We start from the raw sequence: 115,343 nt of genomic DNA on the forward strand, positions 1-115,343 counted from the left end.
TCTCCTTCCATGAGACAAGTGAATCACAGATCAAGCCAAACGGGAATCCCGAATCCGGTTAACAGCGACATGCTTTAGTGGATTTTTCGAATTTGACGTTTGAAACAGCATCTATGTCAGCCCGGATTCAAACGTCAAATTCAATCCACTAGAAGCGGGCAACAAAAAAAACCGCCTTCAAGACTTAAGGCGGTTTTCGATTTTCAGCACCCAACTCAGGCTGGCTTGATCGTTTCCAGCAATTCGCTGATCGACACTTCCACCGAGGGGCGGATGTCCTTGCGCCACAGCGCAAACGCGACATTGGCTTCGATGAAGCCTGCCTTGGAACCGCAATCGAAAGTGCGGCCCTGATAGTCGAAGCCATAGAATTTCTGCGCATCGGCCAGCTTCAGCATGGCATCGGTAAGCTGGATTTCGTTGCCAGCGCCCTTTTCCTGCTTGCTCAGAAGTTCGAAGATTTCCGGCTGCAAAATGTAACGGCCATTGATGTAGAGATTGGACGGCGCGGTGCCCTTGGCGGGCTTTTCGACCATCTGGGTAATCTCGAAACCGGAGCCGATTGCATTGCCCTTGCCGACGATACCGTATTTATGCGCCTCTTCCGGGTCGCATTCCTGCACCGCGATGACATTGCCGCCGGTCTTTTCGTAAAGCTCGACCATTTCGGCGAGGCAGCCCTTCTTCGACTGCATCACCATATCCGGCAGCAGAAGCGCAAACGGCTCATCGCCGACCAGCTCACGCGCACACCAGACCGCGTGACCAAGGCCAAGCGGAACCTGCTGACGGGTAAAGCTCGTCGTGCCCGGCTGCGGCTGCAAATCCTGAAGATGATCGAGTTCGGCCTTTTTGCCGCGTTCGGCAAGCGTAGCATACAACTCGACCTGCGCATCGAAATAATCTTCGATGACCGCCTTGTTGCGCCCGGTGACGAAAATCAGATGTTCGATGCCGGCCTCACGCGCTTCATCGACCACATACTGAATGACGGGCTTGTCCACGACCGTCAGCATTTCCTTGGGGATCGATTTGGTGGCGGGAAGGAACCGGGTGCCGAGACCGGCAACGGGGAAAACGGCTTTGCGGATTTTGCGGATCGAACTCATTCGTCTCCTCGATTTTCACTAATGCAATCTTGCTATCAAAGCATTGAAGCAACTGAATTTCAAATAAGGCTATTTCATTAAAGAACGACGAAATTACATGGATCATACCATCACATTAAATGAACCATTCTTAATGTTGCTTGATTCAAAAATTTTTCCAATTTTCCGGCAAATTTTGCCGCAGCGCCGCCCATGGTAAACCAAATGCTAACCGACAGACTATAATTTGAACATTCAACTGGTCGATGCCAATTTTACACTGCCAAATTGAAACAGTGGATGGTATTAGTTAGCGCATGCAATCTGAACCGAGCGGCATCGACATTCTTAAGAAACACGCCGGAAAACAAGACGTTCCGGCATGAAGATTGCAGAAGGGAAACACAGAATGCTGCGATTTCCATTCACACTGGGACAGACGCTGAAGCTCAAGGCGACCGCTACGGTTGCCGTTGTGGTGCTGGCATCCACCCTTTCGACCGGTTCGGCTTTTGCCGATGCGAAATTTCGCCAGTGGGTGGCGAATTTCCGTCCGGTTGCCATCAACGCCGGCGTTTCGCCTTCCACCTTCGACCGCGCCTTCCGCGGTGTCGATGCTGCCGATCCCGTCGTGCTGGAGAAGGCGCGTTATCAGCCGGAATTCACCGAGCCTGTCTGGAATTACATCGACAATCGCGTGAACGAGGACTCTACAGGCGTCGGCCAGAGCATGGCGCGCAAATGGGGCCCGTGGCTGCAGCGCATCGAACAACGCTTTTCGGTTGATCGGAATATTCTGCTCGCCATCTGGTCAATGGAAAGCAATTACGGCGAGATTCTCAAGCGCGACGACGTGATGCGCGATGCGGTTCGTTCGCTCGCGACGCTGGCCTATGCCGATCCGAAGCGCGCCAAATATGGCCGCACACAGCTGATCGCCGCGATGAAGATCCTCCAGACCGGTGATATTGATCGCGGCCATCTTTCCGGTTCGTGGGCGGGCGCCCTCGGTCATACGCAGTTCATCCCGACCAGCTATCAGGCCTATGCGGTCGATATGGATGGCAATGGCAAGCGCGACATCTGGAATTCCATTCCCGATGCGCTGGGCACTGCCGCCAATCTGCTGCACCGCAATGGCTGGCAGCCGGGCCGGACATGGGGTTACGAAGTGGTGCTACCGGCGGGCGGCAAGTTCCCATCCGGTTCGCTGACTGTCGCCGAATGGCAAAAGCGCGGCGTCGTGCGCGCCAATGGGCGTGCATTCCCCGACCCGAGCGAAAAGGTGACGCTGAAGGTGCCGGATGGCCGCAAGGGCCCGGCATTCCTGATGACCAAGAACTTCTTTGTCATCAAGCGCTATAACAATGCTGACAAATATGCGCTGGCTGTCGGCCTTCTGGCAGACCGCATCAGTGGCTATCAGGGGCTGCGTCAGGACTGGAACCGTCCGTTCACCCCGATCACCATGAACGAGCGTCAGGAATTGCAGACGCATCTCAAGGCGCTCGGCTATTACGACGGTAATATCGACGGCAAGATCGGCTCCACCTCGCGTAAAGCCATCGAGGCCTTCCAGCAGCGCAACGGCTTGCAGCCGGATGGACATCCGAGCAAGGAAGTGTTGTCAGTCCTGCGTCGCCGTTAAGACGAACCGCAGATTTATCGGAGCGCGTTTCCCACGAAGCGCGCTCCGTTTCATTTTTGCGCCATGCCGTATTATGATGGCTTTGCAACGAAAGCGGAACTGATGCGCAAATCTCGGATTGCAGTCGAAATGTTGAAGGCGGCCAGTGTCATGCTGGCAGCGCTGGCGCTGCTGCTTTCCGGTCTTGCCAGTGCATCAGCGCAGGAACGGCCACGGACGCTTTTCGACTTGCTGTTTGGTTCGCGACAACCGCAACGCCAATATGAGCAGCCCCGGCCCCAGCAGAGCCGCCCAAAGCCGAAACGCGCACCCAAGGCGACGTCTCCCGTCACCCGCAAAGCCGCGCCACAGGTGGCAGTGCCCACCGTGCCTGTCATCGAGAAAAACCCGGATGCAAAAAAGGTGCTGGTGGTCGGTGATTTCATCAGCAGCGGCCTTGCCGAAGGGCTCGATGTGGCCTTTGCGTCTGATCCGGATGTGACGGTCACAACCCGCATCAACGGTTCGTCGGGCTTTGTGCGTGAGGACTATTTCAACTGGCCGGAAAATATCGGCAAGATACTGGATGAGGAAAAGCCTGCCGCCGTCGTCGTGATGATCGGCTCCAACGATCGTCAGGCGATCACGGCCAATGGCGCCAGCCTCGCCGCACGTTCGCCGGAATGGACTGCGGAATATCAAAAGCGCGTGGACCAGTTCGTCAAGGCGATCAATGACCGCCATTATCCGCTGGTCTGGGTCGGGCAGCCCGCCTTCCGTCCGAAAGGCATGTCACAGGACATGCTGGCGCTGAATGAAATCTACCGCACCACCACGGAAAAGGCGGGCGGCAAGTTTGCCGATGTCTGGGACGGCTTTATCGATGAAGACGGCAATTTCACCCAGACCGGTTTCGACATCAACGGTCAGACGGCGCGCCTGCGCGGCAATGACGGCATCAACATCACTTCGGCTGGCAAGCGCAAGCTTGCCTTCTATGCGGAAAAGCCGCTGCGCGCCTATCTTGGCGGCGGCAAGGAAGAGGGCCAGCCTCTCCCGGCTGCCGGTGCGCAAGACCCGTCCAAACCCGTGGACCGGGTCGCACCCGTCAGCCTGCGCGACATCAATAAGGACGAGAGCGGCGTTTTGCTCGGCGGCAATCTTGGCGTACGCCCCCAAAATACCCACCCGGCACCTGTCGAGAAAAAACCCGCACCCGGTCGCGCCGATGATTTTTCATGGCCGCGCCCAAGCGCAAATCCCTAATAGATAGCCTACTACTCGTTATATCAATAGTATATTAGCGCTTTGAATAGAGCTTTCCGCGTCAAATCTTAGCCTAATTATTATATTCCGCGCTGTTTCCATCATCGTTCTCATCGTCTATCAGAAAGCACCGTTCGTCCAATTGGGCGCACAATTGCGGATGCGGTCTATCTGGCATCTGCTCGATAAAAAGAGGCGTTTGAATGAACATCGCATCCAAACCTTCTGTCGATTCCGATCGGGAGGAGGATACCCACCTTGCGCGCAATCTATCCAACAGACACCTGCAACTGATCGCCATTGGCGGCGCGATTGGCACCGGCCTTTTCATGGGCTCGGGCAAGACCATTTCGCTGGCTGGCCCTTCGATCCTGCTCGTCTATGCGGTGATCGGCTTCATGCTGTTCTTCGTGATGCGCGCATTGGGTGAAATCCTGCTGTCCAATCTCGAATATCGCTCATTCGCAGATTTCGCGGGCGATTATCTCGGCCCATGGGCGCAGTTCTTCACCGGCTGGACCTACTGGCTTTGCTGGATCGTGACGGGCGTGGCAGACGTGGTGGCCGTATCGGGTTATGTCTCGTTCTGGTTTCCCGAACTGGCGCTCTGGATACCGGCACTTGGGCTGATCTTCACGCTTCTGGCGCTCAATCTGCCCACCGTTCGCAATTTCGGTGAAATCGAATTCTGGTTCGCGCTCATCAAGATCGTCGCCATCGTCGCACTGATCATCGCCGGCGTGTACATGCTCTCGACCGGCTTTACCCTGCCGAACGGCAGCCGGGCCTCGGTCGCGCATTTGTGGAACCATGGCGGCTTCTTCCCCAACGGTTTCCTCGGCTTTGTCGCCGGTTTCCAGATCGCGGTCTTCGCCTTTGTCGGCATCGAACTCGTCGGCACCGCCGCCGCCGAAACCAAGGACCCGGTGCGCAATTTGCCAAAAGCCATCAACTCGATCCCGATCCGCGTGGTGCTGTTCTATCTCGGTGCGCTGTTTGTGATCATCACCGTGATCCCTTGGGATCAGGTCGATCCAAGCTCCAGCCCGTTCGTCGCCATGTTCTCGCTGGCCGGTCTCGGCATCGCCGCCCATGTGGTGAATTTCGTGGTGCTCACCTCGGCAACGTCGAGCGCGAATTCGGGCATCTACTCAACCTCGCGCATGATCTACGGCCTCGCCACCTCGAAGCTGGCGCCGGAGGCGCTCGGCAAGTTGAACAACCGCAAGGTGCCGGTCAACGCGCTGTTCTTCTCGTGCATCTTCCTGCTGGCAGGCGTGGTTCTGCTCTATGCAGGCCAGAGCATCATCGAAGCTTTCACCATCGTTACCACGATCTCGGCGCTGCTCTTCATCTTCATCTGGTCGATCATTCTTGCGTCCTATCTGCAATATCGCCGCAAGAGCCCTGATCTGCATGAGAAGTCCACGTTCAAAATGCCGGGTGGACGCGCCGCCGTGGTCATGGTCTTCGCCTTCTTCGCCTTCATTTTGTGGGCGCTCGCGCAGGAACCAGATACCGCAGCAGCCCTGAAGGTCACGCCGTTCTGGTTCGTGTTTCTCGCCATCGCCTATCTGGTGATGAAGGCACGGCGCAGCCAAAGCTAGTCTCAATCAAAATGTATAAAGGGCCGGAGAATTCCGGCCCCAATATGCTGTCGTTCAGAACCGATAGGTCACACCCAAAACCGGGCCCTTCAGGCGAGAATCGAACACATAGCCATCGCGGTCATAATCGACATGCAGCGCCTTGTAGCCCGCCGAGACCGACAGGTGATCGGTGAGCAGATAATTGACCGTGCCAAGCACCGACCAGGTCAGCTCAGATCCGGCACCGAAGCCGCCAATATCCGCCTGTGCCTGCAAGGAGAGCTTGTCCGTGAGTCGCAGAAGCGCTCGCGTGCCGACCACCGGATCGACCCAGTTGAAGCTTTCGCCATAACTCCGCGTCAGGCCAAGCGCGCTCACCGTCACATCATTGGAAATGTGCCAGAAGCGGATGCCGCCCAGCGCATCAAGCGTGAATTTGGGCGTATCGACCACGCGATAACCGGCTTGCAGCGTGGCCATGAACTGCTTGCTGTCCACATCGCCCTTGACGACCGTGCCCGATGGAATGGCAATCGGCAGCGGCGGCAGGTTGCCGTAGGCGTGGCTTTCAGTCGTATCGACATACATCATGTCGCCCGAGACGACAAAACGGTCGTAGCGGCCCCAGACATTGACGAAGCCGCTGAAATTGAGATCGCTCAACACATCGGAAAAGGACTTTTCGATGCCGATGGTCGGTGCGCGCTGGAAAGGCGAAATATCGCCCTTGAGACCCGCAGCCCAGACATAGGGTGTGATTTGCAGGGCCCAGCGCCGGCTTTCCACGACGGGCGGCGCCTCCGGCGGAACGGTAACCGCATCGGCGGCACTGGCAGCCTGTGCGCCGCAAAGGGACAGGACAATGGCAACCGCGTAGTGACCTGGTCTATTCAAAATGCGCCCCTTCAAGCCGAAAGCGTGTTTTTGTGAATGCGCCCATCCTTCATGATGAGCTTCATCGTGCGGTCTGGATCGGCAATCAATGAAATATCATCGAGCGGATTGCCATCCAGCACGAGAATATCCGCATAGGCTCCCGCTTCGATGCGGCCCAGTTTTGCCGGATAAGGATTGCGCGGCCCCGAAAGCGCGACCAGATCGGCATTGCCGCTGGTCAGCATGCGCAGCACGTCTGCATTGTCATACCAGCGCGCAAATTTCGCCAACTGCCTGCCTTGGGTCGCAGTGCCCTTCGGGTTGAACAAAATGTCGGTCCCGAGCGCCATCTTGACCTTGTACTTCCGCCCAAGCTCGATTGCCCTCACCGTGCCGTCGGAAATCTGCTGCTGTTGCTGGCGCTGCACCGGGTCGGATTTCGGATTGGCATCCTCGTCGGAAAGAAACGGCTGAATGCTCCACCACGCATCGGCATCGGCCATGCGCTTGACGGTTTCCTCATCGGCAAGCTGGCCATGCTCGATGGATTTCACGCCGCAATCGAGAGCCCGCTGAATGCCGGCGGATGTATAGGTGTGGATGCAGACATAGGTGCCCCAGTCGGAGGCGGCAGCAACAGCCGCCTTGGTCTCGGCTTCGGTGAACTGTATACCGTCGATCGGGTCGTAAGATGAGGAAACACCGCCGCCGCCCATGATCTTGATCTGGCTTGCGCCGAGCATCAACTGCTCGCGCACGCGGCGCAGCACTTCGGCCTCGCCGTCGGCAATGGCCGATATGCCCGCCCGTTCCGCCACGCTCAGATCGCTCTGCGCGCTTCGCGGCAGATCGGTGCGCATACGAAAATCGCCGTGACCGGAGGTCTGCGAAATCATGGCGCCGGATGGGTAAATGCGCGGGCCCACCACGCCGCCCTCGTCAATGACGCGCTTGAGCGCGAAAGACGGCCCACCAACATCGCGCACCGTCGTGAAGCCGCGCAGCACCGTGCGCTCGGCTTCCTGCGCGGCCACCAGATGCACATAGGGAATATCGGCTGTCATGGCCGCCATTTGCGATATTCCGGCCAGAATGGAGTGCCAGTGGGCTTCGATCATGCCCGGCATCAGTGTGCGACCACCGCAATCTATAACGTCCGCGTCTGCGACCGTTTCCTGCGCGCCGACCAGCGCCTTGATGAGATTTCCTTCCACCAGAACGTTCTGGCCTTCGATGAGCTTGGCGCTGGTTCCGTCGAAAATCTTCACATTGGTCAGGAAAACCGGCTTTGCCGGGGCTTTGGTCTGCGCCATCGCCGTGCCGGTCAGGCCCAGTGCCGATACGGTAAGCGTTGCGGCGGCAGCCTTGAGCAGATTGCGGCGCGACAGCTTCTTTTCCATTCGTGCCATCAGTTGCAGGGCTTGCGGGCTATGGCAGGCGCAGCTCCATCCGTGAATGAGGTGCCCGTATTTTTGGCCAATCCGTATCGACAAGACACACCCCTTCTTTTCGTTTGCGAACGACAGCGCGCAGGAAAGCTTCAGGAAGCCGAAGCGATGACTTTCATGTTAGAGGATTCTTCAATAAAAACATCTCGAATTTGCCGGTTTCCTTCCTTCGATGTATATATTTTCCATCGCACGCAACGCGAATAAAGCGGCGAATGACCTTTCAAGCCATATTGCCGATTTGATTTTTAAATTTGGAGTAAAAATTGCGCGGTGAACAAACGGTTCTTCAAGTCTCGATAGGCGTTACTCTGCTGGTCGCCGGTTTCGGCGTCGTATTCGGTCTTTTGTCCGGTTCATTCTCCATTGTCTTCGACGGTGTCTATATGCTGGCCGACGCAGCCATGAGCGGGCTCGCGCTGATCGTATCGCGCCTCATCGCGCTCTCCGCATCCCCGGAGCAGCCCAACCGCAAATTGCGCGAGCGTTTCACCATGGGGTTCTGGCATCTGGAACCGATGGTGCTTGGCCTGAACGGCATCATGCTGACCGGCGTTGCGATCTACGCACTCATCAATGCGATCGCCATTATCATGCAGGGCGGTCGCCATCTCGAATTCACCTACGCCATCTTCTATGCGGTGGTTGCGCTGGTCGCATGCCTCGGCATGGCGTGGTTCGAAATGCGCGCCAACCGCGTCATAAAATCGGAGTTCGTGGCGCTGGATGCCAAGGCGTGGATCATGTCGGGCGGCATTACCGCCGCTCTGTTGATCGCCTTCCTGATCGGCTATCTCGTGGAGGGCACCGAGCTTGGTTGGATAGCGCCCTATATCGACCCGACCGCGCTGGCCGTGGTCTGTCTCGTCATCATCCCTATGCCTATCGGCACGATAAAACAGGCGCTGGCCGACATATTTCTGGTTACGCCCGCCGATCTCAAGCAACATGTCGACAGCGTGGCGCAGGATATTGTGAAGCGTCATGGCTTCGTGTCCTATCGCGCTTATGTCGCCAAAGTCGGTCGCGGCAAACAGATCGAACTTTACTTTATCGTTCCGCCCAACCTACCACCCCGGCGACTGGAAGAATGGGACGCTTTGCGCGATGAAATCGGCAATGCGCTGGGTGAAGAAAGCCCCGACCGCTGGCTCACCATCGCCTTCACCACCGATGTCGAATGGGCGGTGTAACAACTGCCTTATCCAGACAGCTTCTTCGCCTGAATTTTCTGCGAGGATGCCTCGACCGTCACATCGTAGTGATCGCCCTGCACAACATCGAGAATACGGCTCGGACGAAACGCGGCTATGTTGACGCCGCCCTCATGGCGGAGGCTATCGAACAGGATGCCGTTTTCTCCGGCAGCGCGCATTTCCTCGCCGAAAAGCTGCGACGCGCTATAGTCTTCGGATGCATAGATTTCAGGTCTTGCCACCTGTTCGCCGCTGATATCGATGAAATCGCCTTCAAGACGCGCGCTATAAACGCGGAATGTCCGGGAAAGCGTCGCCTGCCCCGTGGCCACCGCCTCACGGCGCATATGATGCGCGACTTCCACTACGGAGGTGGTGAGGCTGGCGGCGGCATACCATGCGCCGAGCTCCGGCCCGTTGAACCGCATGCCGCCCGGCGCGACATGCAGAAATGTCGCCATGACGATGCTGGAATTCGGCCTGCCGAACACCCATTCCTCATGCGGCAGCCTTTGCAGACGTTCGACCAGTAGCCGGTCATTGGTCCAGCCGGCCAGTTCCATCACCGCTTCCAGATCGGCAGCGGTCGCCACCGTGTCGAAAAGTCCGACCGGAGGAAAACGCGACGGAATAAGCCTGTAACTCGGTTGCGGCGCGGGATTGCGCCTCACGAGAACACCACGTCGGAATCGCGATAAGGCGTGAAGGCGCTGTCGATCTCGTTTGGTTCCATGAAGTGGCCGCCACGGGCCGCATCGAGAAACCGCCGCACAGTCAGCAATCCGTCCTGTGTGCCACCCGTCACCAGCCTCAGCGGCGGGTGCCCGCCAAACACCATTGCGCGATTGGGCGTCGTCAGCCAGCGCACGCCCGCCGTCTCATCCGGATAAAGAACACCCAGCGCCTGATGAATGCCGAGCACGGCAGACAGACGCGTCAGCACATCGACATCCAGCGTGATATCGCGATGTTCGCGCACGGCTTTCACCCAGTTGTAATAGGTCGAGCGCGACGGAAGACCCAGCACCAGCAGACGCTGCTGCTCGTCCAGCCCCCAGAGATCGGCAATGGCCAGAAAGGTACGCAGCCCGGGCGCACTCAATCGCTTGCGCGATAATGGGCCGAAACGGCGCGGATCAAGAACGTCCGGTCCTTTTTCTATCCCAGTCTTTAACGCCACATTGCCACGAGCCATGATCGTCTCCATTCGTCCAGAATGGAATATAGTCCAAATTTGGACTTTTACAACCCTGCGTTATAGGCAGCGATTATTCAGCCGCGATGAGCGGGGCGTTGGCAGCACCCGGAAGATCGAAGTGGACTGGACGCAACGATACATAGCCATTGCGGATATCCAGCACATGGGAATATACCTGCGCGCCGTTTTCCAGCACCGGAAGCTTTTCCTCATGCATGATGCTGATGACGATGGCATCAGGGCAGCGGCTCTTCAGGGCGGCATGGAAGCGCGCCTTTGAAGTCGGGTCGAGCGCGCCTGTGGCTTCATCAAGGAAGATGATCGAAGGCTTGTGCAGGAGAATGCGCGCCAGCACGATCTTCTGCTTTTGCCCGCCAGACAGAACCATATCCCACGGTGCGCCACCGGCATCGCTATCGTTCATCTTTTCGATGAATTCGCCGAGACCCGCTTCATGCAGGACCGCAGCGACGGCAAGATCGCTGAAGCTTCCGGCATCGCCCGGCAGGCTGACAAGCTGCTTCAGCGAGACGGAGGGGAACTTCGCATCCTGCGTGGCATAGAGCGTGGTCGCGTTCTGCGGATAGATGATATCGCCGGTGCCATAGGGCCAAAGGCCGTTTAGCGCCTTGACGAAAGAGGTTTTGCCCGAGCCGGATTCACCGCGCATATAGACCCAGTCGCCCGCGCGGATATTGATGACGCCGGAACGCAGGAACGGCGCTTCGCTGCCCGCCCCCTGCATCAGCGTGAGGTTGCGGACAGACAGGCCGAAGCGCGGATGCTGACGGCCAAAGGCAAAGCGGTTGACGCCCGAGCGCGCATAGAAGTCCGTCGGGTCCAGCACATTTTCCATGGCGCGCGCCAGCCCGGTCACGCGACCGGCATTGGCGCGCAGATTGGCGATGGCAGGCATGACCTGAATGAACCACGAGCAATCATTGATCATGGCGGCGACCAGTTCCGCGCCCGTGACATAATTCCGGAAGCTCACCGACCCGCCCATATAGGGCAGAAGGCCGGGAATATAGGCGACGATGCGGTTGGACAGGAAGCCATAGGCTTGCTGGAAGGCAAGATAGGCCGCGTCAAAACGATTGAGCTTATTCCACGTTCCGTCCACATCCTTGTAGAGGCGCTCGTTTACCGAACGCTGCACGGCCTCGCCATTGGAGGCGGAAATCTGGAAACTGCGGCGCAAAAGGGTCGTCCACTCGCCACGATAGGAACCTTCCGCCTGCTGTATGCCGAGATTGAGGCGTTCCAGGCGACGACCGATTTTGACGGCGACGAATGTGCCAAGCGGCACGTAAATCAGGATGGCGGCGAAGGCGAGTACCGCGCTGCCATAAGAGCCGAAGACTTCCAGCCCTTCCACATCCGTGGACATTTCAATCAACTTCTGCCCGATGAAGAAGGCCGACAGAACGACGCCGACAATACCCATTACGAGGCCGATAGCGCCGCCGGTCATGCCCTTGATCGACTCCTGCAAGCGCTGATCGACATTGTCGATCTGGTCGTTGCCGCGGCCCTGCTGCAAATGGAAATGCGTGTGCCTGCTATTAAGAAGCGCTGCGGAAAACTGGTCGTTCAGCCATTTGCGCCACTTGCGGTGCAAGGTGGTTGAAAGGAAATGCCGTGAGCCGACCAGCATCACATCCTTCGCCAGCATCAGCAGAATGAGAATACCTGCATTGATGGAAATCGTCGCCAACGGGTTTTGAACCGGTGCGGTATTGGCGTTGACAATGGAGTTCATCAGATGACCGGAGGCTTCCGCTACCCACACCGTCGTCTTGCTGACGAAAGCCGTCAGAAGAAAGATCGCGGCGGTGAGCGCCCAGGCTTCTCTCCAGCGGTCCGATACCCAATAGGCGCGCATCAGGCCCCAGAATGAGGTCATGCTGGCCACGGCAGACTTATCCCCTTGTGGCAGGCTTGCCTGCCGGGATTGTCGTTTTATCTGCCGTACACCTTTCAATCCGCACCTCGCTTCCAGTTCACCAATTGTAACACTGCGTAACACATTGCAACAAACTGTGGTTAACGCGATGTTAACAGTCAATACAAAACGAGAGCACGGATTCTTGAAAAGCCGAACGCGCCGTCTCAAGGACCTGAAATTATTGAGCTATTAGATGTGCTAAATTTTATCGGAAAGCGCCGTTTTGTGCGGAAAACCGGCACTTAGAAGCAAATATGCAACATGATTCGGCATGATTCCACTTCACTTGGCGAGAAACGCCTGCAAACGCGGCACCACGAAATCGAGGAAAACCTTCACACGCTGGGGCAGGCGCGCGCCACCCAGATAGACAGCGTTCACCTCTTCCTCGTCGCTCTCGATCACATCGGCCAGCACCTCGACGAGCCGACCGGCAGCTATATCGTCGCGGGCGTGATAGTCACCAAGGCGGGCAAGCCCCAGACCGGCGACGGCCATGCGACGGACCGTTTCACCATTATTGGCGAGCAACGAGCCATAGACGGCGCGGTCGACAATGCGACCACTTTCCTTGAGCGGCCAGACGGGCGCCATACGGCGGAAATTGAACCCGATGCAATTATGGTCCGCAAGGTCGTCTACCGTCAGCGGCGTGCCGCACCGCTCCAGATAGGCCGGAGCCGCCACAATCTTGCGCCGGGCCAGTCCGATCCGGCGCGCCATCATGCTGGAGTTCGGCAACCGACCGGTGCGAAGCGCCACATCGGTTCGATCACGATAGAGATCGATAATCTCGTCGCCGAGTGACAGGTCCACCACTATATTGGGATAGGCGGCAAGAAATTCCGGCAGTATCGGTTCCAGTCCCAGCGTGCCCAGCGCGACCGATGTGTTGACGCGCACCGTGCCGCCCGTGCTGGCCGAGCCTTGCGACAGTTCGCGCTCGATCTCGTCGAAGTCGTGCAGCAGCCCCTGGCTGCGCTCATAATAGATGCGCCCCTCGGCGGTCAGCGACAGGCGGCGCGACGACCGTTCCAGAAGCCGCACGCCCAGCCGCGTCTCGATGCGGGAAATCAGCTTGCTGATCGTGGACGGGTTCATGCGCAGCAATCGTGCCGCCTCCGAGAAGCTGCCCGCCTCCACGACCCGCAGAAAAACCTGCATCTCACCGGCGCGATTATCCATTCATGACCTCATCTGTGAAATCGTTTCATAGATAATGTGGAACGCCAGCGCATTTTCAAGTGAGAATGTTGGGCCTATTTCTTGGGACATCACAGGTTTCTAATAGATTCTTGACTGGAAGCGTCTGCCTCCCAAGCTTCGTGCGCCTCCGCGCGAAACGCGTCCAGCCAGTCAACAGGAGTTACCATGAAGTTCGTCAACGCACATGGCGCGGGCATTCCCGCGCTTGGTTTCGGCGTTTTCCGCATGTCGGATGCCGAAGTGGAAGCCATCATTCCAGCCGCACTGGAAGCAGGTTTCCGCCATTTCGACACCGCCCAGATTTATCAGAACGAAGCCTCTCTTGGCCAAGCCTTGCAAAAGGCAGGCGCGCGTCGTGACGATCTGTTCCTGACCACCAAGGTCTGGGTCGATAATTATAGCGAAGAGAAATTCGCCTCTTCCGTAACCGAAAGCCTGGACAAGCTGCAAGTCGATCAGGTCGATCTGCTGCTTCTGCACTGGCCAGCCCATAAAGTATCGATTGCCGAACAGGTTGACCTGCTGAGTGCGGTTCAGGCTTCCGGCAAGACGCGCTTTATCGGCGTCAGCAACCAGAATATCGCGCAGATGAAAGAAGCGATTGAACGCGCCAAAGCGCCGATCGTGACCAACCAGATCGAGGTTCATCCTTATCTCGACCAGAACGCGATTGCCACAGCCGCCAAGGAAGCAGGCGTTGCCATCACCGCCTATTTCGGCATGGCCGATGGCGCGGTTCCGCATGATCCGGCTTTACAAGCCATTGGCGCGAAATACGGCAAGACCGCCGCACAGGTTGCGCTGCGCTGGCTCATCGAACGCGGTTTCATCACGCTTTCGAAGACCGCCAAACCGGAACGTGTCGCGGAAAACTTCGACCTCTTCGACTTTGAACTCAATTCTGAAGACATGGCAGCGATTGCAAAGCTCGCCCGTCCCGATGGACGTCTGGTCAGCCCTCCCGAGCTGGCGCCTGTCTGGGACAAGTAATACGGAGATTTCGCTATGAGTGCTTCAACCGCTCAGACAAGCGCAACCAGCGCGGCCGGTTTCAACTGGCCGCTGCTTGCGCTTGCAATCGGTGCCTTCGGCATCGGTACCACCGAATTCGCGCCGATGGGCCTGCTGCCTGTCATCGCCGATGGTGTGAACGTATCGATCCCGACCGCTGGTCTTCTGGTCAGCGCCTATGCCATTGGCGTGATGATCGGCGCGCCGATCATGACTTTGGCCTTTGGTCGCTTCGGCAAGCGCACCGCGCTGATGCTGCTGATGGCGATCTTCACCATCGGCAACATTCTCTCGGCAATGGCGCCCGATTACTGGACGCTTCTCGCCGCACGTCTGGTGACAAGTCTTAACCACGGCGCGTTCTTCGGTCTCGGCGCAGTTGTTGCGGCCAGCGTCGTGCCGCCGGAAAAGCGGGCCAGCGCCGTTGCGACCATGTTCATGGGTCTCACCATTGCCAATATCGGCGGCGTCCCGGCAGCCACCTGGATCGGACAGCAGATCGGCTGGCGCATGTCGTTTGCGGGAACTGCGGTTCTCGGCCTCGTCGCCATTGTCGCGCTCTGGCTTTCGCTGCCGCGCGGTGAAGCGGGCAAGATGCCCAATATCCGTCAGGAACTGGGCGTTCTGATGCGGCCAACCGTGTTGAAGTCGCTGGCGACAACCGTGATGGGCGCAGGCGCGATGTTCACGCTCTACACCTATGTTGCCGCCGTTCTGGCTGATCGCACCGGCGCTTCGGACGGTTTCGTGACGCTGGCGCTCGTCATCATCGGCGTGGGCTTTACCATCGGCAATGCGCTGGGTGGCCGTCTGGCCGACTGGTCGCTCAATGGCGCAACGCGGATCTTCCTCGCCATGCTCGCAGCCGTCAGCTTCGTGCTGCCGTTCGCGCTCAACAGCCATGTCGGCGCGCTCATCAGTCTGCTGGCCTGGGGTGCTGCGGCATTCGCCATCGTGCCGCCGGTTCAGATGCGCGTTATGCAGGCCGCAGCCGAAGCACCGGGGCTCGCTTCGTCGATCAATATCGGCGCATTCAACCTTGGCAATGCAGTGGGCGCTGCTCTGGGTGGCGCGGTGCTGAGCGCTGGCTACGGTTATGCCGCTATCCCGGTGGCCGGTGGCCTTCTGGCCGGGGCTGGCCTGCTCTTCACGTTGTCACGCCGCCCGAAAGTGGAGCTAGCGGCTTCGGCTTGCTGATAAAACCTGGCTCCGGCGCGCGTCTCGTTAATCGAGCGTGCGCCGGAAGCGCAACAGCGCCATCGTGGCAAAGAGAATAACGAACAGGATCAGCGCATTCACCTCGCCGGCAATATCGGCAAGGGTTGCGCCTTTCAGCATGACGGCGCGCACGATGCGCAGGAAATGCGTGAGCGGGAAAATCTCGCCCAGAGTCTGCGCCCAATCCGGCATACCTCGGAACGGGAACATGAAGCCCGACAGCATCAGCGATGGCAAGAAAAAGAAGAAGGTCAGCTGCATGGCCTGCATTTGCGTGCGCGAAGCGGTCGAAATCGTATAGCCGAGCAATACCAGCGACAAAACGAAGATCAGCACGCAAGCCAGAAGCAGCGCCAGCGATCCGACGAACGGCACGCCGAACAGAAGCTTTGCCGCAACCAGCACGACCACCACCTGCACCGCGCCGACAGCCAGAAACGGCAGCACCTTGCCCAGCATGATCTCGGCAGGCGTGGCGGGCATGGCAAGCAGGTTTTCCATGGTGCCGCGCTCGGTTTCACGGGTCAGCGCCATGGCCGTCATCATCACCATCGTCATTTGCAGGATGACCCCGAGCAGACCGGGCACGATATTATATTGCGACACGCCTTCCGGGTTGTAACGGCGATGCACGATCACCTGCAGCTGACTGCTGGCGGCATCCGTCGCTTCGGCCTGTTTGCCCTGCTCGCGCAGCAGCGCCTGACTGGCCACGGTGCCGAGCGTCGAAATCGCCCCGCTTGCCACCGATGGATCGGTAGCATCGGCTTCGATCAGGATTTGCGGCGCATCGCCAGCATCCACCCGCCGCGCGAAGTCGGAAGGAATGGTGACCACGAAAGAGACTGTGCCGTTGGCGAGCAGCGCTTCGGCTTCGGCAGCGTTTTGAACCACATGATCAAAGCGGTAATAACCGGTCGTTTCCAGCGCCGAAATCATCGCCCGGGTGTAATGATCCTGACTTGTCACGACGACCGCGCTTGGCAAGCTTTTCGGGTCGTTGTTGATGGCAAAGCCGAACAGCAGAAGCTGCATCAGCGGCACCACCAGCATCATGGCGAAGGTGATGCGGTCGCGCCGCATCTGGATGAATTCCTTCATCAACATCGCGCCAAGACGCTCGAATGAAAACCAGCTGCCGGTCATCCTTTGCTGCTCCCGGCCTTGCTACTCCCGTCGCTTCCCGCTTTCGACATATTGTCCTGCGCATTGGCCATGAACTGGATGAAAACATCCTCAAGGCTGGTTTCGCCCGCCTCGACCGCGATGTCCTTCCGGTGTCTGATCTTGTCGAGCGCCGTTTCAAGTTTGGCCCGGTCGGAGCCTACAACATGCAGCGTCGCGCCGAATGGCGCCACCTGCTCGACACCCGGCTCGTTCTCCAGTTCGCGCGCGACATCGCTGAGCCGTTGGCCGCTGACGATGAAAGTCGTCAGCCCCGCCTCGGCGATCACATCCTTGACCGTTCCCGTCGCCAGAAGCTTGCCATAGGAAATATAGCTGATGCGGTGGCAGCGTTCGGCCTCATCCATATAGTGGGTCGAAACCAGCACCGTCAGGCCGCCATCGGCAAGGCGGTGGATCTCGTCCCAGAAATCGCGCCGCGCCTTGGGATCGACACCGGCGGTCGGCTCGTCCAGCAGCAAGAGCTTCGGCTTGTGCATGATACAGGCGGCAAGCGCCAGCCGCTGTTTCCAGCCGCCGGAAAGCGTTCCGGCCAGCTGGCTGCCACGCGATGTCAGGCCAAGTTCTTCCAGCGTGCGCGCGACGTGCTCCCGCACCGGCTTCAGCCGATAAAGCCGCGCCACGAATTCCAGATTTTCGGCGATGGTCAGGTCTTCATAGAAGGAAAAGCGCTGCGTCATGTAACCGACCTCGCGCTTGATCTTCAGCCCTTCCGTGCGCAGGTCAAAACCGAGCACCTGCCCCTCACCTTCGTCGGGGGTCAGCAGGCCGCACATCATGCGGATGGTCGTGGTCTTGCCGGAACCGTTCGGCCCCAGAAAGCCGACAATCTCGCCCTCCGCCACCGACATGCTCACATGATCGACGACGGTTGCATCGCCGAACCGCTTCACCAGGCCTTTGACATCGATGGCGTTCGGCATGATCGCCTCCGTTTACCGGTTCGCCAGATCGACATCGACGATCTGGCCCGGCTGGAGCGGCGAAGCCTGATCGACCGGATGCGCCTCGACGAGATAGACAAGTTTCTGGCGCGTTTCGAGCGAATAGATCACCGGCGGCGTAAATTCAGGGTCCGGCGACACATAGCTCACCTTCGCCTTGAGGTCTGCCGCGCAGCCATCGCAACGGACCGACAGCAAGTCGCCCACCCGAACGGAGGAGAATTTTGCTTCCGGGATATAGACTTTCAGCTTCACAGCGCCGTCCGGCAACATGGTCAGCACCGGCGCGGTTGGCCCGGCAATATCGCCCGGATTGCGGATGACATCGGTGATCCGCCCGGCAGCGGGCGCGACGATGGTGCGCTTGGTCAGGTGCCAGCGCGCGGAATCGAGTTGCGCGGCAGCGCTCTTGACCGCGTTTTCAGCCGCCTTGATTTCTTCCGGGCGGGCGGGCAAGCGCCCTACGGCCAGATTGGCCATGCTCTGATTGATGGCCGCTTCGGCGACCTCCACACTGGTTTTGGCATCGTCCAGCTGGGCCTGCGTCATCACCCCGCGCTTGGTGAGGTCCTGCGTACGCAACAATGTGCGCCGCGCATCATCGGCCTGCGCATTGGCGGTGCGCACCGACGCTTCCAGAACCGCAATTTCATCCGGGCGTTTGCCCACCTGCAAATCCGCAAGCTTCGCCTCGGCCTGCGCCCGTGCGGCTGCGGCCTGCGCAACCGCAATCTTCGCATCCGTATCTTCGGTAAGCGCAATCGGCTTGTCCGGTTCCACGCGGTCACCGCGCTTCACCATGACGGATTGCACCTGCGCAACTTCGAGCGGTGCGAGCTGCACGAACTCGCCTTCGACATAGCCGACGGCCAGCGGCTGGCTGCTGCATGCCGCAAACAGATAGGACGCGAAAGGAACGATACAGAGAAGGCTCATTACACTTCGTCCTTAATGTGCTGCGCATCGCGGGCGGCAAGAATGGCGAACAGATTTTGCCGCGCAACGGCTGCAACCGCCCTGGCCTCATCGGGGCCGAAAGCCGCCCAGCCCATGCGCCGCTTCACCGCCTCTTGCCCGATCCGGAAATAGACGACCTGCCCTAACAGCGTAAAAATAGTGAGGCGCGTCTGCTCGCTTTCCGCCGCTTCGCCGGTCGCCGCCTCCCAGACGGCGCAAAGCCGTTTGTGGGTCGGCTCGAAAACGCCGGAATAGATGCGGTCGAGCGCTGCGGTCGGATGCGCCAGCTCCCGCAACAGAAACTGAACGATTTCGCCGGACGCCGGTTGCGCCACGATGAACTGCACCATCCGTTCCAGCGCGACGCCCAGCTGCTGACGCGCGGCCTCCTTCGTCACCGCGGGCTCGCCGATTGCCCCGTAATGACCGAGCGCCTGACCGGCGACGCCCTGTATCGTCTCGACGATATAGTCGGCGGCGGCAAGCCGCAGACCTTCCTTGCCGCCGAAATGATAGGCGATGGACCCGATATTCGCCTTGGCAAAGCCCGCAATTTCGCGCGTCGAGGTGGCGTCGAAGCCTTTCGACCCGAACAGCTGCAATGCCGCATGGATCAACGCCATGCGCGTCTGATCGCTGGGAAGCGATGTTTCGCCTTGGCCAGTGGAGCTGGCCGGACTAGTGCGACGGGGCGGCTTCATAAGATGATTTAATCAATCGATTGATTAAATGTCAAGTTGTCGAAAACTGCGGCATGCATCGCGCAGTTTTTGGTCGGATTGAGTGCGGTTTTACGAAGGCCCTTACCCGTCACTGCGCGCTGGCAATGACTTTCTCCAGTCGCATCTGAACGATCTTCGGTTTTTTGGCGGCGACGATCTGATCGAGATTGGCTGGATTGTCGCCAACAGCGATCAGGGCAACCATGCCCATCGCAAAATGCGGCGTGCATTTGACGAGATAGGCACCGGGCTCCGTGACGGTCAGCACATAGGTCTCGTTCATCTTGCTTTTGAACGGGGCCACGCCTGCCGGAAGCATGTCCTTGACCGACTCGACATAGTGCCCCTTGTCCACCGAAATAAAGGTTACCGTGTCGCCCGGCTTTGCCTTGATAAAGGCCGGTTCGAACACCATGACGCCTTCAGCGCCCTTGTTCAGCATGTGAACTTCAATATTTTCAGCAAAAGCAGGCGCAGAAAGAAGGCCCAAGACACCGGCGGCAAGTCCCAACGCGGTCATACGCATTTTCATGTCGATCTCCATCACAAGCACCGCCGCTGCCCGAGCAGACAGGCCGAAAGCGCCCAAACATGCGGGCAAAGCAGCCCGCAATCGGAAATCTAGTCCCGCTGTATCAGGTTTTCCTTGATTGCAATCAAGGAAACTTAAAACGACGCGCCGACGGGCATGACCATCTCATTGAGTATCTGGACAGGATGCCGGATGGCGCGGCTGTCAATCGCCTTCACCTGCGAGCGGCAGGAATAGCCGGTCGCCATGACGATATCCCCCTCGCCGGACGATGCGAGGATGCCGTTCCAGCTTGCAGCGTACAGCTTTTCCGAAATCGGGCGATTGCGGACCTCATGGCCGAACGTGCCCGCCATGCCGCAACAGCCTGTTTCCGGCACATCCAGCTCCACGCCGATCTGCTGGAACACGGATTTCCACTGCTTCATCGAGGATGGAACATTGCTGCGCTCGGTGCAATGCCCGAGGAGACGCAGCCGCTTTTCACCCGCCATGGTGTCAGCGCTACGCAGACGGTCGCGATGGGCGTGCAGCCATTCCTGCATCAGATTGACCTGCGCCTTGATCCGCGCCGCCTCGACCCCCTTATATTCGCTGCGATAGGTCAGCGTCATGGAAGGGTCGAGACCGACCAGCGCAATGCCCATCTCGGCCAGTTCGTTGAGATAGCGGATGGATTTCGACGCGGTTTTCTCGAAAGCGCCGAGATAGCCGTGAACGTGCAGGGCCTTGCCGTTCTGGTTGGGTGCGGCGAGATAGGGCGTGAAGCCCATCTTGCGCGCCAATTGCAGCGCGGCCAGCCCGACAGCCGGGTCGAAATGGGCCGTGAAGGCATCCAGCACGAACACCACCGCCTGTTGCCGCTGCGCCTCCGTTAGTTTGCGCATCCGCTCCGGTGTTGCCACCGCCACGCCCATGCGTCGCGCTTCACGCGCCAGTGACAAAGCAGGCATTTCCGGCAGCGCCGTCAGCCCGGCCCGACGCATCAGCGCCTGCCCCAGAGATGACCCCACCCATGCATTATAGGCGGGCTTCAGCCGCGCAAACAAAGGCAACGTGTTCTCGATGCTCGCCACCATCATATCCTTGATCGGGCGGGCATAGCGTCCATAGTAGATTTCGAGAAATTTAGCCCGGAACGCCGGAACGCTGACCTTGACCGGACATTGCCCGGCACAGGCCTTGCAGGCGAGGCAGCTATCCATCGCCTCGCGCACTTCATGCGAGAAATCGTTGCGATTGGCGGGGTTGATCGAGTTCCACAGCCTTGCGGGCAGCGTGCGGATTGCACTGGCACTGCGGGCTTTTCCTGCTTCCTTGCGCGGGTCTTTCCCGCTCTCGGCCATCAGGCGCAGCCATTCGCGCATCAGCGAGGCACGGCCCTTCGGCGAATAGCGACGGTCGCGCGTCGCCTTGTAGGACGGGCACATCAGGCTCGCATCGTCGAAATCGAAACAGGCGCCATTGCCGTTGCAATAGGCGGCGTTGTCGAAAGCTTCACGGATTTCCAGACCGATGATCCGGTCGAACTGGCCGCGCAGCGGCACCTCGTCGATCTTCAGCAGTGCCTGCGAGGCGGGCGCTGCGATCTTGCCGGGATTGAGCCGATTGCGCGGGTCGAACAGGCCCTTGATTTCCTGCAGGCTTGGATAAAGCGCGCCGAAAAATTCCGGCACATATTCCGACCGCACGCCCTTGCCGTGTTCGCCCCACAGCACACCGCCATATTTGCGCGTCAGCGCAACCACGCCATCGCTGATCTTGCGCACCAGTGGCTCGTGATCAGTCCGCGTCAGATCGAGCGCCGGGCGCACATGCAACACGCCCGCATCGACATGGCCGAACATGCCATAGCTTAAACCCTCGCCGTCGAGCAGCGCCCGAAACTCGCGAATATAGGCGGCAAGATTCTCCGGCGGCACTGCCGTATCCTCAACAAACGGCACCGGACGCACCGGCCCATCGACATTGCCGAGCAGACCGACCGAGCGCTTGCGCATGGTCCAGATCGCCTCGATATCCTTTGGATCACGCGCAATGGTGTAAGGCTTGCCGCCATCGGACTGATCGGCATCAAGCGCAGCAATCACTTCGCGGAACTTGCTCTCCAGCTCTACCGCGCTGTCGGCCACCAGTTCCACAATGTTGATGCCATTGGTTGGGCTGCCGCCATCATCCGGGAAAAAGCGCGCAATGCCCGGCCAGACAATGTCCTTCTTGGCAAGACCCAGCACCTTTTCGTCGATGGTTTCGACGGAAGCGACCTTCAGCGCCACTAGCGCGCGGGCATGTTCCAGCGCGGTGTTGAAACTGTCATAGCGGATATTGACCAAGAGTGCATGGGCCGGGATCGGCAGAAGATTGACCTCGACCTCCGCGATCATCGCCAGCGTGCCTTCCGATCCGCACAGAATGGCGTTGAGATCGAAACGCCCATCCTCGCGCCACAGATGCTTCAGATCATAACCCGTCATATAACGGTTGAGGTTCGGGAAAATCTCGTCGATCAGCGCCCGTTTTTCGGTCGCGATGCGCGCAACAGCGCGATAAATTTCACCGATACGACCGGGCTTCTGCTGCGCTTGCGCCAGCGCCGGGCCGTCGAGCGGGCGTGACCACAGTTCCTCGCCATTGGTCAGGACGACATTGAGCCCCAGAATGTGATTGCTGGTCTTGCCATAAAGACACGACCCCTGCCCGCAGGCATCCGTGCTGACCATGCCGCCGATGGTGGCACGGTTGGAGGTGGAAAGCTCCGGCGCGAAGAACAGGCCATGCGGTTTCAGCGCCTTGTTGAGCTGGTCTTTCACCACGCCCGACTGGACGCGGGCCACGCGCCGTTCCGTGTCGATGTCCAGAATGCGGTTCATGTGGCGCGAGCAATCGACCACAATACCGGAGGTGAGCGACTGGCCATTGGTGCCGGTGCCGCCGCCGCGTGGCGAAATCACCACGTCGCGAAATGCCGGTTGTTCCAGAACCGATGTAAGGATTTTCAGATCGTCCGTGCCCTTGGGAAACACGATGCCGGTCGGCTCTACCTGATAGATCGAATTATCGGTGGAATAGACGGTACGCGAGCTGTCGCCGACTTCCACGTCACCTTGAAAGCCCGCCCGGGCCAAGTGCTGCGAGAGTTCGAGTGTGAGGCCGTTGAGGGGCTGTTTCCTGATCAGAGACGGTATCATGCGGGACTCAAAAAATCTGCATCGCCATGGGCGGCACGCCGCATGCCGGAGTGGTCCCACTACGCTATATGAAAAGCAATGTCGAGGCTCTCCGATGCCGCGATTGCCGCAGGCTTCGTCTAACACTATAGTTGCAAATTCGTCAGGCCGTGGCGAAAGGAGTGATTTTCGAGTACCGGAGCGGAGCGTACTTTTGGGTACGTGAGCACCGGCGCACAGGAAATTGCTCGTTGCAGACCGGCATGGCGAAGAATGCAGCTGTAGTGTTAAACGCGCTCAAGCTTTACGTGAGGCAGCGGCGGCAACTCGACTTCAATCGGATCGTCAGCGCGCACATGCCCACCAGCGAGAACGATGGTCATGACACCAGTTTTGCGGATCACTTCGCCATCCGGCATCTTGTCGAGCACTGCCGAGAGAAGGCCTTTCTGGAAGTTTTCAATCTGCGGGCATGGATTGCGCAAGCCTGTCACCTGCAACACCACATCCTTGCCGATTTTAAGCAAAGCGTCTCTCGGCAAACCCAGCAAATCGACACCCCGCGTGGTGACGTTCTCGCCAAGATCAGCAGGCGCGATCTGAAAACCTTTTTCCGACAGTTCGTCGAAAAGTTCGGCCTGAATGAGATGCACCTGTCGCAGATTGGGCTGGGTCGGATCCACCTTCACGCGTGAACGGTGTTTCACCGTTGTGCCCTGATGCGCATCGCCCTCGACACCAAGCCCGGTCAGGATATTGATTTCCGGTACGGGCTGCTTGGAAAAACGATGTTCCCCATCGCGTGCAACGGCCACGACAAATCCACCACGCATGATCCTCATCCCATCTGTTGCTCTGGCCATTTGTGTAGCGACCAAATTACTGTTGCAGAGCAGGTTTCTCGCAAAGGAAAAAACACTCCCGGCCTGCTATCATAGGTTATAAGACATTTATGTGAATGCAGGCAGGACGAGGCGCAGATTGCAACAGAAAAACGCGCATAGCGAGTTTCGCTGGGGGATATGGGGAACTGGCGCCATTGCCAGCGCCTTCGCAGCCGATATCGCTGCCGTTGAAGGCATGCGCGTTTCCGCCGTCTGTTCGCGTACGCTGGAAGCGGCGGAAGCTTTCGGCAACCGTATCGGCGCCGCCAAGACCTTCAACACGGTCGGCACATTCCTTGCAGACCCGGATATCGATGCGGTCTATATCGCAACGCCCAGCGCCATGCATGTCGCGCAGACCTTGCAGGTCATTGCCGCAGGCAAGCCCTGCCTGACCGAGAAACCGCTGGCGCTTGATGCCGCTGGCGCGGGGCGTCTTTCGGCAGCCAGCGAAATCAGCGGGACTTTCGTGATGGAGGCGATGTGGTCAAGGTTTCTTCCCGCCATACAGGCAGCGAAACGCCACATCGAGACGGGCACCATCGGCAAGGTCACGCGCATCGACGCGGACCTCTCCTATCTGCGCGCCTATGACCGGCAGAGCCGCTTCTTCGATCCGGAACTGGGCGGCGGGGCAGCCTTCGACCTCGGCGTCTATCCGGTCTCGCTGGCGCTGTTCTTCATAGGACCGCCGGAGCGCTCGCAGGGCCGCTGCAAACGCGCCGATAACGGCGTCGATCTGCGCACGGAGATCGAACTGTTCTGGCCCGGCGCGGAAGCCCGGCTCTCCTGCGGCTTCGACCGGGATGGCGACAATCGTATGCTGATCACGGGAACCAAGGGCGCGCTGTTGTTGCACGGACCTTTCCTGAAGGCCCAGCGCCTGACTGTCTATTCCGCTGGTGCATCGAAATCACCCTTTGGACCAGGCAAAGGCTCCGGCCTGTTTGGCAAGATCATCAACCGCCTGCCCCTGCCGGGTCGCAAAATCGAAAACCACACCTTTTCCGGCAACGGGCTTCAGTTTCAGGCGCTGGCCGTGCGCGATGCCGTGCGCAATGGCGCGATTTCAAGTCCGGTCATGCCTCTGACGGACAGCACAGCCGTGGCGGACATCCTGCATCGGATCGTATCGAGCGATTAGAAACTGCTCTTCATCTGATACGGCACCGCGCTGTCGCCAGCATTGTTGAGCGCCAGCGCGATTTCGGTAATGTGCAGCGCCACATCACCGGAAAAGAACGCCGTCGCGCCCGTTTCGATGGCGCGCGCCTGATCGGCGATACCGCGTGCAAAATCGATCTGCGACGGGTAAGCAGGCAAAGCGGATTTACCGTCCTTTGGATAGGATAGCTTCTTTCCGGCAACCGGCTTCCACGACAGGAACTTGCCGATCCGCACTTCAAGGATGATGAAAAGCCGCGCCCAGAACCGCGTCTTTTCATCCGCCTTTTCAAGCCGCACGGCAGAGCGGTTGTCCCACAGATCGTCCACGCTGATCGAGCCCTTGTCACCCACCACCGTCAGGCTGCGGTCGCGCGGCATGGCGAGACCCGATGTCAGCCGCGCCACAAGGCCCGACTTGAAACGCAGGCAACCGACCGAAAAATCGGGAGCCATGTGGAGATGTTCCGTGCCCGGCCCCTTGTCGGGAAAGGTGATCGCAGAAAACGCCGTGACGCTTTCCACCGGGCCGAACAGCGAAACCAGCCATGACAGCGCATAGCCTGCATGTTCGAGCGTGCAGCCGATTTCAAATTCGTGCAGGCCGGGCCAGGCCGCGCCGGAGGCCGAGCGCCATGTGGACCATCTGTCGCGAAAAACCGGGCCGTCTTCCATCTGCGCATAGACGAGACGCGGCGTGCCGATAGTGCCGATAGCCGAGGAAACCAGCCGCTGCGCATCGCTGAGACCATTGGCGGGTGCAGCGGCCAGCGTCAGGCCGCGGCTCGCGGCAAAATCGACCAGCGCGCGCGCCTCATCGAAACTCATGGCGAGCGGCTTTTCGGAATAGACATGCTTGCCTGCGGCGAGTGCCGCCCGCGAAATCTCATAATGGCTTTCCGGCGTCGTCAGATTGACCACGATCTGCACGTCCGGGTCTGCCAGCACGGCATCGAAACTGTCATAGACCTGCACGCCATAATGCGCCGCAAATGCCTTGAGCCGCTCCGGCGACCGATCATAGACGCCGCGCAGCACCAGTTCGGGATAATTGCGTAGGGTGGTCATGTAGTAATCGGCGACGAAACCCGTGCCGACAATTGCAATATTCATGAATGATCTCCGGTAGAAGCGGCCAGCCTTTTCGGTATGCTGATTCTGGATGTCAGTCGCAGCCCGAAAATCCCCAACAAAGTGGTGAGCCAGACCGGGTCCACGCGTCGGAAGAAGAAGCTTTCCATCATCGCGTTCAACGTGCAGAAGAACACGATCATCAGGAAGTAATCGGCCAGAAGCAGGTTTTCGCGCTGCGGCCTGCACCGCATATAATTGACCAGCGGCATCACGATGATCACCGCCACGCCGCAGATCAACCCCGGAATGCCCATGGCGATGACCAGATCGAGATAGCCATTATGGGCATGGACCATGTTGCGCACATCCCAGCCGAGATAATAAGGATTGGCCGCCTCCAGCGCGATGGGCGATTTCCAGAAGCTTTCATAGCCATAGCCGGTCCACAATCGGCCCGGCAGATTTTCGATTGCAAATTGCCAGATCGACACGCGCCCGGTGAAAGTCGCGTCAATGCCGAGGCTCTCGACAAATTGGCGGACCGGATCGAACAGCACCGTCCCGAAAGTAAGGAACGCGAACAGGAACTGAATGGAAAAAATCGCCGCAACGGTCAGAAATCGCAGGCCGAATGCACCCGGCACCATTACCAGCAACATGGCCATCGGCACCAGCGCCATGGTGGTTTTCGAGCCGGTCTGCGCGACGAAGAACAAGGCCGACAGGCCAATCAGCACGCCGCTGACGCGCCAGCCCCGCCGCCAGAGATAAAGCCCTGAAAAGGCGAAAGCCGCCATGACGGGACCGGCCACATTCTTGTGGCTGAAGACACCGCGCCAGAGATAGGAGTTTTGCGGTTCGATCGGGTCTGCACCATGGGTTGCCCCCGCAGGCAACAGCACCACGCCAGCATAGGAAATAACCAGCACGACAGATGCTACCGTCATCAAAAGTCGTGCATAGCCATCGCCGTCCTGCGGCAACGCGAGAACCGCGACGACACAGCAAACGCCGATCATCGTGAAAATAGCGCCGCGCATGACTACAGCCGGATAGATGCTCTGCATGAGCGACGCGAATAGCAGGAGAAACATCAGCGACCAGCCGAAGCCGACAATCCGCGCCACCTTTCGCGGGTCGGCCAGCGTGGCAAGCGCCAGCATGGCCATGACACCCAGAAGGCTGAAACCGAGCTGGTTGATGATATCGCCGCCGCCACCGCCATCGGTTTCCGGCTCGGGCATGAATGGGCGAAACGAAATCATCAAAATGCACATGATGATCATGGCGGCAGCGAGCGCCACCTTCCGCATTTGCGCACGGTGCGCCCCCGCAACCCCGGCTGCGACAGCACTGGGTGCGCCGCTGTCAGTTTTTGTCCGGGTTGCGATACTGCTCATGCTCATATCCAAAATGCGCCATGACCCGGCCCAATCCGACATGGATATAATAGGCGCCGACGGAAACCCAACGCGCCTGAACCGCCTTGTAGACCGCCTTGAACGGCGAAAAGCCCAGCAGAAACGCGCTCTTGAGAAAGACCCGCGCCGCGCTGAACGGTTCGTCCTTGCGCTTGCGCCGCTCCATCATGGTGGAAATCATGCCATTGCGCAAACCGCGCGCCCGAATCCAGTCGGCTTCCAGCCGCCGCGCCGGGACGGTTTCACGCACCGGGGCTTCCGCGCACCAGCCTGTCTTGAAACCCTTGGCGACGGAACGGCTGATGAAATCCGAATCGCCGCCGCCGGTGAAGTTGAACATCGGATCGAGAAACGGAAAACCCGCCGCTTCCAGCACAGGCCGCGCCACAGCCAGATTGCCGGATGAATAGAGCGTCGGCACCGGTCCGCTCTGCTGATAGGTCGGCAGGAAAACCGGATGCCGCGCCCACGCCTCCGAGCCCGGGCGGTCGAAAACCGGCACCTGCGGGCCACCGACCAGATCGACGCAATAGCGTTCCGCCGCAGCGATCATATTTTCCAGCCATGACGGGTCGGCCAGTTCGTCGTCATCGATCACCAGCACATGCTTCATGGCGGGGAAATAGCCAAGCGCTGTCAGCCAGGCCGCATTATAGGCGTTGCAATTGCCGCGCTGCATTTCCACGATCACCAGACCGCGATAAGTGCCCGCCGCAAAAAGCGGTGCCGCGACCGCCGCGCCCGCGCGTTCCTCCGCCTCGTTTTCCACCACGATGATCGCGAATTGCCGTCCGGTCACCTGCCCCTTCACGCTTTCCAGCGTGCGCAGGAGATGTTCGGGGCGGCGAAATGTCGGCAGCGTCACGACCACCTCGACATTTGCAAAATCCAAATGGGGTGTTTCAGCAATGACTTGAATATGATCGGGAAGCTTCGGCGTTCTGTTGTCCATTATATTTTCAACCGCCGCCCTATTTCCCAATGCAAAACCAATTGGCACTCTTGCCGGAAATGCCCTATTTTTGACACGTAAACTTCTCTATGCCACATCAATTCTTCAATCGGTGCGGTTGTACTGAAAAACAGCGCTCCATCCGATTCAACAAATTGTTTTCAAGCCCTTATTACCAGCCGAGCGTTTAAGGATCATTTACACCGCGCGGCTATGAATCGGGGAATAAGAAATACGGCATATCCGCAGGAGTCGAATTGCAACCGTTGCGTCTTGTCTTCGTGACATCCCTCGTACCCCACGAAGATGCTTCGACTGGATATGAAGTCGCCAATGCCGCTGTCATCAACGGGCTGCGCCGGGCGGGTGCACAGGTCACGGTCATCGGCTTCACATGGCCCGGGCGCAAGGCTGCAACCGACCGTGATGTCGTCGTGCTGGGCGAAGTGGAAGTGCGCACCGAAGGCGCAAGTGCGGCGCAGAAAATCGGCTGGGTGGTCAAATCCTTCCTGACCGGGCTGACGGTTTCCTCCGCCAAGCTGCGCGTCATTTCCCCGATGAAATTTCATGACGCCATCGTAGCTTGCGGCGATTTCGACGCCTATGTGCTGAATGGTGTTGCCCTGCCGGGCGCGTTCGAAACGGTATTTCGCGACAAGCCATCGCTTTTTGTCGCCCATAATGTGGAACACCGCTCAGCGCGCGAAAACGCCGAAGACGCCAAGGGCATCATCCAGAAACTTCTGTTCGCCCGCGAAGCCCGCATTCTCAAGCGGCTGGAAAAGCGGCTCTGCGACAATGCAGATTTCGTCTTCACCTTTGCCGAGGATGATGCGCCAGCGTTGGGCCTGTCGCAGACAAAAGCCGCGACCTTCCCGCTGGTCATGCCAGCCGGGCGCGTATCGGCCAAACGCGATATCGCCTATGACCTCGCCTTGATCGGCACCTGGACATGGCACCCGAACCGGATTGGCCTTGAATGGTTCCTCAAAGAAGTGAGGCCTTTGCTGCCCGCAAATATATCCATCGCGATCGCCGGCAGCACGCCAGCTGATCTGATTGCCGCATGGCCGGGCGTGAATTTCGTCGGCAAAGTACCGGACGCTACCGCCTTCGTTGAAAGCTGCGCCGTCGTGCCACTGATCAGCCGCGCAGGCACGGGCGTTCAGCTCAAGACCATCGAAACCTTCGAGCTTGGCATGCCAAGCGTCGCCACCGCGCATTCTGTGCGCGGCATCGCCCGCATTCCTGAAAACTGCACCCTTGCCGACACGCCAGCGGCATTTGCAGCGGCGATCCAGACGCGCATTGCCAAAGCCCGCGCAGGTGACCGTCAGATGCTCGACGGCAAGGCGTTTACCCGCTCGCAGATCGACGGCATGGATCAGGCGCTTTCACGCGGGCTGGATGCGCTCCGTCTCGCGTCAAAGCGTGCGGACGGAGCGCAATGATGCCGGAACCAAGCCCCGTTCACGCCCGCAATATTCTCGGCATCAAGGTCACCGGTTTCAACTGGGACCAAGCGCTCGACTTTTTCGACAAGGCGCTCGAAGACGGACAATTCCTGCGCGTGGCATGGCTCAATGCCCATTGCGCCAATGTTGCCCATGCGGATGCGACCTATAGGCAGGCCTTGCAGAGTTTTCTCGTGCTGCCGGATGGGGTCGGCGTCGATATTGCAAGCAAGATCGCCTATGGGCAGAAATTTCCCGCCAATCTCAACGGAACGGATTTCGTTCCGCGCCTTCTCGGCCATATCAAGCGGCCCCTGCGCATCGGGCTGATCGGCGGGCGGCCCGGCATCCCCGAACAGGCTGCCGAAGCTTTTCGCGCCCGCGCGCCGCAGCACGACTATCGGGTCTTTGCGGACGGGTTTTTCGGAAGCCACCAGATGACCGCCATCCTCGACCGGCTGGCGGAATATCGCCCGGACATCGTGCTGGTCGCTATGGGGGTGCCCTTGCAGGAATTGTTCATCCGAACCCATATCACGGCAGCGCATTGCACCATGGCCTGCGCGGTTGGCGCCTTGTTCGATTTTCAGGCAGGCGCCACCGAACGCGCGCCGCAATGGGTGCGCGACATGCGCCTCGAATGGGCCTACCGGCTGATGCGTGAGCCGGGCCGGCTGGCCGGGCGCTATCTCGTCGGCAATCCGCTTTTCCTGTGGCGGGTCGTGCAGCATGCAGTTTCGGGATATTTCAGACAGGACAAGCGATGAAAACGGCACTGGTAACGGCAAGCTACCACAAGGATTTCGAGCGTTGCAAATTGCTGTGCGAGACCGTGGACCGTCATGTCAGCGGCTTCACCAATCACTATATCCTTGTCGAACCGCGCGATGTCCCGCTTTTCCGGCAGCTGGCCGGGCCGCGCCGCATCATTATCGACGAGCGCGAGTTACTGCCGTCCTGGCTGCGCGTGTTTCCCGATCCGACATCGTTCGGCAAGCGCCGCATCTGGCTGTCGCCCAAAACAAAACCGCTGCGCGGCTGGCATGTGCAGCAATTGCGCCGCATCGCGGTGGCGCAATTGCTGGAGGAAGACAGCTTTCTCTACATGGATTCCGATACGGTTTTCCTGCATCCATTCGATTGCAACAGCCTGTGGCATGGCGAGCGGCTGCGCCTCTTCGTGCGCCCCAATGCGCTGGCCGATCCGAAATGGACGGAGCATCCGTTCTGGTCGGCCAATGCGGCAAAAATTCTCGGCATTCCCGAGACGAAAACCTCGCTCAATGATTATGTCGGCCAGCTGATCGCATGGCGGCGCGACACGATGCTTTCCATGTGCGAGCGCATCGAACAGCAGACCGGACGCCACTGGGTGGCGGGCATCGGGATGAACCGCCGTTTCTCGGAATGTTTCATCTATGGCCGCTATGTGGAAGATGTGCTGAACGGTTCCGGTCACTTTACCGACACGCATGATCTGTGCCGGGTGATGTGGTTCGAGCCGCCGCCGACCGAAGCGGAATTCCGCGCCTTCATCACCGAAATGGAACCCTATCAGGTTGCCATTTGCATGCAGTCGTTTCTGGGGCTTTCAGCCGACGATATTCGCCGCATCACCAGCGGCTGACCTTAAATTCGTTTGGCTGGGAGCTTCAGGCTCGTATAGGTGAAGACCAGCGACAGGATATAAAGCGCGCCGAAGACAAGATTGAGGCCCGCAATCCAGTCATTGCCGCCAGCGGCATGCCTGAGCAGAAGCCAGACAAACAAAGCCTTGGCAGCCGTCATGATAACGAGGCTGAGCGTCCGCAGGCCCGACTGGCCGCGCGCATAGAGAAGCTCGGTCTGGTATTCGATCAGATTGCGGAACCCCGGCACCAGCAGAACCAGCGGCAGCAGGCTGACAATGGCCGCGACATTGGCGCCGAGCGCATTGGGAAACACCCAGAGGAAGATCGCAAGTACCGCAAGCCCGCCCGTTGAGACGGCAAACACCGACGCTTCCAGCCCGGCGCGCAGACGCAGGCTCGACAGCATGTCGGGCTTGCGCATCAGCTTTTGCACCAGCATCATGTTGAAGGAGCGTACCGGCAGCGCCGTCAGATCGACCAGCCGCATGACAATGGCATAAAGCCCGGCTATTTGCGGCCCGCCAACACTCAGCACCAGCAACTTGTCCAGCTCGCTTTGCACATAGAAAAGCAGTTCCGCCCCGGCGACCGCAACCGAATCCGCGATGCGGCGCATATAGAGTTTTGGCCGGAAACGAATTTTCCGTCGCGGATAGAAGCAGATCGACACGGCAAGCGCCGCGGCATTGGCCGCAAGATACCACCATGCCCAGTGGGCGACGTCATGCACCGTCGCCATCCAGGTGAACAGCACCGCCGCAACCGCGCGCGTGACCGTGCCGAAAATGACGAGGCTTGCCGAAATGCCGAAACGGTTGAGGCCGTTATTGACGATGATGATGACTTCCGCCGACCGCCAGAACAGGGCTTCCGCCGCGATGATAATGGCGAAAGGCAAAAACGTGATATCCCGGCTGAAGAAGACCAGATAGACGAGCCAGGAGCAGAGCGCGAAAAGCGGCAGCGATCCCACCACCGCCATGAGATAACCCGCGCTATAGGTACCGAGAAGATGCGGCTTGACGGTGGCGATGCGATAAAGCGGCGAGGTAAAGCCTAACGACACAATGCGGGACAGCATGACGCCCGTGCCCGATGCGGTTGCGAAAATGCCGAAATCGCCGGTTGGCAGGGTATTGGCAAGCGCGATGAAATAGACCAGCGAAACCACGAGCCGCCCGACCGAACCAGAGACGAGCGACAGATAATCCCTGAACAGGCCGGACTTGAGACCAGATTTCAGGCGATCCATTTTTTGAAATGCTTTCGCTATCACCAACGAACCTTTGTCTTCGTCGCATCGCTCATGATCTCGCATGTTTCACGGGCCGAAGCGAAAAGCCAGCGCAAAACCCGGCATACGATATTGAATGGTTAACCGGTTGCATTTTCCATCGGGAGAATTGCAATAACATTAACCAATTTTTTCCCGTAGGCACTTACAGTCTCAACCCAAACGGGTTTTCAGAGTTCGGATATTTCAGGCAATGAGCAGCGATGATAAGCGTCATAAAGAGGGGAGCGGGAAACCCCTTCTCTCATTCTCCGACGCGCCAGCTGCCGTAAGCCGGACATCGAACGCTCCGACGCCACCCCAGGCACCTCCCCAAACACCCCCGTGGACTCCCCCCGCTTCGAAAGAGGAGCGCGAGGATTTCACTCGTACGCACGATCTCAACCCGGAGCGGCTGACCGAGGAAGAACTCGAAGCCTTGCAGGAACGGCTTGCGGCCATCGAGACCGAGCTTGACCGCAAGCTGGTCGAGCGCCAGCGGCGCAAGCGGGTCGCGCGCGAAAGCGAGCCGCCGCTTGCTGATGAAACAAACCATCACGAACCGGGGGCCGCGACCCCACCCGCCACCACGCCACCCGCCCCACAGGCCGGAAACGGTGATTCCGGCGATGGCTGGCGTCCGCTGATCGACCCTTATGCGGCAATCGACGTCATCAAGGGATCGCGCAAGCTACTGCTTGTCACCACCGTTCTCGGCGGCATTGCCGGTGTGCTGATCGCACTTTCCATGCCGACCATGTATGTGGCGACGACCGATGTTCTGGTCGATCCACGCAACATCAAAACGGTGGGCACCGAACTGACCCCCGGCCAGCTGCCCACCGACGCCTCGCTGGCGGTGGCGGAAAGCCAGGCGCGTATCATCGGTTCCAGCAGCGTGCTTTTGAAGGTGATCGACCAGACCAAGCTTACTGAAGACCCGGAATTTAACGGGACGCTGGTGCCAACCGGTGTGGCCGGTTTCTTCGCGCAGATCCGCGACATGCTGTCCACTAAGAAGACAAGCGACGGTCAGGCGCTGGAAACGCGGGTTCTCTACAATCTCTACAAGGCGATGACCATCGCTCGCGATGCCAAGACCTTCATCTATTCGATTTCGGTCAAAACCCGCGATGCGCAAAAATCGGCCTCACTGGCCAATACGATCAGCACGGTGTTTCAGAACGAGCTTGCCTCGATGCAATCCGACGCAACGCGCCGCACATCGGAAGAATTATCCACCCGGCTGGCCAGCCTGCGCGCAAGCGTCGAGCAGGCGGAAACGGCAGCAGCCGATTTCCGCGCCGCGCATGATCTCGTGGATGTTGACGGCAAACTGATCAGCGATAGCGATTTGAGCTACCTCAACCAGCAGCTTTCCAACCAGCGCGCCGAAACGATGCGGTTGCAGGCCCGCACGCAGGTGATGAACAGCGCCACATCGGACAATGTGGTGGCCGGTACATTGCCGGAAGAGTTGCGTTCCAACACACTGACCACTTTGCGCGCGCAATATGCGCAGGCAAGACAGGCGGCCAACGGCATGTCCTCGCAATTGGGGCCCCGCCATCCGCAATTGATACAGGCGCAATCGCAGGCAGGCGCAATCCTCGGCGATATCGACGCCGAACTGCGCCGCGTGCGTTCCTCGCTTCAGGTCGAGGTGCAACGTTCGGTTCAGCAGGAGAAGGAATTGTCGGCTCGTCTGGCGCAATTGAAAGCCCAACAGGCCAACAATAATGGCGATCTGGTCAAGCTGCGCGAACTGGAGCGGGAAGCGGCAGCGCGCCGCTCCGTCTATGAAGCCTTCCTCCTGCGCTCGCGCGAAACCGGCGAACAGGAAGGCCTCAACACGGTCAATATCCGTGTGCTTTCGGAAGCGCGTCCGCCGCTCGATCCTTCGGGAAAATCGCGCAAGCTGGTGGTGATTGCAGGATTGATCGCCGGTCTTCTGGCGGGGTTTGCCATCACAGCCGTCCGCAATTTCGGACGGCTGCTGCGGCTTTCAAGATAGTCTCAGGCGGCGCGCGGCACCTTGCGGCCACTTGCCCGCAGAACGCCGTGGGCACCGTCGAGGTGGCCGGGCTTCAGTTCAAGCGCCAGAAAACGACGCTTTTCATAAGGGCCGGGCATGGCCAGTTCGCCGGTCTTTTCTGCCGTGAAGCCGAAACGCTCGTAATATTCCGGATCCCCCACCAGCAGGATCGCGCCATGGCCAAGCGTGCTTGCTTCGGCAATCGCATGACGCATCAGGGCCGAACCCAGGCCGCAACCGGCAGCCAACGGATCCACAGCCAGCGGCCCAAGCAGCAGCGCGGCAACCGGAAAGCCGAAGGCGTCGATGCCAGCCTGCACATTCCACAGGCGAACGGTGCCAGCGAGAGCGCCATCGGCGCTCTCGGCAGCAAAGGCCAGCCCTGCGGCGGGAAGACGACCGCGACGCAGCTTTTCCGAAGACTTTCTGCGGCGACCTTCGCCCATGGCACGGTCGAGCAGCGCCTCGCGCGCCAGCACATGCTCTACCGTCTCGCCCGCTATCGCAAAAGCAGGCGCAGCAACGGGGGCAAAGCCCGGCACGAAGCCAGCGGCATCATTGTCCTGAAAATCGTGAATTGCATTCATCACATCTATCCCCGCAAAGCGGCAGCAGCACACCCTGTCTAGTGCCTTGCGGCACCAGACAGATTGAGAGGATCCTCAGGGTTAAACCTGAAAGATCAGATGACGTAGGATCGGAGCGGTTCGAAGCCGTTGAACGCCACCGCCGAATAGGTGGTGGTGTAAGCACCCGTGCCTTCGATGAGGATTTCGTCACCGATGGTCAGCGAGACCGGCAGCGGATACGGCGTCTTTTCGTAAAGAACATCCGCACTGTCGCAGGTCGGGCCAGCCAGTACGCAAGGCTCGGTTTCGCTACCGTCATGCGGGGTCACGATCTGATAGCGGATCGCCTCGTCCATGGTTTCGGCGAGACCGCCAAACTTGCCAATGTCGAGATAGACCCAGCGCACATTGTCGTTGTCCGCCTTGCGGGAGACCAGAACCACTTCGGTCTTGATCACGCCTGCATTGCCGACCATGCCGCGGCCCGGTTCGATGATGGTTTCCGGGATGCGGTTGCCGAAATGCTTGGACAGCGCGTCGAAGATCGCCATGCCGTAAGCCTGAGCGGTCGGCACGTCCTTGAGGTAACGGGTCGGGAAACCGCCGCCCATATTGACCATGCGCAACACGATGCCTTCATCGGCAAGGGTGCGGAACACCGATGCCGCATCGCCAAGCGCGCGGTCCCAGGCGGAAAGGTCCGTCTGCTGCGAGCCGACATGGAACGACACGCCATAAGCGTCGAGACCGAACACCTTGGCATGACGCAGCACGTCCACGGCCATTGCAGGCACGCAGCCGAACTTCCGCGACAGCGGCCATTCGGCGCCTTCACCGTCGGTCAGAACGCGGCAGAACACGCGGCTGCCGGGAGCGGCGCGCGCAACCTTCTCGACTTCCTCCACGCAATCGACCGCGTAGAGACGGATGCCCAGCTCGAAAGCGCGCGCAATATCGCGCTCCTTCTTGATGGTGTTGCCGTAGGAAATACGGTTCGGTGTTGCGCCGGCTTCCAGCGCCATTTCAATCTCGGCAACCGAAGCGGTATCGAAGCAGGAACCGAGCGAAGCGAGCAGGCGCAGGATTTCCGGCGCAGGATTGGCCTTCACCGCATAGAAAATGCGGGAATAGGGCAATGCCTTCTCAAAGCTCTGATAGTTCTCGCGGACAACATCGGTGTCGACGACGAGGCAGGGACCGTCCGGGCGACGGGTGTTGAGGAAATCAATAATGCGCTGTGTAGCCATGGTCGTTCTCCTGCGGCGACCCTAACCGGGCCGTTTTTGGTGCGCAATCGCGAAAAGTTGCTGCCTTTTCTGACAAATGCGCATAAAAACAAATACTTAGAGCATCGCCCCACCCCCAAGGGGCAGGAAATTCTCTAAGAGACAAAGGTGCATGAGACCCTCGCCGCGAAGTCAGCCTTTGGAGGCGCTGATATCACACGAAAGAGCATGCGGCGTTGGAACAACGCTAGATCCGCGTTATTCCGCTTTGTCTGCCTTGGATTGGAATTGGAGAACCGCATCCGCACTACCGGCAATGAAGGTGTGCCTCTTCAGTAATTTCGGCTTTTGGACAGCCGAAAGACACCAGAAAGGCCCGCACCGTCGTTGCTTCAAGATGTCCTCGATCTGGCGGTTGGCCAACAGATCGACTGGAGCGGTTAGGTCCAGGTACCGTACCGAATTCCTCACCATTCGAGGATCGGCGGACACCCACAGGCACGTGCGACTTTGGGCAAGGGCGATATAAGCGCAAAGCCGTGACCATTCAATGACAAATCTTTGTCGAAATGAATTTATTTTTCGACCGTTTTGGAGGCAAAGCGCGCTTGCCATTGTTCAGCAAGAGTGAAACATTCCATCGGAAATCTTCACTTTCTATTCAAAATACAGGCAGATTCCTGCCCCTAATGGTGAACAATGACCACCTTCGATCCTTTCAATGCGATCATCGCGAAGCCCGAAAATCCCCTTCCCCACGCGGAAAATGGACCGCTTTTCGGCGAGCGGCTGGCGGTCAAGGACATATATGATCTGGCTGGAATGGTCACCGGATGCGGCAATCCGCAGATTCTGGTCGAATCACCCCCCGCTCAAAAATCCGCTCCCGTGGTCGAAAAGCTGCTTGGCGCTGGTGCCGAAGTCATCGGCAAGGCCCAGACGGACGAGCTTGCCTTTTCGCTGATGGGGCAGAATTCGCATTATCCCCATCCCATCAATCCTGCCGCGCCGGACCGCGTGACGGGCGGGTCGTCGTCGGGCTCCGCGGCGGCAGTCGCAGGCGGGATCGCCGATATTGCGCTCGGCTCCGATACGGGCGGGTCGATCCGCGCGCCTGCCAGTTTCTGTGGCCTTGTTGGCCTGCGCACCACCCACGGCCGCATCCCGCTTGAAGGCATCATGCCGCTCGCACCGTCACTCGATACGATCGGCTGGTTTGCACGCGACGTCTCGCTTTATGAAAAGGTGGGCGCGGTCCTGCTGGGTGGAGACGAACAGTCGTTTCAGCTGACCCAGCTTCTCTATATGCCGGTTCTGGAGCAGCTTCTGCTCGGACAGGCGGAAACCGACGCCTATCGCGCCATGTTCGGGGCAATTCGCCCGCATTTTTCGGGCCTGAAGGCGGCGAGTCAGCCAACCCTGTCCATCGACGAACTTTATCTCGCCTTCCGGCAGATACAGGGCGCCGAAGCTTGGGCAAGCCACGGCGCATGGATATCCTCCGGCGAACGCCAGCTCGGCCCGGGTGTCGTTGATCGCTTTACCTATGGATCGCAGATGACGCCCGAGATCGTGGCCCAACAGCGGACGAGGCGCGCGCGTTTCACGCAGGAGCTTGAGGCGATCATCGGCGATCATGCCGTGCTTGCTTTGCCCACGGTCCCCGGAGCGGCACCGCTCGCAAACGAACCTTTCGAGGCCTTGCAGGCCTATCGTGAACAGGCATTGCGCTTGCTTTGTCTTTCGGTGCTTTCGGGTCTGCCGCAAATCACATTACCACTTGGGCCGCTGGGCGAAGTGCACGGCGCGCCCTTCGGCATATCTCTCATCGGGCCACGTGGCAGCGACCGGGCGCTGGTCGCGCTTGGCAAAACCATTCTTGAAACGCGGGGCTAAAACAGATGGACACGCTGACACGTATGCGCGCCTTTATCGACGTGGTGGAGGCGGAAGGGTTTTCTGCCGCAGCGCGAAAAATCGGGCGCTCCAAAGCCCTTTTGTCCAAATATGTGCGCGAGCTGGAAGACGAGCTGGGTGCGCGCCTTCTCAACCGCACCACGCGCCAGTTTTCGCTGACCGAGGCGGGGCACACCTATTACCACCGGGCCGTGGAAATCATCCGCGAAATCGACGCGCTTCAGGATGCCGTCAGTGAAACCAGTTCCGATGCGCGCGGGCGCATAAAACTGTCCGCGCCACGCACCTTTGCCGATGCGGTGATCGGCCAGTCGCTGATCGATTTCTGCCTTGCGCATCCTGAAATCGTGCTCGACGTGCGGCTGGACGACCGCTTTGTCGATCTGGTCGAGGAAGGTTTCGACCTCGCGATCCGCATCACGCGCTTGCAGGATTCTTCCCTCATCGCGAAGAGGCTTTCGCCCTTCCATTCCATCCTGTGCGGTGCACCGGCGCTGATCGCCCGCGTCGGCAAGCCCGAACGACCGGAAGACCTGACCGACAGGCCCTGCATCATCGACACCAATGCCCGCTCACGCAACAACTGGCACTTTCGCAACACGGATGGCTCGATGATGACCGTGCCGGTCAATGGCCCCATCGAGGTCAACAGCCCGGTCGCCACCAAAAACGCCGCTCTGGCGGGTCTCGGCTTCTGTTCGCTGCCCGCCTTCATCGCCGAAGAAGAAATCGAGCGCGGCAGGCTGGTCGCCTGTCTCGACGAATTTATCGTGCGGGACGGCGGCATCTATGCGGTCTATCCGCATCGGCGCTATCTGCCGGCGAAAATCCGCGCGCTTGTGGATTTTCTCACACAATGGTTCAAGGAACGGGAGCAAGGCGGAGCCGCGAAAAGCCCGACTTCATAAAACTATCGGCGTTTTGGGCTATGTGTCCCACTTTCGCCGTCTTCGGCTTCGAGCATTAGGTAGTACTTACGGAAAGACTATATGCAGGTTTCGTCATCGCGGTTCAAAGCCCGGTTCGCCCGGACCACCACAGCGGCCCTTCTGGCTGCTGGCCTCGTGCCGACGGCGGCGCTTGCCCACCCGCATGTCTTTGCCGAAGCGCGTCTGGAACTCACCATTGCGCCGGACGGCACGGTTCAGCAGCTCGCCCATGTCTGGCGCTTCGACGATGTGTTTTCGTCAACCGTGCTGATGGAATTCGACAAGAATGGCGATCTCAAGCTCGACCATAAAGAGCTGATCGATCTCGGCCATGTCATCAATGAATCCATTGCAGAGTTCAAATATTTCCAGACCGTTCAGGAGGATGCCAAGGATGTCGCGATGGTGAGACCCAACGATCTTGCCGCGACCTTTACCGACAACCGCCTGCTGATCGTCTTCACCAGCAAGCCCGCCAAGCCGCTCAAGCTGCAGCCCGGCCACAAGGTGAGTTTCGGCGTCTATGACCCGACATTCTATACCGCGATTGACTATGTGGACGACAAGGAACTTGTGGTGAAGGGTTTGCCGCAGGGCTGCAAATCGACCGTCGTGCGCCCCGATCCCGATCAGGCCATCGCGCAAAATCAGGCAACGCTGACCGAGGCCTTCTTCAACGATCCGGCGGGCACCGACATGTCGAAGATTTTCGCCACCCGCCTTGAAATCGACTGCGCCGCGAAAGGATAGACGAGCCGATGAAGAAAACGGCAACGCTCATACTCACCTTTGGTCTGACGATCCTCGCCGCGCAGGCGCTTGCGCAATCGTCGCTTGGCATCGGTGCGAATGAAGTGGCCATGACGCCGACCGGACCGTTCGCGCATATCATTCTCTGGATGAACGAGCAGCAGCGCGCATTCTATCTGGCCATGACCACCGCGCTGAAAGCCATGCGCGAAGACCCGTGGCAGGCGTCCATCCTCATCGCTCTTTCCTTCATCTATGGCATATTTCATGCCGCCGGTCCCGGCCACGGCAAGGCGGTGATCTCCTCCTATATGATCGCCAATGAAACAGCGCTGCGGCGCGGCATTTTCCTGTCTTTCATCTCGTCGCTGTTGCAGGCCATTATGGCGATTGTCGTTGTTGGCCTCGCATGGCTCGTGCTGCGCGGCACCGGCATTTCTATGAACCAGACGGCGCGCTATATGGAGATTGCCAGCTTCGCGCTGGTCCTGTTCTTCGGCCTGTGGCTTCTGGCCCGCAAGCTGCCGCTTCTGTTCCGCAAACCCAAAAACGCAGCACCGCTTTTTGCGAGTGCACCGCAACCGGCCATGGCAAGCGGCCCGGCATGGCAGGGCAGCATTTCGCAGGCCACGCGCGCGGCAGCAGGCGGCAGCACGGTCAAGCTCAACTACAAGCCAGCCGCAGCGGCGGCGACTGCGACGGACCACGCCTTCATCGGGGATAGCGATGTCTGCGCCGCCTGTGGCAATGCCCATATCGCCGATCCCTCGACACTTGGCGACAACTTCAACTGGACAACGGCCTGGTCGGCGATTTTTTCGGTCGGTCTTCGCCCCTGTTCCGGGGCCCTGATCGTGCTGACCTTCGCGCTGCTCAACGGCCTGATGCTGGGCGGATTACTCTCCGTTTTCGCCATGGCCTTCGGCACGTTTCTCACCGTGGCTTTTCTCGCCACACTGGCGGTCACAGCCAAGAATGTCGCCCTGCGTTTTGCGGGCAGCAACGCCATGTCCGGGCGATTGAAGGCAGCAATCGAGGTCTGCGCCGCCCTTTTCATCGCGCTTACCGGCGCGTTTCTGCTGAGCGCCGCATTGGCCGGCTAAATGCGGTTCGCTTGCTGCGGCTGAATCGACCTGTCGCGTCGGCGAAATTAAATCCGATAAGGGTGGTTTTGCACGTATTCCCCCAGAAAAGGCGGCTATAAATATCGGAAAATTATACCGTATTGCCGATTTTTATAAAATAATATTCTAATATTAATATCGGATCGGCTCTCCCGGAAACCATTCAAATGAACCGTTTCGATGGCTAGTCATTTCAAGAGGATGTTCCTCAACATTAATTCATTTCAACGTGTATGCCCTCATTTTTCATAATCCCCCTGTCAATCAAAACAGAAGGGATTCTTGGTTATGAAAACGAACGGGCAGCGCATTTTCTCTGCAGTCATCGCTCTGGGAATGCTCGGCGCAACAACGGGCGTTTCCTTCGCCCAATCGGCGGCAAGCGAGGCAACGGCACCGGCTGGGACCTACAAGCTTGATCCGACACATGCAGCCTTGCTGTGGTCCCTGAAGCATAACCAGATTTCCAACTATACCGCCCGCTTCAACAAGTTTGAGGCTACGCTGAAGCTCGACCCGGCCAAAATCGAAAATTCCTCGATCGAAGTGACCATCGATCCCACTTCCGTCGCCACTGCCTATCCGGCGGACTACAAGGCCACGCATGCCTCTTCCGGTTATGCAACCTGGGACGAAGATGTCAGCCGCTCGCCCAACTTCCTGAACAGTGACGCCCACCCGACAATCACCTTCAAGTCCACCAAGGTCACGTCGACCGGCGCAACAACGGCTGATGTCACAGGCGACCTGACGTTTCTGGGTGTGACCAAACCCGTCACACTGAAGGCGACGCTCCAAGGCGCAATCGACAGCCATCCCTATGAAGGCGTGCCTGCGGTCGGATTTGCCGCTGAAGGCACTTTCAACCGCACCGAATTCGGTCAGCCGCTTGGCCCGGTCGGCCCGGAAATCACCATTCGTTTCGATGGGGAGTTCATTCAGGAAGCGAGCTGACGCGCGCTTGACTGAAACCCACCGGCTGCGCCTCCTCCCAAGCCGGGCCGGTGGGCTTGCGACATTTCAATCACGAAGTTTTTTTGCCCGGTGTCGCAATGGCGACATCTGGGCACCGACCCGTCAGGATGACCATGAACACTCATCCCCGCTCAACGTCCTCCCGCTACAGCGCGATTGCCATTCTGTTGCATTGGGCGATTGCCATTCTCGTCATATCCATGATCCCGATGGGCTGGTGGATGGTGAGGGCCATCAACAAACCGGACACGCAGCAGCTCGCCTATCAGCTGTTCCAGCTGCATAAATCCATCGGCTTCGCCATTCTGGCCCTGACCCTGCTTCGCGTGATCTGGCGCCTGACCCACCCGGTTCCGGCACTGCCATCGGACATGAAGGACTGGGAACGCGTGCTGGCGCGCGCAACCCACATTGCCTTTTATGCCCTGCTGCTGGCCATTCCACTGACCGGCTGGGCCTATGTCTCGACCGGCTGGGCGATCAGCACGGATCGCCCGCTGATGGTATCGACCTCGTGGTTCGGTCTGTTCGACGTTCCACCAATTCCAGCCATGGACGGCATGCGCAATGTTGCCTTCGGTGCCATGGGCGCCCATGCTTATATGGCCTATGGGGGTGCCGCTCTCATTGTCCTGCATGTTGCCGCCGCGCTGAAACACCAGCTGATTGACCGCGACGGCGTGCTGGCCCAGATGCTGCCTTTCCTGCGCGCGAAAGATCATGGGGACACGGCGCTTCCCGGAAGGGCGATGTTGCCACGCGGCCTCGGGATCGCCTTCATCGTCATGATCGGGCTTGCGGGTTTTACCATGCATCTGCCCACCACCCCTCCGCCAGCACAGCTGACCGTCGCAGAAGCGACGCCGGTGGCGGCCTCCCCAGCCGCAGAAGCCACAACGGCAGACGCCAATGCCACCAGCTGGGCTATTGATCCGGCTGTATCGGCCATCCGCTTCACCGGCACCCATGCAGGCAAGGACTTCGCCGGGCATTTCAGCGAGTGGACCGGCAATATTCGCTTCGATCCCGACAATCTTGCCGGATCGAAAGCCGTGATCACAGTCAATACCGGCTCGGCCACAACCGGCGATGCCACGCAGGAAAGTTCGCTCAAGAATGGGGAATGGTTCAATCCCCGGCGCTTTCCAGAAGCGCATTTCGAAACCAAGAGCTTCCGCTCGCTCGGCGGCGAGCGCTATGAAGCCGACGCTATCCTGACGATCAAGAACAAGGCCGTGCCGGTCGTTCTGCCCTTTACCTACAAACCGGAAGGTAACATCGCCACCGTGGACGGCAATATCGAGCTTGATCGCGCAGCGCTTAATCTCGGGATGTTTTCCGATCCGGCTGCGGAATGGGTGTCCAAGACGATTGCCGTCACGATCAATGTCACGGCAGCAAAAAGCTGATGCCGAAAACAAAAATCCCGGCACTTGTGCCGGGATTTTCTGTCTGTCTATGCAAATTGCCTATTCTGGCCGAAACTGGTCCGGAGCCGCATCCTCAAACGCCGGTAGCGCCGCGCAAGCCTTTGCCACTGCCGCAATTCGCGGAAGGTTCTCCCATTCGACGCCCCAACGGCTTGCATTGTAAAGCTGGGGAACCAGCACACAATCGGCCATGCCCGGCGTGTCGCCATAGCAGAAGCGACCTTCAAAACCCCGATGGTCGAGCAGCTTTTCGAAAGCAGCCAGACCACGAGCAATATTATCCTTGTTCCACGCTGCGCGGGCTTCCTTGCCCGCGAGCGCTTCGACCTGCGCCAAGACCCGAAGGTTGGAAACCGGATGGATTTCGCAGGCGATTGCGTCAGCCAATGCGCGGACATGCGCCCTGCCCGCTGCATCGCGCGGCAGCAGGGCCGGGTCTGGCCGCGTCTCGTCCAGATATTCGATGATCGCCAGCGACTGCACCAGCACCAACCCGTCAATTTTCAAAACGGGCACAAGACCCTGCGGATGCAGCGCCAGATGCTCGGGCGAAAACTGCGCACCCGCAGTGAGGTCTACCGGCACCCGATCATAGGCAATCCCCTTCAAGGCCAGCGCGAGACGAACGCGATAGGCCGAAGACGAGCGCCAGTAATCATATAAAGTCACCGTCATGGCTGTGCCGGAAGAATCTGGCCGACGCAGGGTCCAAAACCGATGCGATAACCATCGCCTCTCGCTTCCGCAAACAAGGCAATCTCGTCGCCGTCCTCGATGAAGGTGCGGCTTTCGCCATTCACCGTAACCGGTTTCTTGCCGTTCTGCGTCATTTCCAGAAGCGCGCCGGTCTGTTCAAGGCTCGGCCCGGAAATCGTGCCGGAACCAAGCAGATCGCCAACCCGCATCGGGCAGCCGGTTTCGGTATGGTGCGCCAGTTGCTGCGCGCTCGAATAATACATGACATTGTAATTTGTCTCTGCCATGCGTTGGCCGTTCATGGTCCAGCCGATGGCGAGATCGTACAATCCCGGCCGGTCTTCCTGCAGATAAGGCAGAAGCGGATTGACGCGCTCCGGGCCTGCGCTGCGGAACGGCTCAAGTGCGGCCTGCGTCACAACCCATGCACCAATGGTCGTCCCCAGAGCCTTTGACTGGAAAGGCCCCAGCGGCTGATATTCCCAAGCCTGGATATCGCGGGCGGACCAGTCATTGAGCAGCACATAGCCGAAGATCATGTCCTCCGCCTGCTCGACGCTAACGCGTTCGCCCATCGTGCTGTCGATGCCGACGATAGCGCCCAACTCCAGTTCCAGATCGAGCTTTTTACAGCGGTCCCATACCGGCCCCTGTTCGCCTTTGGTCTGTCCCATGGGGCGGCGGATCGGCGTGCCCGTCACCACCACAGAGGAGGCGCGGCCATTATACCCGATCGGCATATGGGTCCATTGCGGCGGCAAAGCGTTTTCCGGCCCGCGAAACAGCACGCCCACGTTGAAGGCATGATTTTTCGATGCGTAGAAATCGGTAAATTCCGTCACGCGGATCGGCAGATGTAACCGCGCATCGGCCATTGGCATCAAGGGCAGGCTGGTGTCGCCGCCTTCACGCAAAAGCTCCGTCAGCGCTACCCGCACCTCGTCCCATCTGGCGCGGCCCAACGCCATGAAGCCATTGAGCTGCGGCTGGGCGAAAGTGCCATCGGCATCGATGAGGCCCGCCGCTTCGCATTTATCGAGATCGAGTATCATATCGCCAATGGCAACGCCGCAACGCGGTGCATCACCGTCGACCGAAAACACACCATAGGGCAGATTGTTCAGGGGAAAGGGGCAATCTGCATGATTGGCGCTCTCCACCCAGGACCGGATCAAAGCCAATGTCCATCTCCTCATTTCAAAATCATCGTCTTCGAGTGCCCGGAATTGGAAACCGAAGCACCCGATGCATCGCGCATCACTTCACGCCGGGCGTGCCGTCGAACTTCTTTTCGAGATGGTCCCAGACCTCGATATATTCTTCCTGCATGGGGGCCTCGTGCGCGGCGAATTCCGTCAGATGCTGCGGGAAGCGGGTCTCGAACATGAAGCTCATCGTATTGTCGAGCTTTTCCGGGCGCAGTTCCGCATTCGACGCGCCTTCAAATGCGTCGCGGTCCGGCCCGTGCGGCAACATGCAATTGTGCAGGCTGATGCCGCCCGGCGCGAAGCCCTGCGGCTTGGCATCGTAGACGCCATAAATATTGCCCATAAGCTCGGACATGATGTTCTTGTGATACCATGGCGGGCGGAATGAATGTTCCGCCACCAGCCAGCGTTCGCGAAACAGCACGAAGTCGATATTGGCCGTGCCTTCCTGACCCGACGGTGCTGTCAGTACTGTGAAGATCGACGGATCGGGATGGTCGAACAGAATCGCCCCGACCGGAGAATAGGTGCGCAGGTCATATTTATAGGCGCAGTAATTGCCATGCCACGCCACGATATCGAGCGGCGAATGGTCGATCCATGTCTCGTGGAACTGGCCGCACCATTTGATGACAACACGCGAGCGCGCCTGTTTGTCCTCATAGGCTGCAACCGGCGATTTGAAATCGCGCGGGTTGGCAAGGCAGTTGGCGCCGATAGGACCACGACCCGGCATATCGAATTTCTGACCGTAATTCTCGCAGACGAAACCGCGGCATGGTCCCTCAAGCACCTCGACGCGATAGACAAGACCGCGCGGGATAATGGCGATTTCCTTGGGCTCAAGATCGATGATGCCAAGCTCCGTGCAGAAACGCAGACGTCCTTCCTGCGGTACGATCAGCAATTCACTGTCGGCGGAGTAAAAATATTCGTCCTCCATCGAGCGGGTGATCAGATAGACATGGCTTGCCATGCCGATCTGGATGTTCACATCGCCCGCCGTGGTCATGGTGCGCATACCGGTGATCCACGTCAGGTCTTCGTCCGGCCCCGGCAACGGGATGGGGTCCCAGCGATACTGGCCAAGACTGGTGATATTGCGCCGCTGCGGATCGCCGACCGGCAGATTGGGCGCAGTTTTCCAGTACGGCACGTCGATCAGCTTGAAACGGCCCGTATGATGAACGGACGGGCGAATGCGATAGCACCAGGTCCGCTCGTTCTGACCGCGGGGCGCGGTGAAAGCGGTGCCGGACAGCTGCTCGGCATAAAGCCCGTAATTGCATTTCTGCGGTGAATTCTGGCCTTGCGGCAATGCGCCCGGCAGCGCTTCGGTTTCAAAGTCGTTGCCGAAACCGGGCATATAGCCCTCTACGGTTCCGGTCGTTACCGATGCGCGGACCATGCCCTGCGGGATCGCTTGAATGGTCATGATTATTCCTCCCGGCAAATTCGTTGCACTAACAACGATAATAACGTTGCGAATGCAACGAAGTCAACGCTTCTTGTGCAGAGCTTGTTTTTCCGTTGTATTTGCAATGAAACTCTGCTCCTTTCCTGCAAAAAGGAGACGTGCATGGCGTTCGAACTCGACAGTTTCCTGCCCTATCAGCTGAGTGTCGTGGCCCAGCGGATCAGCGAGCGGTTTTCAAGACGCTACGCCGCCGAGGCAGGGCTGACCATTCCCGAATGGCGCGTGCTGGCGCATCTCTATCGTAGCGGCGAAGTCAGCATTCGCGACATCAACACCCGCGTCAATCTCGACAAGTCGATTGTCAGCCGGGCTGCAACGCGTTTGGAAAGTGCTGGCCTGCTGCACAAGTCGGATAACAATATCGACCGCAGATTGATTGTACTCGCCCTCACCCCCAAGGGGGAAGCGCTGATGCATCGCCTTGGCAAGATCGCCGACGAATTTCAGGCGGAGATCCTGAAAGAGCTGGGCCCGGACGCCGGGCATTTTCTCGACGGGCTTGCGCGCCTCTCCGGCGCGCACCCCGCGCGATAGGGTTCGTCTTATTCTGCCGCAGTCACCTGCCTTACGGCGTTGTGCAGCGCGGCAATGCCGGTTTCCAGCGCCTGCCTGTCCGGCTCGGACATGGCGCCCAATATGGCATTGGCCCTGGCATCGACCTCGCCAAAGACTTGTTGAAACAGGGCCTGTCCCACATTCGTGATGGCATAGTGCCGCAAACGCCGGTCTTCTTCGGATACGGCGCGGACAATCAGACCTTTTGCCTCAAGCCGACTGGCGGCGCGGCTGACCTGCACCTTGTCGAGCGATGTGCGCTGGGCTAGCTGCACCGAATCGATGGACCCTGCCTCCGCAAGCAGAAACAAGAAACGCCATTCTTCTCGCATCAGCCCATATTTATGGCCATAGACTGCAACGAGTTGCCGGGAAAATGCTTCCGCGACAATCGCAAGCCGATAGGGAAAGAACGTTTCCATACGCATTACATACCCCCTCACAAAGTCTTTGCATTTCAAACAGTTTCACGGAATGGACGAACAATTTCAAAGGCTTTTTCACAAACACGGCCCATCCGAAGATCGTAAAGATTGCGGTTCACGGAAGACCTCAAACATCGTCTGCTCCCCGGGCGGTTCACACCACTATTAAGCGTTGCCCGTCGCTCCTGCGGTCTGCATACCTCCTAAAAATGCCACTCCAGTTCATTGCATATGTAACGTTGCTATTGCAATGAACTTGACATCGTTGCAAATGATACGATTATAGGGAGCCGGTATCGAGGAACCGGCTTTTAAGATTCTGTGCAGCGGAGGAGCACCCATGAGCACATCAGCACCGGCGGGGACAGTGGACGCCGCGCAGACGCAAAAATCGTCGATACGACTTCTTTTCGCGGCCAGCACCGGCACGATCATCGAGTGGTATGATTTCGCGGTTTTCGCCTTTTGCGCCGCGCTTGTTTTCAACACCGCATTTTTTCCGGCTGTCGATCCGATCACCGGATTGATCGCAGCCCTGTCCACCCAGGCCGTGGGCTTCATTGCCCGCCCGGCGGGTGGCTGGTTCTTCGGCGTTCTGGGTGACAGGATCGGCCGCAAACAGGCGCTCGTCATCAGCCTATTCCTGATGGGCGGCGCGACGGTCGCCATGGGCCTGCTCCCAACCTACCAGCAGATCGGTGTGTTCGCACCGCTCCTGCTTCTTCTCATGCGCCTGCTGCAAGGCTTTGCCATTGGTGGTGAATCCACTGGCGCACTGGTGCTGATTGCGGAAAGCCTTCCAGCCAAACAACGTGGGCTTTGGACCGGCTTTCCGATGATCGGCGGACCGGCTGGCAATGTGATCGCCACAGCCGTTATCGGTGCCGTCATCGGTCATTTCGGATCGGAAGCCTTTGTCGAATGGGCATGGCGTATCCCGTTCATTGCTTCCATCCTGCTGATCGGTCTTGGCCTTTGGGTCCGTCGCAAGGTCGAAGAATCGCCCGCCTTCGTCCAACTTCAGGAACAGAAAACTGAACCGGTCAAAGCCCCGCTGCGCGAAGCAATTTCGACCCAGGGCGGAAACATGCTGCGCGTCCTGTTCGTCAAGGCTGGCGAAAGCGCACTGTTCTACCTATTCTCCACATTCTTCATCGTATTGGCCACTGTGTTTCTCAAGGTGCCACGTGAGGCAGCGCTGGGCGCATTGTTCGTCGGCTCGATTGCCGAAGTCGCGGTCATCCTCGCCGCTGGCGCGACCGCTGACCGGATCGGACGCCGGGCAGTCACGCTGGTAGGGCTCGTCGGCGGTATCGGCGCTGGCTTCTGGCTTTTCAGCTTGCCTCCGGGCGCAGACACTGCGACGCTTACATGGGCAACGGTGCTGACCCTCTCTTTCCACGGCATTATCGTGGGCGGCATGTCGGCCTATTTCACCGAACTCTTCCCTGCACGTGTTCGCTATACAGCTATGTCGACATCCTATTCGGTCGCCACAGTCCTCGGCGGAGCGCTCGCCCCCATCATCGGCACATGGTTGCTCGAAATATTCGGTACACCCTTCGCAGTTGCGGTCTATGCAACACTGATGGCCATTCCCGCAATCTATGTGATGATCACCACACCTGAAACCAAAGGCCGGGATCTTGTGAACTGAAACTGTTCCCGTTTCTAACGAAAAGCCGCATCTTGATGCGGCTTTTTGTTTTCGGTGCACTTTATAGGTCGAAATATCGTAGCTTTAGCGAGGTAAAACCGAACTTCCCATCAGATCAGCATCGATGGCGTGTGCGGCCTGACGGCCTTCGCGGATCGCCCAGACGACCAGCGACTGGCCGCGGCGAACGTCGCCTGCCGCATAGAGCTTGTCGACATTGGTGCGATAGTCGTGCTCATTGGCCTTGACCGACTTGGAGCCGCGACGATCGGTTGCGACATCAAGCTTATCGCCCAGTTCCTTGATCACGCTGTCCTCACCCGGACCGGCAAAGCCGATGGCAATGAATGCAAGATCGGCCTTGATGAAGAATTCCGAACCGGCAATCGGTTTGCGCTTTTCGTCCACCTGGCAGCACTTCACATGGGTCAGGCGGCCTTCTTCGCCGATGAATTCCAGCGTTGCGACCTGAAATTCGCGCGAAGCACCCTCAGCCTGACTGGAAGAGGTGCGCATCTTGGTCGCCCAATAAGGCCAGACGCTGAGCTTGTCTTCCTTTTCCGGCGGCTGCGGGCGGATGTCGAGCTGGGTCACATTGACCGCACCCTGACGGAAGGCCGTGCCGACGCAGTCCGATGCGGTATCGCCACCGCCGACCACGACGACGTGCTTGCCGCCAGCGAGGATCGGAGCCGAAGCCCAGGCGACGGATTCAATGTTTTCGCGACCGACGCGGCGGTTCTGCTGCACCAGATAAGGCATGGCGTCGAAAACGCCTTCCAGATCGGCACCGGGAATGCCTGCGGGGCGCGGGGTTTCGGAGCCGCCGCTGTAAAGCACGGCATCATAGGTATCGAGAAGACCGCGCAGCGGCTTGTCGACGCCGATATTCACGCCGCACAGGAAGCGGACGCCCTCACCTTCCATCTGCGCCACGCGGCGGTCGATGTGGTGCTTTTCCATCTTGAAATCCGGAATGCCGTAACGCAGCAGACCGCCGGGGCGGCTTTCGCGCTCATAGACATCGACCATGTGACCGGCACGCGCCAGCTGCTGTGCAGCGGCAAGCCCAGCCGGGCCGGAACCGATGATGGCAACCGACTTGCCGGTCTTGTTGGCGGCAGGCTGCGGCACGATATAGCCAAGCTCATAGGCCTTGTCGCCCAGCGCCTGCTCGACCGTCTTGATCGCAACCGGCGTGTCTTCGAGGTTCAGCGTGCAGGCTTCCTCGCAAGGTGCGGGGCAGACGCGACCGGTGAATTCCGGGAAATTATTGGTCAGATGCAGGTTGCGGATCGCCTGATCCCAGTTGTTGTTATAGACGAGATCGTTCCAGTCCGGGATCTGGTTGTGCACCGGGCAGCCCGTCGGCCCATGGCAGAACGGAATGCCACAATCCATGCAGCGCGCAGCCTGCTTCTGCACTTCACCATCCGTCATCGGAATGGTGAACTCGCGGAAGTGGCGGATACGATCCGACGCTGGCTGGTACTTTGCCACCTGACGGTCGATCTCTAGAAAACCAGTTACCTTACCCATTCTTCTACTCCCCTCGGCCTGAGACCAGCGCATGGTCTGCTTTGCCGGAAGTTGCCCTGTCCGCCGCGTCATCTTTAACGCGCAGGCATGTCAGAGCGTTGTTATCTCTTCATATGGCGAAGGGCGCCCGACCCGAAGGTCGGGCTCCGCTTGTCAGGATCACTCAGCCGCGACACCGATCTGCGCACGCTCCATCTCTTCCAGAGCGCGACGATATTCCACCGGCATGACCTTCACGAATTTGGGACGATAGTTCTCCCAATTGTCGAGAATGTCCTTCGCCCGCGTCGAGCCTGTGTAATGCAGATGGTTGGCGATCAGCTGCACCAGACGTTCCTCATCATGATGGGTCATATTGGCCGAAACGTCCACACGGCCCTTATGCATGAGGTCACCGCCATGGTGATGCAGCTTTTCGAGGATGTCGTCTTCTTCCGGCACCGGTTCCAGCTCGACCATCGCCATATTGCAGCGCTGGGCGAAATCACCTTCCTCGTCGAGCACATAGGCGACACCGCCCGACATGCCCGCCGCGAAATTGCGACCCGTCTGACCGATAACCACGACGACGCCGCCGGTCATGTATTCGCAGCCGTGGTCGCCCACGCCTTCGACAACCGTGACCGCGCCGGAGTTGCGGACGGCGAAACGCTCGCCTGCAACGCCGCGGAAATAGCACTCGCCTTCAAGCGCACCGTAAAGCACCGTATTGCCGACGATGATGGAATCTTCGGCGACGATACGCGTATCTTCCGGCGGACGGATGACGATGCGGCCACCCGAAAGGCCCTTGCCGACATAATCGTTGCCATCGCCGATCAGCTCGAACGAGATGCCGCGCGCCAGGAACGCACCAAAGGACTGGCCAGCCGTACCGCGAAGCGTGACGGCGATGGTGTCGTCCGGCAGACCCTTGTGGCGGAACCGCTTGGCAACTTCGCCCGACAGCATGGCACCGGCAGAACGGTCAACGTTCTTGATGCCAATGTCGATCTTGACGGGCTTGCGTTCTTCGAGCGCAGGCAGGGCCTGCTCGATCAGCTTACGGTCGAGAACGTCTTCAATCGGATGATGCTGACGCTCGGTCCAGTAGATCTCGTGCTTTTCAGCCTCAGGCTTGTAGAAGATACGGCTGAAATCGAGACCCTTGGCCTTCCAATGGTCGATCATCACCTGCTTTTCCAGAAGCTCGGTCTCGCCGATGATCTGTTCCAGCTTGGTGAAGCCCATCGAGGCCAGCAGCGCACGCACTTCTTCCGCCAGATAGAAGAAGAAGTTGATGACATGTTCCGGCGTGCCCTTGAAGCGCTTGCGCAGAACCGGGTCCTGCGTCGCCACGCCGACGGGACAAGTGTTCAGATGGCACTTACGCATCATGATGCAGCCAGCAGCAATCAGCGGAGCTGTCGAGAAACCGAACTCGTCGGCACCGAGCAGCGCGCCAATGACCACGTCGCGACCGGTCCGCAAACCACCATCGACCTGCAAGGCCACGCGGGAGCGAAGCCCGTTCAGCACCAGCGTCTGGTGGGTTTCGGCAAGGCCGATTTCCCACGGGCTACCGGCATGCTTCAGCGAGGTGAGAGGCGAAGCGCCCGTGCCACCATCATAACCCGATACGGTGATGTGGTCGGCGCGCGCCTTGGCAACACCGGCGGCAACCGTGCCGACGCCCACTTCCGACACCAGCTTGACCGAAATATCGGCAGCCGGATTGACGTTCTTCAGGTCGTAGATCAGCTGCGCCAGATCTTCGATCGAGTAGATGTCATGGTGGGGCGGCGGCGAAATGAGGCCAACGCCAGGCGTCGAGTGACGGGTCTTGGCGATGGTCGCATCGACCTTGTGACCCGGCAGCTGACCGCCTTCGCCCGGCTTTGCACCCTGCGCAACCTTGATCTGGATCAGATCGGAGTTGACCAGATATTCCGTCGTCACACCGAAACGGCCCGACGCCACCTGCTTGATCGCAGAGCGTTCCGGGTTCGGCTTGCCGTCCGGCAGCGGATAGAAACGATCTGGCTCTTCGCCACCTTCACCCGTGTTCGACTTGCCGCCAATGGCGTTCATCGCGCGCGCCAGCGTGGTATGCGCCTCTCTGGAGATCGAGCCGAAGGACATGGCGCCCGTCGAGAAGCGCTTGACGATATCGACCGCCGGTTCAACTTCATCAATGGAAACCGGCTTGAGGCCGCGTTCCTCGGCGAAGCGAATATCGAACAGGCCGCGAATGGTCTTGGCCTGCGCCGACTTGGAGTCGAGCATGCTGGTATATTCGGTGAAGGTGTCCGGGTTCGAAGTGCGCACTGCATGTTGCAGCTTGGCAACCGCATCCGGCGACCACAAATGCGCCTCGCCGCGCATACGGTAGGCATATTCGCCGCCGACTTCGAGCGAGGTCAACAGAACCGGGTCGTTACCGAAGGCATCGGTGTGACGGCGCACGGTCTCTTCCGCGATTTCGTCCAGACCAACACCTTCGATGCTGGTGGCCGTGCCGAAAAAGAACTTGTCGACGAAGCTCGACTGCAAGCCGACCGCATCGAAAATCTGCGCGCCACAATAGGACTGGTAAGTCGAGATGCCCATCTTGGACATGACCTTGAGAATGCCCTTGCCGATCGACTTGATGTAGCGCTTGACCACTTCATATTCATCGACTTCCGGCGGGAATTCGCGACGGCGATGCATGTCGAGCAGCGTGTCGAAAGCGAGATACGGGTTGATCGCTTCCGCACCATAACCGGCAAGGCAGGCGAAGTGATGCACTTCGCGCGGTTCGCCCGATTCAACCACGAGGCCGACCGAGGTACGCAGACCCTTGCGGATCAGATGATGATGCACGGCAGCCGTCGCCAGCAGAGCCGGGATCGGAATGCGGTCCGGACCGACCTGACGGTCGGACAGGATGACGATGTTGTAGCCGCCATGAACAGCCGCTTCGGCGCGGTCGCACAGACGCTCGATGGCGCCATGCATACCGGCTGCACCCTCACCCGTATTATAGGTGATGTCGAGCGTCTTGGTGTCGAAACGATCTTCCGTATGACCGATGGAGCGGATCTTTTCCAGATCGCCATTGGTCAGGATCGGCTGGCGCACTTCCAGACGCTTGCGACGCGAATTGCCGATCAGGTCGAAAATGTTCGGGCGCGGACCGATGAAGGAGACGAGGCTCATCACCAGTTCTTCACGGATAGGATCAATCGGCGGGTTGGTGACCTGCGCGAAGTTCTGCTTGAAATAGGTGAACAGCAACTTCGACTTGTCGGACATGGCCGAAATCGGCGTATCCGTGCCCATCGAGCCGATAGCTTCCTGACCGGTGGTCGCCATCGGCGACATCAGGATTTTGGTGTCTTCCTGGCTGTAGCCGAAGGCCTGCTGGCGGTCGAGCAGGCTCACATCCTTGCGCAACGCACGCGGTTCGACCGGGTTGAGGTCTTCCAGAATGAGCTGGGTGTTGCCAAGCCACTGCTTGTAGGGATGCTTCTGCGCGATCTGCGACTTGATTTCATCGTCGGAAACGATGCGGCCCTCTTCCATATCGATGAGCAGCATACGACCCGGCTGAAGACGCCACTTCTTGACGACCTTCTTTTCGTCCACCGGCAGAACGCCAGCTTCCGAAGCCAGAATGACGAAATCGTCGTCGGTCACGATGTAACGGGCCGGACGCAGGCCGTTACGGTCCAGCGTCGCGCCGATCTGGCGACCGTCGGTGAAGGCCACGGCGGCAGGACCGTCCCATGGCTCCATCAGGGCAGCGTGATATTCGTAGAAGGCGCGGCGGTCATCCGACATCAGCTTGTTGCCGGACCATGCTTCCGGGATCAGCATCATCATCGCATGGGCGAGGCTGTAGCCGCCCTGATGCAGAAATTCGAGCGCATTGTCGAAGCAGGCCGTATCCGACTGGCCTTCGTAGGAAATCGGCCAGAGCTTGGAAATGTCGTTGCCGAACAGTTCGCTATCGACCGAAGCCTGACGCGCCGCCATCCAGTTCACATTGCCGCGCAGCGTGTTGATTTCACCGTTATGCGCAACCATGCGGTAAGGGTGAGCCAGACGCCAGGAGGGGAAGGTGTTGGTCGAGAAACGCTGATGAACCAGCGCCACCGCGCTTTCGAAGCGGGGATCGCGCAGATCGTTATAATAGGCGCCGACCTGATAAGCCAGGAACATGCCCTTATAGACGACCGTGCGCGCCGACATGGACACGACATAAAAGCCGTTATCGTCGCCGTCATTTTCCTGATAGATGCGGTTGGAAATGACCTTGCGCAGCACGAACAGGCGACGTTCGAACTCGTCGTCGGTTTCGAGCATCGGGTTGCGCCCGATGAAAACCTGAACATGGAATGGTTCGGTCGCGGCAATATCCGGCGCCTTCGACAGCGACGAATTATCGACCGGCACTTCACGGAATCCGATGAACTGCTGGCCTTCGGCAGCGATCACTTCCTTGACGATTTCTTCCGCATGGGCGCGCAGCTGGGCGTCGCGCGGCATGAATAGGTAACCCACGCCATAATGGCCCGGCTGCGGCAGGTCGATGCCCTGCCGCGCCATTTCCTCGCGGAAAAAGCGATCTGGAATCTGTACGAGAATGCCAGCGCCGTCGCCCATCAGCGGATCAGCGCCCACGGCGCCGCGATGAGTGAGGTTTTCCAGCATCTTGAGGCCGTTTTCCACGACCTCATGCGACTTCTTGCCCTTCATATGGGCAATGAAGCCAACGCCGCACGCATCATGTTCGTTGCGCGGATCGTAGAGACCTTGAGCTGGCGGGACACCCGCCGCCTTAGTTTTTCGCGTCGTTCGGGTGGAAGCCGTCGTCGCAGCTTTGACGTTTTCGTTCTGCACGTTGTGAGAAACCACATTCGTTACAGATGGCGTCAAATGCGTCATCGTCATTCCCTCCGTTTGGCCCTCTTCATGAGGCGCGCGATCAGTATATACCGAGATGGTGACAACCATCTCGCTGGTGTATTCATTCTATGGAAAGCCTTATCGACAAGGCGTTGGACGAGGTTCCGGGCAAATGGCAGAGCCAAGCGGGCAAAGCCGATGCGAGGAACGATGTTTAGCGCCTTATTCTCATCAGGCTCGGACAGACGACACCCAGCCCGCCAGATAAAGGCGCACTCGAATCTCCCCTGTCACAGTCGGAGCGCCGGTGACCGTCAGGCCATTGGCCTGCCAGCACAGCGCTTTTATTTCTGAAACCGGCGGCGCGGGGTTCAACCCATGTTTTCCGTCTGCCTCAGCTTCTAATTGGACAGCATTGCTGTCCTAATTACGTATGACAGAATTCAAATTGCCTCACAAGATGGAAACGCAATTTTTCTCAGCAACTTCCGTAATAAAATGTCGCATGCCCATATCTTTGAGACTTTTAATTGCGCATACGGCTTATTGCGTCAGTTTGGCGCGGCTTAAGGTGAACGCACAAAGCATGGAAAAGTGACAGGCCGCGTCCGTTTTTTCATCATTTTCAGTATTATCGCCTTTCTCAAGTCCCGTTATAGACAGTCGGCAGCAGCTGTCGCTGACACACTGGAATCGTTGCGAGTGGAGACAACCGTGCATTTTGCTTCAGACAACTGGGCGGGCGCCCATCCGAAAATCGCCGAAAGCCTTTCGCTGCATGCAGCCGGTTTTGCCGCCGCCTATGGCGCGAGCGAACTCGACAAGCGCGTTGAACAACGTTTCAACGAGGTGTTCGAGCGCGAAGTGGCCGTCTTTTTCGTCGGAACCGGAACGGCCGCCAACTCGCTGGCGCTGGCCAGCGTCAACCGTCCGGGCGGCGTTTCGCTGGTGCACCGCGAAGCGCATGTCATCGAGGATGAATGCGGCGCGCCTGAATATTTCACCGGCGGCGCGCGGCTGCATCCGATCGATGGCGCATTGGGCCGTATCGACCCCGAGCTTCTCAAGCGCGAACTGAAGCGCTTCAACCCGGCTTTCGTCCATGCCGGACAGCCGATGGCCGTCAGCATCACGCAGGCTACGGAAGTCGGCACGCTCTATCAACCGCAACAAATCGCCACCATTTCCAAAATCTGCCGCGATGCCGGTCTGCCGCTGCATATGGATGGCGCCCGCTTCGCCAATGCGCTGGTTACACTGGGCCTGACCCCGGCTGAAATGACCTGGAAACAGGGCGTCGATATCGTCTCCTTCGGCGGCACCAAGAATGGCTGCTGGTGCGCGGAAGCGCTGGTCTTTATGGACCCGGCACGCGCCAAGGACCTACCGTTCATTCGCAAGCGCGCGGCGCAGCTCTTCTCCAAAACGCGTTTCGTCGCGGCCCAGTTCGACGCCTATCTGCAGGACGACCTCTGGCTGGAACTGGCGCGTCATTCGAACGCGCTGGCGGCCCGACTCGCCGGACACATCAACGCCTCAAGCCAGATGCGCCTTGCCTGGAAGCCCGAAGCCAATGAAGTCTTCGCCATCATGAAACAGTCGGTTTACGACCGCCTGCGTAATGCCGGAGCGATCTTCTACGACTGGAACCCGCCGCATTCGGAAGAAAACCGCATCAGCGAGGGCGAGATTTTCGCCCGCTTCGTGACCAGCTTCGCCAATACGGAAGAAGATGTGGATCGGTTCGGCGACATGATCGCTTAAACAAAAAAGGCGGCGCTTTGCAGCGCCGCCTTTCTCATATCTATAGGCTTATCCGCGATTAGTGCGCGGTTTTCGCTTCGATCTGCTGAGCGCTGTCGGAACCAGCCTTGGCGACTTCGATCTTGCGCGGTTTCATCTGTTCAGGAATCTCGCGCTTGAGGTCGATGTGCAGAAGGCCATTCTTGAGGCTTGCACCAGCGACTTCGACAAAATCGGCAAGCTGGAAGCGGCGCTCGAAAGCACGCGAAGCAATACCGCGATAAAGCACTTCACCGATATCGGACGCCTTTTCGTCAGCCTTCTGGCCCTTCACGGTCAGCTGGTTGCGATGGGCTTCGATTTCGAGTTCGCTTTCGGAAAAGCCCGCGACGGCCATGGTGATACGATAGGTGTTCTCACCGGTGCGCTCGATATTATACGGCGGATAGGACTGGCTACCTTCCGGCGAAGCGAGCGAATCAAGCATGGTGAAAAGCCGGTCGAAACCAACCGTGGAACGATAAAGCGGGGAAAAATCTACGTGACGCATGTGTTAGCCCTCCTTTAGAGCGACATGATGCATGGTTCGGTATGATCCTTGTCTAAAAACCGCTTTGCGGTGTCCGGGATCATACATGGCGGCGAAACTCCCTTATTGGCGAATTCCTTGATGCCGGCGGCCCCTTTGTGGCGACCGCAAAACTCATTTGGGAATGGCTGTTTTGCTTTTCAAGGCCGTTTTCAAACAAGAACCGTTCCGGCATTGCCTACACGGCATGTCACTTCGCGTAACAACTCCTGATCCGTAGCGGGCTACTTTTTTGGGGGCAACGCACGACGTGAACCCAAAATGAACATCATCTTCCACGAGCGTTCATTTGCTTGGGGCTAATGTCCCGTCATGCCTGTCACTCGACAGGTTCTATTAAGGATCACGGTTATGAAAAAAGCTGTTCTCGCTTTTGCCGCACTTGCCACCGTCGCTACTGGCTTTGCGACCCCTTCCCTTGCAGACAGCTCGGGCTTGCGCGTCCAGGTTCAGTATTACGACAATGATGGTTATCGCCCCCGCCCGCCGCGCCCGGATGCACCGCCTCCCGGCTACGGACGCCCGGACCGCCGCCCCGACTGGGGTGATCGCGACACGATGCGCCCGCGTGAAGTGACCCGTATGCTGGAACGCCGCGGCTATGCGGTCGGTGACATGCGCAGGGATCGCGACACCTATTTTGTCCGCGCCACACGCCCGAACGGTCGTCGTGTGATCGTCATGGTCGACGCCTTCTCTGGACGTATCGTCGGCGAACGCCGTCCCGACCGTTACTAACCATCTCAAAATACGGAACGTCTGGCGGCAACGTCCCTTGCCGCTGACGATCCTTTGGCCGGAAGTTCGCAAGCGAACTTCCGGTTACTTTTTGTCATCATTTCGCGCATAATAACGGAAACGATCAGGGCATTATCATTCGGGAAAGGCTGCGCAACGGATGTCGGAACTGCTGTTCGAAACCGATGCGAATCCAATTCCGCATGGAATACGGTCGGGCTTTTTCACAAGCCATTCCGACTATCCCGACAGGACATTGCGTTATAGCATCCTGAAGCCGGAAACTGGCCCTGTGCGCGGCACGGTGATTGTGCTCCAAGGCCGAAACGAATTCATCGAAAAATATTTCGAGACTATGACCGAGCTTGCGGCGCGCGGCTTTGTCGCCGCCACCTTCGACTGGCGCGGACAGGGCGGCTCGCATCGGCTGCTGCCGGACAGGCTTCGCGGTTATGTTCGCAGTTTCGACGATTATCAGGAAGATCTCGATCATTTTCTGATCGACATCGTTTTGCCCGACTGCCCGCCGCCCTTCTATATTCTCGGCCATTCTTCCGGCGCCATGGTGGCCCTGGCCTCGATGGGCAGCCTGTCGTCCCGCATTACGCGCATGGTGCTGTGCGCGCCCTTCATGGGCCTTGCTGCGCAGAAACTGAGCGATGATGTTGTGCGCCGCATGGCCGCCACGCTGCGGCGCATCGGGCTCGGCACGCTCTATGCGTCCGGCAAAAAAAGGCTGACAGCACGGCCATTTGCGGGAAACCCGCTGACCAGCGACCCCGCGCGCTTTATGCGCAACACGGAAATCACGCGCCTCTTTCCCGATCTGGCGCTGGGCGGCCCGACAGTGCGCTGGGTTTGGGGGGCGCTCGAAACGGCACGCCGCATCAATCAGCCGGACTTCTATGAGGAAAGCCCCAGCGTGCCGGTGCTGATCATTGCCGCAGGCGATGACCGCGTCGTCTCGACGCCGGTGCTGGAGCGCTTTGCTGCGCGCACGCGCAATGTCTCACTGATCACCATCGATGGCGGGCGTCACGAACTGTTGCAGGAAGCCGATTTCTATCGCGAACAGCTCTGGGCCGCGTTCGACGCCTTCATTCCCGGTTCGTCGGATGTAGAAACCATGCCGGAAACCATCGAGCCTGAATTTTCCGGCATCTGACAAGACGGTTTGGGGAATTAGCCCAACGCGCCGATTCCCCGCACCAGAATTTAGCCGTTCAGCAGTTCAAGCGCGGCCCTGTGCAGTTCCGGCGTGGCGGCTGCGACGATATCGCCAGCCTCTTCCGCCGGGCCGCCATCGCGGCGCGTAACCACGCCGCCCGCCTGTTCGATTATCGGGATCAGCGCCACGATATCGTAAGGCTGCAAGCCGGACTCGACAACGATATCGACATAGCCGCCCGCAAGCATGGCAAAGGCGTAGCAATCGACACCATAGCGCGACAGGCGCACAGCGCTTTCAAGCCGGTCGAACCCCTTGCGGTTTTCGCCTTTGAACAGGGCAGGCGTTGTGGTGAACAGCGTCGCATCCGCCAGTGTCGCGCCCTTGCGCACGGAAAGACGGCGCGGCGCGTCGCCATCGCCTTCACGCAGCAGATAGGCGCCCTCGCCGTCGCTATAAAAAAGCTCGCCCGTGAAAGGCTGCGACATCATCCCGGCGCGCGCATCGCCATCCACCGTCAGCCCGACCAGCGTACCCCAGACCGGCAAACCCGATATGAAGGCGCGCGTGCCATCGATAGGGTCGATGACCCAGACGTGGCTGCGGTCAGTATTTTCGGGGCCATATTCCTCGCCCAGAATGCCGTGCTCCGGATAACGGTGGCCGATGACGGCACGAATCGCCCTCTCCGCAGCACGGTCCGCTTCGGTAACAGGGTCGAAACCGACGCTGTATTTGTTGTCCACCGCGTTCAACTGACGAAAGCGCGGTAAAGTTTCAGCCGCCGCTGCCGCTGCCACTTCGGAAAAAAATGCCTTGTCGATGAGCAACCCCATCCTCCTGTTTCCATGACATGGCTGCAACTTGTGCATCCATGCTAATTTTGCTCAATTATTGAGCAAGAAAAAATTCGCCCAAAAAAGATGCGCATTTTCTTGACGCAACCAGCTTTAGCGCGTAGCTTAAAGACTAGACAGGTCTTCCTGTCGATGCCTTTCGGGGCATTTCCTCCCTAGTCTTTGGCCGCGTTCGTATTGCTCGAGCGCGGCTCTTTTTATCGGCATGAGACCCGGACTGGTTGCGGCCTTACCTATTCGGCAGCCAGCGGCGGCGCGATGAACAAATCATCCGGAAGCGATGTAAGATAGCTCAGAAACTGATGCAGATCGCCAAATAACGTTTCGAAGCCCGCAAGTTTGTGCAGCGACTGCTCGTTCACATAGAGACTGCGATTGATCTCAATCTGCAAGGCATGGCACGCAACGGCTGGCCGACCATAATGCTCGGTGATGAAACCGCCCGCATAGGGTTTGTTATGCGCAACCGAATAGCCCAGTTCACGCAGCAGCTCGATGGCCGCCTGCGTGAGGCGCTCGCTGCAGGAGCGTCCGAATCGGTCGCCAATGATGAAATCCGGGCGGGAGCCCACCTCCCCCGGACGCACACCCCCCGGCATGGAATGACAATCGATCAGAACCGCATAGCCGAACCGCTCGCGGGTCGACTGCAACAGACCTTCCAACGTGCGGTGATAGGGCTTGTAGAGGCTTTCGATGCGGTAAAAGGCTTCGGCAAGGGGGATTCTCCCCGGATAGATCAATTGCCCCTCGCCCACCAGACGCGGCACCGTGCCCAGACCACCGGCGACACGCGCCGACTGGCTGTTGATGAAGGGCGGCAAGGTTTCGGTGAACATGCGCGGATCAAGCTCATAGGCTTCGCGATTCACATCGAGAAATGCGCGCGGGAAATGGGCTTTCAGCAGCGGTGCGCCGAGCCGCACGGCAGACGCGAACAGCTCATCCACATAACAATCTTCCGAATGGCGGATGCTGAGACTGTCGAGGCGGGATAATTCCAGAAAGGATTGCGGATAATAACGACCGCTATGCGGCGAGTTGAATACGAACGGAATTCGCTGCTCTGCCGGAGCATTCACCTCGAAAGGCGGTATCAGGCTGAAATCACGCTCCAAACTCATATTTTGATCCGTCTATGCATGTCTTGTTTGCGGCGGCTGGACACAGCGCACCGGCAGGCTCGACAAATTACGTCAACCGCTTCGCCGGTGCAAATACCAACAGGGAACGCCGAATTCGATCACGAACTGAAAACTGCGGCAATCCCGTCACAAATGACAGGTTGTTGCCAAATGCATGCCATAACAATTAACATTCGCGCGAGCATTCATTTCATATTTACCAAAGAAGCGTTTTCTAGAGTGGAAAATTGAATCGTTCACGCTGTCCAAGCACTGGAGCGAACGATGGGAAATTCGGACGGACCAATGAAAAGAATTCTTCTTGCTGAAGACGACAACGATATGCGGCGCTTTCTCGTGAAGGCACTGGAAAAGGCCGGCTATCACGTGACTCACTTCGATAATGGCGCCAGCGCCTATGAACGACTGCAGGAAGAGCCGTTCTCACTGCTGCTGACCGACATCGTGATGCCGGAAATGGATGGGATTGAACTGGCGCGCCGTGCGACGGAAATCGATCCAGACCTGAAAATAATGTTCATTACGGGATTCGCAGCCGTCGCCCTGAATCCTGATTCTGACGCCCCGCGCGACGCGAAAGTGCTTTCCAAGCCGTTCCATCTGCGTGACCTGGTGAACGAAATCGAAAAAATGTTGATCGCCGCCTGAGGCGATCACTGGCCAAGGCGCGGTTTTCCGGGCTTTTGAAAAGTCTTCAACAAAAAGACGAAAAAACTTCATAAAAGGGCATTGACGGGCGCAACGCGATATGGTGTATGCGCCACATCGAATGGGCGTATAGCTCAGCGGGAGAGCACTACATTGACATTGTAGGGGTCACAGGTTCAATCCCTGTTACGCCCACCATTCGATCCAGAAAGCCTTGTGTTTTCAATCACTTTCTTCCCCATTACAAATAGTATGTCTGCCGCGCTTGTGTGAATCTTGAATGCAAGTGACCGGCTTCGAATATGTGTTTATCCTGCCCGCACCCTTCGAGCGCGAGCAGGACTTGCCGTTAAAGATTATATTGTTGGCGCGCGATATCCCCGAGACCGGCTTGATCAAGGTTCGTCAAAGGCGCTAAAAAAGTCACCTGAATTACGCCCGGATCGCGTCCGATTTCGATAGCGCCGTTGATCGTAGCCCGGTTGCGCACTTCCGAAACGGTCATATCCAGCAGCTTTGCCGCTCTTTCCAGGCCATTGACAATAGCCGCGTTCATATTGGCCGCCGTGCCAATGACGGAAATCGGCGCCACTTCCTCAACGACTTTGACGCCCCACTGTTGAGCCAATTTTGCACCGCGTTTCTTTTCTTCCTCCGTGAAGGGCCTTGCCAATGGCGGCAGATCCTCAAGCAGCGGAAACAGCACGGGACCGTCATTATTGTAGCTCTTCAGCACCTCGACCTGCAGGGTGACGCTTCCGGCCACATCCATTGTGTGCCCTGCGATTTCGCCATCCCCCTGGGCAGCGTGCATGTCACCCATATAGACGCCAGCGCCTGGAACCTTGACGGGGCAAACCAGAACGGCACCGGCGCGCACCGCATCGATGTCCATGTGCCCATCGGTCTTGTGCTTCTGCAATTCCTCCTGGCTCAAGGCATAAGGGTGCGGCGCACCGACAAGGAACGCGCCGAAGTCGCCAGCGTTATGGGAATCCGGCATAGCCTTCGAAGGGGTTGTGCCCAGCTGCCCAAGAAATGGGCGCATGCGCACAATGGCGCCGACGAGATCAGCCGGAGCGTAGTTCAACACGGAGTGCTGCACCGATTGATCAGGTAGCGACGCATAGTGATTGGCATTCTTGGCGATGCGTTCCGCAGCGTGCTTGTTGACCGTCAGGCCAACATCCTGCGCTTCGTCGAACACCACCGTGTAACCATGCACAATCTCGAATGGCTTGATCGCCGTTCCGCATTTGTTGCAGCGCACGGAATCCTGTCCCACGCCTTCAATATGCGTTTCGGGCCAAACTTCTTCACAGACAGGGCAGCGCGCCGCAACAAACGGATCGCCGAGACAATATTTGTTCGAAACGGCGTCGTGACCGGACGCTGTTGCCAATGAGGTTACGGAAATATCGCGAATGCGGATGACAACACCGTCGCCAACCTCTGCGCCCTCAATATAGACTGGCTTGGTCACTTCGTGTCCACCGCGGAGACGCGGCGTAATCATCGGCCCCCAGCAACCTGGCGCGGTATTGGCGATGATCGTGCCGCCATTCTGCAATGGACCCAACATCGGTTCGGACGGGTCCAGAACACTATTGGTAAAACCGTCTACGACGACGCTCCGCTTCGCAATATTGGATGGTGAATCTGCCATGGTCGCTCTCCCGCTGGTTTGTATCGAAGCCAGATCATAGCTCCGATAGCCTTGACCACAAGGAAAGAACGCCGAGACCTTGCCGGACCGTGCATGAAATGCCCCCTCTCCGGCTGCTCGCGACCGTAACGGGCGTGGCGCAATTAGCGCTCACCTCCCGTTTCAGCCATCAGCGTCTTCTCTGGACAAGCGGCCTGCTGAAGCCGCTATTTGGGCGAGGTAATGACCTTTGCGAATCCTCCAAGGGCACGATCATTCAACTCCAAAATTTCGATCGCTAACCACCGATAAATTATCCGCAGCATGGCCGTTCATGAAGTAGGTTGTAGCAGCTTTGATTCTGCTATTAACATTCAACTTTACAAGAATAGATTCTATATGTGACTTTACCGTTCCGGGACTAATATTCAAAATCTTGGCAATTTGCTTATTCGTGCAACCGTCCAATACGAGCCTAAGTATCTCTTCTTTCCGATTGCTCAACAAGCCGGAGTTCCTACGCCGGTTCCCCATGGAATTTATCTCATTCGAGTAACACGTGAACCCGGAATTAATAACGGATATTACATCATGCAAACCGTCGATTGAGGTACTCCTCTTGATAACTGATTTTATATTGTAACTATCAAATCCACCGCGGCGAAAGCTACTGTCATCGCCAACCATCAATATTATTGGAACGAGTGGCAGTTTTTCTTTAATCTTTTCAAGTGACCCCGTCAGGATTGATGGGGAACAGTCACCGGCAATTAACACCGCTGACAATATCAAGTTTTCGATGTCTTCAGACCAATCTGAAATCGAATTACACCCGTAAATACAATAATTTTTGTCGATGTTCTTTAAGCCATGCATTGTCCCTCGTAAATATATATCATGGCTGTCTATAATTAGTAAATTCATTTTATTATCCACTTAAAATAGACGAATCAATTAATAAAGTATATATATGCAGTAATTTATATTAAATATCATTAAGTCCAAATTATTTCTAAAAATTACGCCCCATAGATTAAACATTGTTTATTCCCCATAGTTTAAATTATATAAAAATATCTCGATTAATTTCTTCCCTATTTTTAAGAGCCTGAATCAAGAAGCGGCATGTGTGTGCGAAAATGGTGATTTTCGAGTACCGGAGCGGAGCGTATTCAAGGTACGTGAGCACCGGAACGCAGAAAATTGCCATTTGCAGCCACACAGGGCGACTTTTGGAACAGGCTCTAAGGTGCTCTCAAGAACAGATCGCGCTCAGCGGCCCGTCTGCGCGTTAAACCGGGCAACGCCATTTCACCCGCCTTGTTCCATCGCAAAAATTGTTCTGCAGCTTCTGTATATTGACCGTGGTTTAGGAGGCGAAGCAGCGTCGAGCCTTTCAGATTGGCCAGCCCTAGATTGAATGCGAATGATACGAGAGCATCGAATTGATTCTGGTTCATACTGACGGCGACATACTGGATGACGCCCCCTTCGAATTTCCTCAAATCACTTTGAAGTAAATCCTCTGCCTCCAATTCCGTTAAAGGCCGGTCAAATCGCTCTGAAGGCAGTATTAAATGGCCATAGCCGATAGTCCATTTTCCTACAGCATCTTTGTATTTCTCGAGCCTCAAACCTTCAAACTCTTTAATCAAATTTAGACCAGATTGACCTATTCTTCGTTGTTGCTCCATAACAATAACCTCACGATTGACGAACGGGCTGTATGTGACGTGTGTACTCGTCGATCAAACGCATCACGCTTTCCGGCGGCTCAAACGATGCAAACTCCATCTCGATATCTACATGGCTGGGGCAGCGCCCATTTTTGTCATGCGCAGTTGGAGAGAGGCTTACAATAAAGCGGTTCGTCGTTTCTTCCCCGGAAAGAGCAGAGGCGTCCATTGGCTCGATGGCTTCTGTACAGACGGTCAAGAATACTTTCATCTTTTCCAGAAGAAGCCCGCGAGGCGTAGACATCGCCACTAGAGGGATTTTGATTTGATGGTCGTCATCCAGCTCGATATCAACGACTTTAGGCTTAAGGCGCCCATCGCCAATGTCGTCAAAGAAAGGCTCCATAGCCTGTAAGTATTGACGCGCGACCAATCGGTTTGCTGCCATGGCTGCGTGCTGCATACCGAGTGCAATTTCATCTATTGATAATACCGGTCGATTACTTTGAAAAAAATTAGATCCATGATCTTTTGAAGAAGTATCAGATTCTTCAATTCCGGTCTTTTTATATAACCAATCTTTTATAGACATAATACTACCTTTTGGGTGAGAAGATCGCCCAGCGATCTTCTCACCTCGATTCAATTTTATTAATTAATAATATTTAATATTAATATTTGTAATTAATTAATTTATTATTGGCTTAATTTGTGTCGCCTCCATTATTATTTTCGCTAGGAGTGAGCATCAGGTTCTTTGGATCCGTCTTAGGGAAATCCACGGCTTTGACATCCTTGTGCATCACAGGCTTGGTGGCAGCGTCTGTCAGGAAGTCAATGACTCGCAGCAGCGCTTCCGGCGCAGGCTGACGCTTTACCTGGGTATGAATGCTATACTTCGCCCGGGTGTCCGTTGATCGCGTTTGTTCGGACTTATGCGATACGCGACCTGCTAGTTTAACGCTGAAAGGCCCCCAGCCGATGCTGCCTTCGGCCGTTGCATCAGCCTTAGTCGTGCTCTGGGATTTTTCTGCCTGCGTAACTTCCAGCTCAAAATCAATAGTACCCTCTTCAATGCAAATATTGGGGTGAGCAATAGTTGCAAGCAAAGGAATACGCATAGTCTTCTTGAGCGTAGATGGAGTTCCATCTTGCTCGTTGATTACGGTCTCGTCGTAATCGAACTGAACGGCAATAGCGACGCCGTCCTTAATACATACCTTTAACAGAAATTCTGCATAGCTGTGGCTCGCCTGTAGCTGAGCCTTAATCATGGCCTGCAGCGGCCCGCCGATCATATCTTCGACGGGCAGAGCGTGAATGACAGAACCAATAAAATTCGTATCCATTTTTCAAATCCTTAATTAAATATATTGATGTGGACCACATGAGACACAGTAATGGAATTGATGAAGCGCCGAAATCCGCTGCATAGCCGTGAGCGGCGTGGCCTAGTTTCACTGCCATCAGACATATGTGGAACAGCATAGTATGTAGTTGTGGGGGTCGCGTCAGATCGGTGACTGCGCCCCATGTCTGAACCAGACCGTGTGTCGAGACCGCACTATTCCTTTGGCGCGCGTTGCTTGTCGCTTGATGTATCCGACAAGCGAAGCTTCGGCGGTTCTCCATCCGCGAGACAGTTGATCACAACGTCAACGATCCCGGAGGCAACAAAATCCGCCCGAATTCTATTTTGGAGTTCTGCGCCTTCCTTGCGGTCTCTCGTCTGCCCAAGGGACCATATGGCAACACCGATCAACGCATCTGGATTAAGACGCTTCAGACGGCGGATAGAGAACCTTCCGCGTGTCGCGTACTCCACATTGAGATAGCAGACCACGATAGCGGACGCCTCGGCGACAGCCTCTTTTTTCAACTGGCTTGGCAACAAGCCCGCATGGCCGATAACAGTGGCGCGCGCACCCTGTACGGACAGCACCTGAGCCACCATTTCGGCGGTAATGTCATCCAGCGCATCATGGCCGCCGATACAGACGACAGTTCTCCCCTCACCGGGCGGAAGTTCGACCTTGGCCTTTTCCTTAGTGGCCGCATCGACCGTCACATCTTCATCGTTGTCCAGTTCTTCATTTGCAATCATGCGAAGATTGGCAACAAGCATATCTGCGCTGCTGGTGACGTCCTTCAGCTGCTTTTCATTCAGCGCCCCGCGCGCCCTGTCCTGTTCCGCAAGGAGGAGCGCCGGGATGGCAACAGCGCCATAATATTCAACCAGAAACTTCTCTTCGAGGATTTCTTCCGCATTATCCGTTGCTTCGATCGGGTCTCCCGCAAGCAGGCGTTGATAGAGCCTCTCTTCCGGGTCTAGGACCGGCTCGTCGCCGAACAATATCTCGAAGAACTCAAACTGCGGCACATGCCGCCCCAGCACTACGAGACAAACCGTCAGCGGGGTTGAGAGTACCAGCCCAACAGGTCCCCAGAGCCATGCCCAGAAGATCGCGGATACAATGATTGCAAGGGGGGACAGTCCTGTTCGCGAGCCGTATAGCCACGGCTCGATGACGTTATTGCTGATGAGTTCCACAATGATGAAGAGCGCGATGGTGCAGATGAGCAATGTCCAGCCGGGCGAAACCGCAAATGCCAGAAATATCGGCATGACCGCAGCAATCACCGGCCCGATATAGGGCACAAATCTCAGCACTATAGCGAGCATGCCCCACAACAGCGCATTGGGTATGCCAAGCAGCCACAGGCCGATGCCCAATGGCACGCCATAGGCAATATTGACCATGAGTTGGGTCAGCAGATATTGACCGACGCGACTACCAGCTTCCTGAAGGGCTTCGGTGGTTCGATGCAAATCGCCATAACCGACAAGCCGGATAAACCTGTCGCGCAGTTCTTCCCTTTCAAGCAGCATGAAAACCACGACCACGATGACAAGGCCGGTTGTCGCCAGCGGGCTGATCAGCGGCCCCAGAATGTTTTCCAGCGTTTCGATGGGGCTGCGGCGCGAGAAGACTTCAACCAGCACCGGTTTTCTCTCCGGCTCCGGATTGATCCCGGGAACATCCGGCTTTTCTTCCGGACTGTTGATCTCGGCCCCTACCCGTTCGGCGAAGCGGTTCAAGCGGTCGATGATCCCGCCTTCCGTGCCTGCCTTCTTCAAATTCCGTATTTTCTCAATGATGTTGTACTGGTAGGTCGCGATGTTCTGCCCAACCTCCGTCACCTGAAAGGCCAGGATCGCGCTGAAAATCGCGATGATCAGGAAACCCCCGACAACACTGGTGATGATCGCCACCAGCCTCGGCAGCCGCAGCCGGCGGAGGAAGGCCACAATCGGCGCCAGCATGAAGGTGAGCAAAATCGCTATGGCCAGCGGCAGGAAAACATCTTTGGCGAAATAGAATATGGCAATGACCCCGGCCATCGCGGCCAAAGTCGGCAACCTGGTGTTGGCTGAGTTCAACGGCAGATTTCGATTAGGAACCCCACCATAACGGTCCATAGTGCATCCGGCTAATAATTGGTCACCTTATTAATGGAGATGACCAGTTTTTGTTCCGTGAATTGAACCCACAAGACGCGAGATAAGATAAAAGCGGCCCTGCAGCCGCCTTTTGTCAGAACTTCGCACCGGCCCGCAGTGCGAATGCGTGGTCTCGCGCGCCAGAGCCGCCGAAGCCGGTCTGATATTCTACGCCGGTGGTCCATGCATTTTCGAAACTGAAATCAAGCGACAGACCGACATTTCCGCTATCGCTGCTCTCGCCTTCGATGTCGAGCGCATAAGGAAGCCCACCGAGTGCGCTGTAGCCCATTGCGGTCCGGCTCGCCCCTTGAAAATCATGCGCGTATTCTGCCCGCACACCCGGCGTCAAACGGCCCCATGTGTAGTCGATGGCGTAATTGGCGCGCAGACCAACCACACCCGTGACGGTGTCCACGGTTTGATCGCCATAGGTCAGCCGATAGATGCTGTCTCCGCTTTCGGCATAGCCATCGAGCCAGGAACGCGACATTTCCAACCGGCCATAGGGTGAAACCAGCCACGTTTCCTGACGAAATTCGTAGGCCGCCGTCAGAGACCCGAACATCTGGCTGCCGTCGCGTTTGCCGTCGGTCAAACTTCCGTCTGTCGTGATGAAACGGATGGAATCAAAATCCAGAATGCTGCCGCCCACCAGCGCATCGATAAAGAAATTGTCGAGCGGCTTGAAACTGCCATAGAAGGCAGCGCTGTAAGCATTGGCACGGCTTTCCGTGCCGTTGTCACCAATGTCGGTCCGATCCCGCCCATAGCCTACGCCAAAACCGGCCACGAACCGTTCCGAAAACCGATAGTCGATACCGCCACTCACGCCCACAAGCGTATAGTCCAGATCGAGCTTGCCACTATCGCGCTCACCAAAATTGACGAAGCCGCTGCTCCAGAATGCGAATGGTCCAAGGTCAGGGTCCAAAGCTGGTGCGGGCTGTTCCGGGTCCTTCAGGCCGATCACCTTGCCCGGAAAAGCATTGCGCTTTTCCGGCGCATAGCCAAGGGCCGCATTGGGCGTTGCAGACGCTGAAGAAGACCGGTCGGACGGGTCCACCGATGCCGCGTTGGACGCCTGCCCGCCGAGCCGTACACCGAGACTGGACTTTCTGCGGTCGCCTTCATCATGCAATTGCTCAAGCCGGTTTTGAAAATTCCGGGTTTGAACTTGCGCAAAACGTCGTGCCGCACTTGTCTGCGCGTTCAACAGGCCGATCACTTCGGGATCAAGCGTCGGGTCCGGGAAGACCGGCACCGCACGGCTGACAACCACCGTGTAGCTGCGATTGGCGCCGCTTGGCGCAGTTACAACAATCGAAACCGTATTCGCACCAACCCCCAACCCCACCGGAGCGCTTGAACTTCCCGACGCAACATTGCTTCCTGCAACACTTACCCGGGCGGAAGGCTCGGAAACGGTTGGCACGAATGAAATGCTCTCGACACCATTCTCGACATTGACAGAATAGCTGAGCGTCTCCTTGTCAAATGCCGGGTCCAGCGATCCGACGCTCGGAACAAGGCTCGCAAGCGTTGCATCCGCCGACACGGCGCGCGTGACATTCACCATATAGCTGCGTGTCGTTCCATTTTGCGCAATGACGACAACCGTTAGGGTCGTATTGCCGATGCCCAACGGGAACGCACTGCTCGCGCTACCGGACGCAACGGCTGCTCCGTTGACCGTGATGGTTGCCGTCGGATCAGCGGCAGTGGGCGTCAGTTGTAACGACGATGTTTCGGTTGGAACCGCCAGCGCGTAAGTCGTCGCGCTCGGCGAAAATGCCGGGTCAAGAGATCCAGCGCTCGGAACAAGGCCCACCAGTTCGGCATTGCCGGACTGCGCGCGAATGACATTGACCGTATAGCTCTTCGTGGTGGTTCCATCCTGCGCGGTAACAGTCGTGGTAACCGTGTTGCTCCCCACCACCAATGGGATTGAAGCGCTGGACGTTCCATTGGGCGTTGATGCCCCATTGACGACAGCCGTTGCGTTGATATCTGCAAGCGATGGTGTGAACGAAATGCTCTCCACATCGTTTGCGACATTCAACGTGTACGAGCTCGTGTTGGGAGCAAAGGTCGGCGTTAAAGTACCTGTGCTGGGAATAAGATTCTGCAAATTCGCATCGGATGATTTAACAACTGAAATATCCAATATGTTGGACGCAAGATTTTTATTTCCAAAAAAACTCACGGCAGCGTTTTCTGGTAATTGTATCTGAACCGATTCACTACTTTGAACCCGCATTCGAAGCGTATAAACTATATTGTTAACGGATGAATCCAAACGATAAGTAATATCATGGAGTCCTGTAGTGGATATCTCGAAATCGTTCTGGTCCAGCCCCGATACCGCTTCCGAGAAAGTGATGGTAATGATCTTCTCCTCGCTGGAGGCGGGCGACGACGTTGAAAGCACCACTGTTGGATTGGCTGTATTAACAAGAACCCCGTTCGTAGCACCAACATTGTTGAGTGTAAGATCGGCTGGCTGACCCGCGTTGGTCTCAATTGTCCCGCCGTTCAAAACTATCGCAGGCCCAATGCTAATCCCGTTTGCATCAATGTCGCCAGGCTGGATATTATAGGAGAAAGTTAAGCTGTTGCTGCTTACATTCCCTGGTGTTGGTGTATAAATCGCATTTCTTAGGGTTGTACCTATAACGATTGGTATAACCGGATTCCCAATTACGGAAAACAAATCATCAAAATTCACGACGAAGTTCAACTTATCACCGGCTTTGTAGTAGCCGGATCTTGGAACGGTCACTGACATGACGGTCGGATTTTGTCCCAATACAGTAATTGTTACTGTATTTGAAGCACTGCCAGTGTCGTCCGTTACTTGATATGTGAATGTATCGACGCCGCTGAAATTCGGTGCAGGTGTATACGTGAAGATTCCGGTTTCAGGAAAGAAATTGGTAATGATGCCATGCATCGGGTTTGATGCCAGTGAATAAGTTAGCGTTCCGCCAACAGTCGCCCCAATCCAACCAACGATAGACCCATTGCTAAATATAACATGTTCTATCGGGGCCGCCGTCGGCGCGGATTGAGCCGCCAACGAACCGGATATCAAGGCAAAAAGCCCGACTATCATCGCACAAAGATAGCGCCATCCCGGCGCGCCACGCATCCCCGCTAGTGTCCCCGACCGCACGATGTCCCCCTTGCCCCGAACAGCTTATTTTCTGTCACTAAAATGCATTGGCGACAAGAGAACATTGAATAGACATACAGAAACATTTAAAATACGGCATATGTCGTATTTTACATTGTCTTTAGAAAACAACTTTCAACACTGCATGGAATGCCTGAATATCACTGCGCGCATGAGTAGAAGATGGTTTGTGGTCGCGTCCTGTCACAAACGCTGATCAATCAATCATTATTTTTGACATGACATTGCCTTGCGGCAGCGGTAACTGCTCGTTTTAAAATAACGGTTTGGCGGGTTATTATGTCGACGGGCATGCAGGAAACAAAGCCGCTGGTCGGAATTGCGCTGGCATCGGCTGGCTATGCATGCTTCGCCTTGCAGGATGCACTGGTGAAATGGCTCGTCGCCAGTTATGCCGTGCCCCAAATCCTCTTCATGCGCAGTCTGGTCATTGTCGTGATTACCGGCGCTTTGGTGCGCTATTACCGCCACCCGTCGATCATGCACAGCCCCTATCGCGGCACGCTTGTCCTGCGTGCCGGGCTGATGCTGTTTGCATGGCTTTTGTTCTATAATGCCGCCAAGTTTCTTGGCCTTGCCGAATTGACCACGCTTTATTTCTCCGCACCGATCATGGTCATGTTTCTGTCCATTCTCGTTTTGAAGGAGCGGATTGGAACCGGACGCTGGATTGCCTGTTTCGGCGGCTTTGTGGGCGTTGTCATCGCGGCCAATCCGGGCCATTCGCCAAACCTGATACCCGCCATCATGTGCGTAGTGGCTGGCTTTTGCTGGGCATGGAGCACGATCCTGATCCGGCTCGTCAGCCGCAGTGAAACAACGCTGACGCAGATGTTCGCAACCAGCCTGATCTTCGGCATTGCCTGCGCAGTTTCCTTTCCATGGCTCTGGCAATGGCCGGATGGTATGGGCTGGGCGCTCATGTTCGGCCTCGGCTTGATCGCAACGCTTGGCCAGTATCTTCTCTACGAAGGGTTTCGTCACGCGCCCGCATCGGCACTTGCTCCGGTCGAATATACTGGCCTCATCTGGGCCTTTGTCTATGGCTATGCGATCTGGGCGGAAATTCCGGCAACAAACGTCTTCGTTGGCGCCTTGCTGATCGTCGCTTCCAGCTTTGTTCTGGTCGGGTGGGAACGCTACGAAATCTCCGCGAAGCGCAGGCGCGCCGTCTGAGACGGGCGTGTTCGCTAGACGGCGAGAATATATAGCCAGAACGACATGGTGACCGCTGAAAGCAGCGTGCCGATGAGAATGGCATTGGCCGCCACACCAGAGGCGCGGTTATAATAAGTCGCGAATATATAGACATTCACACCGGCGGGCATGGCCGCAAGCAGCACGCCATATCGCGCAGTTTCCATCGGAACTTTCAGCACGCCGATCATCAGCGCATAGGCAAGTGCTGGATGCACCATCAGCTTGATGATCGATGCGATCAGAGCCTGTTTCCAGTTTTCCGACAGCTTGAACTGAGTCAGCGCGCCGCCGATACCAAACAGCGAAACCGGGACGACCGCCTGCGCCATCATCGAGAAAAACGCATCCGCAGGCTCGATGAGTTTGATCCCGAGGCTGGAGCCGATGATGCCGGTGGCAATCCCCCAGATCAGCGGATTGGAACCGATGCGGCGCAAGGCGACGATAATCGTCTTGCTCAAGACCTGACCATCACGGCGCACAAGCTCCATCGTCATCATGCCGACCGTCAGCAGGATCGCACCATGCAAACCGATGATCGACAAGGTAACCGGCAGCGCCTGATCGCCATAGGCGCGGGTCATGATCGGCAGGCCGATCAGCACCGTGTTGGTGAATGTGCCGGAGAACCCGACGGACACGCTCTCGCCTGGGCGGTTTCCATAGACTTTGCGGGCGATGGTAATGCTAAGCACAAAGCAGATGATCGCCGCGACATAAAACGGGCCGATGATCTTGAGATCGAAGGCGGAACGAAAGTCGCTCGTCGTAATTGAGTAAAACAGCAGGCAGGGCGTCGCAAAATTGTTCACGAAGGAAATGAGACTGCCGACACCAGAAGCGGGAAAGAACCCCGTTTTCACAGCAATAAAACCAAATGCCATGAGCGCGAATATCGGCGTTATAACGTAAATGATATCGATCATTTCAAGACTTCATGGAGATTCAACTTTCGCAATTCTCTTTTTATTATCAAATAATATTATTCGATCAATAAGAGAATACGAATATCCACGTCATAAATATCGATAAATTTAAATCCAGCTTCCACATAAGCTCAATTAATGCTTCGAAGCCACCTTTATGTTCCGACGTTAGCCACGAAGATCATTAATATTTAACTATATGCGACGCTTTGCATATTTGACCGGGAACCACCCTGTCCTGTCAACATAATATAGAGGCTTGCTGGTGCTAATATCGCCTCAAGCAGGGGTTGCAGACCCTCAAGAGCTTTTAGGCAAAGGTGCGCCGGATAAAAACGCTTGCGTCGACGCGCACCAAGAGCGGGGAAATGAATCATGAATGAATCCATTCGGGAAATTCTGGCCAAGGTCGGCGGATTGCCCATAGCCGTGACCGACATTGCAGACGATGCCGATCTTTATACGGCGGGCCTGTCGTCCTTCGCCTCGGTGCAGCTGATGCTGGGCCTTGAAGACAAATTCGACATCGAATTTCCGGATCAGTTTCTGAACCGCAAATCCTTTGCGAGCATCAGCGCGATTGAACAGACCATCACCAGCATCCTCAAGGATAACGAGGCCGCATAATGAATGCAGGCGGGGGGAACAGCCTTTCCGAGCGTGCCGGTCGCGTAGCAGCCATCGCCGGAAAATTCGCTGATCAAGTCGATAAGGAAGGGCGCTTTCCGCGCGAAGCCATCGATGCGATGAAGGCCGAACGATTGCTGGGCATTCAGGTGCCGCGCGATCTGGGCGGCGAAAGCGCCGAAATCGACCAGATTGCAGAACTCTGCTGCATTTTGGGGCAATCCTGTGCCGCAAGCGCGATGATCTTCGCCATGCACCACATCAAGCTTTCGAGCCTTGTGGAACATGGGCAATCGGTTGAATGGCATCGCGGCTTCATGCGCGACGTTGCGGACCAGCAGTTGCTGCTTGCGTCCGCCACCACGGAAGGCGGCATTGGCGGCGACCTGCGCAATTCCATCTGCGCAATCGAAATCGACGGCGACACCTGCCGTCTGGAAAAGAACGCCACGGTTATTTCCTATGGCGTCTATGCCGATGCAATCCTGATCACGTCGCGCTCGCACGAAGGTGCAGCTTCGTCCGATCAGGTCATGACAGTTTTCCGCAAAGACCAGTACACGCTGGAAAAGACCAATGAATGGGACACGCTGGGCATGCGCGGCACCTGTTCGGAAGGCTTTGTATTTCGCGGCGAAGCGGACAAGGTGCAGATCCTGCCGCATCCATTTGCCGAGATTGCCGCGCAATCGATGCTGGCCCAGTCACATACATTGTGGAGTTCGCTCTGGTACGGCATCGCCGTGGACGCAGTGAACCGCGCGCAGGCTTTTGTGCGCGCCGCAGCGCGCCGCAATCCGGGCGCACCGCAGCCGGGCGCTTTGCGTGTCGCGGAAGCCTCCAACATGCTGCAAATGCTGAAATCGGAAATCGTCGCCTGCCTCAAGACTTATAAGGACGCGAAGCACGACGCCGACAAGCTCGCTTCCATGGGCTTTGCCATAGCGATGAACAATCTGAAGATTGCCGCATCGCAGACCATTCTGCAGGTCATCAACCACGCCATGCTGGTGTGCGGCATCATGGGCTACAAGAACGGCACGCCCTACAGCCTTGGCCGCCATTTGCGCGATGCGCATTCGGCGCAATTGATGATTTCCAACGAGCGCATCCTCGGCAATACGGCGACCATGCTGCTCATTCACAAACAGAACACAAGCCTCTTGGGATAACGCCATGGACGCGCAAAGATCTTTTCTCAACCGGCTTTTCGATGCCGGACTGCTGATTGAAACCGGCGTGGACGGCCTCTATGGACGCTCCGGCCAGTTTGAAGATGTCATCGTGGCCTTCGAGCGCCTTATTGACCGCACCGGCGGCGGCGATGGTGCCGAAGCGATCCGCTTTCCGCCCGGCCTCAATCGCGCTTACTTCGAAAAAAGCGGCTATATGAAGAGCTTCCCGCAGCTGGCCGGCACGGTGCACAGCTTCTGCGGTTGCGAGCTGGATCATATCAACCTCATCAAATGCATGGATGAGGGGCAAGACTGGACGCTGGAGCAGAAGGCAACGGACATCGTCCTGACGCCCGCCGCCTGCTACCCGCTTTACCCGACCATTGCCAAGCGCGGTCCGCTGCCGCAGGGCGGCGGCCTCTATGACCTGCAATCCTATTGCTTCCGCCATGAACCTTCGGTGGACCCTGCCCGCCAGCAGTTGTTCCGCATGCGCGAATATGTGCGCATGGGCACGGAAGCGGATGTGATGGAGTTCCGCCAGCTCTGGATAGAGCGCGGCACGGACATGATGAAGAAAGTCGGCCTGCCGGTGGAAATCGACGTGGCGAACGATCCTTTCTTTGGACGCGCGGGTCGTTTGCTGGTCAACAACCAGCGCGACCAGAACCTGAAATTCGAATTGCTGATCCCGATCACCAGCGTCGAAAAGCCAACCGCCTGCATGAGCTTCAACTATCATCAGGACCAGTTCGGCGTGAAATGGGGCCTGTCGCAACATGACGGTGAAGTCGCGCACACGGCTTGCGTCGGTTTCGGACTGGAGCGCATCGCATTGGCGCTGTTCCATCATCACGGCCTCGACGTCAAAGCCTGGCCAGAAAGCGTACGCAACGAATTGTGGGGTTAAAGCATAATCCGACCGGAGTGAAACGAGGATCGATCAAGGTTATGCAGGCAGTCTTTCCGCATATCTCGCCAGAAACCTACGCGCCGCATGCGCTGCATGCGCAGACACGCATCTGGCCCGAAACCAATTGCTATGTCGATCTCTGGATCGAAGTGCTGGCATCGCTTCGGGTCGTGCCCGAAGCGATGCTGGGCTTTACCCTGACGCAGGATTTCGAGGGCGACCAGTTCACCTTCTTCAAGGTGCCGCTGGAAGACCTCGAAGCGCTCTATGGTGTGCGGGCAACGGAACTTGCGATCTTCGACAGTGTGGAAGGCCATATCGCGGAACAGATCGGGCGCGGACGGCTGTGCATGGTGGAGATGGACAGCTATTTCATGCCTGACACGCAGGGCGTGAGCTATCGCACCGAACATGGCAAGACCACCATCGCGATCAATCGCATGGATGTTGCGAACCGCTCGCTCGATTATTTCCACAATGGCGGCTTCTACCATCTGGAGGGCGAGGATTTTGACGGTGTCTTTCAGCGCCATCTGACAGAAGCAGACCTGCCCTTCCTGCCCTATACGGAATTTGCGAAGTTCCCGAAGGAAATGCCCGGTGAAGCGCATCAGCGGCGCGTGGCAGAAATTCTGCTGCCACGCCATTTTGCGCGCAGGCCCAAGGCCAATCCGATCCGCGCTTTCGCCGCTGTGTTTCCGGCGCAGGTAGAAGCCATCGCCGAACGCCCCTTCGGCTTCTTTCACAAATATGCGTTCAACACGCTGCGCCAACTTGGTGCAAATTTCGAACTGGCTGCAAGCCATCTGCAATGGCTGGGCGAAGGCAAGCGTTTCACCGCTGCTGCCGCCGATGCGATCCAGATCGCCGAAACGGCCAAGGCCGTGCAATTCCAGCTTGCGCGTGCCGTGATGCGCAAGAAATTCGACGCACTGGCAAGCGCGCTGACACCTGCCGCCGAAGCATGGGATCGCATGACGGGGGCGCTTGCAACAGAACTTGGCCGCGATGCTGCCTGAACAAGCTGCATCAAGCCGCCCGCTTGCCGAAGGCTGGCGGCTTTTCCTGACCGCAGACAATGAGGCCGCGTCGCCCGCTGATGTGCCGCGCAACGGCGCGTATCTCGATGCGCCGGTTCCGGGCACGGTGGCGGAAGCGCTGGAAAAAGCAGGGCGTTTCAGCCGCACTGCTCCGACACCGCTGCACAATCAGGATGCGTGGTATTTTCTCGACCTTACCGAAACAGCCGGTGAGGCGGTGTTGCATTTTGCGGGCCTTGCCACGATCTGCGAAGTCTATCTGAACGGCGCTTTGGTTCACAACAGCGACAGCATGTTCCTCTACCACGACCTGCCCGTCACGCTGACCGGCGCGGATGAGCTTGCGCTTTGTTTCCGCGCTCTTGGCCCCCGCCTGGAGCAGAAAGGCCCGCGCGCACGCTGGCGCACGCAATTGATGAATATGCAAGGCTTGCGCCTGATCCGCACTACCGCGCTCGGCCATATGCCGGGCTGGTGCCCGGACGTTCATGCCGTCGGCCCTTGGCGGCCAGTGACGATCAGCCGACCCGACGCGGAAACGGTCAGCAGTATTTCCATCCAATCCACGCTTCATGAAAATGGCGACGGAGGGCTTGCAGTCAGCTTCACCTATCACGGCAAGGCTGAAAATCTGACCCTGCATTGCGCGGGTTCGCAGATCGCCTGTGACAGACAAGCGGATAGCCGCTGGCAGGCACAGCTGACCGTCCCGGGCGTAGAACCGTGGTGGCCGCATACTCATGGCGCGCCGACGCTCCATGAACTGGAATTGTCGCTCGGCAACGAAAAGCAGAAGCTTGGCCGAACCGGCTTTCGCCGCATCGGCGTTGATCGCGGCGCAGACGGAAAATCATTCGCGCTGGTGATCAATGGCGAGACAATCTTTTGTCGCGGTGCTGTCTGGAGTTCCGCCGATATAGTCCGGCTGCCGGGCGCACGCGCCGACTATCAACCATGGCTGCAGCTTGCGCAGGACGCTGGCATGAACATGCTGCGCGTCAGCGGCATTACGGCTTATGAAACGCCTGACTTTTATGCCGTTTGCGACGAGCTCGGCATCATGGTCTGGCAGGACTTCATGTTCGCCAATTTCGACTATCCGGTGAAAGACGAAGGCTTCGTCGCCAAGGTACAGGCGGAGACGCAACAACTTCTTTCCGCCATTCGCCATGCTCCTTCGCTCACCGTGTTGTGCGGCGGCAGTGAGATTTATCAGCAAGGCGCCATGATGGGCCTGCCCGAGACAATCTGGAAAGGCGCGCTGACCGAAGAGATTTTGCCCGCCGTTGCGCGCAAACTCTGTCCCGGCATTCCCTATGTGCCGAACTCGCCCTGTGATGGCGCTCTGCCCTTCATCAGCAACGAAGGCGTCAGCCATTATTATGGCGTCAGCGCCTATTGCAGGCCGCTGGACGATGCGCGCCGCGCCGAAGTGCGCTTTGCGACCGAAAGCCTTGCTTTTTCCAATGTCCCGGAGGCACGCACGCTCAAGGCGCATCTCGACGTGCCCGCCGTCCATGATCCGCGCTGGAAAGCGCGTGTTCCGCGTGATCGCGGCGTGTCATGGGATTTCGAGGACGTGCGCGACACCTATCTGGAAATGCTCTATGGCTACGATCCGGCCCGCTTGCGGCGGGAGGATATGGAGCAATATCTACACCTTTCCCGCGCCGTCACGGCGGAAGTGATGGAGGCGACTTTCGCCGAATGGCGACGACCGGCAAGCACCTGCTTCGGTGCCTTGGTCTGGACGTTTCAGGATGTGTTGCCCAGTGCCGGCTGGGGCGTGGTCGATGCGACCTGTGAACCCAAACCCTCGTGGTATGGGCTGAAACGCGCTTTTCGCCCGGTGCAGGTTGGCCTGACCGACGAAGGCGTCAACGGGCTTGCCATTCACGTGCTGAACGAACAGCCCCATGACGCCGATTTGACACTGGAACTCACCTGCCTGCGCGCCGGTGCCCAGTCGGTTGTAAGCGGTCGCCGCGATCTTTCGCTGACAGCGCGTTCCGGTGTCACAATACCGGCAACCGAATTGTTCGGCGCATTTTTCGATACGACTTATGCCTATCGCTTCGGGCCTCCGGCCCATGACGTGACGGTCGCCCGGTTGAAACGCAGCGAAGCCACTATCGCCGAGGCCTTTCATTTTCCGCAGGGGCGCACCAAAGCCTTTCACGACGCGACAATTGAATGCAGTGTCGTGGAAGAGAGCGGCAACTGGTTTCTTGATCTCAGCACAGCCGTGCTGGCGCAATCGGTCAGCATTGACGCCGAAGGCTGGCGGGCAATGGAAAACTGGTTCCATCTCGCTCCCGGGGAGACGAAGCGCGTCGCGCTTCTTCCCCGCCATGATGGCGAAGGCAAACCGTCCGGCGAAATTCGCATTGCCGGATCGTCGCGAAGCGTCTGGTTTTAACGCGTTTTGAAAGCCAGCGCGCGGATGGCGTCGATATAGACGTTGCGCGCATGTTCGGGCGTCAGATTGTGATCGGCGTCCGGAATGACCGCGACCTTTACATTGTCGAAGCCCTGCACCTTGTCGCCTGCCTGATCGAAATAGTAATTGAAATGCTCGCGGCCGCTGTCCTTCTCGGCATAGACCAGCGTCAGCGGCACCTGCCGCAGCTTCAGTTCATCGAAAGCCGAATAGATCGCCCGGCCTTCAACGGTGCGGCTGCGCAAAAGCTTGCGCGCCAATCCGCGAATACGTCCGCTGACGCCGCGTGCAAGGTTGCGCAGGATAGCGCGAATATCGAGTTCTCCGCGAAACAGGCGCTTGAACGTATCGAGTCGCATGGCGCGGCTGCCATAATCTTCCAGCGTCCGATTGCCTTCCCGTACCACATCTTCGACCGAAAGCTCCGGCGCCCAATAGAATGTCACCGGATTGACCAGCACGGCACCCGAAATCCGCTCGTCCAGCACCGCGCAATGCAGCCCGAGGAAAGCGCCGCTGCACCGCCCCGCCACAACCGGACGCCCCAGCCCGATGACATCCAGATAATCCAGCGCGTCAGCGACATCCATTTCCGGCGCATGGGTATAAAGCACCTGTTCCGGCATGCCCGGAATGGGCGGGCTGTCACCGGCATTAGCGATATCAAAGCGCAGCGACGAAACACCGTCCCGCGCCAATCTGCGCGCCATATCGACCGTGGTGCGGCCCCATCCAACGCGCCGATCATAAGAGGACGAGAGGAAGAGGACCGTATGCCCCTTGCTGTCGCCCAAGGGTTTGCACAGCACACCCGACAGACGATTGTTCGGGCCGAAGGCCACCGGCGTTTCGACGAAGCCGTCGCCCCTGATCTGTCCGCCGAGGTTGGTTTCATCGGCACTTTTTTGGGCCGGTCTACCATCCGCAAGCGCCACTGACCAATCGACCAGTCTGTCGGCAACATTCAACGGCAGATGCGAAATAACCGGGTTGGAAATCAGCTTGTCGTAATCGGTGAAGGCTTCCACCGTGACTGCCACGCCGAGCTTTTCCAGATGCCCGGCCAGTTCCGCATCGTTCGGGCGGTCGGCCCTTGCTAGCAGAAGGCACGTGTCCGCAGGCTTTTCAGAGAGCGACAGGAGATTGATCTTCTTCACATCTGCGGCAATTTCGGGCGTCATTGTCAGGGATGCAATGGAAACCGCCCCCTTGATCCGCTGCGCATCAGGAAGGCCAAGATCGGCATCGACCATGCTCGACCACACCGCCAGCTCGCGGGTGTAAAACCGACCGGAAATCACCGGTGCCAGCAGCGCCAGCGCCGCCAGACCTTCAATATGTGGAGCCGTTTCAGCAGCAACCGCCGCGCCAAGGCTCTGCCCGATGATGACAACACGGCTCGCGCCCGACAAAAGCCGCGCCTTGTCCGCCGCTTCGATCAGCGCCTTTCGCCAGCGTTCCAGACCGGAAGAAAAATCAATGTCATCGCGCCCGTCGCCGGTGCCCGGCCAGTCGAAGCGCAAGGATGCAATCCCATGCTGAGACAGCCTGTCGGCAATGATACGCCAGAATTTCCGGGTCGTGCAAAGTTCTTCCAGCCCCCATGGGCTGGCGAAGACGACGACCGTATCGAGCCCCGTACCATAAGCACGCTGAAACAGGCCCAGAGTGTCGGAAAAGACAATCGGACTGGCCGCCGCCGTGCCCTCCAGAGGCTTGGAAGATGGTAAAGTTTCCACGCCGTCGCCCATGCCCGGTATCCCCACCATATTAACAACGCCTGCAATAACGGAATTTAACCACAGAACCAAGAGGCCCTATTCAACATCTGAAGATGCGATCATTTAAAGATGTAGACCATATACTCTTATTACCGGGCAGTATGACACTTCATCCACCAGGCAATGCCGGTTCATTTTCGAAAACGCTGTAACAGCAGATGCTTTCTTATAACATTCTTGTGAAAATGATCTCCCAATCACAATCTTGATATTCGCGTTAACCGCTAATCAGGAAATACTATGCAACCAAGGCCCATCGAAATTGAGCCGGATTTGGCTGGGGGGCCAGGATGGGTAACGCGATCATGACATGCCGCCGTGCGGTGACAAGGCCTGCGCCTGTCGGCTGCGCGATCCCGGTCCAGTTTCTGCATTTGTAAAGACCGACCTTGCACAGCCAGGTTTATCTGTCGGATCACCACTGACCGCCATTGAGACCAAGCCAATCACTTTGGGCATTCCAGTGCCCTGACCTCGCTTCTAAAGGCTATCGGGGCTATTTCATTCCATGATGACCGTTCTCAATTGCATTGCCACGCAGCATGACGCGTGGCTGACAACGTTGGCAGCGCTGATCTGCCTCGTGGGTTCTGCGATCACGCTCAATCTCGTCCGCAAGGCCGCCAGATGTCATGGCTTCGTGCGCTATGGCTGGCATTTTCTGGTGGCGATCGCATCTGGCTCAGCCGCCTGGTGCACGCATTTCGTCGCCATGCTGGCCTATGAGCCGAGCGCGCCCGTGGTGCTTCTGCCAGACCTTACCATCCTGTCGCTGGCGATTGCCGTTGTCGGCACGGGAATCGGCTTCGTGGTCATGACCGGCGGCTTTCCCCGCTTTGCCCCCGTCATCGGCGGCGCCATGGTGGGCGCATCGATTGCCACCATGCACTATATCGGCATGCTCGCCTATCGCGTGGACGGGCTGATCGAATGGAACATGGATTATTTCTATGCATCCATCGTGTTTGCCGTGTTGTTTGGCTCGCTCTCCGGCCAGTTTTTGATGCGGCGTCGCTACCCGACCTCCTACCGTCTGGCGGTTCTGGCCTTTACCGCAGCCGTCGTCAGCCTGCATTTCACCGGCATGGCGGCGCTGACCGTGACGCCGATGAACTATCTGCAAGAAGCGGAGCTTGCCGACAAGTTCACCCTTGCCACTTCTGTCGGCGGAGTCGGCCTGATTGTGCTTGGCACTGCCCTTGCCAGTTACCTGATCGACAGCCACGTCCAGTCTTCCAACCTGCGGCAGTTGCAACACATTGCCCGTCACGACTCGCTGACCGGATTGCCCAACCGCACCCAGTTCGTTGAACGCCTCAGCCGCGAAAAGGTCAGTGCCGATAATGGCGACCACCGCATTGCGCTGATCGGCATCGATCTGGATCGCTTCAAGGAGGTCAATGACCTCTATGGCCACGCCGCGGGTGACAGGCTGCTTTGCGAGATTTCGGCCCGCATGACCGAACATCTGGAAAGCGGCGAGCTGATCGGTCGCTTCGGCGGCGATGAATTTGCAGCCCTGAAGACATTTCAGGATGAGGACGATCTGCGCAGCTTCGTCTCCCGACTTAACATAGCGCTTAGCGATCTTGTGGACCTTGGCAATGCCGTTGTGCGCCCCGGCGCAAGCCTCGGCATCGCAATCTATCCAACCGACGCCGAGGATGTGGAAAAGCTTCTGTCCAATGCGGATATGGCCATGTATCGCGCCAAACAGAACATTGAGAACAAGATTTGCTACTATGAAAGCAGCATGGATGAAGCGGCGCGCAAGCGTGCGGCGCTGGCACGCGACATCTGGACGGCGATTGACGAAAACCAGTTCTTCCTGAATTTTCAGGTCCAGCGCAGCATCAAGGATGGCGGCATATCGGGCTATGAAGTTCTGCTGCGCTGGCGTCACCCCGTGCAGGGTCTGGTGCCGCCAACCCTGTTCATTCCGATAGCCGAAGAATCGGGCGTCATCACGCAGCTCGGCGAATGGGTATTGCGTGCAGCCTGCAAAGAAGCGGCAAGCTGGCCCGTTTCCCGCAGGATAGCGGTCAATATTTCCCCGCTACAGCTCAGCCATACCGGCCTCGTGGACACGGTTCAAAATATATTGAACGAAACCGGCCTACCGGCAAAACTGCTGGAGCTTGAAGTGACCGAAGGCGCGATCATCCGCGACAAGGCGCGCGCGCTGCATATCCTGCGTGAACTCAAGGCGCTTGGCGTCAGCATCGCCATTGATGATTTCGGCACCGGCTATTCGTCGCTGGCGACATTGCGTTCCTTCCCCTTCGACAAGATCAAGCTCGACCGCAGCTTCGTCACCGATCTGGACCAGAACGTGCAGTCGAAGGCTTTCGTGCGGGCGATTCTGGCGCTGGGCCATAGCCTCGATATTCCGGTGCTGGCCGAAGGTGTGGAAACGCAGACGCAGATGGATATTTTGCAGGAAGAAGGCTGCAATCAGGTGCAGGGCTTCCTGCTTGGGCGGCCCGCGCCCGCCATTCACCTCGGCCTCGACAAGAAGGGCGAGGCGCAAGCCGCCTGAAGCCAGTCCACAGTGGGCCGGGACGCGGCGCGCGGCGCTATTACCGCCGCGTGCGAATCTGCCTATAATCGCTTCATGCCCATTCGACATTTAAGCGAAACCATCATCAATCAGATCGCAGCAGGCGAGGTCATCGAGCGCCCCGCCAGCGTGATCAAGGAATTGGTCGAGAATGCCATCGACGCTGGCGCGACCCGCATCGAGGTTGTGACCGGCGGCGGCGGCAAGACGCTGCTGCGCGTCACCGACAACGGCTCCGGCATTCCCGTCGACGAGTTGCCGCTCGCGGTTTCGCGCCATTGCACGTCCAAGCTCTCGGATGACGTGCACGATATTCGTGCACTGGGTTTTCGTGGCGAAGCCCTGCCCTCCATCGGCTCGGTCGCCAAACTGACTTTGAAATCACGTCCGCAGGATGCGGATGCCGGATTTGAGGTTTCCGTTTCCGGCGGTCATCTCGAAGGCCCGCGCCCCACGGCGCTCAATCGCGGCACGATAGCCGAAGTGCGCGATCTCTTTTACGCCACGCCCGCCCGTCTCAAATTCATGAAGACGGACCGTGCCGAAGCCTCCGCCATCACCGATGTGCTGAAGCGCATTGCCATTGCCTTCCCGCATGTGCGCTTTTCGCTGTCCGGCACCGACCGCACGCCGTTGGAAATGCCCGCGACTGGCACGGGCGCCGATGCCACGCTGGAGCGGATCGGGCAGGTTCTCGGTCAGGATTTCTGCGAAAACGCGCTTTCCATCGATGCCGAGCGTGACGGTGTGCGGCTTGCCGGTTTTGTCGGCATACCATCCCATAATCGCGGCAATGCACAGCACCAGTTTGCTTATGTGAATGGCCGTCCGGTGCGCGACAAGCAGATTTTCGGCGCGCTGCGCGGCGCTTATGCCGATGTCATTGCGCGTGACCGCCATCCGGTCGCCGTGCTGTTTCTGACGCTCGATCCGGCACTGGTCGATGTGAATGTGCACCCGGCCAAGGCCGATGTCCGTTTTCGCGATCCCGGCCTTGTGCGCGGCCTGATCGTGGGCGCGATCAAGCAGGCGCTGTCCCAATCCGGCATCCGTCCGGCAACCGGCGGCGCAGAAGCCATGTTGCAGGCTTTCCGCGCCGAAGGGTTTCAACCAAAGCAGTCTTCGAACAATTATGCCTCGACAAGCTGGCGGCCTGAGCGCCCAAGCCCGCGCAGCGAGTGGTCGCCGCAGACTGCACATCCGGCGCATAGACCGCTTGATTTCGGCAACGCGCCTGCCTTCCACGAAAGCGAGCAGGCGACAATCGATGTCGTGAATATTCCGACAGCCGATGCGCGCGCGACCATGAGCGAAGCCCCGGTCGAATTGCAGCAAAAGCCGCTCGGTGCGGCCCGCGCGCAGATTCACGCCAATTATATCGTCTCGCAAACCGAAGACAGCCTCGTCATTGTGGACCAGCATGCGGCCCATGAACGGCTGGTCTATGAAGCGCTCAAAAACGCGCTGCACTCGCGCCCGATACCGGGGCAGATGCTGCTGATCCCGGAAGTGGTCGATCTGGCGGAGGAAGACGCCGAGCGGCTGGCAAGTCATGCGGAAACGCTGGCCCGGTTCGGGCTGGGCGTGGAGCAGTTTGGTCCCGGCGCTATCGCTGTGCGCGAGACACCCGCCATGCTTGGCGAAATGAACGTGCAACAGTTGATCCGCGATCTGGCCGACGAGATTGCCGAGCATGAAACCGCCGACGGATTGCAGGCCATGCTCAACCATGTTGCGGCCACCATGGCCTGCCATGGATCGGTACGTTCAGGACGCCGTCTGAAGCCCGAGGAAATGAACGCATTGTTGCGCGAAATGGAGGCAACGCCCGGTTCCGGCACGTGCAATCACGGACGCCCGACCTATATCGAGCTGAAGCTGAGTGATATCGAGCGGCTTTTCGGCAGACGTTGACAGGATTTGGTATAAGGACCTTCAGCGCCGCTGGACGCCAAGGTTCGCACTTGCTAGAGTTCAGTGCAAAGGTTTTACACACATGAACAGATTTGAATCGCCCCGCTCATCCTCCGAAGCTGTCCTGCGTTATCTCGACGGCGACTATGAAATCGTCAAGCACGGTTCCTATGTGCTCTGTGCCGTTACCGGCGCGCAGATTCCGCTGGACGAATTGAAATATTGGAGCGTTGCGCGGCAGGAAGCCTATGCGACCGGCCTCATTTCCTTCGAGCGTGAGCTTGAGTTCAACCCGGAAATGCGCAGCCGCACGAAGGCTTAGTTTCCTTATAAAGACCGGCTTTTAAAGCGCTCGATCGCCGTATCAAGGATATGATGGAGCGCATCCGTGCGCTCGAATTTCAGATCGATATCGAGAACCGCCAGTTTCGACAAAAATTCAGCCGGCACACCGACCATTGTGGCGAGACGCACATGGTCCTTTGCCGTGGTGATCAGCCCCAGCCCCTGCCTGCGGGCCGTATCGATCAGGTCGCGGATTTCATCGGGTTCAAAGCTGTGATGATCGGGAAACGAGCGCGTTTCCGCGATGACGCCGCCAGCCTGTGCAAGACTTGCATAAAACTTGTCGGGATTGCCGATACCGGCAAAGGCCAGCCAGCGCTGCCCCGCAACAGTAGCCGACGATGAAGGCAAAAGCGCGGCCTCATAGATCGGCCGTCCGGCGCGGGCCGCCTGACGGATCACGAAATCCGCAGCATCGCCTTTGCCGATCCGCAACAGCGCGTCGGTCTTGCGCATCTGGTCGGTCAGCGGCGCACGCAATGGACCCGCCGGGATAACACGGCCATTGCCGATGCCCCGCCCCGCATCCACCACCAAAAGCGCAAAATCGGCATGGAGCCGCGCGCTCTGGAACCCGTCATCCATGATGATGAAATCGCAGCCAAGCGATTGCAGATGCTGCGCGGCCTTCACCCGGTCGGGCGAAAGTGCCACCGGCGCATGGCGCGCCAGCAAAAGCGGTTCATCACCGACATAGCGGGCGCTGTCATGGCCGGGGTCAACGACATGCAACCCTTTATAGCTCCCGCCATAGCCGCGCGAGACGATGCCGGGCTTCAGCCCGCGCGCCTTCGCGCCCTTGGCAAAGGCAATCGCCGTGGGCGTCTTGCCTGCCCCACCGACGGTGAAATTGCCGATACAGAGAACGGGCAAAGCGATTTTGGGTGGTTCGGACCGGATCAGGCGTCGCCCGGCGATAGACCCGTAAATCCAGGCGGCAGGGGCCAGTGATCTTGCGCGCCAGTCGAGCTTTTCCCACCAGAATGGCGGCGCTTCGCTCGCCATATCAGATGCCGCCGTGGACGTAGGCAACCTCGTTGCGATTGCCGGGGAACTGCGCCTGCAGCACAAGCGGCTGGATGAACGGCTCCAGCGCGACAAGCGTGCGATCAAGCGCGCCGCGCATATCCTTCACGGTGTTGACGCCCGCATTGATCATGCCGCGCAGATGCTGCGGATTGTTGAACAGGAAATTGATAGCCCCGGCGAGCATGTTCCTGTCCTTCACGATGCGCGCGCCGCCATTCTTGATAAGGCGCTGGAAGGACTCGCGGAAGTTCTGCACATTCTTGCCAGTCAGCACAGCTGTACCCATCATCGCCGGTTCCAGCGGATTGTGCCCGCCTTCTTTGGTCAGCGAATTGCCGATGAAGGCAATCTCGGTCAATTGCAGATAAAGCCCCATTTCGCCAATTGTATCGCCGAGCAGAATATCGGTATCCGCTTCAACGGCCAAGCCACTGCTGCGTCTGGTGACTTTCAGCCCCTTTTCCGCCAGCATCGCTTCGATGGCAGGCGTGCGATCCGGATGACGCGGCACGATGATCGTCACGAGATGCGGATAGCGCACCTTCAGCATCTGATGCACTTCTGCGGCGATTGCCTCTTCTCCATCATGGGTAGAGATCGCAGCCCAGCTGCGCCGTCCGGCGATCTGCCGCTGCAACATGGAGAGCGCTTGTGGATCAGCAGGCGGTGGCGTGGTATCGACTTTCAGATTGCCCGACACGCTGACCGGGCGGGCGCCAAGCGTGCGGAAACGGTCGCCGTCGAGTTCCGACTGGGCCACGACATGAGCGAAATTTTCGAACAGGGCTTCTGCCAGCGCGGGCCGCTTTTGCCATCTGGCAAAGGAACGATCCGACATGCGGGCATTGACCAGCACTTGCGGAATATGACGACCGCCGAGCGACAGCACCGTCGCGGGCCAGATTTCGGATTCGCAGCCGATGGCGAGGTCCGGCTTCCAGTGATTGAGGAATTTGTTGACCGCCGGTTGCAGGTCGAGCGGCGCATATTGATGAATGACCTTGGAGCCCAGCTGATCGGCCACAAGCTTTGCAGATGTCACCGTGCCAGTGGTCATCACGACATGAATGCCGGTGGAGGCAATGCTTTCGATCAGCGGCGTGATGGCAACACTTTCGCCGACACTTGCCGCATGGGCCCAGATGACCGGACCTTGTGGGCGGGCGACGGCTGACTTGCCATAACGCTCACCACGGCGCTGCCGCTCTTCCTTGCCGCGCGACGCGCGATAGGCAATGTAAGGCCCCATGAAGGGATAGGCGGCGGAGCCGAACATGCGATAGGCTGACAATATATTGCGCGCCCAGCGTTCGCTCATTTCGCTTTCTCCAATGCCGCATAGGCGCGCACCGTGGCGTCATTCAGCAGGCGCGTCAGTTCCATGCGTTTTTCTTCCAGTTGCGTTTCATCGGCGTCGGCATCTACCCAGACATTGTCGGCGCGCACAACAACGGACCGTCCAAAAGGCAGTGGAATCGTCGTCTTGTCCCATGACTTCTCCAAAACATGATTTCTCGAGAAGGCATAAGCAACCGGAATGATCGGTCGCCCGGACAATTTCGCCAACAAAATGATCCCCTCGCCGGCCTCACGCGGCGTGCCGTGGGGAATGTCGGCGATGATCGATGCCGACTGTCCTTTTTTTAGCGCATTCTTCAAGGTGAGAAGCGCACGCGCACCGCCTTTTTCTGGCTGTGCCCGCGAGCTGCGCCCGCCGGACCCGCGCACGGTCATGAGACCGAGCTTTTCCGCGACGCGGGCGTTCAGCTCCGCATCGGCGCTGCGCGAAAACATGGCGACCAGTTCGATCCCCTTGGGGCAGATGAACGGCCCCATCAGATGCTGGCCATGCCAGAAGGTCACGATGAAAGGATCGTCCTTGCCGACCAGCGCTTGCGGATCAGCCGAGCCCTTCAGCCGCGTGTTGGTATAATAGACAAGCTTGAAATAGCTCGTGATGAGCCAGACCAATATCGACTTGACGACAGCTGACTGCGCCAGCGGCCCGCGCACGCGCTTCCAAAGACGCTTGGCAAGGCCGTCTTTTTTCTTGCGCCTGTCGGGCTGGGCCGCGGGCTGAACGGACCGCTCTTCGCCTTCCGTCATATGTTGGTCTGGACCGGGCAAACTGCTCAGTCCGCCTGCAGGGTCACACCTTCGGGATCGAGCAACCGATGCAGGTGCACGATGAAATAACGCATATGAGCGTTGTCGACAGTCGCTTGAGCCTTGGCCTTCCAGGCGGCTTTTGCGGATTCGTAGTTGGGATAGATGCCGACGATATCGAGGTTTTCGAGATCGCGGAATTGTACGGTTCCAAGCTTGGACAGCTCGCCGCCGAATACCAGATGAAGAAGCTGCTTTTTGTCGCCTTCGACACTCATGACAATAATCCCTGAACAATTTTGGTTCGCGGCATGATTAACCCAACGGTCACTCCGCGACAACACTCAACATTTCACGCAGCAAATTCCCGCTGGCCGCGACAAGAGCGCCGTGGCTCCGCGTCGGACCGCCATAAATGAGCGGCAGAGCATCGTTTGTCAGAATAGCCCCGCCCGACTCACTCAAGATGAGATCGGCTGCAGCCAGATCCCAATCATGCGAATTTGGCCGAATGAAGGTGCCCGCAATATCGCCCCGTGCCACCATCGCAATACGATAGGCAAGCGACGGCACATAGGCATGCAGCTTGACCCTGTCGCGCCATGTTTCCGGAAATATGGTCGTTGCGCTACGCGCCGAAGCGATGGTGAGCGTCCCGCCCTCCGGCGGCAGTTTGACATGGATCGGCGCATCGTTTTGCACCGCGCCAAGTCCCTGCCCGGCCTCGATCAGTTCTTTGCGAACCGGACATTCCAAAACCCCGGCAATCGGCCTGCCGTCCTCCACAATCGCGATGCTCACGCACCACTGGTCCTGACCGGCAATATAGGCACGGGTGCCGTCGATGGGATCGACGACGAAAGCGCGCCGCCGCTTTGCCTTGGCGCGGTCATCGGTGGTTTCTTCGGAAATCCAGCCATAATCGGGGCGCGCCGTCAAAAGCACGTCTTTCAGATAGCGGTCCACCGCAAGGTCGGCCTCGCTCACCGGCGAGTGACCGTCCTTCAACCAGACTTCCGGCGAGCGCCCGAAATAACGCATGGCGATGCGTCCGGCCTCGCGGGCGGCATCGCGCAACAGCGCCAGTTCTGCACGGGCTTCGCTCTGTTTGTCAGTTTCCGGCAAGGGTCATGCCTTCGATCACGAGGGTAGGCGCGGTCATCCCGAAATTGCGGTCGATATCCGATGCAGGTGTCAGATTGAGGAACATGTCCTTGAGGTTCGACGCGATGGTGACTTCGCTGACCGGATAGGCCAGCTCGCCATTTTCGATCCAGAAACCGGAAGCGCCACGACTATATTGGCCGGTGATCATATCGACGCCCTGCCCGAACACTTCCGTCACATAAAAGCCCGTGCCGACAGCGCGGATAAGGTCTTCCGGCGACTGCGCGCCCGGCTCGATGGCAAAATTGGTCGAGGCAGGTGAAACACCGGACCCCGAGCGCACGCCGCGTCCGTTGCCCGTCTGGCCCAGTTCGCGGGCGCTGGAACCGGACAGCAGCCAGTGTTGCAGCACGCCATCCTCAATCATGGTCAGCGGCTGGCCCTCAATGCCTTCACCGTCGAACGGACGGGACGACGAGCCGCGCATGCGCAGCGGATTATCGGTGACGTTGATGCCCTGCTTCAATATCTGCTTACCCAGGCTGTCGCGCAGAAAGCTCGTCTTGCGCGCAACCGACGCGCCATTAATGGCGCTGGCCAAATGCCCGGCAATACCGCGTGCGAGGCGCGGATCAAAGACCACCGTGACCGGGCCGGTCTTCGCCTGTCGCGCGCCAAGCCTGCGCACAGCGCGTTCACCGGCGCTGCGCCCGATGGCGTCCGGCGTATCGAGATCGGCGAAATGCAGCCGCGAACTGAAATCATAATCGCGCTCCATCCTGGTGCCTTCGCCCGCAATGGCCGAAACCGAGCGACCGAAGCGCGTGGCGGCATAGTGGCCAGCAAAGCCGGTGGAGGTGACAAGCACCAGCCCGCCGAGGCTGCGCGATGCGCCCGCGCCGCCGGAATTGGTCACGCCTTTGACTTCAAGCGCTGCTGCTTCCGTCGCCAGCGCATCCTGCGTCAGACGGTCGGTGTCGATTTCGGTCGTGTCGTAAAGATCGAGATCGCGCGGCGACTTTACCAGCAGCGCCGGATCGACAAGCGCTTCATAGGGATCTTCCGGCGCAACGCGCGCCATGGCGACGGCGCGCTCCGCCAGACGGTCCGGATCAGCGCCCGCATTGGCCGAAACGCTGGCGATCCGCCGACCGACAAAGACGCGCAGCGCAAAATCGTCGCTCTCCGACGATTCGGTTCCCTCAACCTTGCCAAGCCTCACCGAGACGCTGACGGAGCGGGCACGCATCACCACGGCATCGGCATGATCGGCGCCAGCACGTTGGGCAGCCTTCACCAACTGGGCCGCGCGCTCGACCAGCTTTTCCGCTGAATTATCTGAAATCATTGCATAATCCCGCTTTGGCAAGCTCGCCTCCGCCTGACCGGACATTGCATTGTGCAACGGGTCGTGACCGGGACTTGCTAAAAAAATATCGTCAATTTGGTCGACATTGGGCTGATTGCAGCCATATCTTGTTTCTATATTGCCGAAATCGGGGGGCATCAAGGCAAGCCCGTCCACATTTCTCCAAATCCTCACGTCGCGAGACCCGTCCGTCTCCGAACCACAAGAGCGCACAGCATGATTCCGACCGGTGGAAATCTCTACCTACAGGCCCTGATGATCCTTGGCGGCGCCATCATCGCCGCACCGCTGTTCAAGCGTCTGGGGCTTGGCACAGTGCTGGGCTATCTGGCCGCTGGCATCACGATTGGCCCCGTCGCGCGCCTCATCGCCGATGGCGAGGAATTCCTGCACTTTTCCGAGCTTGGCGTGGTTTTCCTGCTGTTCATCATCGGCCTCGAACTGAAGCCGTCGCGGCTCTGGGCGCTGCGCCACGCCATCTTCGGGCTTGGCGCGGCACAGGTTCTGCTATGTGGCGCGGTTCTCACCGCGCTCGGGATTTATCTGGCTGGCCTCAACCCGGAGGCCGCGATCATCATCGGCTTCGGTCTTGCACTTTCCTCGACGGCCTTCGCCATGCAGGTGCTGGAGGATCGCGCCGAGACCAACCAGAAGCATGGGCAGCGCGCTTTCGCGATCCTGTTGTTTCAGGACCTCGCCATCGTTCCAATTCTGGCGATCATTCCGGCCCTCTCGCCGAATGAACCCTCGCAGGCAAGCGCGGGCTTTCATCTGGCAACGGCGGTTGCGGCCATCGCCGCGCTCGTCATTGCCGGGCGCTATCTGATCAACCCGATGTTCCGGATCATCGCCAATACCGGCGCGCGCGAGGTTATGATTGCCGCCGCCCTCTTCGTCGTGCTGGGATCGGCAGGATTGTTGCAGGCCGCCGGTCTGTCGATGGCGATGGGCGCATTCATCGCTGGCGTATTGCTGGCGGAATCCTCCTATCGTCACGAACTGGAAGCCGACATCGAACCGTTCCGCGGTATTTTCCTCGGCCTGTTCTTCGTTGCGGTGGGCCTGTCGCTCAATCTCAGCGTAATTCTGGAATATTGGAAGACGATCCTTCTGGCCGTGCCGGTGTTCATGGTCGCGAAGATCGCCGTCATCTATGTTCTGTGCCGCATCTTCCGCTCCAGCCATAACGACGCCGTGCGCATCGCTTTCCTGCTGCCGCAGGGCGGCGAGTTTGCCTTCGTTTTGTTCTCCGCTGCTTCGGCTGCGGCGATCATCTCCAGCGCGCTTGGCTCTGAACTGGTGGCGGCTGTCACCGTATCCATGGCGCTGACCCCGCTTTCGGTGGCCATCGGTTCGAAGCTTCTCATCAAGGACAAGCCCGTCGATGAAATCGAAGAGGATTTCGAAGGCGCCGGTTCCGACGTGTTGATGATCGGCTTCTCGCGTTATGGCCAGATCGCATCGCAGATCCTGCTGGCTGGCGGTATCGACGTGACGGTGATCGACAAATCGCCCAACCGCGTACGCGCAGCAGGCAAGTTCGGTTTCCGCATCTATTTCGGCGATGGCACCCGCAAGGATGTGCTGGAAGCTTCCGGTATCCGCAAGGCCAAGATCGTCGCGGTGTGCACACACAATAAGGAAACGACCAACCATATCGTCAGCCTGATCCAGTCGGATTATCCGGATGTGCGCCTGTTCGTACGCTCCTATGACCGCGAGCATACGTTGCAGTTGCGGGCGCAGGGCGTGGAATACGAGTTGCGCGAAACTTTCGAATCCGGTCTGCTTTTCGGGCAGCGCACGCTGGAAGGTCTCGGCATGGCCGAGAACAACGCCTATGCCATCCGCGAGGATGTACGCCAGCGCGACGAGGACCGGCTGCATGTTCAGGCGTCGGAAGGCATCATGGCCGGGCGGCATTTGCTGTTCAACAAGCCCGTTACGCCTGAACCTCTGGTCAAGCCGACGCGTGAAGGCCAGCGCATCGACAAGACGGTGGATGCGCCTTCGCCTGCCGCCAATGACGATACGATGGAAGATGCAATTCCCGCCGAATAAAGCGGGAGCTAGGACAGCGTCGGAAGATTATCGCCCTCGATAATGCGGTCGAGGGCCTGTTTCAGTTCTTCGCGAACCCCGGCGCTCTGGTCGAGAATCTGATCGAATTTCAGGAAATCGAGCAGCCCGATGCGGCCGACATCCGGTCGCAGAAAAATATGCGGGGGGCGAATGCGGAATTTGTTCTCGATGATCGAACACATGGTCAGCTGATTACCGCCGATGACCGCTTCGAATGTCGTGGGCATATAGTCGTCATCACCGGGCGGTGCCCCAACGACATCGATGCCGATGACGATATCGGCCTTGTCGAACAGAAGATCGAACGGCACCGGATTGAAGAGACCGCCATCGACAAGAATGCGGCCATTGCGGCGCACCGGCGCGAAAACCGGAGGAATGGCGCAGGAAGCCGCAATAGCGGAACGCAAATCCCCATCGACAATCTGAACTTCCTTGGCGGCGTGGAAGTCCGCCGCCGTGATGCTCATGGGAATCTTGAGATCTTCCACATTGGCGGGCAGCGATGCCGGAAGAAAGGCATCGATAATTTTCTCGATGTTGAACTGGCTGACGCGAAAGCCGCCTTTCAGCAGTTCAACCCAGCGGGATGGACGCGTCTGCCACATGCGGCGCGCAACTTCCGAACGGCGATTGAAGATCGCCGCCATATAGTCGTGTATTTCTGTGCCGCGCATGCCGTTCGCCATGCCCGCGCCGACAATCGATCCGATGGATGAGCCAGCGATGGCCACGGGCCTGATGCCCAGTTCGTCCAGCGTTTCGATGATATGCAGATGCGCAATGCCGCGCGCGCCGCCGCCGCCGAAAGCGACGGCAATGCGGGGCGATGACGGCATGGCGTTATCCAACACTCTATCCCCTTGAGAGGAATCTTCGGTTTTTAGGCGCCCAAGGCTCTGATGAGATTCGGGCTATGGGGAGCCGAAAATGGTGGGGTTTGAGAACCGGAGCGGAGTGTACTTAAAGTACATGAGCACCGGAAGTCGTATGATCCCGAAAAGTTGCAGACTTTTCGGATGAGATCATGCGCATAAACTCAAACCACGCCATTTGCAGGCCGCCATTGCCCGAATATCGCAGAGCCTCAACTCTTAGCGGGTCCGTAAATCAATATCGCCGGTTCGGCATCGAGCAGCTTCTTGGCAATAGCCTTGATCTGATCGAGCGTCACCGCCTCGATAAGCGCCGAGCGCTTGTCGATATAATCGCGCGGTAGTCCCGCATCCTGCAAGCTGACCAGTGTTTCGGCAATCGCGCCCGAAGAATCAAGATTGTTCACCGCGTAAGACCCCTTGAGGAAGCTTTTCGCGGCGGCAAGTTCGGCTTCCGTCGGACCGTCGCTCGCCATGGCTGCCACCTGCTCGCGAATGATCTTGAGCGAATCCTGTGCCTTTTCCGGGCGTGTCGCGGTGGAGATCACCAAGGCCGTGACATGGTCATGCAACACCAGCTGCGACGAAACCGAATAGGCGAGACCGCGCTTTTCTCGCACTTCGGCATAAAGCCGCGAGGTGAAGCCGCCGCCCAGAATGTGGTTCATCAGATAGGCCGCGAAGAAGTCCGGGTCTTTGCGCGGGATTGCCGGATAGACAAACCGGATCGACGTCTGCGGCACATCGAAGGAGAGGCTGGTAGTGGTGCCGAGCGCCAGCTTGACGTCAGGCACCGGCACAAGCTCAGCCGCTGCGGGCAGATCGCCGAACACCTTGTCGAGCATCACGCCAAGGTCCTTGGCATTGATCGCGCCGACCACACCGATGGTCAGCCGGTCGCGGGCGAAATTCTTGCGATGGAACGTCACCAGATCGTCGCGGGTGATCGTCTGGAGCGATTTCGCCGTACCTTCGTCGGGACGCGCATAGGGATGGTTGCCATAAAGCACTTCCGCGAAACGGCGAGCGGCAATGGTGCCGGGGCTGCGCTGTGAAGCCTCGATGCTGGCCACGACCTGACTGCGAATGCGATCAATGGCGGGCTGGTCGAAGCGCGGCTTGTTGACCGCCAGCGCCACGAGGTCCATCACCGCATCGCGATTTTCCGCCAGCATGCGAACGCCGCCGGAAACGGCGTCCTGCGTGGCGGTGAAGCTCATTTCGGCGCCCAGATTATCGATCCGTTCCTGAAACGCATCGGAATCGAGATCGCCAGCGCCTTCATCGAACAGGCCAGTCATCAGATTGGCGAGGCCTTCCTTGCCTGCGGGGTCCTGCGACGTGCCGCCCTTGAACGAGAAGCGCATGGATACCAGTGGCACCGAACTGTCCTCCACCAGCCAGGCATGAATGCCCTTCGGCGAGACAACTTCCTGAATTTCGATGGCGCGCGCAGGCAATGCGCAAATCACGAGAAGCGTCATGGATGCGACCAGAACGCTTGCGAACGAGCGAGCGCGAGAAGCAAAGACGCGTTTGAAGTTCAGCATGATTATGGTCTTCACTGGATCGCTCCCTCTGCACCATTGCCGCTGGCACCGCTTGCGGGCGCGTTGGGGTTCTCACGGGCATTTTCCGGTTCGGCATCGGGTGGCAGGAGGTAGCTGGTCACCGACTGGTCCTTGACGAGATACCGCTCGGCCACATCACGAATCTGATCCACCGTCACGGATTTGATAAGGTCTGGCCATTTCTGGATATCTTCCACGGACTGGCCAACAGAAAGCGTCGAACCATAAATCCGCGCCATACCGGCCTGACTGTCACGCGCGAAAATAACCGCCTTCAGGAAGCGATTGCGTGCCTGATCCAGTTCGGTCTGGGTCACGCCGTCCTTGACGATGCGCGCAAGCTCGGCTTCCACCGCCTTCTCGACATCGCCCAGCGTTGCGCCGTCGCGCGGTGAGCCATAGACCGAGAACGTGCCGTCATCCAGCGCATCACCGCCATAGGCTGCGCCCGTGTTGGCCGCGATGCCGTTTTTGACGATCAGCGTCTGATAAAGGCGCGAACGGGTCGAGCCGCCGAGAATTTCGCTCAAGAGATCGAGCGCCGGCGCATCACCTGGCTTCACACCGGGAAAGCGCTTTTCGTTGGCATAGGACGGAACCAGCCATGACATGCGGAAGGAAGGCGTGCTAATGCGCGCATCATGCAGCGTCACCACGCGTGCGGCATGTTTTTCAGGCTCCTGCGGGCGGTCGCGCGGCAGAACTTCAGCGCGCTTCGGTACGCGGGCCCAGGTCTTGAGCGTCAATTCACGCACGCGTTCCGGCGTCACGTCACCGGCGATGACCAGCGTGGCATTGTTCGGCGTGTAATATTGCTGATAGAAATCGATGGCGTTCTTGAGGCTCAGCTTTTCCATTTCCTGCCGCCAGCCGATCACCGGCTTGCGGTAGGGGTGGTTATAGAACAGCACCGCATCGGTGTTTTCATTGAGCATGGCCGCCGGGGTGGAATCGACGCGCATGCGGCGTTCTTCCAGAATGACTTCGCGCTCGGTCGTCACGGCTTCATCGTTCAGCACCAGATTTTCCATCCGGTCCGACTCGAAATCCATGATCATTTCCAGCGCTTCCGGCGAAACCCGCTGATAATAGGCTGTGTAATCATAGGAGGTGAACGCGTTTTCTTCGCCGCCGATCGACGCGACCTTGGCCGAAAATTCCCCTGCCGGATGGGTTTTCGTACCCTTGAACATCAGATGTTCGAGAAAATGCGCAATGCCGGAAACGCCCGGCACTTCGTCTGCCGAGCCCACATGATACCAGATCATCTGCGTCACCACCGGCGCGCGATGATCGGGAATGACCACGACTTTCAGGCCATTGGGCAAGGTGAAATTGCTGACGCCATCCGACTGGGTGATTTCGGGCAGAGCCGCCTGATCAGCCTGATCGCCTTGCGCCTGTGGCGCGGGCGCTGGCTCGGCGGCATCGGTTTGGGCAGGGGGTTGATTTTGAGCTTCAACGGAGCCGGTTGCGAGCGGCAAAGCCAGCGCGAAACCAAGAGCGGTCGATAAAAACAGGCGTCGGAGGGAGGTGTTATTCACCAAGCGACATCTCCAATCGGTTTCATTTCCGCCCGGCCTTTCCGGGCGGCATGCTTCAAATCAATATCGGCGACACCGTCGCCGCACAAAAAGAACGCGACGGCAAACACCGCTGCAAATCATCTCAATCGGCTTTGATTTGGATGAGCCGAATGATTGTGCCGCCATAGTTCCGCTCGTCAAGCACAACAAATTGTTCGTCAAGCTCGAGCGAAGCTTCGGCAGCCTCTTCAAGCACCAAAAGTGCGTCAGGATTAAGCCAGCCGCCCTGAAGTGCCGATAAAAATGCTTTTTCGCCCATGCGCCGCCCATAGGGTGGATCTGCGAAGATCAGATCGAACGGTTCCATCGTGCCGACAATGCCAAGCTGGCAGGCGTCACGGCGGAGAATCTTCGTGTGGCCCTGCAAGCCGAGCGCCTCGACATTTTGGCGCAACAGCCCCCGGCCCTCCGCGGATTCCTCCACGAAGGTCGCGTATCGCGCGCCGCGCGAAAGGGCTTCAAGACCAAGCGCGCCGGTGCCTGCGAAGAGATCAAGCACACGCGCGCCTTCCACCTTGTCGGGAAAGCTGTGCGCGAGAACATTGAACAGGCTCTCGCGCGTGCGGTCCGTAGTGGGGCGAATGGCGTTGGTGGACGGTGTTACCAGCGGGCGACCGCGAAACTTACCGCCGACGATCCGCACCGCCGCCTCCCGATCTGCCACCGCCGCCTGGTTTTCCGCCGGTGGGCTTGCCACCGGTCGGCTTTCCACCCGGGCGTCCACCAGGCTTGCCGCCCGATTTGCCAGCTGGCTTTCCACCTTCAGGACCGCGACGCGGGCCGTCGCTGAAACCGCGTGGAGCGCCACCGCTGCGCGCGCCTGAACGCGTGTCGCGATCGGAACCGCCGAAACGGCCCTCGCCGCGCGCACCGCCCGGCTTGTCGGACTTATATGGCTTGTCAGACTTGAACGTCTTGCGACCCTCAAAACCGCCCTGCGAGCGCTCGCCGGAAGCTGCATCGCGCAGTTCGGCGCGCTCACGCTTGCCGGGGCGACGCTCCTTGTGCCCATCCTCGCGCTTTTCGCGCGTTTCCGAACGACCACCTTCAAAACGAGAGCCTTCGGCGCGAGGGCCGTAAGAGCGACCTTCCGCTCCCGGCTTGCCGCCAGCGCGCGGACCGCTTGAACGCTGGCCTTCCGGACGCTTGTTGTAACGGCGTTCGCCGCCCTCTTCGCGACCTTGCTCCGCATCGTCCGAACGGCGCGGACGCACCTGCATGTCGCCGCTGAACTTCGCGCCGCGATGCGGCATCTGATGTTCGACGCGAGCAGGCTTGGTAGCGGCCTTCTCGCCCTTTGGACGTGCGCCGGGCGCCATCCACACATTGGCATTGCCGCGACGGCGCGGCTCGACCTTTTCTGTCTTGTCTTCGCGTCCACGACGGCGTTCCGGGCGGCTGGAAATCCATTCGCGCTCACGCGGCGCGCGACGGGTTTCGCCTTCCTGTTCCGGTTGAGCTTCTTCCATCTCGCGACGGGTGCGGCCCTGCACAGCGGCATTGGAGAACTCGTTGAAGATGGGCGCGTCGAAATCGGCACCGGAATCTTCAACCAGCTTGTCGCCCAGCTGGTCGCGCAGCGTGCGGCCCTTGATTTCGCGCACAGCGCCTTCTTCAAGATCGCCAAGCTGGAACGGGCCGAAGGACACGCGGATCAGGCGACCGACCGTCAGACCAAGCGCGCCCAGAATGTTCTTCACTTCCCGGTTCTTGCCTTCGCGCAGACCAATATTGATCCAGACATTCGCGCCCTGAACACGCTCAAGCTCGGCTTCGATGCTGCCATAGAACACGCCATCGACAGCGATACCGTTCTTCAATTCATCGAGCTGCGGCTGCGTGACCTTGCCATGGGCGCGCACGCGATAGCGGCGCAGCCAGCCGGTAGACGGCAATTCCAGAACCCGCGACAACCCGCCATCATTGGTGAGCAGCAGAAGCCCTTCAGTGTTGATGTCGAGACGGCCAACCGACAGCACGCGCGGCATTTCAGCTGGCAGTGCGTCGAACACGGTCGGGCGACCTTCCGGATCGCGATTGGTGGTCACGAGACCCGCAGGCTTGTGGTAGAGCCACAGGCGGGTGCGCTCGGCCTGTTTCAGCGGCTTGCCGTCAACCGTGATCACGTCGGTGCGCTTCACATTGACCGCAGGACTGTCCAGCACCTTGCCGTTGACCGCGATCCGCCCGGCGGCGATCATCGTTTCGGCTTCGCGGCGCGAAGCGATGCCAACACGCGCCAGACGCTTGGCGATGCGTTCGCTGGTATCTTCTTCGGTTTCCACATCGCGCGGGGCACCCCGGCGCGGACCGGCGCGGCGCGCGTCATCCCGGTCGCCTTCATCGCGGCGCGGTCGGCTGTCACGACCGGGGCGGTCGCCGCCGCGTCCAGCCGGGCGTCCGCCCGAACGACCCTCGGGGCGTCCACTACGGCCATGAGGCGGCTTGCCGCCCTTGTTATCGTCGTCTTTAGTCATCTGGTATTGGCCTCTCAGCAGCGTTTCCGTATCACCTTGCACCGTCGAAAGCAGGCAAAGGAATGTCTGGAACGAAAACGCCGTATAAATCTGTTCGCAAATCGGTTTCGATTTCGAGAATTATGCAGTAACAAATCGCTCCAGTGCTTGCGAGCGAAATTTCCCGATCAATGCACGAAATGGAGTGCGCATGAAAGAGCGGGCACCCGCAACCGTTACCGACATGGCAACACCGATGGGCGCCGCGCTGGATGAAGCACGTGCTGCAGGCGCGCGCGGCGAAGTGCCGATTGGCGCTGTTGTTGTTCATGAAGGGCAGATCATCGCCCGCGCGGGAAACCGCACGCGGGAGCTGAACGACGTGACCGCCCATGCCGAAGTGCTGGTCATTCGTCAGGCCGGTAGGGCCCTGCAATCGGAGCGGCTTGTCGATTGCGACCTCTACGTGACGCTGGAACCCTGCGCCATGTGCGCGGCTGCGATTTCCTTTGCGCGCATCCGCCGCCTCTATTACGGCGCATCCGACCCCAAAGGCGGCGGCGTCGAACACGGCCCACGCTTCTACACCCAGCCCACCTGTCATCATGTACCGGAAATCTATGCAGGGTTTTCGGAAGGCGAAGCGCAGAAAATCCTCAAGGATTTTTTTCGCGAGAAACGCTGACCGGCATGTCCGACCCCACTATCAGCCGCCGACAGAATATTCTGGTATTTGCGCTTCTCATGCCGCTGATCGCTGTCCTGCTTCTCAGCTGGCTGGGCGCGGTCATTGTTATCAATCGATATTTTCCCGCACTGGCAATCTCGGCGGAAGATGTGCTGAATTATATTCTGGTCGGCGTCATTGCGATTTTTTACATGCCCTGGATTCAGGCGCGAAGCTTTCGCCGCCAGTTGGCAGAGTTTGAAAGCCAGCCACCAGCGCCCGTCAGCATTAGGTGCAAACGCTTTGGTCTCTATTGTATCGCCGCTTTCTCCCTGCTGCTGGCGTTCGGGCCATTATCTTTTCAGAGGCAAATATACAGCTGGGCCTATGGAACAGGGCTGGTGACCCGGTCCATATATCTTATTGAACTGCTATTTCTGGCGGGGGCTTTGCTGGTCATTGGCGTCGCAGCAGGTCTTGCAAAGATCATCACACGCATTCGCGCAAAAACGGCGGCGTCCGAACCGGACCATAAGGATCAAGCCGAAGTGGCCAGAATCTGGCGCGATTGCTTTGGCTATACCTATTGCCTCTGCGCCGCCTTATGTCTTCTTCCGGGGTTCTTTATCCTCAAATTCCCGTAAGGCACGGGGGCTTATCAGCCGCGAGCCTTATGCCCCGTCATATGGCGCAGTGTGTCGTCACGCAGCGCGAAATGGTGGAAAAGCGCCATGAAGACATGGCAGCCGATGACCGCCAGCAGAACCCAGCCGAGCAAGCCGTGCAAAGCATTGCCCGGAGATGTCAACGCGTCATTTTTCACGCCTGTCTCCGCGAAAATTTGCAGACCGAGAAACGAAAAGCCATGCCCATTGCCATAAGAACGCAACAAGCCGAGCGCCGGGACGGCAAACATCAGCCCATAAATCGCCAGATGCCCAAGCGATGCCATCTTGCCCACAAGACCGTCTGTCTGCGGACGGCGACCGAGATTCAAAATACCCCAGACGCCACGCAACAAAACCAGCACCAGCAATGCGAAACCAAGCTGGTGATGCATCGACCAGAAGAAACTATATATCGCGCTGTCCTTGGCGAAGACGCGCAGAATGGCCGACATGAACTGCCAGAGAAACAAGAGGGCCATCAACCAGTGAAAGCTTCGGGAGACAACGCCATAACCATTGCGGCTGTCCCAGATCGTGTTTGCGTTGGCCATTGAACTGTATCCTATAACTGAAAGTGGCACGGTGCCTTATGCCAGCGATGATGTCTTTGATTGAAATCAAATAGATGTCATCTCGAACAATATTAAAAAAATAAATTTATTACGAAACAATACCTTTATTCATCTTGAAAGAGTATGTCTCTATTATGTCCTAAACAAAACAGCCACGGCGGATATTCGCGCCATGGCTGCTCAAACTGTTACAGAATAATTCCGGAATTAGTTCCAGGGAAGATAATCGCGCCAGCCCTTGGATTTGCCAGCGGCCTTCTTGCGCTCGCGTTCCTTTTGCGCCTCATCCTGACCCAGTTCGCCGGTAGCGGCGGTGGACGCCGGTTGGCGATAGGCAAGCGGCGGCTCGCTCAGATATTTGCGGTTGGTAGCCGACCCCTGCGTCTGCGCCGCACGCTCTGCCTTCAGCGCGGCGATCTTCTTGGGATCGGCGTTCGGTAAACGGGAATCATATTCTTCGCGGCGGCTGTTGCCGCCCGGCAGCGCCGTCTGCAAATTGCTTGCAACCGGGCCGTCAGCTTCGATCGGAGAGACGAAGTTCGGATTGTCACGGTTGGCCGTGATTTCATCGCGCAGGCGCTTACGGCGCTGTTCCGGCGATTCTGGCCAGTTTGCACCACCCGCACTTGCAACATTGTCCTGCGGCGCAGGAAGCTGACCCTTGTCGCCCGGAGCCGGACGTACAAGATCGGGACGCGGCTTGTAGTCGATGCGTTCTTTCTTGTTCTTGCCCTGACCGAAGCTCGCCATATTGGAAACGTCGTCAAGGAGCTGTGCGCCCGACGTCTTGTCCGTTCCGTAGGTTGGCGATGACATGCAGCCTGACAGCGAAAGACCCGCTACAGCCGTCATAAGTATCAGAACTCGTCCGTCAATCTTCATTAGCGCCACTTCTTTTACGCCTGTCGATTCTTTGTTCGCGAGGCTTGCTCCAGCGTGCCTTGCCTCAAAAAACCGGCAACTCCAAGGCAGATCGTAAATTTTCCGAGGACTGCCTTGTACATGAGAGCAACCCATGCGGCAATCCGGCATTAACCGCTATTTCACCATGTTCACGCGCAAGGCTGCAACCCCTGTCACGCAAACAAACAATCCGCCCCGGATGAAACCGGAGCGGATTGCGATCTCTGCAATCAGGCGTCGAGCTTGCCGAGCGCCTTCAATTCGCGCAGTGCCTCGGCATCGCGCGCCGACACTTCCGGGAATTCCGGGTCGGAACCCACATCGGTGGTGTAGCGCCACGACCGCGCGCATTTTTCGCCTTCGGCACGCGCTGGCACAACGGCCACGCCCTTCACATCGCCAAGCATGAAAGCGCCTTCCGGTGCCGCTGCATCGCTGAACGAGATGCCGCTGGTGATGCAGATCTCCGCAAAATCGAGACCATCGAGCGAATCGCTCAGGCTCTTGTCGGAGATATGGACCACCGGCGAAGCTTCCAGCGACGAACCGATGCGCTTGTCGGCGCGTTCCAGTTCGAGAGCGCCGGTCACGACGCGGCGAACCGCGCGCACCTTGCGCCACTTTTCAGCCAGCACGTCGTCGCGCCATTCGGCCAGCGTCGGGCGGAACTGCTCGGCATGAACCGAAACCGACTGCGGATAACGGTCGAGCCATGCTTCTTCCATGGTGAAAGGCAGCATGGGCGCCAGCCAGGTCGTCAGGCGGTCGAAGATTTCGCGCACGGTCTGCAATGCGGCCTTGCGGCGCACGCTAGACGGCGCATCGCAGTAAAGCGCGTCCTTGCGGATATCGAAATAGAAGGCCGAAAGCTCGACATTCATGAAATCGATCAGCGAGCGCGCAATGCGTTTGAAATCGAACGCATCATAGCCGGAGCGGACGACTTCATCCAGTTCGGTCAGACGATGCAGCATCAGGCGTTCAAGTTCCGGCAGATCGGCATAAGCGACGTTTTCGCCTTTATCATGCGCCAGCGTGCCCAGCATCCACCGGATGGTGTTGCGCAGCTTGCGATAGGCGTCGATATTGGTCTGGATGATGCTCTTGCCGAGACGCTGATCTTCCCAATAATCGGTCGTCATGACCCAGAGACGCAGGATATCCGCACCGGATTCCTTGATGACGTCCTGCGGCGTAACCGTATTGCCGAGCGACTTCGACATCTTCTTGCCGTGCTCGTCCATGGTGAAGCCATGGGTCACGACGGCATTATATGGCGCGCGACCGCGCGTGCCGCAGCTTTCGAGAAGCGACGAATGGAACCAGCCGCGATGCTGGTCCGAGCCTTCGAGATAGACGTCTGCGGGCCACTTCATGTCCGGGCGGTCTTCCAGCGTGAAGGTGTGGGTCGAACCGGAATCGAACCAAACGTCCAGAATGTCGCGCACCTGCACCCAAGGCTCATCGGCGCGGTTGCCGAGGAAACGCTCGCGTGCGCCTTCGGCAAACCATGCATCGGCACCTTCCGCTTCAAATGCATCGAGAACACGCTTGTTGACCGCATCATCCTGAAGGATGTTGCCTTCCTCATCCACGAAAACGCAGATCGGCACGCCCCAAGCGCGCTGACGCGAAAGCACCCAGTCCGGGCGACCTTCGATCATCGAACGCAGGCGCGTCTGACCGGCAGCCGGGACGAAACGCGTATCGTCGATGGCCTTCAGCGCGCGCGAACGCAGTGTGGTGCCGTCGCCAAGGTTCTTGTCCATATAGACGAACCATTGCGGCGTGTTGCGGAAGATGACCTGCTTCTTAGAACGCCAGGAATGCGGATAGGAGTGCTTCAGGCGACCACGGGCGAAGAGCTTGTCACGAGCAATGAGCTGATCCATCACCGACTTGTTGGCGTCGCCCTTCTTGCCGTTGTCGTCGATGACGCGCGCGGGGCCGCCTTCACGGTCCGGGCCAAAGCCCGGTGCGTCCTTGGTATAGTAGCCGCCATCATCGACCGGGAACGGGATGCTCGGATCGATACCGCGCGCTTCCAGCTCGCGAACATTGTTCATCCAGGCTTCAAAGTCTTCGCGGCCATGGCTTGGCGCGGTGTGGACGAAGCCCGTGCCCGCATCGTCGGTCACATGGTCACCGTCGAGCATCGGAACTGCGAACTCATAGCCGCCGCCAAAGCCCTTCAGCGGATGATCGAGCACGACCTTGCCAAGCTCATCGGACGAAACACTGCGCAGGCGCTTGAACTGAAGCTTTGCCTTGGCGAAGCTTTCTTCGGCCAGCTTGTCGGCGAAGATGAGCTTTTCGCCAGGACGCGGGCCAAAATCATTCTCGGCTTCCGTGACTTCATAAAGCCCGTATGCGATACGCGACGAATAGGACACGGCGCGGTTGCCGGGGATGGTCCATGGGGTGGTCGTCCAGATCACCACATCGCTGCCAGAAAGTTCGTTCTGACCAGCGACCGGGAACTTGACCCAGATCATATCCGACTCGACATCATGATATTCGACTTCGGCCTCGGCGAGCGCGGTGCGTTCGACAACCGACCACATCACCGGCTTGGAACCGCGATAAAGCTGACCGGAAGCCGCGAACTTGAGAAGCTCGCCAGCGATACGCGATTCAGCATGGAAGTTCATCGTGGTATAGGGGTTTTCGAAATCTCCGAGGATAGCAAGGCGCTTGAACTCATCCGTCTGGACCTTGATCCAGTTGGCGGCGAATTCCCGGCATTCCCTGCGGAATTCGTTGATCGGTACTTCGTCCTTGTTCTTGCCTTCGGCGCGATATTTTTCCTCGATCTTCCACTCGATCGGCAAGCCGTGGCAATCCCAGCCCGGAACATAGTTCGAGTTGAAGCCGCGCATCTGGAACGAGCGGGTGATGACGTCCTTAAGGATCTTGTTCAGCGCATGGCCGATATGGATATTGCCGTTGGCATAGGGCGGGCCATCGTGCAGCACATAGAGCGGGCGGTCTTTCGCCTGCTCGCGCAGCTTCTTGTAAAGGTTCATCCCCTCCCAGCGCTCGACGAACAGCGGTTCGCGCTGCGGCAGGCCCGCGCGCATCGGAAATTCTGTCTGCGGCAGATTGAGGGTTTTTGAGTAATCGATCTTGGTCGTCTCGGTCATGATGGGTATTCGCCTGTGGAGCCTCGGCCAGAAATGGCGGGCATGTGGATCAACGATAACAGGGGGACTGTAAGAGCACAGCCGGTCGTTCCCGGACCTCCGCACCAGTTATTGCCTGGCAAAACAGCCATTCAGGCAAAGCGGGAGGCCGGGCCAATAATTCGTATGGCCGTCATGATAAGCCGAAAATCCGTCATCATGGGCACGCTTTTAGCAATGAGCTTTGCAGGAATAAAGAGGCCAGGGGAACAAAGACGCAATAAAACTGCATCTCTGCCCCTGAATATCTTCACAGTAGCATCGGCATTGGCTGCCGAATGGTCTTAGTCAAGCGAGAAGTCGAAGCGATAGGTCGCCGACACGCCAACCATGAACTGGTCGCGCGAGCCGCGCTCCTTGACGATGCTCGAATCCTTCGCCGGGCCCTGCAGGCGGGTATATTCACCGAACAGGCTGGTATCGATCTTGTCGGTCGCCTTCCAGTTGATGGCGCCGCCGAAACCGGCCGATTTGAAACCCCCGCCGGGATTATATTCCGACAGGCCGGAAGCAGCAGATTCCTCGGCATCGACGCCGTAATAGGTCTTGAAATAGTCCTTCGACGCGAAGGTCGCGCGCGGACCCGCAGAAACGCGGATGACTGGCGTGACATCATAAAAGGCGTCAGCGGAAATGTCGGCAACCACGCCCTTATGGGCGCGAATGCCCTGGCGCACCTCGCCGCGCACGCGCATCCAGTCGGTCGGATAGACTTCGGCAAAGCCGCCCACTTCACCGCCGAACTTGGTGTCTTTCAGTCCGTGAATGTCGTCGTCGCGTTCGAACAGCAGCTTGCCTGCCAGACCGGCGCGGATGCGGTTGTTGTCGATCAGTGCGAAAGAGACATTGTCGTTGCGCGAGGAAAACCGCGTCGACTCGCCCTGACGGCCGAGCGAAATCAGCGGCTGCGCGGAAAAGCGATATTTGTTCGAGCCTTCAAACTTGGGCGCAACCAGCCCGGCGGCGCCGACCTTGAGATACCAGTCACCAGACCAGAAATGCTTGCGGGTCGGCTGAACCGTCTCCGCGGCATAGATATCGGTCTGCTGCACATCGGCGGCATAAGCGATGGAACCGAAGGGAATGAGAGTGCCTGCAACGAGGGCCAGTGAGAGAATACGCAAAACAAATCTCCGACAAACAGCACCTCGAAAGTGCGCAAGGTGTTTAACACTCTCTGACCGAAATACGTAAAATTTAACTTAAATCTTAGGTGGAAAAATAGCTCTTTACAATTCACCTGAAAGAAAGAGCGCGATCCAGCTCTGAAAGCGGGCGCGCGCCGGCCAGCAAGGCGCGGGCCTCTTCTTCATCGCGCTTCATCTGCACGATCAGCGCGTCCAGCCCGTCGAACTTCACTTCACCCCGCAAAAAGCCGAAGAACGAAACGCAGGCGTCTTCGCCGTAGAGATCGCCGGAGAAGTCGAACAGGAATGTTTCAAGAAGCGGTTTACCGTCGCTATCCACCGTCGGGCGGCGACCAAAACTGGCGACGCCGTCATGCAGACTGCCATCCTGCCTGCGGAAGCGGACGGCATAGATGCCATGTTTCAAGCTGGTCTGGGCGCTGACCTGCATATTGGCCGTGGGGAAGCCCAGCGTGCGTCCAAGCTTCTTGCCGTGGATGACTTCGCCACAAACGGCATAGCGATAGCCGAGCAAACCTGCCGCTCCGGCAACATCGCCGTCGCAAAGCAGATTGCGAACCCGCGTGGACGAAACGAGATTGTCGCCCTCATCGGTAAATGCATCGACCAGCGTGACGTGGAAACCAGCGCCCTCGCCTGCCTGCAGGAGAAATTCCGGCGTGCCGCGCCGACCTTTTCCGAAATGGAAATCATAGCCAGTCACGACACGGCTGGCATGAAGCTTTTCGACCAGTATATGCTGCACGAAATCCTCCGCCGACTGGCTGGAGAATTCAGCGGTAAAAGGCTGTTCCACCACCGCATGGAAGCCCATATGCCGCAGGATTGATGCCTTTTCACGCGCATCGGTGAGGCGGTCGATCGGCTCGTCCGGTTTGAAGAAGCTGCGCGGATGCGGCTCGAATGTCAGCACGACCGCAGGCAGATTTTCCTTGGCCGCGATTTCCAGCGCCCGCTCGAGCACGGCCTGATGTCCGCGATGAACGCCATCGAAATTGCCGATGGCCACCACGCAATTGCGCAGGCGCTCCGGCAGGGTGTCGGTTCCCGAAAGGCGTTGGAAATCAGAGTTCGTCATGGTGTGCCTGAGTCTTGACTGGCTTATATCGGGGCTTGCTGATCAGACGAGTGCATAAAGCGAGGCGACCGGGCGATGGCCGTGTTTCTCCAGAAACGCTTCCATCTTCTCAAGATCGACAGCCCCGTTATCCGCATAATCGGCGGCGTGTACGCCGCCCGAAATATAGAGCACATCGAGACCGAAACCGGCAGCGCCCTTCACATCGGTCAGCACACCGTCGCCAATGCCGAGAATACGGCTTTTGTCGACGACGCCGCCGCGAATTTCTTCCGCCGCATGGAGCGCCGCCTCGTAGATCGGGCGATGCGGCTTGCCGGCGATCAACGTGCGCCCGCCCAGCTGGCCGTAATCGCGCGCAAGAGCGCCCGCACACCAGACAAGACGCGGACCGCGCTCAACCATGATGTCGGGATTGGCGCAGATGAAAGGCAGATTGCGCGAACGCAGACGCTGCAGCAGATCGGCGTAATCGGCAGGCGTTTCCACATCGTCATCGGCAAGACCGGTGCAAACGACACCATCGGCCTCGAATTCTTCCACCAGCTCCACATCCAGCCCGTCATAGATCGACAATTCGTTCTCACGACCGATATGCAGAACTTTGCGCGGACCTTCGGCGATCAGATCGCGGGTCACGTCGCCGGAGGTGACGACACGGTCATAGGTATCCGCAGGCACGCCCAGCATTTCCAGCTGCGCTTCGACACCCGGATGCGGGCGCGGAGAATTGGTGACGAGAATGACCGTGACGCCTCTGGCGCGGGCGCGCTTCAGCGCATCGACAGCAGCCGGATGTGCAGCAACGCCATTATGCACCACGCCCCAGACGTCGCAGAAGAACACGTCATACTGGCCGGCCAGGTCATCGAGGCTTTCAAGCTGCTTCATAGTCTTCCTCTTGATATTCCATTTCTGAGGCGAGCATTGCCCGCTTATCTGCGCTGCATGGGCTCCATCTAACGCAGCCGATCAAAACTGTCACGAGCTTTACCGCCAATAAGCCGAGAAAGCGCCGCGTCTAAACACCCCATCAGGAAAGACTTAATAAGCTTACTGGCAGATTCACCGATCATTTACCGCGCTTCGTGACCGACTGTTAGAGAGATGCTGCTAGGAACAGCGCACAACCTTTCGGTTCAACCAAAAGCAACACAACCTTTCGGGCGGGCGTGGATTTGAATAACTGGAGCGGACCAGCAAGGCGGCTATGCGCTGCCTGTGTGACCGGCTTTGCGCGCAAGGCCAATTTCGGACGCCTTGCCGAAAGAGCAAACCGGTTTCGCGGGGATGAGCGTGGCAATTTCGCGATGATCACCGCCATATTGCTGGTGCCGCTGCTCCTTGTCGGTATGGTCGCGATCGATGCGACCAATCTCATGCGCACCCGCAACAACGTGCAGGCCGCGCTTGACGCTGCGGCGCTGGCGGTCGGCAAGCGCTTTTCGACCGGCGCGAGCGAGGCCGACATGCAGGCCTATGGCGGCAAGGTCTTCAATGTGAACCTGACCGCCCTTGCCGCAGACCGCGTCGCCTTTGCCATCAACTTTCCTCGAACATCGAACGATGACCAGCAGATCGAGGCCACCGCAAGCTTCCGATATCCATCGCTGTTTGGTTCCATCGCAGCCCAGCTGACCAATTCGGCTGACGATTGGGACAACAAGCAATATGCGATGAGTTCCTTCGTGCGGTTGAAGAACACCGTCGAAGTGGCGCTTGTGCTCGATAATTCAGGCTCGATGAATGACACCGGCGCAGGTTCGAACAAGCAACGTCTGCAGTTGCTTAAAGATGCCGCAACGCAGCTTGTCGACACCATGGCTGCACAATCGGCGCTGATTACGCGTGTTGAAAAGCCGATACAGTTTTCGCTCGTACCTTTTGCCGGATCGGTCAATGTCGGGCCGAACTATCTTAAAGAAACATGGATGGACCCAAGCGGGACCTCCCCGGTCAACCTCGAAAACTTCACCCTGCCTGTTGAGATCGATAATACGCGCAGCATCATCGAAAACCCGAAAGGCAGCGGCCTTTACTTCAAATCGGGCAGCGGCTGGGGCACGGACAACAACAAGGCATTTTCCCGCGCCACGCTCTATGCCGATCTTGCAAAGCGTTCGTCCGCCTCCTGGATTCCATGGGCGGGATGTGTCGAGGCGCGTCCCGGAGCATTGGCGCTGGACGTGACACCCCCAACCGAGAGCAAACCGGAAACCCTGTTTGTGCCGATGTTTGGTCCGGCGGAGTATTACGATGTCGATTCGAAAAACAACCCGACGAATCTTACGCTGAACAGCTGGTGGACGGACGATTTGAAATTGAGCGGCGCGGCCCGCCAGAAGGACCTCAAGAAATATTATCTGAACAACGTGCTGTCGAAGCGTTCTGATGGCGGTGGCCCGAATTACAGCTGTACTACCACAGCCATCACGCGCCTGACTGATATCACCAACGATGCGGGTAAGGCCACGATCAAGACGGCCATCAAGGCCATGCAACCGAATGGCGGTACGAATGTGCCCGAAGGCATGGCTTGGGGCTGGCGCACGCTCGTCCAGGGTGCACCCTTTACGGAGGGTCGCCCGTCGACCGACCGCGGCAACGACAAGGTCGTCATCGTGCTCACCGACGGCGCTAATACCTACTACACCTATAATTCGCTAGCAGGATCGAACAGGGATAAGGCCAGCAATCTGTCCTACTATTCGGCGCATGGCTATACGAGCCGCACCACGAAGGGCTACAGCCAGACCCGTCTGTTTCAGGAAAGCGGCGTGTCTGTTTCACAAGATAACGGCGTCTACACCAAAGCGATGAATGCCCGCTTTGCCACGCTTTGCAACAACGCGAAAAATGCCGACATCATCATTATGACCGTCGCGGTGGACCTGAACAGCAGCAAAACGGACGAAAAAGCCCAGATGGAGCTTCTAAAAACCTGCTCGTCCGATTCCCGTGTTCGCCTCGACGGCGGCAAGCCAGCGAAACTGTTCTGGAACACCACGGGCGGCGAACTGGCCGAAACCTTCCGTCAGATCGGCGATGAGCTGTCAAACCTGCGCATCGCGGGTTGATCCTGCAAACCGAACCACCATATGCGGAGCGGGCCACCCGGCCCTCCGCATGTTGGGCCGCCCGATCCCTTCGCGAACGGTGCAAATTAACCATCATTCGCCTGTCAAATTTTTCAGGCAATCTTGACAAGAAAAGATACGGCCTCTATCTCAAAGGCACGTTAGCACTCTGGAAGAGAGAGTGCTAACAGCGCGGATCGGCTTGATCCGCATAACAGGGTTCAACGTCTATAACACCAAGGGTTATACCATGGCTGATATCAAGTTCCGCCCGCTTCATGACCGCGTCGTCGTTCGTCGCGTTGAATCGGAAGCAAAGACCGCTGGCGGGATCATTATCCCTGATTCCGCTAAGGAAAAGCCGCAGGAAGGCGAAGTCGTCGCTGCTGGCGCCGGCGCTCGTGACGAAGCTGGCAAGCTCGTTCCGCTGGACGTCAAGGCTGGCGACCGCGTTCTGTTCGGCAAGTGGTCGGGCACGGAAGTCAAGATTGGCGGCGAAGACCTGCTGATCATGAAGGAATCCGACATTTTGGGTATCGTCGGCTAATTCATTTAGCCCGGAGCATTTCCAGCAAAAGTGCGAAGCGGTTTTGCGTAGGATAATGCTTAAAAACAAAGAGACAGAGCGGTTTCGCTCCTGCCTCAAAACCAATTCACCATACCTGACCGGGATATTCCCAGGAGAGTAAAATGGCTGCAAAAGACGTAAAATTCGGTCGCACTGCGCGCGAAAAGATGCTGCGCGGCGTCGATATCCTCGCTGACGCTGTTAAGGTCACGCTCGGCCCGAAAGGCCGCAACGTCGTGATCGACAAGTCCTTCGGCGCTCCGCGCATCACCAAGGACGGCGTTTCGGTCGCCAAGGAAGTCGAACTGGAAGACAAGTTCGAAAACATGGGCGCACAGATGCTGCGCGAAGTGGCTTCCAAGACCAACGACACTGCCGGTGACGGCACCACCACCGCGACCGTTCTCGGTCAGGCTATCGTTCAGGAAGGCGCCAAGGCTGTTGCCGCTGGCATGAACCCGATGGACCTGAAGCGCGGTATCGACCTCGCAGTTTCGGAAGTTGTTGCAAACCTTCTCGGCAAGGCCAAGAAGATCAACACCTCGGAAGAAGTTGCACAGGTTGGCACGATCTCCGCTAACGGCGAAGCCGAAATCGGCAAGATGATCGCTGAAGCGATGCAGAAAGTCGGCAACGAAGGCGTCATCACGGTTGAAGAAGCCAAGACCGCTGAAACCGAACTCGAAGTCGTTGAAGGCATGCAGTTCGACCGCGGCTACCTGTCGCCGTACTTCGTCACCAACCCTGAAAAGATGGTTGCTGACCTCGAAGACGCCTACATCCTTCTGCACGAAAAGAAGCTCTCGAACCTCCAGGCTCTTCTGCCGGTTCTCGAAGCTGTCGTTCAGACCTCCAAGCCGCTCCTCATCATCGCCGAAGACGTTGAAGGCGAAGCTCTTGCTACCCTCGTCGTCAACAAGCTGCGTGGCGGCCTGAAGATTGCTGCTGTCAAGGCTCCTGGCTTCGGCGACCGCCGCAAGGCCATGCTCGAAGACATCGCGATCCTCACCGGTGGTCAGGTTATCTCCGAAGATCTCGGCATCAAGCTCGAAAGCG

The 115,343-nt window shown here is 58.2% G+C and carries 93 protein-coding genes, 1 tRNA gene and 1 pseudogene (1 of these 95 running past the window's edge); 39 read left to right on the plus strand and 56 right to left on the minus strand.

Features of this window, described 5'->3' with window-relative positions; all coding sequences use genetic code 11:
* Positions 1-215: 215 nt before the first annotated feature.
* Positions 216-1,109, minus strand: a complete 894-nt coding sequence (gene galU / locus HWD97_RS08145) for a UTP--glucose-1-phosphate uridylyltransferase GalU (protein WP_078339237.1) — start codon at positions 1,107-1,109, stop codon at positions 216-218.
* A 388-nt stretch (positions 1,110-1,497) separates the two neighbouring features.
* Between galU and HWD97_RS08150 the strand changes: the two genes are divergently transcribed.
* From HWD97_RS08150 to HWD97_RS08160, 3 genes are all read left to right on the plus strand, one after another.
* On the plus strand, positions 1,498-2,736 hold the full coding sequence (locus HWD97_RS08150) for a lytic murein transglycosylase (RefSeq protein ID WP_109367724.1): 1,239 nt from the start codon (positions 1,498-1,500) through the stop codon (positions 2,734-2,736).
* 102 nt (positions 2,737-2,838) lie between these two features.
* Complete coding sequence (locus tag HWD97_RS08155) at positions 2,839-3,981, plus strand: DUF459 domain-containing protein (RefSeq protein WP_121539254.1); 1,143 nt, start codon at positions 2,839-2,841, stop codon at positions 3,979-3,981.
* Between the two features lie 203 nt (positions 3,982-4,184).
* Positions 4,185-5,588, plus strand: a complete 1,404-nt coding sequence (locus tag HWD97_RS08160) for an amino acid permease (protein ID WP_109367725.1) — start codon at positions 4,185-4,187, stop codon at positions 5,586-5,588.
* A gap of 54 nt (positions 5,589-5,642) precedes the next feature.
* Here HWD97_RS08160 and HWD97_RS08165 read toward each other — a convergent pair whose 3' ends face one another.
* Positions 5,643-6,428 carry a hypothetical protein gene (locus HWD97_RS08165; RefSeq protein WP_371830843.1) on the minus strand — a complete coding sequence of 262 codons (786 nt, stop codon included), beginning with the start codon at positions 6,426-6,428 and terminating at the stop codon, positions 5,643-5,645.
* 47 nt (positions 6,429-6,475) lie between these two features.
* The gene (locus HWD97_RS08170; protein ID WP_121539250.1) at positions 6,476-7,846 is read right to left on the minus strand and encodes an amidohydrolase family protein; all 1,371 of its coding nucleotides are present in this window, start codon (positions 7,844-7,846) and stop codon (positions 6,476-6,478) included.
* Positions 7,847-8,160: 314 nt separating this feature from the next.
* Between HWD97_RS08170 and HWD97_RS08175 the strand changes: the two genes are divergently transcribed.
* The gene (locus HWD97_RS08175; RefSeq protein ID WP_121539249.1) at positions 8,161-9,087 is read left to right on the plus strand and encodes a cation diffusion facilitator family transporter; all 927 of its coding nucleotides are present in this window, start codon (positions 8,161-8,163) and stop codon (positions 9,085-9,087) included.
* An 8-nt stretch (positions 9,088-9,095) separates the two neighbouring features.
* On the opposite strand, the gene HWD97_RS08180 is transcribed toward HWD97_RS08175, so the two are convergent.
* The 4 genes from HWD97_RS08180 to HWD97_RS08195 form a co-directional block, all read right to left on the minus strand.
* On the minus strand, positions 9,096-9,761 hold the full coding sequence (locus HWD97_RS08180) for an RES family NAD+ phosphorylase (RefSeq protein WP_121539248.1): 666 nt from the start codon (positions 9,759-9,761) through the stop codon (positions 9,096-9,098).
* Positions 9,758-10,285 (minus strand): MbcA/ParS/Xre antitoxin family protein, encoded by a 528-nt coding sequence (locus tag HWD97_RS08185; protein ID WP_121539247.1) that lies wholly within the window; start codon positions 10,283-10,285, stop codon positions 9,758-9,760. The genes HWD97_RS08180 and HWD97_RS08185 overlap by 4 nt, the downstream gene beginning before the upstream one ends.
* Before the next feature lie 73 nt (positions 10,286-10,358).
* Complete coding sequence (locus tag HWD97_RS08190; RefSeq protein ID WP_167836140.1) at positions 10,359-12,203, minus strand: ABC transporter ATP-binding protein/permease; 1,845 nt, start codon at positions 12,201-12,203, stop codon at positions 10,359-10,361.
* 315 nt (positions 12,204-12,518) lie between these two features.
* Entirely contained in the window at positions 12,519-13,421 is a 903-nt protein-coding gene (locus tag HWD97_RS08195) for a LysR family transcriptional regulator (protein ID WP_109367731.1), read from the minus strand.
* Between the two features lie 186 nt (positions 13,422-13,607).
* Here HWD97_RS08195 and HWD97_RS08200 point away from each other — a divergent pair, with 186 nt between their 5' ends.
* Together HWD97_RS08200 and HWD97_RS08205 are read left to right on the plus strand one after the other, a co-directional pair.
* Positions 13,608-14,432: an aldo/keto reductase gene (locus HWD97_RS08200; RefSeq protein WP_121539246.1), complete on the plus strand. Its 825-nt coding sequence runs from the start codon at positions 13,608-13,610 to the stop codon at positions 14,430-14,432.
* Positions 14,433-14,447: 15 nt separating this feature from the next.
* Positions 14,448-15,650, plus strand: coding sequence for an MFS transporter (locus HWD97_RS08205; protein ID WP_121539245.1), 1,203 nt, complete (start codon positions 14,448-14,450; stop codon positions 15,648-15,650).
* Between the two features lie 27 nt (positions 15,651-15,677).
* On the opposite strand, the gene HWD97_RS08210 is transcribed toward HWD97_RS08205, so the two are convergent.
* From HWD97_RS08210 to HWD97_RS08240, 7 genes are all read right to left on the minus strand, one after another.
* A complete protein-coding gene (locus HWD97_RS08210) occupies positions 15,678-16,817 on the minus strand; it encodes an ABC transporter permease (protein WP_121539244.1) in 1,140 nt (379 codons plus the stop codon).
* The gene (locus HWD97_RS08215; RefSeq protein WP_121539243.1) at positions 16,814-17,779 is read right to left on the minus strand and encodes an ABC transporter ATP-binding protein; all 966 of its coding nucleotides are present in this window, start codon (positions 17,777-17,779) and stop codon (positions 16,814-16,816) included. The genes HWD97_RS08210 and HWD97_RS08215 overlap by 4 nt, the downstream gene beginning before the upstream one ends.
* A gap of 12 nt (positions 17,780-17,791) precedes the next feature.
* Positions 17,792-18,736 carry an HlyD family secretion protein gene (locus HWD97_RS08220; RefSeq protein WP_121539242.1) on the minus strand — a complete coding sequence of 315 codons (945 nt, stop codon included), beginning with the start codon at positions 18,734-18,736 and terminating at the stop codon, positions 17,792-17,794.
* Entirely contained in the window at positions 18,736-19,458 is a 723-nt protein-coding gene (locus HWD97_RS08225; RefSeq protein WP_121539241.1) for a DUF1956 domain-containing protein, read from the minus strand. Before HWD97_RS08225 ends, HWD97_RS08220 begins: the two co-directional genes overlap by 1 nt.
* Positions 19,459-19,567: 109 nt before the next feature.
* Positions 19,568-20,005: a pseudoazurin gene (locus HWD97_RS08230; RefSeq protein WP_121539252.1), complete on the minus strand. Its 438-nt coding sequence runs from the start codon at positions 20,003-20,005 to the stop codon at positions 19,568-19,570.
* A 140-nt stretch (positions 20,006-20,145) separates the two neighbouring features.
* On the minus strand, positions 20,146-23,199 hold the full coding sequence (locus HWD97_RS08235) for an FAD-binding and (Fe-S)-binding domain-containing protein (protein ID WP_121539240.1): 3,054 nt from the start codon (positions 23,197-23,199) through the stop codon (positions 20,146-20,148).
* Between the two features lie 266 nt (positions 23,200-23,465).
* Positions 23,466-24,011: an MOSC domain-containing protein gene (locus HWD97_RS08240; RefSeq protein WP_109367739.1), complete on the minus strand. Its 546-nt coding sequence runs from the start codon at positions 24,009-24,011 to the stop codon at positions 23,466-23,468.
* Positions 24,012-24,159: 148 nt separating this feature from the next.
* On the opposite strand from HWD97_RS08240, the gene HWD97_RS08245 reads away from it, so the two are divergent.
* The gene (locus tag HWD97_RS08245; protein ID WP_121539239.1) at positions 24,160-25,206 is read left to right on the plus strand and encodes a Gfo/Idh/MocA family protein; all 1,047 of its coding nucleotides are present in this window, start codon (positions 24,160-24,162) and stop codon (positions 25,204-25,206) included.
* Here HWD97_RS08245 and HWD97_RS08250 read toward each other — a convergent pair.
* Genes HWD97_RS08250 through HWD97_RS08260 form a run of 3 tightly spaced genes read right to left on the minus strand, consistent with a single transcriptional unit; the run spans position 25,203 to position 28,673 of the window.
* Positions 25,203-26,339 (minus strand): Gfo/Idh/MocA family protein, encoded by a 1,137-nt coding sequence (locus HWD97_RS08250; protein ID WP_109367741.1) that lies wholly within the window; start codon positions 26,337-26,339, stop codon positions 25,203-25,205. The genes HWD97_RS08245 and HWD97_RS08250 overlap by 4 nt on opposite strands.
* On the minus strand, positions 26,336-27,700 hold the full coding sequence (locus HWD97_RS08255) for an O-antigen ligase (RefSeq protein ID WP_109367742.1): 1,365 nt from the start codon (positions 27,698-27,700) through the stop codon (positions 26,336-26,338). Before HWD97_RS08255 ends, HWD97_RS08250 begins: the two co-directional genes overlap by 4 nt.
* Positions 27,669-28,673, minus strand: a complete 1,005-nt coding sequence (locus tag HWD97_RS08260; RefSeq protein ID WP_109367743.1) for a glycosyltransferase family 2 protein — start codon at positions 28,671-28,673, stop codon at positions 27,669-27,671. Before HWD97_RS08260 ends, HWD97_RS08255 begins: the two co-directional genes overlap by 32 nt.
* A 257-nt stretch (positions 28,674-28,930) precedes the next feature.
* On the opposite strand from HWD97_RS08260, the gene HWD97_RS08265 reads away from it, so the two are divergent.
* From HWD97_RS08265 to HWD97_RS08275, 3 genes are read left to right on the plus strand one after another with little or no spacing between them, the layout of a single operon-like run.
* The gene (locus tag HWD97_RS08265) at positions 28,931-30,124 is read left to right on the plus strand and encodes a glycosyltransferase family 4 protein (RefSeq protein WP_109367744.1); all 1,194 of its coding nucleotides are present in this window, start codon (positions 28,931-28,933) and stop codon (positions 30,122-30,124) included.
* On the plus strand, positions 30,124-30,894 hold the full coding sequence (locus tag HWD97_RS08270) for a WecB/TagA/CpsF family glycosyltransferase (RefSeq protein ID WP_109367745.1): 771 nt from the start codon (positions 30,124-30,126) through the stop codon (positions 30,892-30,894). The genes HWD97_RS08265 and HWD97_RS08270 overlap by 1 nt, the downstream gene beginning before the upstream one ends.
* Positions 30,891-31,754 (plus strand): DUF6492 family protein, encoded by an 864-nt coding sequence (locus HWD97_RS08275; RefSeq protein ID WP_109367746.1) that lies wholly within the window; start codon positions 30,891-30,893, stop codon positions 31,752-31,754. The genes HWD97_RS08270 and HWD97_RS08275 overlap by 4 nt, the downstream gene beginning before the upstream one ends.
* 2 nt (positions 31,755-31,756) lie before the next feature.
* Here HWD97_RS08275 and HWD97_RS08280 read toward each other — a convergent pair whose 3' ends face one another.
* Positions 31,757-33,034 (minus strand): lipopolysaccharide biosynthesis protein, encoded by a 1,278-nt coding sequence (locus tag HWD97_RS08280; protein WP_109368026.1) that lies wholly within the window; start codon positions 33,032-33,034, stop codon positions 31,757-31,759.
* Between the two features lie 211 nt (positions 33,035-33,245).
* Here HWD97_RS08280 and HWD97_RS08285 point away from each other — a divergent pair, with 211 nt between their 5' ends.
* Positions 33,246-35,045 (plus strand): GumC family protein, encoded by a 1,800-nt coding sequence (locus tag HWD97_RS08285; protein WP_371834933.1) that lies wholly within the window; start codon positions 33,246-33,248, stop codon positions 35,043-35,045.
* 2 nt (positions 35,046-35,047) lie between these two features.
* On the opposite strand, the gene HWD97_RS08290 is transcribed toward HWD97_RS08285, so the two are convergent.
* Both HWD97_RS08290 and odc2 read right to left on the minus strand, forming a co-directional pair.
* Positions 35,048-35,653: a GNAT family N-acetyltransferase gene (locus HWD97_RS08290; protein ID WP_109367748.1), complete on the minus strand. Its 606-nt coding sequence runs from the start codon at positions 35,651-35,653 to the stop codon at positions 35,048-35,050.
* 95 nt (positions 35,654-35,748) lie between these two features.
* Positions 35,749-36,882, minus strand: a complete 1,134-nt coding sequence (gene odc2 / locus HWD97_RS08295; RefSeq protein ID WP_109367749.1) for an ornithine/lysine decarboxylase — start codon at positions 36,880-36,882, stop codon at positions 35,749-35,751.
* Positions 36,883-37,560: 678 nt separating this feature from the next.
* Here odc2 and HWD97_RS08300 point away from each other — a divergent pair.
* The 6 genes from HWD97_RS08300 to HWD97_RS08325 all read left to right on the plus strand — a co-directional run bounded on the left by HWD97_RS08300 (position 37,561) and on the right by HWD97_RS08325 (position 43,965).
* Positions 37,561-38,757, plus strand: coding sequence for an amidase (locus tag HWD97_RS08300; protein ID WP_371834934.1), 1,197 nt, complete (start codon positions 37,561-37,563; stop codon positions 38,755-38,757).
* Between the two features lie 5 nt (positions 38,758-38,762).
* Positions 38,763-39,686: a LysR family transcriptional regulator gene (locus HWD97_RS08305; RefSeq protein ID WP_109367752.1), complete on the plus strand. Its 924-nt coding sequence runs from the start codon at positions 38,763-38,765 to the stop codon at positions 39,684-39,686.
* Between the two features lie 81 nt (positions 39,687-39,767).
* Positions 39,768-40,457, plus strand: a complete 690-nt coding sequence (locus HWD97_RS08310; protein ID WP_121539235.1) for a DUF1007 family protein — start codon at positions 39,768-39,770, stop codon at positions 40,455-40,457.
* Positions 40,458-40,465: 8 nt separating this feature from the next.
* Positions 40,466-41,560 carry a nickel/cobalt transporter gene (locus HWD97_RS08315; protein WP_371834935.1) on the plus strand — a complete coding sequence of 365 codons (1,095 nt, stop codon included), beginning with the start codon at positions 40,466-40,468 and terminating at the stop codon, positions 41,558-41,560.
* A gap of 309 nt (positions 41,561-41,869) precedes the next feature.
* A complete protein-coding gene (locus tag HWD97_RS08320; protein ID WP_109367755.1) occupies positions 41,870-42,535 on the plus strand; it encodes a YceI family protein in 666 nt (221 codons plus the stop codon).
* A gap of 134 nt (positions 42,536-42,669) precedes the next feature.
* The gene (locus tag HWD97_RS08325; RefSeq protein WP_235859031.1) at positions 42,670-43,965 is read left to right on the plus strand and encodes a cytochrome b/b6 domain-containing protein; all 1,296 of its coding nucleotides are present in this window, start codon (positions 42,670-42,672) and stop codon (positions 43,963-43,965) included.
* 60 nt (positions 43,966-44,025) lie between these two features.
* Here the strand turns inward: HWD97_RS08325 and maiA are convergent, their stop codons facing one another.
* The 3 genes from maiA to hmgA all read right to left on the minus strand — a co-directional run bounded on the left by maiA (position 44,026) and on the right by hmgA (position 47,325).
* Complete coding sequence (maiA, locus tag HWD97_RS08330; RefSeq protein WP_109367757.1) at positions 44,026-44,661, minus strand: maleylacetoacetate isomerase; 636 nt, start codon at positions 44,659-44,661, stop codon at positions 44,026-44,028.
* Entirely contained in the window at positions 44,658-45,878 is a 1,221-nt protein-coding gene (gene fahA / locus HWD97_RS08335) for a fumarylacetoacetase (RefSeq protein WP_109367758.1), read from the minus strand. Before fahA ends, maiA begins: the two co-directional genes overlap by 4 nt.
* A gap of 61 nt (positions 45,879-45,939) precedes the next feature.
* On the minus strand, positions 45,940-47,325 hold the full coding sequence (hmgA, locus tag HWD97_RS08340; protein ID WP_109367759.1) for a homogentisate 1,2-dioxygenase: 1,386 nt from the start codon (positions 47,323-47,325) through the stop codon (positions 45,940-45,942).
* 144 nt (positions 47,326-47,469) lie between these two features.
* Between hmgA and HWD97_RS08345 the strand changes: the two genes are divergently transcribed.
* Positions 47,470-47,901: a MarR family winged helix-turn-helix transcriptional regulator gene (locus HWD97_RS08345; RefSeq protein WP_109367760.1), complete on the plus strand. Its 432-nt coding sequence runs from the start codon at positions 47,470-47,472 to the stop codon at positions 47,899-47,901.
* 8 nt (positions 47,902-47,909) lie between these two features.
* Here the strand turns inward: HWD97_RS08345 and HWD97_RS08350 are convergent, their stop codons facing one another.
* Entirely contained in the window at positions 47,910-48,350 is a 441-nt protein-coding gene (locus tag HWD97_RS08350) for a MarR family winged helix-turn-helix transcriptional regulator (protein ID WP_121539234.1), read from the minus strand.
* Positions 48,351-48,687: 337 nt separating this feature from the next.
* Between HWD97_RS08350 and HWD97_RS08355 the strand changes: the two genes are divergently transcribed.
* Positions 48,688-50,004 carry an MFS transporter gene (locus HWD97_RS08355; RefSeq protein WP_121539233.1) on the plus strand — a complete coding sequence of 439 codons (1,317 nt, stop codon included), beginning with the start codon at positions 48,688-48,690 and terminating at the stop codon, positions 50,002-50,004.
* A gap of 84 nt (positions 50,005-50,088) precedes the next feature.
* Here HWD97_RS08355 and HWD97_RS08360 read toward each other — a convergent pair whose 3' ends face one another.
* A complete protein-coding gene (locus HWD97_RS08360) occupies positions 50,089-51,543 on the minus strand; it encodes a glutamate synthase subunit beta (RefSeq protein WP_121539232.1) in 1,455 nt (484 codons plus the stop codon).
* A gap of 159 nt (positions 51,544-51,702) precedes the next feature.
* The gene (gene gltB, locus HWD97_RS08365; protein ID WP_121539251.1) at positions 51,703-56,454 is read right to left on the minus strand and encodes a glutamate synthase large subunit; all 4,752 of its coding nucleotides are present in this window, start codon (positions 56,452-56,454) and stop codon (positions 51,703-51,705) included.
* Between the two features lie 675 nt (positions 56,455-57,129).
* Here gltB and HWD97_RS08370 point away from each other — a divergent pair.
* A complete protein-coding gene (locus HWD97_RS08370) occupies positions 57,130-58,179 on the plus strand; it encodes a low specificity L-threonine aldolase (RefSeq protein WP_109368028.1) in 1,050 nt (349 codons plus the stop codon).
* Positions 58,180-58,237: 58 nt separating this feature from the next.
* Here HWD97_RS08370 and HWD97_RS08375 read toward each other — a convergent pair whose 3' ends face one another.
* The gene (locus HWD97_RS08375) at positions 58,238-58,708 is read right to left on the minus strand and encodes an Hsp20 family protein (RefSeq protein ID WP_109367764.1); all 471 of its coding nucleotides are present in this window, start codon (positions 58,706-58,708) and stop codon (positions 58,238-58,240) included.
* Positions 58,709-59,098: 390 nt separating this feature from the next.
* On the opposite strand from HWD97_RS08375, the gene HWD97_RS08380 reads away from it, so the two are divergent.
* Together HWD97_RS08380 and HWD97_RS08385 are read left to right on the plus strand one after the other, a co-directional pair.
* Positions 59,099-59,485, plus strand: a complete 387-nt coding sequence (locus HWD97_RS08380; protein ID WP_109367765.1) for a PepSY domain-containing protein — start codon at positions 59,099-59,101, stop codon at positions 59,483-59,485.
* Between the two features lie 160 nt (positions 59,486-59,645).
* Positions 59,646-60,650: an alpha/beta fold hydrolase gene (locus HWD97_RS08385; protein ID WP_109367766.1), complete on the plus strand. Its 1,005-nt coding sequence runs from the start codon at positions 59,646-59,648 to the stop codon at positions 60,648-60,650.
* Positions 60,651-60,700: 50 nt separating this feature from the next.
* Here HWD97_RS08385 and hisN read toward each other — a convergent pair whose 3' ends face one another.
* Both hisN and HWD97_RS08395 read right to left on the minus strand, forming a co-directional pair.
* Entirely contained in the window at positions 60,701-61,483 is a 783-nt protein-coding gene (gene hisN / locus HWD97_RS08390) for a histidinol-phosphatase (RefSeq protein ID WP_109368029.1), read from the minus strand.
* A gap of 260 nt (positions 61,484-61,743) precedes the next feature.
* On the minus strand, positions 61,744-62,634 hold the full coding sequence (locus tag HWD97_RS08395) for an N-formylglutamate amidohydrolase (protein WP_371834936.1): 891 nt from the start codon (positions 62,632-62,634) through the stop codon (positions 61,744-61,746).
* 306 nt (positions 62,635-62,940) lie between these two features.
* On the opposite strand from HWD97_RS08395, the gene cpdR reads away from it, so the two are divergent.
* Both cpdR and HWD97_RS08405 read left to right on the plus strand, forming a co-directional pair.
* Positions 62,941-63,303, plus strand: coding sequence for a cell cycle two-component system response regulator CpdR (gene cpdR, locus HWD97_RS08400; RefSeq protein ID WP_002966536.1), 363 nt, complete (start codon positions 62,941-62,943; stop codon positions 63,301-63,303).
* A gap of 123 nt (positions 63,304-63,426) precedes the next feature.
* Positions 63,427-63,501: transfer RNA gene (locus tag HWD97_RS08405), tRNA-Val, on the plus strand.
* A 151-nt stretch (positions 63,502-63,652) separates the two neighbouring features.
* Here the strand turns inward: HWD97_RS08405 and HWD97_RS08410 are convergent.
* The 8 genes and pseudogenes from HWD97_RS08410 to HWD97_RS08445 form a co-directional block, all read right to left on the minus strand.
* Complete coding sequence (locus HWD97_RS08410) at positions 63,653-64,969, minus strand: acetamidase/formamidase family protein (RefSeq protein ID WP_371834937.1); 1,317 nt, start codon at positions 64,967-64,969, stop codon at positions 63,653-63,655.
* A 252-nt stretch (positions 64,970-65,221) separates the two neighbouring features.
* Positions 65,222-65,872: a response regulator transcription factor gene (locus tag HWD97_RS08415; RefSeq protein WP_109367769.1), complete on the minus strand. Its 651-nt coding sequence runs from the start codon at positions 65,870-65,872 to the stop codon at positions 65,222-65,224.
* Between the two features lie 175 nt (positions 65,873-66,047).
* Positions 66,048-66,158, minus strand: a pseudogene (locus tag HWD97_RS08420) (flagellar basal body P-ring protein FlgI); the annotation flags it as partial.
* Positions 66,159-66,192: 34 nt separating this feature from the next.
* Positions 66,193-66,642, minus strand: a complete 450-nt coding sequence (locus HWD97_RS08425) for a lysozyme (protein ID WP_371834938.1) — start codon at positions 66,640-66,642, stop codon at positions 66,193-66,195.
* A 10-nt stretch (positions 66,643-66,652) separates the two neighbouring features.
* Complete coding sequence (locus HWD97_RS08430; protein ID WP_109367771.1) at positions 66,653-67,216, minus strand: DUF2589 domain-containing protein; 564 nt, start codon at positions 67,214-67,216, stop codon at positions 66,653-66,655.
* 112 nt (positions 67,217-67,328) lie between these two features.
* Complete coding sequence (locus tag HWD97_RS08435) at positions 67,329-67,973, minus strand: DUF2589 domain-containing protein (protein ID WP_109367772.1); 645 nt, start codon at positions 67,971-67,973, stop codon at positions 67,329-67,331.
* 215 nt (positions 67,974-68,188) lie between these two features.
* Positions 68,189-70,105 carry an AI-2E family transporter gene (locus HWD97_RS08440; RefSeq protein ID WP_371834939.1) on the minus strand — a complete coding sequence of 639 codons (1,917 nt, stop codon included), beginning with the start codon at positions 70,103-70,105 and terminating at the stop codon, positions 68,189-68,191.
* 115 nt (positions 70,106-70,220) lie between these two features.
* Positions 70,221-73,277, minus strand: coding sequence for a cadherin-like beta sandwich domain-containing protein (locus tag HWD97_RS08445; protein ID WP_371834940.1), 3,057 nt, complete (start codon positions 73,275-73,277; stop codon positions 70,221-70,223).
* Between the two features lie 324 nt (positions 73,278-73,601).
* On the opposite strand from HWD97_RS08445, the gene HWD97_RS08450 reads away from it, so the two are divergent.
* Positions 73,602-74,498 carry a DMT family transporter gene (locus tag HWD97_RS08450; RefSeq protein WP_109367775.1) on the plus strand — a complete coding sequence of 299 codons (897 nt, stop codon included), beginning with the start codon at positions 73,602-73,604 and terminating at the stop codon, positions 74,496-74,498.
* A 14-nt stretch (positions 74,499-74,512) separates the two neighbouring features.
* Here the strand turns inward: HWD97_RS08450 and HWD97_RS08455 are convergent, their stop codons facing one another.
* Positions 74,513-75,448 (minus strand): AEC family transporter, encoded by a 936-nt coding sequence (locus HWD97_RS08455; RefSeq protein ID WP_371834941.1) that lies wholly within the window; start codon positions 75,446-75,448, stop codon positions 74,513-74,515.
* 375 nt (positions 75,449-75,823) lie between these two features.
* Here HWD97_RS08455 and HWD97_RS08460 point away from each other — a divergent pair, with 375 nt between their 5' ends.
* From HWD97_RS08460 to HWD97_RS08480, 5 genes are read left to right on the plus strand one after another with little or no spacing between them, the layout of a single operon-like run.
* Positions 75,824-76,075: an acyl carrier protein gene (locus tag HWD97_RS08460; protein ID WP_109367777.1), complete on the plus strand. Its 252-nt coding sequence runs from the start codon at positions 75,824-75,826 to the stop codon at positions 76,073-76,075.
* Positions 76,075-77,247: an acyl-CoA dehydrogenase family protein gene (locus tag HWD97_RS08465; RefSeq protein ID WP_109367778.1), complete on the plus strand. Its 1,173-nt coding sequence runs from the start codon at positions 76,075-76,077 to the stop codon at positions 77,245-77,247. Before HWD97_RS08460 ends, HWD97_RS08465 begins: the two co-directional genes overlap by 1 nt.
* Positions 77,248-77,251: 4 nt before the next feature.
* Positions 77,252-78,160, plus strand: a complete 909-nt coding sequence (locus HWD97_RS08470) for an amino acid--[acyl-carrier-protein] ligase (RefSeq protein ID WP_109367779.1) — start codon at positions 77,252-77,254, stop codon at positions 78,158-78,160.
* A gap of 41 nt (positions 78,161-78,201) precedes the next feature.
* Positions 78,202-79,182, plus strand: a complete 981-nt coding sequence (locus HWD97_RS08475) for a DUF1839 family protein (protein ID WP_121538906.1) — start codon at positions 78,202-78,204, stop codon at positions 79,180-79,182.
* Entirely contained in the window at positions 79,172-81,622 is a 2,451-nt protein-coding gene (locus tag HWD97_RS08480) for a glycoside hydrolase family 2 protein (RefSeq protein WP_109368030.1), read from the plus strand. The genes HWD97_RS08475 and HWD97_RS08480 overlap by 11 nt, the downstream gene beginning before the upstream one ends.
* Here HWD97_RS08480 and HWD97_RS08485 read toward each other — a convergent pair.
* Positions 81,619-83,412: an alpha/beta fold hydrolase gene (locus HWD97_RS08485; RefSeq protein ID WP_235859003.1), complete on the minus strand. Its 1,794-nt coding sequence runs from the start codon at positions 83,410-83,412 to the stop codon at positions 81,619-81,621. The two genes, HWD97_RS08480 and HWD97_RS08485, sit on opposite strands and share 4 nt — an antisense overlap.
* 520 nt (positions 83,413-83,932) lie before the next feature.
* Here HWD97_RS08485 and HWD97_RS08490 point away from each other — a divergent pair.
* From HWD97_RS08490 to HWD97_RS08500, 3 genes are all read left to right on the plus strand, one after another.
* Positions 83,933-85,963, plus strand: a complete 2,031-nt coding sequence (locus HWD97_RS08490; RefSeq protein ID WP_109367782.1) for a bifunctional diguanylate cyclase/phosphodiesterase — start codon at positions 83,933-83,935, stop codon at positions 85,961-85,963.
* Positions 85,964-86,038: 75 nt separating this feature from the next.
* Complete coding sequence (gene mutL / locus HWD97_RS08495) at positions 86,039-87,898, plus strand: DNA mismatch repair endonuclease MutL (RefSeq protein WP_109368031.1); 1,860 nt, start codon at positions 86,039-86,041, stop codon at positions 87,896-87,898.
* A gap of 82 nt (positions 87,899-87,980) precedes the next feature.
* Positions 87,981-88,220, plus strand: a complete 240-nt coding sequence (locus HWD97_RS08500; RefSeq protein WP_109367783.1) for a DUF2093 domain-containing protein — start codon at positions 87,981-87,983, stop codon at positions 88,218-88,220.
* A gap of 5 nt (positions 88,221-88,225) precedes the next feature.
* Here the strand turns inward: HWD97_RS08500 and lpxK are convergent, their stop codons facing one another.
* Genes lpxK through HWD97_RS08530 form a run of 6 tightly spaced genes read right to left on the minus strand, consistent with a single transcriptional unit; the run spans position 88,226 to position 93,833 of the window.
* Positions 88,226-89,248 (minus strand): tetraacyldisaccharide 4'-kinase, encoded by a 1,023-nt coding sequence (gene lpxK, locus HWD97_RS08505; RefSeq protein ID WP_109367784.1) that lies wholly within the window; start codon positions 89,246-89,248, stop codon positions 88,226-88,228.
* Between the two features lies 1 nt (position 89,249).
* Complete coding sequence (gene waaA, locus HWD97_RS08510) at positions 89,250-90,590, minus strand: lipid IV(A) 3-deoxy-D-manno-octulosonic acid transferase (RefSeq protein WP_109367785.1); 1,341 nt, start codon at positions 90,588-90,590, stop codon at positions 89,250-89,252.
* Entirely contained in the window at positions 90,587-91,378 is a 792-nt protein-coding gene (locus HWD97_RS08515; protein WP_109367786.1) for a lysophospholipid acyltransferase family protein, read from the minus strand. The genes waaA and HWD97_RS08515 overlap by 4 nt, the downstream gene beginning before the upstream one ends.
* Positions 91,379-91,404: 26 nt before the next feature.
* A complete protein-coding gene (locus HWD97_RS08520) occupies positions 91,405-91,656 on the minus strand; it encodes a DUF4170 domain-containing protein (protein WP_109367787.1) in 252 nt (83 codons plus the stop codon).
* A 49-nt stretch (positions 91,657-91,705) separates the two neighbouring features.
* Positions 91,706-92,503, minus strand: a complete 798-nt coding sequence (locus HWD97_RS08525; RefSeq protein ID WP_109367788.1) for a 3'(2'),5'-bisphosphate nucleotidase CysQ — start codon at positions 92,501-92,503, stop codon at positions 91,706-91,708.
* On the minus strand, positions 92,490-93,833 hold the full coding sequence (locus tag HWD97_RS08530) for a TldD/PmbA family protein (RefSeq protein WP_109368032.1): 1,344 nt from the start codon (positions 93,831-93,833) through the stop codon (positions 92,490-92,492). The genes HWD97_RS08525 and HWD97_RS08530 overlap by 14 nt, the downstream gene beginning before the upstream one ends.
* A gap of 237 nt (positions 93,834-94,070) precedes the next feature.
* On the opposite strand from HWD97_RS08530, the gene HWD97_RS08535 reads away from it, so the two are divergent.
* Positions 94,071-95,915: a monovalent cation:proton antiporter-2 (CPA2) family protein gene (locus HWD97_RS08535; protein ID WP_109367789.1), complete on the plus strand. Its 1,845-nt coding sequence runs from the start codon at positions 94,071-94,073 to the stop codon at positions 95,913-95,915.
* An 8-nt stretch (positions 95,916-95,923) separates the two neighbouring features.
* Here the strand turns inward: HWD97_RS08535 and HWD97_RS08540 are convergent, their stop codons facing one another.
* The 5 genes from HWD97_RS08540 to HWD97_RS08560 form a co-directional block, all read right to left on the minus strand.
* Positions 95,924-96,787, minus strand: coding sequence for a patatin-like phospholipase family protein (locus HWD97_RS08540; RefSeq protein WP_109367790.1), 864 nt, complete (start codon positions 96,785-96,787; stop codon positions 95,924-95,926).
* Positions 96,788-97,023: 236 nt separating this feature from the next.
* A complete protein-coding gene (locus HWD97_RS08545) occupies positions 97,024-98,361 on the minus strand; it encodes a pitrilysin family protein (protein ID WP_171318674.1) in 1,338 nt (445 codons plus the stop codon).
* An 11-nt stretch (positions 98,362-98,372) separates the two neighbouring features.
* A complete protein-coding gene (locus tag HWD97_RS08550; protein WP_109368033.1) occupies positions 98,373-99,926 on the minus strand; it encodes a pitrilysin family protein in 1,554 nt (517 codons plus the stop codon).
* A 124-nt stretch (positions 99,927-100,050) separates the two neighbouring features.
* Entirely contained in the window at positions 100,051-100,611 is a 561-nt protein-coding gene (gene rsmD / locus HWD97_RS08555; protein WP_109368034.1) for a 16S rRNA (guanine(966)-N(2))-methyltransferase RsmD, read from the minus strand.
* Positions 100,592-102,445 (minus strand): pseudouridine synthase, encoded by a 1,854-nt coding sequence (locus HWD97_RS08560; RefSeq protein WP_109367792.1) that lies wholly within the window; start codon positions 102,443-102,445, stop codon positions 100,592-100,594. The genes rsmD and HWD97_RS08560 overlap by 20 nt, the downstream gene beginning before the upstream one ends.
* Before the next feature lie 190 nt (positions 102,446-102,635).
* On the opposite strand from HWD97_RS08560, the gene HWD97_RS08565 reads away from it, so the two are divergent.
* On the plus strand, positions 102,636-103,109 hold the full coding sequence (locus tag HWD97_RS08565; protein WP_109367793.1) for a nucleoside deaminase: 474 nt from the start codon (positions 102,636-102,638) through the stop codon (positions 103,107-103,109).
* Between the two features lie 59 nt (positions 103,110-103,168).
* Complete coding sequence (locus HWD97_RS08570; RefSeq protein ID WP_124915960.1) at positions 103,169-103,735, plus strand: hypothetical protein; 567 nt, start codon at positions 103,169-103,171, stop codon at positions 103,733-103,735.
* A 14-nt stretch (positions 103,736-103,749) separates the two neighbouring features.
* Here HWD97_RS08570 and HWD97_RS08575 read toward each other — a convergent pair whose 3' ends face one another.
* The 6 genes from HWD97_RS08575 to HWD97_RS08600 all read right to left on the minus strand — a co-directional run bounded on the left by HWD97_RS08575 (position 103,750) and on the right by HWD97_RS08600 (position 111,533).
* Positions 103,750-104,310 carry a cytochrome b gene (locus tag HWD97_RS08575; protein WP_109367795.1) on the minus strand — a complete coding sequence of 187 codons (561 nt, stop codon included), beginning with the start codon at positions 104,308-104,310 and terminating at the stop codon, positions 103,750-103,752.
* A 228-nt stretch (positions 104,311-104,538) separates the two neighbouring features.
* The gene (locus tag HWD97_RS08580; RefSeq protein ID WP_109367796.1) at positions 104,539-105,213 is read right to left on the minus strand and encodes a hypothetical protein; all 675 of its coding nucleotides are present in this window, start codon (positions 105,211-105,213) and stop codon (positions 104,539-104,541) included.
* Between the two features lie 251 nt (positions 105,214-105,464).
* Positions 105,465-108,377: an isoleucine--tRNA ligase gene (gene ileS / locus HWD97_RS08585; RefSeq protein ID WP_109367797.1), complete on the minus strand. Its 2,913-nt coding sequence runs from the start codon at positions 108,375-108,377 to the stop codon at positions 105,465-105,467.
* Between the two features lie 323 nt (positions 108,378-108,700).
* Positions 108,701-109,540: a MipA/OmpV family protein gene (locus tag HWD97_RS08590; protein WP_109367799.1), complete on the minus strand. Its 840-nt coding sequence runs from the start codon at positions 109,538-109,540 to the stop codon at positions 108,701-108,703.
* 112 nt (positions 109,541-109,652) lie between these two features.
* A complete protein-coding gene (locus tag HWD97_RS08595) occupies positions 109,653-110,642 on the minus strand; it encodes a bifunctional riboflavin kinase/FAD synthetase (RefSeq protein WP_109367800.1) in 990 nt (329 codons plus the stop codon).
* 42 nt (positions 110,643-110,684) lie between these two features.
* Positions 110,685-111,533 carry a TIGR01459 family HAD-type hydrolase gene (locus HWD97_RS08600; protein ID WP_109367801.1) on the minus strand — a complete coding sequence of 283 codons (849 nt, stop codon included), beginning with the start codon at positions 111,531-111,533 and terminating at the stop codon, positions 110,685-110,687.
* A 281-nt stretch (positions 111,534-111,814) separates the two neighbouring features.
* On the opposite strand from HWD97_RS08600, the gene HWD97_RS08605 reads away from it, so the two are divergent.
* The 3 genes from HWD97_RS08605 to groL all read left to right on the plus strand — a co-directional run.
* Entirely contained in the window at positions 111,815-113,719 is a 1,905-nt protein-coding gene (locus HWD97_RS08605; protein WP_371834942.1) for a pilus assembly protein TadG-related protein, read from the plus strand.
* 250 nt (positions 113,720-113,969) lie between these two features.
* The gene (groES, locus tag HWD97_RS08610) at positions 113,970-114,266 is read left to right on the plus strand and encodes a co-chaperone GroES (RefSeq protein ID WP_109368036.1); all 297 of its coding nucleotides are present in this window, start codon (positions 113,970-113,972) and stop codon (positions 114,264-114,266) included.
* Positions 114,267-114,409: 143 nt separating this feature from the next.
* A protein-coding gene (groL, locus tag HWD97_RS08615; RefSeq protein WP_109367802.1) for a chaperonin GroEL crosses the window boundary here: on the plus strand, positions 114,410-115,343 show its 5' portion. Its footprint extends 707 nt past the window's final position; the window shows 934 of its 1,641 coding nt (coding positions 1-934); its start codon is at positions 114,410-114,412; the stop codon falls past the right edge of the window.

It is taken from the genome of Ochrobactrum sp. C6C9 (assembly GCF_022627935.1).
Taxonomy (GTDB): domain Bacteria; phylum Pseudomonadota; class Alphaproteobacteria; order Rhizobiales; family Rhizobiaceae; genus Brucella; species Brucella teleogrylli.

Coding starts and splice junctions, on each gene's coding strand:
- galU (WP_078339237.1), bottom strand. CDS start 1,109: ATGAGTTCGATCCGCAAAATCCGCAAAGCCGTTTTCCCCGTTGCCGGT.
- HWD97_RS08150 (WP_109367724.1), top strand. CDS start 1,498: ATGCTGCGATTTCCATTCACACTGGGACAGACGCTGAAGCTCAAGGCG.
- HWD97_RS08155 (WP_121539254.1), top strand. CDS start 2,839: ATGCGCAAATCTCGGATTGCAGTCGAAATGTTGAAGGCGGCCAGTGTC.
- HWD97_RS08160 (WP_109367725.1), top strand. CDS start 4,185: ATGAACATCGCATCCAAACCTTCTGTCGATTCCGATCGGGAGGAGGAT.
- HWD97_RS08170 (WP_121539250.1), bottom strand. CDS start 7,846: ATGGAAAAGAAGCTGTCGCGCCGCAATCTGCTCAAGGCTGCCGCCGCA.
- HWD97_RS08185 (WP_121539247.1), bottom strand. CDS start 10,285: ATGGCTCGTGGCAATGTGGCGTTAAAGACTGGGATAGAAAAAGGACCG.
- HWD97_RS08195 (WP_109367731.1), bottom strand. CDS start 13,421: ATGGATAATCGCGCCGGTGAGATGCAGGTTTTTCTGCGGGTCGTGGAG.
- HWD97_RS08200 (WP_121539246.1), top strand. CDS start 13,608: ATGAAGTTCGTCAACGCACATGGCGCGGGCATTCCCGCGCTTGGTTTC.
- HWD97_RS08205 (WP_121539245.1), top strand. CDS start 14,448: ATGAGTGCTTCAACCGCTCAGACAAGCGCAACCAGCGCGGCCGGTTTC.
- HWD97_RS08210 (WP_121539244.1), bottom strand. CDS start 16,817: ATGACCGGCAGCTGGTTTTCATTCGAGCGTCTTGGCGCGATGTTGATG.
- HWD97_RS08215 (WP_121539243.1), bottom strand. CDS start 17,779: ATGCCGAACGCCATCGATGTCAAAGGCCTGGTGAAGCGGTTCGGCGAT.
- HWD97_RS08220 (WP_121539242.1), bottom strand. CDS start 18,736: ATGAGCCTTCTCTGTATCGTTCCTTTCGCGTCCTATCTGTTTGCGGCA.
- HWD97_RS08225 (WP_121539241.1), bottom strand. CDS start 19,458: ATGAAGCCGCCCCGTCGCACTAGTCCGGCCAGCTCCACTGGCCAAGGC.
- HWD97_RS08230 (WP_121539252.1), bottom strand. CDS start 20,005: ATGCGTATGACCGCGTTGGGACTTGCCGCCGGTGTCTTGGGCCTTCTT.
- HWD97_RS08235 (WP_121539240.1), bottom strand. CDS start 23,199: ATGATACCGTCTCTGATCAGGAAACAGCCCCTCAACGGCCTCACACTC.
- HWD97_RS08240 (WP_109367739.1), bottom strand. CDS start 24,011: ATGCGTGGTGGATTTGTCGTGGCCGTTGCACGCGATGGGGAACATCGT.
- HWD97_RS08250 (WP_109367741.1), bottom strand. CDS start 26,339: ATGAATATTGCAATTGTCGGCACGGGTTTCGTCGCCGATTACTACATG.
- HWD97_RS08255 (WP_109367742.1), bottom strand. CDS start 27,700: ATGAGCAGTATCGCAACCCGGACAAAAACTGACAGCGGCGCACCCAGT.
- HWD97_RS08260 (WP_109367743.1), bottom strand. CDS start 28,673: ATGGACAACAGAACGCCGAAGCTTCCCGATCATATTCAAGTCATTGCT.
- HWD97_RS08270 (WP_109367745.1), top strand. CDS start 30,124: ATGCCGGAACCAAGCCCCGTTCACGCCCGCAATATTCTCGGCATCAAG.
- HWD97_RS08275 (WP_109367746.1), top strand. CDS start 30,891: ATGAAAACGGCACTGGTAACGGCAAGCTACCACAAGGATTTCGAGCGT.
- HWD97_RS08285 (WP_371834933.1), top strand. CDS start 33,246: ATGAGCAGCGATGATAAGCGTCATAAAGAGGGGAGCGGGAAACCCCTT.
- HWD97_RS08290 (WP_109367748.1), bottom strand. CDS start 35,653: ATGAATGCAATTCACGATTTTCAGGACAATGATGCCGCTGGCTTCGTG.
- odc2 (WP_109367749.1), bottom strand. CDS start 36,882: ATGGCTACACAGCGCATTATTGATTTCCTCAACACCCGTCGCCCGGAC.
- HWD97_RS08300 (WP_371834934.1), top strand. CDS start 37,561: ATGACCACCTTCGATCCTTTCAATGCGATCATCGCGAAGCCCGAAAAT.
- HWD97_RS08305 (WP_109367752.1), top strand. CDS start 38,763: ATGGACACGCTGACACGTATGCGCGCCTTTATCGACGTGGTGGAGGCG.
- HWD97_RS08310 (WP_121539235.1), top strand. CDS start 39,768: ATGCAGGTTTCGTCATCGCGGTTCAAAGCCCGGTTCGCCCGGACCACC.
- HWD97_RS08315 (WP_371834935.1), top strand. CDS start 40,466: ATGAAGAAAACGGCAACGCTCATACTCACCTTTGGTCTGACGATCCTC.
- HWD97_RS08320 (WP_109367755.1), top strand. CDS start 41,870: ATGAAAACGAACGGGCAGCGCATTTTCTCTGCAGTCATCGCTCTGGGA.
- HWD97_RS08325 (WP_235859031.1), top strand. CDS start 42,670: ATGAACACTCATCCCCGCTCAACGTCCTCCCGCTACAGCGCGATTGCC.
- maiA (WP_109367757.1), bottom strand. CDS start 44,661: ATGACGGTGACTTTATATGATTACTGGCGCTCGTCTTCGGCCTATCGC.
- fahA (WP_109367758.1), bottom strand. CDS start 45,878: ATGAGGAGATGGACATTGGCTTTGATCCGGTCCTGGGTGGAGAGCGCC.
- hmgA (WP_109367759.1), bottom strand. CDS start 47,325: ATGACCATTCAAGCGATCCCGCAGGGCATGGTCCGCGCATCGGTAACG.
- HWD97_RS08345 (WP_109367760.1), top strand. CDS start 47,470: ATGGCGTTCGAACTCGACAGTTTCCTGCCCTATCAGCTGAGTGTCGTG.
- HWD97_RS08350 (WP_121539234.1), bottom strand. CDS start 48,350: ATGCGTATGGAAACGTTCTTTCCCTATCGGCTTGCGATTGTCGCGGAA.
- HWD97_RS08355 (WP_121539233.1), top strand. CDS start 48,688: ATGAGCACATCAGCACCGGCGGGGACAGTGGACGCCGCGCAGACGCAA.
- HWD97_RS08360 (WP_121539232.1), bottom strand. CDS start 51,543: ATGGGTAAGGTAACTGGTTTTCTAGAGATCGACCGTCAGGTGGCAAAG.
- gltB (WP_121539251.1), bottom strand. CDS start 56,454: ATGACGCATTTGACGCCATCTGTAACGAATGTGGTTTCTCACAACGTG.
- HWD97_RS08375 (WP_109367764.1), bottom strand. CDS start 58,708: ATGCGTCACGTAGATTTTTCCCCGCTTTATCGTTCCACGGTTGGTTTC.
- HWD97_RS08380 (WP_109367765.1), top strand. CDS start 59,099: ATGAAAAAAGCTGTTCTCGCTTTTGCCGCACTTGCCACCGTCGCTACT.
- HWD97_RS08385 (WP_109367766.1), top strand. CDS start 59,646: ATGTCGGAACTGCTGTTCGAAACCGATGCGAATCCAATTCCGCATGGA.
- HWD97_RS08395 (WP_371834936.1), bottom strand. CDS start 62,634: ATGAGTTTGGAGCGTGATTTCAGCCTGATACCGCCTTTCGAGGTGAAT.
- cpdR (WP_002966536.1), top strand. CDS start 62,941: ATGAAAAGAATTCTTCTTGCTGAAGACGACAACGATATGCGGCGCTTT.
- HWD97_RS08410 (WP_371834937.1), bottom strand. CDS start 64,969: ATGGCAGATTCACCATCCAATATTGCGAAGCGGAGCGTCGTCGTAGAC.
- HWD97_RS08415 (WP_109367769.1), bottom strand. CDS start 65,872: ATGAATTTACTAATTATAGACAGCCATGATATATATTTACGAGGGACA.
- HWD97_RS08425 (WP_371834938.1), bottom strand. CDS start 66,642: ATGGAGCAACAACGAAGAATAGGTCAATCTGGTCTAAATTTGATTAAA.
- HWD97_RS08430 (WP_109367771.1), bottom strand. CDS start 67,216: ATGTCTATAAAAGATTGGTTATATAAAAAGACCGGAATTGAAGAATCT.
- HWD97_RS08435 (WP_109367772.1), bottom strand. CDS start 67,973: ATGGATACGAATTTTATTGGTTCTGTCATTCACGCTCTGCCCGTCGAA.
- HWD97_RS08440 (WP_371834939.1), bottom strand. CDS start 70,105: ATGGACCGTTATGGTGGGGTTCCTAATCGAAATCTGCCGTTGAACTCA.
- HWD97_RS08445 (WP_371834940.1), bottom strand. CDS start 73,277: ATGCGTGGCGCGCCGGGATGGCGCTATCTTTGTGCGATGATAGTCGGG.
- HWD97_RS08450 (WP_109367775.1), top strand. CDS start 73,602: ATGTCGACGGGCATGCAGGAAACAAAGCCGCTGGTCGGAATTGCGCTG.
- HWD97_RS08455 (WP_371834941.1), bottom strand. CDS start 75,448: ATGATCGATATCATTTACGTTATAACGCCGATATTCGCGCTCATGGCA.
- HWD97_RS08460 (WP_109367777.1), top strand. CDS start 75,824: ATGAATGAATCCATTCGGGAAATTCTGGCCAAGGTCGGCGGATTGCCC.
- HWD97_RS08465 (WP_109367778.1), top strand. CDS start 76,075: ATGAATGCAGGCGGGGGGAACAGCCTTTCCGAGCGTGCCGGTCGCGTA.
- HWD97_RS08470 (WP_109367779.1), top strand. CDS start 77,252: ATGGACGCGCAAAGATCTTTTCTCAACCGGCTTTTCGATGCCGGACTG.
- HWD97_RS08475 (WP_121538906.1), top strand. CDS start 78,202: ATGCAGGCAGTCTTTCCGCATATCTCGCCAGAAACCTACGCGCCGCAT.
- HWD97_RS08480 (WP_109368030.1), top strand. CDS start 79,172: ATGCTGCCTGAACAAGCTGCATCAAGCCGCCCGCTTGCCGAAGGCTGG.
- HWD97_RS08485 (WP_235859003.1), bottom strand. CDS start 83,412: ATGGTGGGGATACCGGGCATGGGCGACGGCGTGGAAACTTTACCATCT.
- HWD97_RS08490 (WP_109367782.1), top strand. CDS start 83,933: ATGATGACCGTTCTCAATTGCATTGCCACGCAGCATGACGCGTGGCTG.
- mutL (WP_109368031.1), top strand. CDS start 86,039: ATGCCCATTCGACATTTAAGCGAAACCATCATCAATCAGATCGCAGCA.
- HWD97_RS08500 (WP_109367783.1), top strand. CDS start 87,981: ATGAACAGATTTGAATCGCCCCGCTCATCCTCCGAAGCTGTCCTGCGT.
- lpxK (WP_109367784.1), bottom strand. CDS start 89,248: ATGGCGAGCGAAGCGCCGCCATTCTGGTGGGAAAAGCTCGACTGGCGC.
- waaA (WP_109367785.1), bottom strand. CDS start 90,590: ATGAGCGAACGCTGGGCGCGCAATATATTGTCAGCCTATCGCATGTTC.
- HWD97_RS08515 (WP_109367786.1), bottom strand. CDS start 91,378: ATGACGGAAGGCGAAGAGCGGTCCGTTCAGCCCGCGGCCCAGCCCGAC.
- HWD97_RS08520 (WP_109367787.1), bottom strand. CDS start 91,656: ATGAGTGTCGAAGGCGACAAAAAGCAGCTTCTTCATCTGGTATTCGGC.
- HWD97_RS08530 (WP_109368032.1), bottom strand. CDS start 93,833: ATGATTTCAGATAATTCAGCGGAAAAGCTGGTCGAGCGCGCGGCCCAG.
- HWD97_RS08535 (WP_109367789.1), top strand. CDS start 94,071: ATGATTCCGACCGGTGGAAATCTCTACCTACAGGCCCTGATGATCCTT.
- HWD97_RS08545 (WP_171318674.1), bottom strand. CDS start 98,361: ATGCTGAACTTCAAACGCGTCTTTGCTTCTCGCGCTCGCTCGTTCGCA.
- HWD97_RS08560 (WP_109367792.1), bottom strand. CDS start 102,445: ATGACTAAAGACGACGATAACAAGGGCGGCAAGCCGCCTCATGGCCGT.
- HWD97_RS08565 (WP_109367793.1), top strand. CDS start 102,636: ATGAAAGAGCGGGCACCCGCAACCGTTACCGACATGGCAACACCGATG.
- HWD97_RS08570 (WP_124915960.1), top strand. CDS start 103,169: ATGCCGCTGATCGCTGTCCTGCTTCTCAGCTGGCTGGGCGCGGTCATT.
- HWD97_RS08575 (WP_109367795.1), bottom strand. CDS start 104,310: ATGGCCAACGCAAACACGATCTGGGACAGCCGCAATGGTTATGGCGTT.
- HWD97_RS08580 (WP_109367796.1), bottom strand. CDS start 105,213: ATGAAGATTGACGGACGAGTTCTGATACTTATGACGGCTGTAGCGGGT.
- ileS (WP_109367797.1), bottom strand. CDS start 108,377: ATGACCGAGACGACCAAGATCGATTACTCAAAAACCCTCAATCTGCCG.
- HWD97_RS08595 (WP_109367800.1), bottom strand. CDS start 110,642: ATGACGAACTCTGATTTCCAACGCCTTTCGGGAACCGACACCCTGCCG.
- HWD97_RS08600 (WP_109367801.1), bottom strand. CDS start 111,533: ATGAAGCAGCTTGAAAGCCTCGATGACCTGGCCGGCCAGTATGACGTG.
- groES (WP_109368036.1), top strand. CDS start 113,970: ATGGCTGATATCAAGTTCCGCCCGCTTCATGACCGCGTCGTCGTTCGT.